106 protein-coding genes, 1 pseudogene and 1 riboswitch (2 of these 108 running past the window's edge) are annotated in these 112,614 nt (G+C 65.3%); of the genes and pseudogenes, 48 read left to right on the forward strand and 59 right to left on the reverse strand.

Annotated elements, in window-relative coordinates:
* From GN330_RS16750 to GN330_RS16840, 19 genes are all read right to left on the reverse strand, one after another.
* On the reverse strand, nt 1-601 hold the 5' portion of the coding sequence (locus GN330_RS16750; protein WP_156713873.1) for a biotin--[acetyl-CoA-carboxylase] ligase. The gene continues 233 nt to the left of window position 1, outside the view; 601 of the gene's 834 nt are visible here — the first part of the coding sequence; its start codon is at nt 599-601; the stop codon falls past the left edge of the window.
* 4 nt (nt 602-605) lie between these two features.
* Nucleotides 606-2,042, reverse strand: a complete 1,437-nt coding sequence (gene nuoN, locus GN330_RS16755) for an NADH-quinone oxidoreductase subunit NuoN (protein WP_156713874.1) — start codon at nt 2,040-2,042, stop codon at nt 606-608.
* Between the two features lie 15 nt (nt 2,043-2,057).
* Nucleotides 2,058-3,575 (reverse strand): NADH-quinone oxidoreductase subunit M, encoded by a 1,518-nt coding sequence (locus GN330_RS16760; RefSeq protein ID WP_156713875.1) that lies wholly within the window; start codon nt 3,573-3,575, stop codon nt 2,058-2,060.
* A gap of 3 nt (nt 3,576-3,578) precedes the next feature.
* The gene (gene nuoL, locus GN330_RS16765) at nt 3,579-5,579 is read right to left on the reverse strand and encodes an NADH-quinone oxidoreductase subunit L (protein WP_156713876.1); all 2,001 of its coding nucleotides are present in this window, start codon (nt 5,577-5,579) and stop codon (nt 3,579-3,581) included.
* A gap of 1 nt (nt 5,580) precedes the next feature.
* Nucleotides 5,581-5,889 (reverse strand): NADH-quinone oxidoreductase subunit NuoK, encoded by a 309-nt coding sequence (nuoK, locus tag GN330_RS16770; protein WP_106569609.1) that lies wholly within the window; start codon nt 5,887-5,889, stop codon nt 5,581-5,583.
* Between the two features lie 11 nt (nt 5,890-5,900).
* Nucleotides 5,901-6,521 (reverse strand): NADH-quinone oxidoreductase subunit J, encoded by a 621-nt coding sequence (locus tag GN330_RS16775; RefSeq protein WP_156713877.1) that lies wholly within the window; start codon nt 6,519-6,521, stop codon nt 5,901-5,903.
* Between the two features lie 115 nt (nt 6,522-6,636).
* Complete coding sequence (gene nuoI, locus GN330_RS16780) at nt 6,637-7,128, reverse strand: NADH-quinone oxidoreductase subunit NuoI (protein WP_156713878.1); 492 nt, start codon at nt 7,126-7,128, stop codon at nt 6,637-6,639.
* Between the two features lie 2 nt (nt 7,129-7,130).
* Entirely contained in the window at nt 7,131-7,322 is a 192-nt protein-coding gene (locus tag GN330_RS16785; protein ID WP_156713879.1) for a hypothetical protein, read from the reverse strand.
* Between the two features lies 1 nt (nt 7,323).
* Nucleotides 7,324-8,370 (reverse strand): NADH-quinone oxidoreductase subunit NuoH, encoded by a 1,047-nt coding sequence (gene nuoH / locus GN330_RS16790; RefSeq protein WP_156714257.1) that lies wholly within the window; start codon nt 8,368-8,370, stop codon nt 7,324-7,326.
* Nucleotides 8,371-8,379: 9 nt separating this feature from the next.
* Entirely contained in the window at nt 8,380-10,461 is a 2,082-nt protein-coding gene (gene nuoG / locus GN330_RS16795; protein WP_156713880.1) for an NADH-quinone oxidoreductase subunit NuoG, read from the reverse strand.
* A 67-nt stretch (nt 10,462-10,528) separates the two neighbouring features.
* Nucleotides 10,529-11,236, reverse strand: a complete 708-nt coding sequence (locus GN330_RS16800; protein WP_246188731.1) for an NADH-ubiquinone dehydrogenase — start codon at nt 11,234-11,236, stop codon at nt 10,529-10,531.
* An 80-nt stretch (nt 11,237-11,316) separates the two neighbouring features.
* On the reverse strand, nt 11,317-12,621 hold the full coding sequence (gene nuoF / locus GN330_RS16805) for an NADH-quinone oxidoreductase subunit NuoF (RefSeq protein ID WP_156713881.1): 1,305 nt from the start codon (nt 12,619-12,621) through the stop codon (nt 11,317-11,319).
* Between the two features lie 10 nt (nt 12,622-12,631).
* On the reverse strand, nt 12,632-13,828 hold the full coding sequence (locus tag GN330_RS16810) for an NADH-quinone oxidoreductase subunit E (protein ID WP_156713882.1): 1,197 nt from the start codon (nt 13,826-13,828) through the stop codon (nt 12,632-12,634).
* Nucleotides 13,829-15,019, reverse strand: a complete 1,191-nt coding sequence (locus GN330_RS16815) for an NADH-quinone oxidoreductase subunit D (protein ID WP_156713883.1) — start codon at nt 15,017-15,019, stop codon at nt 13,829-13,831. It abuts the gene before it with no gap.
* On the reverse strand, nt 15,016-15,447 hold the full coding sequence (locus GN330_RS16820; protein ID WP_156713884.1) for a GFA family protein: 432 nt from the start codon (nt 15,445-15,447) through the stop codon (nt 15,016-15,018). The genes GN330_RS16815 and GN330_RS16820 overlap by 4 nt, the downstream gene beginning before the upstream one ends.
* A 7-nt stretch (nt 15,448-15,454) precedes the next feature.
* Nucleotides 15,455-15,640 (reverse strand): hypothetical protein, encoded by a 186-nt coding sequence (locus GN330_RS16825; protein ID WP_156713885.1) that lies wholly within the window; start codon nt 15,638-15,640, stop codon nt 15,455-15,457.
* Nucleotides 15,641-15,655: 15 nt separating this feature from the next.
* Nucleotides 15,656-16,255: an NADH-quinone oxidoreductase subunit C gene (locus GN330_RS16830; protein WP_156713886.1), complete on the reverse strand. Its 600-nt coding sequence runs from the start codon at nt 16,253-16,255 to the stop codon at nt 15,656-15,658.
* A gap of 15 nt (nt 16,256-16,270) precedes the next feature.
* The gene (locus tag GN330_RS16835; RefSeq protein WP_156713887.1) at nt 16,271-16,852 is read right to left on the reverse strand and encodes a NuoB/complex I 20 kDa subunit family protein; all 582 of its coding nucleotides are present in this window, start codon (nt 16,850-16,852) and stop codon (nt 16,271-16,273) included.
* Complete coding sequence (locus GN330_RS16840; protein WP_156713888.1) at nt 16,843-17,208, reverse strand: NADH-quinone oxidoreductase subunit A; 366 nt, start codon at nt 17,206-17,208, stop codon at nt 16,843-16,845. The genes GN330_RS16835 and GN330_RS16840 overlap by 10 nt, the downstream gene beginning before the upstream one ends.
* A 344-nt stretch (nt 17,209-17,552) precedes the next feature.
* On the opposite strand from GN330_RS16840, the gene GN330_RS16845 reads away from it, so the two are divergent.
* Nucleotides 17,553-18,776: a winged helix-turn-helix domain-containing protein gene (locus GN330_RS16845; protein ID WP_156713889.1), complete on the forward strand. Its 1,224-nt coding sequence runs from the start codon at nt 17,553-17,555 to the stop codon at nt 18,774-18,776.
* Between the two features lie 139 nt (nt 18,777-18,915).
* Here the strand turns inward: GN330_RS16845 and GN330_RS16850 are convergent, their stop codons facing one another.
* Both GN330_RS16850 and GN330_RS16855 read right to left on the reverse strand, forming a co-directional pair.
* The gene (locus tag GN330_RS16850; protein ID WP_156713890.1) at nt 18,916-19,365 is read right to left on the reverse strand and encodes a DUF6481 family protein; all 450 of its coding nucleotides are present in this window, start codon (nt 19,363-19,365) and stop codon (nt 18,916-18,918) included.
* 214 nt (nt 19,366-19,579) lie between these two features.
* Nucleotides 19,580-19,807 (reverse strand): hypothetical protein, encoded by a 228-nt coding sequence (locus GN330_RS16855; RefSeq protein WP_156713891.1) that lies wholly within the window; start codon nt 19,805-19,807, stop codon nt 19,580-19,582.
* 339 nt (nt 19,808-20,146) lie between these two features.
* Between GN330_RS16855 and topA the strand changes: the two genes are divergently transcribed.
* The 9 genes from topA (at nt 20,147) to GN330_RS16900 (ending at nt 32,529) form a co-directional block, all read left to right on the forward strand.
* Nucleotides 20,147-22,771: a type I DNA topoisomerase gene (gene topA / locus GN330_RS16860; protein WP_156713892.1), complete on the forward strand. Its 2,625-nt coding sequence runs from the start codon at nt 20,147-20,149 to the stop codon at nt 22,769-22,771.
* Nucleotides 22,768-25,056: a ribonuclease R gene (gene rnr / locus GN330_RS16865; protein ID WP_343040802.1), complete on the forward strand. Its 2,289-nt coding sequence runs from the start codon at nt 22,768-22,770 to the stop codon at nt 25,054-25,056. Before topA ends, rnr begins: the two co-directional genes overlap by 4 nt.
* A complete protein-coding gene (locus tag GN330_RS16870; protein WP_156713893.1) occupies nt 25,057-25,491 on the forward strand; it encodes a DUF983 domain-containing protein in 435 nt (144 codons plus the stop codon).
* Between the two features lie 38 nt (nt 25,492-25,529).
* Complete coding sequence (locus GN330_RS16875; protein WP_246188733.1) at nt 25,530-26,261, forward strand: NUDIX hydrolase; 732 nt, start codon at nt 25,530-25,532, stop codon at nt 26,259-26,261.
* A 59-nt stretch (nt 26,262-26,320) separates the two neighbouring features.
* Nucleotides 26,321-27,466 carry an MFS transporter gene (locus tag GN330_RS16880; protein ID WP_343040903.1) on the forward strand — a complete coding sequence of 382 codons (1,146 nt, stop codon included), beginning with the start codon at nt 26,321-26,323 and terminating at the stop codon, nt 27,464-27,466.
* A gap of 96 nt (nt 27,467-27,562) precedes the next feature.
* Nucleotides 27,563-29,044 carry an ABC transporter substrate-binding protein gene (locus GN330_RS16885; RefSeq protein ID WP_156713896.1) on the forward strand — a complete coding sequence of 494 codons (1,482 nt, stop codon included), beginning with the start codon at nt 27,563-27,565 and terminating at the stop codon, nt 29,042-29,044.
* Nucleotides 29,045-29,090: 46 nt separating this feature from the next.
* Nucleotides 29,091-30,035: an ABC transporter permease gene (locus tag GN330_RS16890; RefSeq protein ID WP_156713897.1), complete on the forward strand. Its 945-nt coding sequence runs from the start codon at nt 29,091-29,093 to the stop codon at nt 30,033-30,035.
* Nucleotides 30,035-30,904, forward strand: a complete 870-nt coding sequence (locus tag GN330_RS16895) for an ABC transporter permease (RefSeq protein ID WP_156713898.1) — start codon at nt 30,035-30,037, stop codon at nt 30,902-30,904. The genes GN330_RS16890 and GN330_RS16895 overlap by 1 nt, the downstream gene beginning before the upstream one ends.
* Complete coding sequence (locus GN330_RS16900; RefSeq protein ID WP_156713899.1) at nt 30,904-32,529, forward strand: ABC transporter ATP-binding protein; 1,626 nt, start codon at nt 30,904-30,906, stop codon at nt 32,527-32,529. Before GN330_RS16895 ends, GN330_RS16900 begins: the two co-directional genes overlap by 1 nt.
* 29 nt (nt 32,530-32,558) lie before the next feature.
* Here the strand turns inward: GN330_RS16900 and GN330_RS16905 are convergent, their stop codons facing one another.
* Nucleotides 32,559-33,023, reverse strand: coding sequence for a tellurite resistance TerB family protein (locus GN330_RS16905; RefSeq protein WP_156713900.1), 465 nt, complete (start codon nt 33,021-33,023; stop codon nt 32,559-32,561).
* A 112-nt stretch (nt 33,024-33,135) separates the two neighbouring features.
* Here GN330_RS16905 and GN330_RS16910 point away from each other — a divergent pair, with 112 nt between their 5' ends.
* From GN330_RS16910 to rpmG, 3 genes are all read left to right on the forward strand, one after another.
* Nucleotides 33,136-33,921 (forward strand): TSUP family transporter, encoded by a 786-nt coding sequence (locus GN330_RS16910; RefSeq protein ID WP_156713901.1) that lies wholly within the window; start codon nt 33,136-33,138, stop codon nt 33,919-33,921.
* Nucleotides 33,922-33,991: 70 nt separating this feature from the next.
* Nucleotides 33,992-34,828 carry a helix-turn-helix domain-containing protein gene (locus GN330_RS16915; RefSeq protein WP_197435210.1) on the forward strand — a complete coding sequence of 279 codons (837 nt, stop codon included), beginning with the start codon at nt 33,992-33,994 and terminating at the stop codon, nt 34,826-34,828.
* Between the two features lie 170 nt (nt 34,829-34,998).
* Nucleotides 34,999-35,166, forward strand: a complete 168-nt coding sequence (rpmG, locus tag GN330_RS16920) for a 50S ribosomal protein L33 (RefSeq protein WP_156713903.1) — start codon at nt 34,999-35,001, stop codon at nt 35,164-35,166.
* A gap of 388 nt (nt 35,167-35,554) precedes the next feature.
* Here the strand turns inward: rpmG and GN330_RS16925 are convergent, their stop codons facing one another.
* A complete protein-coding gene (locus GN330_RS16925) occupies nt 35,555-36,928 on the reverse strand; it encodes a PleD family two-component system response regulator (protein ID WP_156713904.1) in 1,374 nt (457 codons plus the stop codon).
* A 37-nt stretch (nt 36,929-36,965) separates the two neighbouring features.
* A complete protein-coding gene (locus GN330_RS16930; RefSeq protein ID WP_156713905.1) occupies nt 36,966-37,337 on the reverse strand; it encodes a response regulator in 372 nt (123 codons plus the stop codon).
* Between the two features lie 194 nt (nt 37,338-37,531).
* On the opposite strand from GN330_RS16930, the gene GN330_RS16935 reads away from it, so the two are divergent.
* Both GN330_RS16935 and GN330_RS16940 read left to right on the forward strand, forming a co-directional pair.
* Entirely contained in the window at nt 37,532-37,834 is a 303-nt protein-coding gene (locus GN330_RS16935) for a DUF3572 domain-containing protein (protein ID WP_425487178.1), read from the forward strand.
* Nucleotides 37,831-38,484, forward strand: a complete 654-nt coding sequence (locus GN330_RS16940) for a hypothetical protein (RefSeq protein WP_156713907.1) — start codon at nt 37,831-37,833, stop codon at nt 38,482-38,484. The genes GN330_RS16935 and GN330_RS16940 overlap by 4 nt, the downstream gene beginning before the upstream one ends.
* Nucleotides 38,485-38,524: 40 nt before the next feature.
* On the opposite strand, the gene GN330_RS16945 is transcribed toward GN330_RS16940, so the two are convergent.
* Nucleotides 38,525-39,100, reverse strand: coding sequence for a GNAT family N-acetyltransferase (locus GN330_RS16945; RefSeq protein WP_156713908.1), 576 nt, complete (start codon nt 39,098-39,100; stop codon nt 38,525-38,527).
* A 65-nt stretch (nt 39,101-39,165) separates the two neighbouring features.
* Between GN330_RS16945 and GN330_RS16950 the strand changes: the two genes are divergently transcribed.
* The 4 genes from GN330_RS16950 (at nt 39,166) to GN330_RS16960 (ending at nt 41,623) form a co-directional block, all read left to right on the forward strand.
* Complete coding sequence (locus tag GN330_RS16950; RefSeq protein ID WP_156713909.1) at nt 39,166-40,491, forward strand: DNA polymerase IV; 1,326 nt, start codon at nt 39,166-39,168, stop codon at nt 40,489-40,491.
* A gap of 197 nt (nt 40,492-40,688) precedes the next feature.
* Entirely contained in the window at nt 40,689-40,895 is a 207-nt protein-coding gene (locus GN330_RS16955) for a cold-shock protein (RefSeq protein WP_156713910.1), read from the forward strand.
* 147 nt (nt 40,896-41,042) lie between these two features.
* Nucleotides 41,043-41,189, forward strand: a complete 147-nt coding sequence (locus GN330_RS23520; protein WP_197435211.1) for a hypothetical protein — start codon at nt 41,043-41,045, stop codon at nt 41,187-41,189.
* A 197-nt stretch (nt 41,190-41,386) separates the two neighbouring features.
* Nucleotides 41,387-41,623 carry a hypothetical protein gene (locus GN330_RS16960; RefSeq protein ID WP_156713911.1) on the forward strand — a complete coding sequence of 79 codons (237 nt, stop codon included), beginning with the start codon at nt 41,387-41,389 and terminating at the stop codon, nt 41,621-41,623.
* 231 nt (nt 41,624-41,854) lie between these two features.
* Here the strand turns inward: GN330_RS16960 and dnaE are convergent, their stop codons facing one another.
* Together dnaE and GN330_RS16970 are read right to left on the reverse strand one after the other, a co-directional pair.
* Nucleotides 41,855-45,337 (reverse strand): DNA polymerase III subunit alpha, encoded by a 3,483-nt coding sequence (gene dnaE, locus GN330_RS16965; RefSeq protein WP_246188745.1) that lies wholly within the window; start codon nt 45,335-45,337, stop codon nt 41,855-41,857.
* A 291-nt stretch (nt 45,338-45,628) separates the two neighbouring features.
* The gene (locus GN330_RS16970; protein WP_156713913.1) at nt 45,629-47,641 is read right to left on the reverse strand and encodes an acetyl-CoA carboxylase biotin carboxylase subunit; all 2,013 of its coding nucleotides are present in this window, start codon (nt 47,639-47,641) and stop codon (nt 45,629-45,631) included.
* A 435-nt stretch (nt 47,642-48,076) separates the two neighbouring features.
* Here GN330_RS16970 and ugpB point away from each other — a divergent pair, with 435 nt between their 5' ends.
* The 11 genes from ugpB to gcvP all read left to right on the forward strand — a co-directional run bounded on the left by ugpB (nt 48,077) and on the right by gcvP (nt 60,327).
* On the forward strand, nt 48,077-49,393 hold the full coding sequence (gene ugpB, locus GN330_RS16975) for a sn-glycerol-3-phosphate ABC transporter substrate-binding protein UgpB (RefSeq protein ID WP_156713914.1): 1,317 nt from the start codon (nt 48,077-48,079) through the stop codon (nt 49,391-49,393).
* Nucleotides 49,394-49,455: 62 nt separating this feature from the next.
* Nucleotides 49,456-50,337, forward strand: a complete 882-nt coding sequence (gene ugpA / locus GN330_RS16980) for a sn-glycerol-3-phosphate ABC transporter permease UgpA (protein WP_156713915.1) — start codon at nt 49,456-49,458, stop codon at nt 50,335-50,337.
* 8 nt (nt 50,338-50,345) lie between these two features.
* A complete protein-coding gene (ugpE, locus tag GN330_RS16985; protein ID WP_156714265.1) occupies nt 50,346-51,182 on the forward strand; it encodes a sn-glycerol-3-phosphate ABC transporter permease UgpE in 837 nt (278 codons plus the stop codon).
* 7 nt (nt 51,183-51,189) lie between these two features.
* Nucleotides 51,190-52,254 carry a sn-glycerol-3-phosphate ABC transporter ATP-binding protein UgpC gene (gene ugpC, locus GN330_RS16990; protein WP_156713916.1) on the forward strand — a complete coding sequence of 355 codons (1,065 nt, stop codon included), beginning with the start codon at nt 51,190-51,192 and terminating at the stop codon, nt 52,252-52,254.
* Nucleotides 52,255-52,346: 92 nt separating this feature from the next.
* A complete protein-coding gene (locus GN330_RS16995; protein WP_156713917.1) occupies nt 52,347-53,471 on the forward strand; it encodes an S-(hydroxymethyl)glutathione dehydrogenase/class III alcohol dehydrogenase in 1,125 nt (374 codons plus the stop codon).
* A 117-nt stretch (nt 53,472-53,588) separates the two neighbouring features.
* Nucleotides 53,589-54,104 carry a YaiI/YqxD family protein gene (locus GN330_RS17000; RefSeq protein ID WP_156713918.1) on the forward strand — a complete coding sequence of 172 codons (516 nt, stop codon included), beginning with the start codon at nt 53,589-53,591 and terminating at the stop codon, nt 54,102-54,104.
* A gap of 196 nt (nt 54,105-54,300) precedes the next feature.
* Nucleotides 54,301-55,134 (forward strand): S-formylglutathione hydrolase, encoded by an 834-nt coding sequence (gene fghA / locus GN330_RS17005; RefSeq protein ID WP_197435233.1) that lies wholly within the window; start codon nt 54,301-54,303, stop codon nt 55,132-55,134.
* Nucleotides 55,135-55,232: 98 nt separating this feature from the next.
* Entirely contained in the window at nt 55,233-55,616 is a 384-nt protein-coding gene (locus GN330_RS17010) for a helix-turn-helix domain-containing protein (protein ID WP_156713920.1), read from the forward strand.
* Between the two features lie 180 nt (nt 55,617-55,796).
* Nucleotides 55,797-55,882: riboswitch (glycine riboswitch) on the forward strand.
* 151 nt (nt 55,883-56,033) lie between these two features.
* Nucleotides 56,034-57,137: a glycine cleavage system aminomethyltransferase GcvT gene (gcvT, locus tag GN330_RS17015; RefSeq protein WP_156713921.1), complete on the forward strand. Its 1,104-nt coding sequence runs from the start codon at nt 56,034-56,036 to the stop codon at nt 57,135-57,137.
* A gap of 4 nt (nt 57,138-57,141) precedes the next feature.
* Entirely contained in the window at nt 57,142-57,510 is a 369-nt protein-coding gene (gene gcvH / locus GN330_RS17020; RefSeq protein WP_156713922.1) for a glycine cleavage system protein GcvH, read from the forward strand.
* 9 nt (nt 57,511-57,519) lie between these two features.
* Nucleotides 57,520-60,327, forward strand: coding sequence for an aminomethyl-transferring glycine dehydrogenase (gcvP, locus tag GN330_RS17025; RefSeq protein ID WP_156713923.1), 2,808 nt, complete (start codon nt 57,520-57,522; stop codon nt 60,325-60,327).
* Between the two features lie 6 nt (nt 60,328-60,333).
* Here gcvP and GN330_RS17030 read toward each other — a convergent pair whose 3' ends face one another.
* The 3 genes and pseudogenes from GN330_RS17030 to GN330_RS24035 form a co-directional block, all read right to left on the reverse strand.
* Complete coding sequence (locus tag GN330_RS17030; protein ID WP_246188734.1) at nt 60,334-60,795, reverse strand: tetratricopeptide repeat protein; 462 nt, start codon at nt 60,793-60,795, stop codon at nt 60,334-60,336.
* A 236-nt stretch (nt 60,796-61,031) separates the two neighbouring features.
* Nucleotides 61,032-61,151 (reverse strand): annotated as a pseudogene (locus tag GN330_RS23845) (IS5/IS1182 family transposase); the annotation flags it as partial.
* Between the two features lie 140 nt (nt 61,152-61,291).
* Nucleotides 61,292-61,420: a hypothetical protein gene (locus GN330_RS24035; RefSeq protein WP_281349445.1), complete on the reverse strand. Its 129-nt coding sequence runs from the start codon at nt 61,418-61,420 to the stop codon at nt 61,292-61,294.
* 281 nt (nt 61,421-61,701) lie between these two features.
* Here GN330_RS24035 and GN330_RS17035 point away from each other — a divergent pair, with 281 nt between their 5' ends.
* Nucleotides 61,702-62,394, forward strand: a complete 693-nt coding sequence (locus tag GN330_RS17035) for a DUF599 domain-containing protein (protein ID WP_343040906.1) — start codon at nt 61,702-61,704, stop codon at nt 62,392-62,394.
* A gap of 249 nt (nt 62,395-62,643) precedes the next feature.
* Here GN330_RS17035 and pyrG read toward each other — a convergent pair whose 3' ends face one another.
* The 4 genes from pyrG to tpiA all read right to left on the reverse strand — a co-directional run bounded on the left by pyrG (nt 62,644) and on the right by tpiA (nt 66,786).
* Nucleotides 62,644-64,272, reverse strand: a complete 1,629-nt coding sequence (gene pyrG, locus GN330_RS17040; protein WP_156713926.1) for a CTP synthase — start codon at nt 64,270-64,272, stop codon at nt 62,644-62,646.
* A gap of 137 nt (nt 64,273-64,409) precedes the next feature.
* The gene (locus tag GN330_RS24235) at nt 64,410-65,264 is read right to left on the reverse strand and encodes a L,D-transpeptidase (protein ID WP_425487179.1); all 855 of its coding nucleotides are present in this window, start codon (nt 65,262-65,264) and stop codon (nt 64,410-64,412) included.
* A 201-nt stretch (nt 65,265-65,465) separates the two neighbouring features.
* A complete protein-coding gene (gene secG, locus GN330_RS17050; RefSeq protein ID WP_156713928.1) occupies nt 65,466-65,855 on the reverse strand; it encodes a preprotein translocase subunit SecG in 390 nt (129 codons plus the stop codon).
* 163 nt (nt 65,856-66,018) lie between these two features.
* Complete coding sequence (gene tpiA / locus GN330_RS17055) at nt 66,019-66,786, reverse strand: triose-phosphate isomerase (RefSeq protein ID WP_156713929.1); 768 nt, start codon at nt 66,784-66,786, stop codon at nt 66,019-66,021.
* A 146-nt stretch (nt 66,787-66,932) separates the two neighbouring features.
* Between tpiA and GN330_RS17060 the strand changes: the two genes are divergently transcribed.
* The 5 genes from GN330_RS17060 to GN330_RS17080 are packed head-to-tail and all read left to right on the forward strand — an operon-like array spanning nt 66,933 to nt 72,391.
* A complete protein-coding gene (locus GN330_RS17060; protein ID WP_156713930.1) occupies nt 66,933-68,819 on the forward strand; it encodes a SurA N-terminal domain-containing protein in 1,887 nt (628 codons plus the stop codon).
* 9 nt (nt 68,820-68,828) lie between these two features.
* Entirely contained in the window at nt 68,829-69,848 is a 1,020-nt protein-coding gene (gene trpD / locus GN330_RS17065; protein ID WP_156713931.1) for an anthranilate phosphoribosyltransferase, read from the forward strand.
* A 6-nt stretch (nt 69,849-69,854) separates the two neighbouring features.
* The gene (gene trpC, locus GN330_RS17070; RefSeq protein ID WP_156713932.1) at nt 69,855-70,691 is read left to right on the forward strand and encodes an indole-3-glycerol phosphate synthase TrpC; all 837 of its coding nucleotides are present in this window, start codon (nt 69,855-69,857) and stop codon (nt 70,689-70,691) included.
* Nucleotides 70,688-71,182 (forward strand): cyclic pyranopterin monophosphate synthase MoaC, encoded by a 495-nt coding sequence (moaC, locus tag GN330_RS17075; RefSeq protein ID WP_156713933.1) that lies wholly within the window; start codon nt 70,688-70,690, stop codon nt 71,180-71,182. The genes trpC and moaC overlap by 4 nt, the downstream gene beginning before the upstream one ends.
* Nucleotides 71,183-71,185: 3 nt before the next feature.
* Nucleotides 71,186-72,391, forward strand: a complete 1,206-nt coding sequence (locus tag GN330_RS17080) for a molybdopterin molybdotransferase MoeA (protein ID WP_156713934.1) — start codon at nt 71,186-71,188, stop codon at nt 72,389-72,391.
* Between the two features lie 11 nt (nt 72,392-72,402).
* Here GN330_RS17080 and GN330_RS17085 read toward each other — a convergent pair whose 3' ends face one another.
* Genes GN330_RS17085 through GN330_RS17105 form a run of 5 tightly spaced genes read right to left on the reverse strand, consistent with a single transcriptional unit; the run spans nt 72,403 to nt 77,223 of the window.
* Nucleotides 72,403-72,753 (reverse strand): 5-carboxymethyl-2-hydroxymuconate Delta-isomerase, encoded by a 351-nt coding sequence (locus tag GN330_RS17085; protein ID WP_156713935.1) that lies wholly within the window; start codon nt 72,751-72,753, stop codon nt 72,403-72,405.
* 30 nt (nt 72,754-72,783) lie between these two features.
* The gene (locus GN330_RS17090; protein ID WP_156713936.1) at nt 72,784-74,247 is read right to left on the reverse strand and encodes a glutamine synthetase family protein; all 1,464 of its coding nucleotides are present in this window, start codon (nt 74,245-74,247) and stop codon (nt 72,784-72,786) included.
* Between the two features lie 58 nt (nt 74,248-74,305).
* A complete protein-coding gene (locus GN330_RS17095; protein ID WP_156713937.1) occupies nt 74,306-75,625 on the reverse strand; it encodes an aromatic ring-hydroxylating dioxygenase subunit alpha in 1,320 nt (439 codons plus the stop codon).
* Nucleotides 75,626-75,658: 33 nt separating this feature from the next.
* Nucleotides 75,659-76,891, reverse strand: coding sequence for an NAD(P)/FAD-dependent oxidoreductase (locus tag GN330_RS17100; RefSeq protein ID WP_156713938.1), 1,233 nt, complete (start codon nt 76,889-76,891; stop codon nt 75,659-75,661).
* Nucleotides 76,888-77,223, reverse strand: coding sequence for a 2Fe-2S iron-sulfur cluster-binding protein (locus GN330_RS17105; protein ID WP_156714268.1), 336 nt, complete (start codon nt 77,221-77,223; stop codon nt 76,888-76,890). The genes GN330_RS17100 and GN330_RS17105 overlap by 4 nt, the downstream gene beginning before the upstream one ends.
* Nucleotides 77,224-77,472: 249 nt before the next feature.
* Between GN330_RS17105 and GN330_RS17110 the strand changes: the two genes are divergently transcribed.
* Nucleotides 77,473-77,877 carry a RidA family protein gene (locus GN330_RS17110; RefSeq protein WP_156713939.1) on the forward strand — a complete coding sequence of 135 codons (405 nt, stop codon included), beginning with the start codon at nt 77,473-77,475 and terminating at the stop codon, nt 77,875-77,877.
* Nucleotides 77,878-78,133: 256 nt separating this feature from the next.
* On the opposite strand, the gene GN330_RS17115 is transcribed toward GN330_RS17110, so the two are convergent.
* Genes GN330_RS17115 through cpaB form a run of 7 tightly spaced genes read right to left on the reverse strand, consistent with a single transcriptional unit; the run spans nt 78,134 to nt 85,363 of the window.
* Nucleotides 78,134-79,087: a type II secretion system F family protein gene (locus GN330_RS17115; RefSeq protein WP_246188736.1), complete on the reverse strand. Its 954-nt coding sequence runs from the start codon at nt 79,085-79,087 to the stop codon at nt 78,134-78,136.
* Between the two features lie 5 nt (nt 79,088-79,092).
* The gene (locus GN330_RS17120; RefSeq protein ID WP_156713941.1) at nt 79,093-80,058 is read right to left on the reverse strand and encodes a type II secretion system F family protein; all 966 of its coding nucleotides are present in this window, start codon (nt 80,056-80,058) and stop codon (nt 79,093-79,095) included.
* Between the two features lie 8 nt (nt 80,059-80,066).
* A complete protein-coding gene (locus GN330_RS17125; protein ID WP_156713942.1) occupies nt 80,067-81,497 on the reverse strand; it encodes a TadA family conjugal transfer-associated ATPase in 1,431 nt (476 codons plus the stop codon).
* An 8-nt stretch (nt 81,498-81,505) separates the two neighbouring features.
* Nucleotides 81,506-82,720: a CpaE/TadZ family protein gene (locus GN330_RS17130; RefSeq protein ID WP_156713943.1), complete on the reverse strand. Its 1,215-nt coding sequence runs from the start codon at nt 82,718-82,720 to the stop codon at nt 81,506-81,508.
* Between the two features lie 12 nt (nt 82,721-82,732).
* The gene (locus GN330_RS17135; protein ID WP_156713944.1) at nt 82,733-83,002 is read right to left on the reverse strand and encodes a hypothetical protein; all 270 of its coding nucleotides are present in this window, start codon (nt 83,000-83,002) and stop codon (nt 82,733-82,735) included.
* A complete protein-coding gene (locus tag GN330_RS17140) occupies nt 82,999-84,423 on the reverse strand; it encodes a type II and III secretion system protein family protein (protein WP_156713945.1) in 1,425 nt (474 codons plus the stop codon). The genes GN330_RS17135 and GN330_RS17140 overlap by 4 nt, the downstream gene beginning before the upstream one ends.
* Before the next feature lie 37 nt (nt 84,424-84,460).
* Complete coding sequence (cpaB, locus tag GN330_RS17145; RefSeq protein WP_343040812.1) at nt 84,461-85,363, reverse strand: Flp pilus assembly protein CpaB; 903 nt, start codon at nt 85,361-85,363, stop codon at nt 84,461-84,463.
* Nucleotides 85,364-85,607: 244 nt separating this feature from the next.
* On the opposite strand from cpaB, the gene parE reads away from it, so the two are divergent.
* On the forward strand, nt 85,608-87,653 hold the full coding sequence (gene parE / locus GN330_RS17150; protein ID WP_156713946.1) for a DNA topoisomerase IV subunit B: 2,046 nt from the start codon (nt 85,608-85,610) through the stop codon (nt 87,651-87,653).
* A gap of 141 nt (nt 87,654-87,794) precedes the next feature.
* Here parE and GN330_RS17155 read toward each other — a convergent pair whose 3' ends face one another.
* Nucleotides 87,795-88,673 carry a LysR family transcriptional regulator gene (locus tag GN330_RS17155; protein ID WP_197435213.1) on the reverse strand — a complete coding sequence of 293 codons (879 nt, stop codon included), beginning with the start codon at nt 88,671-88,673 and terminating at the stop codon, nt 87,795-87,797.
* A 100-nt stretch (nt 88,674-88,773) separates the two neighbouring features.
* On the opposite strand from GN330_RS17155, the gene GN330_RS17160 reads away from it, so the two are divergent.
* Both GN330_RS17160 and GN330_RS17165 read left to right on the forward strand, forming a co-directional pair.
* Entirely contained in the window at nt 88,774-89,643 is an 870-nt protein-coding gene (locus tag GN330_RS17160) for a DMT family transporter (RefSeq protein WP_197435214.1), read from the forward strand.
* Between the two features lie 142 nt (nt 89,644-89,785).
* Nucleotides 89,786-93,067: a CHAT domain-containing protein gene (locus GN330_RS17165; RefSeq protein ID WP_156713949.1), complete on the forward strand. Its 3,282-nt coding sequence runs from the start codon at nt 89,786-89,788 to the stop codon at nt 93,065-93,067.
* A gap of 8 nt (nt 93,068-93,075) precedes the next feature.
* On the opposite strand, the gene GN330_RS17170 is transcribed toward GN330_RS17165, so the two are convergent.
* Complete coding sequence (locus tag GN330_RS17170) at nt 93,076-94,218, reverse strand: DUF2336 domain-containing protein (RefSeq protein WP_156713950.1); 1,143 nt, start codon at nt 94,216-94,218, stop codon at nt 93,076-93,078.
* Between the two features lie 145 nt (nt 94,219-94,363).
* On the opposite strand from GN330_RS17170, the gene GN330_RS17175 reads away from it, so the two are divergent.
* Both GN330_RS17175 and GN330_RS17180 read left to right on the forward strand, forming a co-directional pair.
* Complete coding sequence (locus GN330_RS17175) at nt 94,364-94,819, forward strand: MaoC family dehydratase (RefSeq protein ID WP_156713951.1); 456 nt, start codon at nt 94,364-94,366, stop codon at nt 94,817-94,819.
* Nucleotide 94,820: 1 nt separating this feature from the next.
* The gene (locus GN330_RS17180) at nt 94,821-95,693 is read left to right on the forward strand and encodes an HpcH/HpaI aldolase/citrate lyase family protein (RefSeq protein ID WP_156713952.1); all 873 of its coding nucleotides are present in this window, start codon (nt 94,821-94,823) and stop codon (nt 95,691-95,693) included.
* Between the two features lie 28 nt (nt 95,694-95,721).
* On the opposite strand, the gene GN330_RS17185 is transcribed toward GN330_RS17180, so the two are convergent.
* Together GN330_RS17185 and GN330_RS17190 are read right to left on the reverse strand one after the other, a co-directional pair.
* Nucleotides 95,722-96,330: a flavin reductase family protein gene (locus GN330_RS17185; protein WP_156713953.1), complete on the reverse strand. Its 609-nt coding sequence runs from the start codon at nt 96,328-96,330 to the stop codon at nt 95,722-95,724.
* The gene (locus GN330_RS17190) at nt 96,330-96,917 is read right to left on the reverse strand and encodes a nitroreductase family protein (RefSeq protein ID WP_156713954.1); all 588 of its coding nucleotides are present in this window, start codon (nt 96,915-96,917) and stop codon (nt 96,330-96,332) included. Before GN330_RS17190 ends, GN330_RS17185 begins: the two co-directional genes overlap by 1 nt.
* A 101-nt stretch (nt 96,918-97,018) precedes the next feature.
* On the opposite strand from GN330_RS17190, the gene GN330_RS17195 reads away from it, so the two are divergent.
* Nucleotides 97,019-98,005, forward strand: a complete 987-nt coding sequence (locus GN330_RS17195; protein ID WP_156713955.1) for a hypothetical protein — start codon at nt 97,019-97,021, stop codon at nt 98,003-98,005.
* Nucleotides 98,006-98,023: 18 nt separating this feature from the next.
* Here GN330_RS17195 and GN330_RS17200 read toward each other — a convergent pair whose 3' ends face one another.
* From GN330_RS17200 to GN330_RS17220, 5 genes are all read right to left on the reverse strand, one after another.
* Nucleotides 98,024-99,466, reverse strand: coding sequence for an amidase (locus GN330_RS17200; RefSeq protein WP_156713956.1), 1,443 nt, complete (start codon nt 99,464-99,466; stop codon nt 98,024-98,026).
* Nucleotides 99,467-99,600: 134 nt separating this feature from the next.
* Nucleotides 99,601-100,686 (reverse strand): Gfo/Idh/MocA family protein, encoded by a 1,086-nt coding sequence (locus GN330_RS17205; protein WP_343040815.1) that lies wholly within the window; start codon nt 100,684-100,686, stop codon nt 99,601-99,603.
* Nucleotides 100,687-100,772: 86 nt separating this feature from the next.
* The gene (locus GN330_RS17210) at nt 100,773-101,948 is read right to left on the reverse strand and encodes an ABC transporter substrate-binding protein (RefSeq protein WP_156713957.1); all 1,176 of its coding nucleotides are present in this window, start codon (nt 101,946-101,948) and stop codon (nt 100,773-100,775) included.
* Between the two features lie 87 nt (nt 101,949-102,035).
* Nucleotides 102,036-102,884, reverse strand: coding sequence for an ABC transporter permease (locus tag GN330_RS17215; RefSeq protein ID WP_343040816.1), 849 nt, complete (start codon nt 102,882-102,884; stop codon nt 102,036-102,038).
* A gap of 12 nt (nt 102,885-102,896) precedes the next feature.
* On the reverse strand, nt 102,897-103,715 hold the full coding sequence (locus tag GN330_RS17220) for an ABC transporter ATP-binding protein (protein ID WP_156713958.1): 819 nt from the start codon (nt 103,713-103,715) through the stop codon (nt 102,897-102,899).
* 384 nt (nt 103,716-104,099) lie between these two features.
* Between GN330_RS17220 and GN330_RS17225 the strand changes: the two genes are divergently transcribed.
* Both GN330_RS17225 and GN330_RS17230 read left to right on the forward strand, forming a co-directional pair.
* A complete protein-coding gene (locus tag GN330_RS17225; RefSeq protein ID WP_246188747.1) occupies nt 104,100-105,005 on the forward strand; it encodes a MurR/RpiR family transcriptional regulator in 906 nt (301 codons plus the stop codon).
* A gap of 95 nt (nt 105,006-105,100) precedes the next feature.
* On the forward strand, nt 105,101-106,879 hold the full coding sequence (locus GN330_RS17230; protein ID WP_156714276.1) for an NAD(P)/FAD-dependent oxidoreductase: 1,779 nt from the start codon (nt 105,101-105,103) through the stop codon (nt 106,877-106,879).
* Between the two features lie 27 nt (nt 106,880-106,906).
* Here GN330_RS17230 and GN330_RS17235 read toward each other — a convergent pair whose 3' ends face one another.
* Together GN330_RS17235 and GN330_RS17240 are read right to left on the reverse strand one after the other, a co-directional pair.
* Entirely contained in the window at nt 106,907-108,148 is a 1,242-nt protein-coding gene (locus tag GN330_RS17235; RefSeq protein WP_156713960.1) for an amidohydrolase/deacetylase family metallohydrolase, read from the reverse strand.
* Between the two features lie 59 nt (nt 108,149-108,207).
* Nucleotides 108,208-108,570 (reverse strand): RidA family protein, encoded by a 363-nt coding sequence (locus tag GN330_RS17240; RefSeq protein WP_156713961.1) that lies wholly within the window; start codon nt 108,568-108,570, stop codon nt 108,208-108,210.
* Between the two features lie 279 nt (nt 108,571-108,849).
* Between GN330_RS17240 and GN330_RS17245 the strand changes: the two genes are divergently transcribed.
* The 3 genes from GN330_RS17245 to GN330_RS17255 are packed head-to-tail and all read left to right on the forward strand — an operon-like array spanning nt 108,850 to nt 111,229.
* The gene (locus GN330_RS17245; protein WP_156713962.1) at nt 108,850-109,608 is read left to right on the forward strand and encodes an SDR family NAD(P)-dependent oxidoreductase; all 759 of its coding nucleotides are present in this window, start codon (nt 108,850-108,852) and stop codon (nt 109,606-109,608) included.
* Nucleotides 109,609-109,644: 36 nt separating this feature from the next.
* Nucleotides 109,645-110,703 (forward strand): D-TA family PLP-dependent enzyme, encoded by a 1,059-nt coding sequence (locus GN330_RS17250; protein ID WP_156713963.1) that lies wholly within the window; start codon nt 109,645-109,647, stop codon nt 110,701-110,703.
* 40 nt (nt 110,704-110,743) lie between these two features.
* Nucleotides 110,744-111,229, forward strand: a complete 486-nt coding sequence (locus GN330_RS17255; RefSeq protein WP_156713964.1) for a hypothetical protein — start codon at nt 110,744-110,746, stop codon at nt 111,227-111,229.
* Between the two features lie 48 nt (nt 111,230-111,277).
* On the opposite strand, the gene GN330_RS17260 is transcribed toward GN330_RS17255, so the two are convergent.
* Both GN330_RS17260 and GN330_RS17265 read right to left on the reverse strand, forming a co-directional pair.
* Nucleotides 111,278-112,228, reverse strand: a complete 951-nt coding sequence (locus GN330_RS17260) for an MBL fold metallo-hydrolase (RefSeq protein ID WP_197435215.1) — start codon at nt 112,226-112,228, stop codon at nt 111,278-111,280.
* Nucleotides 112,229-112,274: 46 nt separating this feature from the next.
* On the reverse strand, nt 112,275-112,614 hold the 3' portion of the coding sequence (locus GN330_RS17265) for an ABC transporter ATP-binding protein (protein ID WP_156713966.1). Its footprint extends 380 nt past the window's final position; only the last 340 of its 720 coding nucleotides appear in the window; its start codon lies off the right edge, out of view; the stop codon is at nt 112,275-112,277.

The following is a 112,614-nucleotide window of genomic DNA, read 5'->3' on the forward strand; positions in this document are numbered from 1 at the left end:
GTTCAGCCGCGAGCCAGGCATCCGACAGCGCCAGAAACAGGGTCTGGGCGTCACCGCGCGCGCCCAGCACCGTCAGCGAGGTTGCCGGGTATGGCATCTCGGCGGGATGGGCAACGACATTGACGCCTATGCCGATCGCCACCGCGAAGCCACCGCCCTCCAGCATGGTCGATTCCAGCAGGATGCCGGCAAGCTTGGCGCCCCCGGCAAGCACGTCATTGGGCCATTTCAGCTCGAAACGCGACTTGGCGCGCGCATCGCCGCCGCCATCGGCTCCGATCGCGATCCGCCCGGCATCCGGCACGCATGCCTCGAGCGCGTCGCCGAGCGCCAGGCCGGCCACGAAGCCGAGCGTGGCGGCCACCGGCATCGGGCAGCAATTAACCAGAAGCAGCGTCGCGGCGAGATTGCCCTCAGGCGTCGCCCAGACCCGTCCGCGGCGGCCGCGTCCGGTCTCCTGTTTCGACGACACCACCCACAGCCGGCCGGGATCGCCGGCCCGCGCGCGCTCGAGCGCGGTGGCATTGGTCGAGCCGATCGTGTCGAACGCTTCGAGGCGAAATCCCGCCGCCGACGCCGGCGGAGCCAGAACAAAACCCATCCGGTCAGAAGAAGGTTTTCGCCGCCGCTTCGGCCATCGTGCCGACCGGTCCGCCGATCAGTACGTAAAACAGGACGAAAGCACCGGAGAGCCCGAGAACAAGCCGCAATTCGCCGGCCATCGGCACGAAAGCGCCGACCGGCTCGTCGAACCACATGATCTTGATGATGCGCAGATAATAATAGGCGCCGACCACCGAGGCGAGCACGCCGATCACGGCGAGCGCATAAAGCTGGGCATCGATCGCGGCCAAAAACACATACCATTTCCCCCAGAACCCGGCGAGCGGCGGGATACCGGCGAGCGAGAACATCAGGATCGTCAGGATGGTGGCCATCACCGGATTGGTCGAGGCCAGGCCGCCGAGCTCGTCGATCTGCTCGACATTGCCTTCCTTGCGGCGCATGGCGAGGATGAAGGCGAAGGTGCCGAGCGTCATCACCAGATAGATCAGCATATAGATGACCACGCCGCGCACGCCGGCCTCGGTGTTGGCGGCAAGCCCGACCAGGGCGAAGCCCATATGACCGATCGAGGAATAGGCCATCAGCCGCTTGATATTGCGCTGGCCGATGGCGGCGAAGGCGCCAAGCAGCATCGAGGCGATGGCGATGAAAACGATGATCTGCTGCCAGTCCGGCGCGATCGGCTCGAACGCGCCCATGGTGACGCGCACGAGCAGCGCCATCGCCGCCATTTTGGGCGCGGCGGCAAAAAACGCCGTCACCGGGGTCGGCGCGCCTTCATAAACATCGGGCGTCCACATGTGGAACGGGACGGCGGAGATCTTGAAGGCCAGGCCGGCGAGCACGAAGACCAGGCCGAAGACGAGCCCGAGCTGCCTCTCGCTGCCCGACAGCACCGCCGCGATCTCGTCGAAACCGGTGTGGCCGGTATACCCGTAGACCAGCGACATGCCGTAAAGCAGCATGCCCGAGGACAGCGCGCCGAGGACGAAATATTTCAGCCCGGCCTCGGTGGAGCGGACATTGTCGCGGTTGATGGCGGCGATCACGTAAAGCGCCAGCGACTGCAGTTCGAGGCCGAGATAAAGCGCGATCATGTCGTTGGCCGACACCATCAGCGCCATGCCAAGGGTTGCCAGCAGGATCAGGACCGGGAATTCGAACTTGTCGAACTTTTCCGCCTTGGCGAAGCCGACCGACATGATCAGCGTCAGGATCGCGCCGATGAAGGTGAGGAATTTCATGAAACGTGCGAACGAATCGCTGACAAAGGCTCCGTTGAAGGCGGCTCCGTCCGCGCCGAAAAACACCATCCAGGCGGTCGCGCCGGCAAGCACGGCCACCGCCAGGCCGGTGACCAGCGTGTTGGAGCGCTCGTCGCCGAAAACGCCGATCATCAACAGCGCCATCGCCGCCACCGCCAGAAACAGTTCGGGTGTCGCGAGGATCAGGCTTTGGGAAAGTTCAGCCGACATCGTGTTTGCAAACCCCTACTGCGCCAGTCCGGCCGCTGCGGTGGACTGTCCCGCCTCGATCGAGGCGGCGACGTTGTTGACGAGGGCCTCGACCGAGGCCGCGGTGGCGTCGAAGACCGGCGCCGGATAGACACCGAAGAAGATGACGAAGATCACCAGCGGATAGATCACCATCTTCTCGCGCATCGACAGGTCGAGCATGCCCTTCAAGCTTTCCTTGGTCAGCTTGCCGAAGACCACGCGGCGGTAAAGCCACAGCGCGTAGGCCGCCGACAGGATGACGCCGGTGGCGGCGAACAGGGCGACCCAGGTATTGACCTTGAACACACCAAGCAGCGTCAGGAACTCGCCGACAAAACCGGACGTGCCCGGCAGGCCGACATTGGCCATGGTGAAGATCAAGAACACCACCGCGTATTTCGGCATCTTGTTGACCAGCCCGCCATAGGCCTCGATCTGGCGGGTGTGCATGCGGTCGTAGATGACGCCGACGCACAAGAACAGCGCGCCCGAGACCAGGCCGTGCGACAGCATCTGGAAAATGCCGCCCTGGATGCCTTCCTGGTTGAGGGCGAAGATGCCCATCGTCACGTAGCCCATATGGGCGACCGAGGAATAGGCGATCAGCTTCTTGATGTCCTCCTGCATCAGCGCGACCAGCGAGGTGTAGATGATCGCCACCACCGACAGCGTGAACACGAAGGGCGCGAAATCGGCCGAGGCGAGCGGGAACATCGGCAGCGAAAAGCGCAGGAAACCGTAACCGCCCATCTTCAACAGGATGCCGGCGAGGATGACCGAGCCCGCCGTCGGCGCCTCCACATGCGCGTCGGGCAGCCAGGTGTGGACCGGCCACATCGGCATCTTGACCGCGAAGGAGGCGAAGAAGGCGAGCCACAACCAAGTCTGCATGCCGGCGGGGAAATCATGCGCGAGCAGCGTGGGGATATCGGTCGTGCCGGCCTGCCAGTACATGGCCATGATGGCCAAGAGCATCAGCACCGAGCCGAGCAGCGTGTAGAGGAAGAACTTGAAGCTGGCATAGACGCGCCGCTTGCCGCCCCACACGCCGATGATGATGAACATCGGGATAAGGCCCGCCTCGAAGAAGACGTAGAACAAAACGATGTCCAGCGCGCAGAACACGCCGATCATCAGCGTTTCCAGGATCAGGAAGGAGATCATGTACTCCTTCACGCGCTTGTCGACCGATTCCCACGAGGCCAGGATGCACAGCGGCATCAAAAAGGTCGTCAAGATGACGAACAGCATCGAAATGCCGTCGACGCCCATGTGATAGGCGATGCCGCCGCCCAGCCATTCGGTCTTCTCGACCATCTGAAAACCGGGATTGGTATTGTCGAACCCGGCCCAGATGAACAGCGACAGCAGGAAGGTGAAGCTGGTCGTGAACAGGGCGACATTGCGGATGTTACGGCGCGCGGCGGCCCCCTCGTCCCGGATCATCAGGATGAGGAAGGCGCCGACCAGCGGCAGGAAGGTGACCGTGGTGAGGATGGGCCATTCGGTCATGATTTAGAACGAGCTCCCGAGCATCATCCAGGTGACGAGGGCGGCGACGCCGATCAGCATCGCGAAGGCGTAGTGGTAGAGATAACCGGTCTGCAGCTTGACCACCTTGTTGGTGACGTCGATCACGCGGGCGGACACACCGTCCGGCCCGAGCCCGTCGATCACCTTGCCGTCGCCGGTCTTCCACAGGAAGCGGCCAAGCCGCATGGCCGGCCTGACGAACACGACATCGTAGAGCTCGTCGAAATACCATTTGTTGAGCAGGAAGGCGTGCAGCCCGCGGTGCTGCGCGGCGAGCTGTTTCGGCGTCTCCGGCGAGCGGATGTAGAATTGATAGGCGACCAACAATCCGAGCAGCATCGCCACGAAGGGCGACAGCTTCACCCACAGCGGCACCTCGTGGAAATCGTGCAGGATGTGGTTGTCCGGCAGGGTGAACAGGGCGCCCTTCCAGAAACCGTCATATGCCTCGCCGACAAAATAGCCATGGAAGATCACGCCGGCGAACAGGGCGCCCGCCGCCAGGATGAACAGGGGCACCAGCATGACCGGCGGCGATTCGTGCACGTGGTGCATGACGTCGGCGGAAGCGCGCGGCTTGCCGTGGAAGGTCATGAAGATCAGGCGCCAGGAATAGAAGCTGGTGAAGACGGCGGCCACGACCAGCAGGATGAAGGCGAAGGTCGCCACCGCATTGTGGCCGACGAAGGCGCCCTCGATGATGGCGTCCTTGGAAAAGAAGCCGGCCGTACCGATGATGGTAGCGGGAATACCGACGCCGGTCAGCGCCAAGGTGCCGATGATCATCATCCAGTATGTGGTCGGGATCAGCTTCCTGAGCCCGCCCATCTTGCGCATGTCCTGCTCGTCGGAGACGGCATGGATGACCGAGCCGGAGCCGAGGAACAGCAGCGCCTTGAAGAAGGCGTGCGTGAACAGATGGAAGATCGCGGCGGAATAAAAGCCGAGCCCCAGCGCGACGAACATGTAGCCGAGCTGCGAACAGGTCGAATAGGCGATCACACGCTTGATGTCGTTCTGCACCAGGCCGACGGTGGCGGCGAAGAAGGCGGTGAAGGCGCCGACGAAGGTGACCACCAAGAGCGCGGTGTGCGACAATTCGAAGATCGGCGACAGGCGCGCCACCATGAACACGCCGGCGGTGACCATGGTCGCGGCATGGATGAGCGCGGAGACCGGCGTGGGGCCTTCCATGGCGTCCGGCAGCCAGGTGTGCAGCGGCACCTGGGCCGACTTGCCCATCGCGCCCAGGAATAGCAACAGGCAGACAACCGTCAAAGCCGCATGCCGGTCGAGTTCGTAGCCGAGGAAATTCAGCACCGATCCGGCCTGCGCGCCCGCCTCGCCCGCCGCGTCCGCGGCCGGCAGGAAGGACTGGGTGTTGGCAAAGATGGTGCCTAGATCGACCGAGCCGAACAGCACGAAGACGCCGAAAATGCCGAGGATGAAGCCGAAATCGCCGACGCGGTTGACGACGAAGGCCTTGATGGCGGCGGCGTTGGCGGTCGGCTTCTTGTACCAGAAGCCGATCAGAAGATAGGAGGCGAGACCGACGCCCTCCCAGCCGAAGAACATCTGCACCAGATTGTCCGACGTCACCAGCATCAGCATGGCGAAGGTGAACAGCGACAGATAGGCGAAGAAGCGCGGCCGGTGCGGGTCGTGGTGCATGTAGCCGATCGAGTAGATGTGGACCAGCGCCGAGACCGTGTTGACGACGACCAGCATGACCACGGTCAGCGTGTCGATGCGGAACGACCACGCCACGTCGAGCCCGCCCGACTGGATGAAGCGCATGACCGGCACGGTGAACGCCTCACCATCGCCGAAACCGACGGTGAAAAAGGCGACCCAGGACAGGACGGCCGCAATTACCAGGAAGCCGGAGGTGATGTATTCGCTCGCCTTGGCGCCGATCGAGCGGCCCAGCAGGCCCGCGATCAGGAAGCCGAAAAGCGGAAGGAAGACGATGGCGTGATACATGTCAGCCCTTCATCATGTTGACGTCTTCGACGTCGATGGAGCCGCGATTGCGGAAGAAAACGACAAGAATGGCGAGCCCGATCGCCGCCTCGGCGGCGGCCACCGTCAGCACGAACAGGGCAAACACCTGACCGACGAGGTCGCCGAGAACGGCCGAGAACGCAACGAAATTGATGTTGACGGCCAACAGGATCAGCTCGACCGACATCAGGATGATGATGACGTTCTTGCGGTTCAGGAAAATGCCGAACACGCCGAGCGTGAACAGCACGGCCGAGACGGTGAGGAAATGCGCGATACCGATCGTCATGATTGCCCCCGTCAGATGCCCTTGCCCGTTTCGACGTCGACGACCTCGATCGCGGTCTCGGGCGTACGCGCCACCTGAACCGGGACCGATTGCCGCTTGACGCCCTCCTTGTGGCGCAAAGTCAGCACGATCGCGCCGATCATCGCCACCAGCAGCACGAGGCCAGCGATCTGGAAGAAATAGATGTAGTCGGTGTAGAGGATGTCGCCGAGCGCGGCCGTGTTGTGGCGCACGTCCGGCGCCGGCGTCGGCTGGGCGACCGCGGTGGCGAGTTCGGGAACGAAAGCGTAGCCGCCGACTACCACGACGATCTCGGCGGCCAGGATCAGGCCGACCAGCGCGCCGATCGGCGCATATTGCAGCGCACCGCGCTTCATCTCGGCGAAATCAACGTCGAGCATCATGACGACGAACAAAAACAGCACCGCCACCGCGCCGACATAGACAACCAGCAGGATCATGGCGAGGAATTCGGCGCCGGTGAGCAAAAACAACCCGGCGGCGTTGAAGAAGGTCAGGATCAGGTAGAGCACCGAATGCACGGGATTGCGCGCGGCGATGACCATGAAGGCCGCCGCCACCGCGATGAAGGCGAACAGATAGAAAAAGATCGCCTCGAGTCCTGTCAGCATGGGTTCCCCCAATTCTCCGCCGCGGGGAATCGCCCCGCATCATTCCGGCCTTGCGCCCCAGGCGAAAACCGCGTTGTCCTTAGACCAGCCGTCCGCGCCCGTCCATGTCGAATGGCTATCTGTATGGTGCGTCCAACGCGATGTTGCGCGCGATCTCGCGTTCCCAGCGGTCGCCAATGGCGAGCAGCTTGTCCTTGTCGTAATAAAGCTCCTCGCGCGTCTCGGTCGCGAATTCGAAATTCGGCCCCTCCACGATCGCGTCGACCGGGCAGGCTTCCTGGCAAAAGCCGCAATAGATGCACTTCACCATGTCGATGTCGTAACGAACCGTGCGCCGCGTGCCGTCATTGCGCCGCGGCCCCGCTTCGATGGTGATCGCCTGGGCCGGGCAAATCGCCTCGCACAACTTGCAGGCGATGCAGCGCTCTTCGCCGTTGGGATAGCGCCGCAGCGCGTGCTCGCCGCGAAAACGTGGCGACACCGGTCCTTTTTCGTGCGGATAGTTGACCGTGTATTTCGGCGCGAAGAACTGCCGCATGGCCAGGAAGAACGCGCTGACGAATTCCTGCAGGAGCAGCGATTTTGCGGCTTGGGCGAGCGCTGACATGACTATTCTCCAGCAATCAACGGGGCGACGAAAAAGCCCACGATCGGCAAGAGCACGAGCTGGCTCAGGCCGGTGATATTAAGGACGCGCTTCGTCTCCGGCAGCTCGACGCGCGCAGCCAAAAGCCTCAGCAATGCGAGGTCGGCCGCCGCGACGCCAAGCCCGACAAGGGCGCCGATGAGGCCCGCGCCCATCCTAAGCCACCAGTCCGGTGAATTTCAGGAAGGCGGCGGTGGCGACCACCATGAACAGCGAGATCGGCAAAAACACCTTCCAGCCGAGCCGCATCAGCTGGTCGTAGCGATAGCGCGGCACGATCGTCTTCACGATGGCGAAGAAGAAGAAGACGAAGCAGATCTTGAGCATGAACCAGACGATGCCGGGCACCCAGGTGAAGGGCGCGAAATCGAACGGCGGCAGCCAGCCGCCGAGAAACAGGATCGTCATCAGTGCGCACATCAGCATGATCGCGACATATTCGCTGAGCATGAACAGCAGGTACGGCGTGGAGGAATATTCGATCATGTGGCCGGCAACCAGTTCCGATTCGGCCTCGACCAGATCGAAGGGCGGCCGGTTGGTTTCCGCCAGGGCGGAGATGAAGAAGATCACGAACATCGGGAACAGGCCGAGCCAGTGCCAGTCCAGAAAACTGTTGGGCAGGCCGGCCATGGTGCCCAGACCGTCGCGCTGCGACAGGACGATGTCGGTCAGGTTGAGCGAGCCGACGGCCAGCAGCACGGTGACGATGACGAAACCGATCGAAACCTCGTAGGACACCATCTGGGCGGCCGAACGCAGCGCGCCGAGGAAGGGATATTTGGAGTTCGAGGCCCAGCCAGCCATGATCACGCCGTAGACCTCGAGCGAGGAGATGGCGAAAATGTAGAGAATGCCGACATTGATGTTGGCGATCACCCAGTTCTCGTTAAACGGCACCACCGCGAAGGTGGCCAGCGCCAGCACGGTGGTGACCAGCGGCGCCAGCAGGAACACGCCCTTATTGGCGCCAGACGGGATCACCGGCTCCTTGACGACGAATTTCAGTAGATCGGCGAAGGATTGCAGCAGCCCCCAGGGGCCGACGACATTGGGACCGCGCCGCAACATCACCGCCGCCCAGATCTTGCGGTCGGCGTAGAGGATGAACGCGATGAAGACCAAGAGCGCGACGATGACCAGCAGGGACTGGCCGACGATGATCAGCCCCGGCAGCACGTAGGTGGTGAAGAAGAGGTCCATCGTCATGCCTTACTCAGCCGCCTGCTTGAAGCCGCCCCTGGCCATGGCGGAACATTCCGCCAGCACGGCAGAGGCGCGGGCGATCGGGTTGGTGAGGTAAAAATCGGCCACCGACGAGGTGAGCGCGCTTTTGTTGAGGCGCCCGCCAGTGCCGGCCAGCCTGGCGACATCGGCCGGGTCGCCGGCCGCGATCCGGTCGATCTCGGCGAAATGCGGATGGGCCCGGTAGAGCGCGGCGCGCAGTTGCTGCAGCGAATCGAACGGCAGTTTCTTGCCGAGCACGTCGGACAGCGCGCGCAGGATCGCCCAGTCCTCCTTGGCCTCGCCCGGCGCGAAGCCGGCGCGATTGGTCATCTGGACCCGGCCTTCGGTATTGACATAGGTGCCGGACTTTTCGGCATAGGTCGCGCCCGGCAGGATGACGTCGGCGCGGTGGGCGCCGGCATCGCCATGGCTGCCGATATAAACGGTGAAGGCGTCGCCGATCTTGTTCGTGTCGAGTTCGTCGGCGCCGAGCAGGAACAAAACGTCGAGCGCGCCCATCATCTCGGCCGCGGTCTTGCCGCCGGCCTGCGGCACGAAGCCGAGATCGAGCCCGCCGACGCGCGCGGCGGCCGTGTGGAGCACACCAAAACCGTTCCAGTCCGCGCCGAGCGCGCCGCACTGGTCGGCAACCTTGGCGGCGAGCCCGAGCAGGGCCGCGCCGTCGGAGCGGCAAAGCGCGCCCTGCCCCACGATCACCATCGGCCGCTTGGCTTTTTTCAGGGTCTGGAAGAACTTGCCCTTGCCGCCGGCGAGCTCCTTGAGCGCCTCGCCGCCGGAACCGAGCGCCTCGTAGTCGTAGCGCAGGTCGCCGACCTCGCCGATGACGCCGACGGGAAAGCCGCCCATGCGCCAGCGCTTGCGGATGCGGGTGTTGAGGACAGAAGCCTCGAAGCGCGGATTGGCGCCGACGATCAAAAGCGCGTCGGCCTGTTCGATACCCTCGATGGTGGGATTGAACAGATAGCCGGCGCGGCCCTTCTTCGGATCGAGCGCGGCGCCGTCCTGGCGGCAATCGATACTGTTCGAGCCGAGCGCGGCCATCAACTGCTTGAGCGCGAACATCTCCTCGACCGTCGACAGGTCGCCGGCGATCGCGCCGATGCGCTCGGCCGGGGCAGCGGCGACCTTTTGGCCGATCGCGGCGAAGGCCTCGCTCCACGAGGCAGGCGCGAGCCGGCCGTTTCGGCGGATATAGGGTCGGTCGAGGCGCTGGGTGCGGATACCGTCCCACACGAAGCGGGTCTTGTCAGAAATCCACTCCTCGTTCACCTGCTCGTTGACACGTGGCAGGATGCGCATCACCTCGCGGCCGCGCGTGTCGATCCGGATCGCCGAACCGACCGCGTCCATGACATCGATCGATTCGGTCTTCGACAGTTCCCACGGCCGGGCCTGGAAGGCGTAGGGCTTGGAGGTCAGCGCGCCGACCGGGCACAAATCGATGACATTGCCCTGCAGCTCGGAGGTCATCGCCTGTTCGAGATAGGTGGTGATCTCGGCGTCCTCGCCGCGGCCGATCAGGCCGAGTTCGGAAATGCCGGCAACCTCGGTGGTGAAGCGGACGCAACGCGTGCAGTGAATGCAGCGCGTCATGATCGTCTTGACCAGCGGGCCGATATATTTGTCCTCGACGGCGCGCTTGTTTTCCTTGTAGCGCGAGGAATCGACGCCGAAGGCCATGGCCTGGTCCTGCAGGTCGCATTCGCCGCCCTGGTCGCAGATCGGGCAGTCGAGCGGGTGGTTGATGAGCAGGAACTCCATCACCCCCTCGCGCGCCTTCTTGACCATCGGCGTGTTGGTGAACACTTCCGGCAGTTCGCCGTTCGGGCCCGGGCGCAGATCGCGCACGCCCATGGCGCAGGAGGCGGCCGGCTTGGGCGGGCCGCCCTTCACCTCGACCAGGCACATGCGGCAATTGCCGGCGATCGACAGCCGCTCGTGGAAGCAGAAACGCGGCACTTCCGCGCCCGCGTCCTCCGCCGCCTGAAGCAGCGTGTAGTGATCGGGCACCTCGATTTCCTTGCCGTCGACCTTGAGTTTCGTCATCTCGTGCCCCCGACGCCGAGCGCCGTTTCGCCTTTCAACCGCCGGGCGCGCAGTCCCGGCCTTTCGCCTAGTTGCCGTTGCCGGCAGACAATCTCTTCGCCTGGCCGCGCCAGTCGTCGCGCCCGATACGGCCCTTGAAACCGAGTTCCTCGTCGAGGCGCGCCATCTCCTCATCCGTGAGCGCGGCGATCTGCGCATAACTGCGGATGCCGCGCCGGTTCAAAACCTGCTCGAGCTTCGGGCCGATGCCCGAAATCGCCTTGAGATCGTCGGCGGCCGTTTCAGGTGCGGGTGCCGCCGCGCCCTCATCGCGCGGCTTGCGTCCTTCGGCGGCGGCGGTCACCCGCGCCGCGTCGTCGGCGACCGCACGCGCCACCTTGCCGCTGGTTTCGGCAATGTCGCGAGCCACGTGCTCGACATCGGCAGCCAGAGTTTCGACGGCGGCGCGCATGCGCGCGCGCGGCGAGGCCGGCGCCTTGTAAGCCGGTTCGTCGGCGGCCGCATCATGATCGGCACGGCCGCGTTCGGACAGCCGCCTGGCCGCTTCCATCGAGCCGGCGACGGTTCCCATCCACAGGCCGAAAGCGTGTCCGGCGACGCCGATGCCGATCGCCGTCATTGCCGCGCCGGCGGCCAGCGGATGCGCGGCCAGATTGACGGCGCCGCGAAATTCCTTCGGCATCAGCTCGGAAAAATCCTGCGTCATCTTTTCCAATCCGGCTTCCATTTCCTTCACATCAGGCAGCAACACGTGGGGTATGAAATAGGGTGACATGGTCTGTCTCCTTTTGCTTCGGTTCCCCCGGTCGTTTCCCGTCCCTTTCCAGCGCTTGTCCGTGACGTCTTTTCAAGCCTTCATTCGGCCGCCACCAGCGCCGGACGGGCGCTGTCGGCGTTGCGCGAAAACTCGTCGATGCGACGCTCGATTTCCGGGCGGAAATGGCGCACCAGGCCCTGGATCGGCCAGGCAGCCGCGTCGCCCAGCGCGCAGATCGTGTGGCCCTCGACCTGCTTGGTGACGTCGAGCAGCATGTCGATCTCGCGCTTCTGCGCCTCGCCGCGCACCAGCCGCTCCATCACGCGCCACATCCAGCCGGTGCCCTCGCGGCACGGCGTGCACTGGCCGCAGCTTTCGTGCTTGTAGAAATAAGACAGCCGCGCGATCGCCTTCACGATGTCGGTCGACTTGTCCATGACGATGACGGCGGCGGTGCCGAGACCGGATTTCAGGTCGCGCAGCCCGTCGAAATCCATCGGCGCGTCGACGATCTCGTGGGCCGGTACCAGCGGCACCGACGAGCCGCCGGGAATGACGGCGAGCAGATTGTCCCAGCCGCCGCGAATGCCGCCGCAATGAGTTTCGATCAGTTCGCGGAAGGAAATCGACATTTCCTCCTCGACCGTGCAGGGCGTGTCGACATGGCCGGACACGCAAAACAGTTTCGTGCCGGCGTTGTTCTGACGGCCGAAGGAGGAGAACCAGGCCGCGCCGCGGCGCAGGATGGTCGGCGCGACCGCGATCGATTCGACGTTGTTGACGGTGGTCGGGCAGCCATAAAGGCCGACATTGGCCGGGAATGGCGGTTTCAGCCGCGGCTGGCCCTTCTTGCCCTCGAGGCTCTCCAAGAGCGCCGTTTCCTCGCCGCAAATATAGGCGCCGGCGCCGTGATGGACGTAAACGTCGAAATCCCAGCCGTTCTTGTTGTTCTTGCCGAGCAGGCCGGCGTCGTAGGCCTCGTCGATGGCGCGCTGCAGCGCCTCGCGCTCGCGGATGAACTCGCCGCGCACATAGATGTAGGCGGCATGCGCGCCCATGGCGAAACCGGCGATCAGGCAGCCCTCGACCAGCGTGTGCGGGTCGTGGCGCATGATGTCGCGGTCCTTGCAGGTGCCGGGCTCGGATTCGTCGGCATTGACGACCAGATAATGCGGCCGGTCGTCCGACTGTTTGGGCATGAAGGACCATTTCAGCCCGGTCGGGAAACCGGCGCCGCCGCGGCCGCGCAGGCCGGACGCCTTCATCTCGTCGATGATCCAGCCGCGGCCCTTGGCGATCAGCCCCTTGGTGTCGTCCCAATGACCGCGCGCCATCGCGCCCTTCAACGACGTGTCGAAGCGGCCGTAAATATTGGTGAAGATGCGGTCCTTGTCTTGCAGCATGGCTGTCTCCTCACCTCGGCTTCTTGCCGAAGACGCGGACATATTCGGCTTCGCCGCCCTTGGCGAGCGCCTTGGCCTGCTTGATCCAGTCCTCGCGCTCGATGCGGCCGTGGAATTTCAGGAAACCGTCGACCCAGGCGCGTTCGGCCTTGGTCCAGCGCGCGACCTGGCCATAGGTGAAGATGCCGAGCTCGTGCAGGGTCTTTTCGATCTTCGGGCCGACGCCCGAAATCAGGCGCAGATCGTCGGGTGCCGCGGGACGCTCCATGCCGATCGGGCGGTCCTTGTCGAGCAGAGACGGTTTTTGCGGCTTGGCGCTCGCCGGCTTGGCCGGGGCCTTGCGGGCCTTGCGTTGCTTGTCGGCGGCCTCAACGGCAGGTTCGGCCTTGTTGGCCGCGCGCCGATCGACTTTCGGCGCCGATACGCTGGCCGCCTTTTCGCCATTGGCGCTCGCCTTGACCCTGGACGGAGTCTTGAGCGCCGGGCTGGTCTCGACCGCCGCGGTCTTCGGCTTGGCCGCCTTGGACGGCGGCACGGGATCGCCCTTGGCCTTCGCCGCCCCGGACGGCTTGGCGCGCGTCGCCTTCAGCACCGCCTTTTCGTCGGTCAGGCTGGTGAAACCGGTTTCGGGAGCGGAAAAGAAACGCTCGTTCTGTGGACCGGGCTTGACGTCCTTGCCGTTACCGGCCTCGAAGGCGTCGATGATCTCGCCGAGCCGCTCCGGCGTCAGATCCTCATAGGTGTCCTTGAAGATCATGATCATCGGCGCGTTGACGCAGGCGCCGAGACATTCGACCTCTTCCCACGACAAGGTGCCGTCGGCATTGGTGTGGAATTGCTCGGGGTGGATCTTGTCGCGGCACACCTGCATCAGCGCCTCGGAGCCACGCAGCATGCACGGCGTCGTGCCGCAGACCTGAATGTGGGCCCTGGTGCCGACCGGCTTCAACTGGAACTGGGTGTAGAAGGTGGCGACCTCGAGCGCGCGGATATAGGGCATGTCGAGCATGTCGGCGATCGTCTCGATCGCGGCGCGCGTGACCCAGCCTTCCTGCTCCTGCGCGATCATCAAAAGCGGGATGACGGCGGACTGTTCACGCCCCTTGGGATATTTCTTGACCCATTTCTTCGCCTCCGCCGCGTTTGCCCGGTTGAAGGCGAAGGCGGCTGGCTGAATGGCTGGCTCTGCGAGACGGCGGACGCTCATTTATCTGTCGACCTCTCCGAAAACGATGTCGAGGGAGCCGAGAACGGCGGAGACGTCGGCCAGCATATGGCCGCGGCACAGAAAATCCATCGCCTGCAAATGGGCAAAGCCCGGCGCGCGCAGCTTGCAGCGATAGGGTTTGTTGGAGCCGTCGGACACGAGATAGACGCCGAATTCGCCTTTCGGCGCCTCGACGGCGGCATAGACCTCGCCCTCGGGCACCCGGTAACCCTCGGTGTAGAGCTTGAAATGATGGATCAGGGCTTCCATCGACCGCTTCATGGCGGCGCGCTTGGGCGGCACGACCTTGCCGTCGGTGTTGGAGACCGGCCCGGACTTTTCCTTGCCGAGCAGCAGGTCGACACACTGGCGCATGATCTTCGCCGACTGGCGCATCTCCTCCATGCGGATCAGGTAACGGTCGTAGCAATCGCCGTTCTTGCCGATCGGGATCGAGAACTCCATCTCCGAATAACATTCATAAGGCTGCGATTTGCGCAGATCCCAGCGTGCGCCAGAACCACGCACCATCACCCCCGAAAAACCCCATTCCCAGGCATCGTCGAGCTTGACCACGCCGATATCGACGTTGCGCTGCTTGAAGATACGATTTCCGGTCAGCAGATCGTCGAGATCCTTGACCGTCTTCAGGAACGGGTCGATCCACTTGCCGATATCCTCGACAAGCTGGTCGGGAATGTCCTGGTGCACGCCGCCGGGGCGGAAATAGGCGGCATGCATGCGCGCCCCGCAGGCGCGCTCGTAAAACACCATCAGCTTCTCGCGTTCCTCGAAGCCCCACAGCGGCGGGGTGAGCGCGCCGACGTCCATCGCCTGGGTGGTGACGTTCAACAGATGCGACAGGATGCGGCCGATCTCGGAAAACAGCACCCGGATCACCTGCCCGCGCCTGGGCACCTCGATCTCCAGCAGCCGCTCGACGGCGAGCGCGAAGGCATGCTCCTGGTTCATCGGCGCGACATAGTCGAGCCGGTCGAAATAAGGCACGGCCTGCAGATAGGTCTTGTGCTCGATCAGCTTCTCGGTGCCGCGATGCAAAAGTCCGATATGCGGATCGACACGCGCGACCACCTCGCCGTCGAGTTCCAGCACGAGGCGCAAAACGCCGTGCGCGGCCGGATGCTGCGGGCCGAAATTGATGTTGAAATTGCGGACGGAATGTTCGGTCATTGCGCGCCCTCGCTGGATTTCGGCCCGAACAGCGCGAAAACCTCGGCCTCGGTCATGCGGCGCGTCTCGTTGGCGAAACTGTAATTGGCAGGCTTGCGATCGATGAAGATCTGGCTGTCGAAGCGGAACGCCTCCGGATCGTCGAAAGCGTGGATCGACACGTGCTGGTTGGCGCCGTCCTGGGTCTGCCACAAAAGGGTCGCGCCGCAGGACCGGCAGAAAAGCCGCTCACCCCAGCCCGAACCGCGATAGCGCCCGAGCGCGTCCTCGGCCTCGAACCGCACGCTGTCGCCGCAATCGGTCGACATGAAGGTTCCGCCCGTCCAGCGCCGGCACATGCCGCAATGACACACGCCCATGGTCTCTCCGACCGGGGTCGCGGTGAAGCGCACCGCGCCGCAAAGACATTGTCCGTTGAGCGTCGTCATCGGTCGGTCATCCCTGTCCGAATAGCGCGCCGCCGCCAAACAGCCACAGCGCCAGCCCGGCGACGGTCAGCGCCACCAGGATTTTGCCGGCCGTGTCGTTGACGAACGGTCGGCCCGCGATCCGCGTCCATAAATACCATAACGCGCCGACCGCGATCGCCGCGAGAAGAACGAGAACGAGAAGTCGCGCCATGGCGGTCCGCCCCCGTCATTTCGCCTTCTCGTCGCCGGGCAGCACGTAGTCGGTGCCTTCCCAGGGCGAGAGGAAATCGAAATTGCGGAACTCCTGCTTCAATTCGACCGGCTCGTAGACGACCCGCTTGGCCTCGTCGTCGTAGCGCACCTCGACAAACCCGGTCAGTGGGAAATCCTTGCGCAGAGGATGGCCCTCAAAACCGTAATCGGTAAGCAAACGGCGCAGGTCCGGATGACCCGAAAACAGGATACCGTAAAGATCATAGGCCTCGCGCTCGAACCAGTCCGCACCCGGATAGACCGGGGTTGCGGAGGGAACGGGCGTGTCCTCGTCGGTGACGACGCGCACGCGCACGCGCACGTTCTGGCGCGGCGACATGAGATGATAGACCACGTCGAAGCGTTTTTCGCGCGACGGGTAGTCGACGCCGCAAATGTCGATGAAGCAGACGAACTGGCACTGGACGTCGCGCTTGAGGAAGGCGAGCACTTCCAGCACGTCGCCGGGCGCCACCGTCAAGGTGAGTTCGCCAAAGGCCACGACGGCATCCTCGATACGCCCGTCGAGGCGTTCGGACACGTAGGCGGCCAGGTCTTTCAGCGCTTCGCTCATTTGCCGATCCCGATTTCAGCGCTCGATCGTGCCGGTGCGGCGGATCTTCTTCTGCAGAAGCAGGATGCCGTAAAGCAGCGCCTCCGCGGTGGGCGGGCATCCGGGCACATAGATGTCGACCGGCACCACACGGTCGCAGCCACGCACCACCGAATAGGAATAATGGTAATAACCGCCGCCATTGGCGCACGAGCCCATCGAGATGACGTAACGCGGCTCGGGCATCTGGTCATAGACCTTGCGCAACGCCGGCGCCATCTTGTTGGTCAGCGTGCCGGCCACGATCATGACGTCGGACTGGCGCGGGCTGGCGCGCGGCGCGACGCCGAAGCGTTCGGCGTCGTAGCGCGGCATGGAGACATGCATCATCTCGACCGCGCAGCAGGCCAGACCGAACGTCATCCACATCAGCGAGCCGGTGCGCGCCCAGGTGACGAGCGATTCCGAAGAGGTGACGAGAAAGCCCTTGTCGGCCAATTCGCTGTTGATGTCGCCGAAAAACGCGTCATCCGCGCCGATCGGCTTGCCGGTGTTCGGATCGATGATGCCCTTGGGCCGCGGCGCGACGAGGGTGTCTGAACCGGTGGTCAATCCCATTCCAGAGCTCCCTTTTTCCATTCGTAGATAAAGCCGATCGTCAGGACGGCAAGGAAGATCATCATCGACCAGAAGCCGAGCCAGCCGATCTCACCGAACGACACCGCCCAGGGAAACAGGAAGGCGACTTCGAGATCGAAGATGATGAACAGGATCGAGACCAGATAGAACCGGACGTCGAACTTCATGCGCGCGTCGTCGAACGCGTTGAAGCCGCATTCATAGGCGGAGAGTTTTTCGGGATCCGGGTTCTGGTAGGCGACGATGAAGGGGGCCGCGAGCAGGGCAATGCCGATGACAAGCGCCACGCCGATGAAAATCACGATCGGGAGATATGAAACGAGGAGTTCGTTCATTGCCCAGCCTTCCGGAGCCTTTCCGCGCCTTTTGCCGCCCTTCGGCGCGCTCAAGGCGCCGAAAATCGTCGGGCGACGCGACGGAGTTCAAGCTCATGTTGCAACGCGGCGACGGTTAGCGCAGCCATCACAGCGACGCAAGTCAAACCTTGGCAAAATCGCGGCGTGCGCCTGTCGCTGCGATCCACGGCGTGGGCCGTGAAAGATATCGAAGGCCCGCGCGGGCATTAATGACAGAATTGGCAGGAGGCCGGTCTGGCCGCGGTGCTTTCGGGTTGACGGAGCGGCATACGCGTCGTCTCGTCGCACAAACTCTCACTGGCCACAGGACCACGCAGCAAACCATGAAGGAAACTCTGTCGCTTGCCGCCGCCCGGCGCATCGCGCTCGCAGCCCAGGGCTTTGCCGATTCGCGGCCGCCGCGCGTTGCCGATTTCCGGGCGGTCAGGCGGGTCTTGCGCCACACCGGCCTGTTGCAGATCGACTCGGTCAGCGCCGTGGTGCGGGCGCATTACATGCCGGCCTTCTCGCGGCTCGGCCCGTACCCGATGACGCTGATCGATCAGGCGGCATGGAAGCGCCCGCGCCGGCTGTTCGAATATTGGGCGCACGAAGCCTCGCTGCTGCCGGTGGAGATGTGGCCATTCATGCAGTGGCGGATGGAAAAGGCGCGCCGCAACCAGGGCATCTACAAAGGCCTGGCCGAATTCGCGCGGCAAAACCGCGCCTATGTCGAGCGCATTTACCAAGAGGTCGCCGCGCGCGGCCCGATAGCGGCGTCCGATTTCGAAGATCAGAAGGGCAGCGGCGGCTGGTGGGGCTGGAGCGAGGTCAAGCACGCGCTGGAATGGCTGTTTTGGGTCGGCCATATCACGACCGCGACGCGCCGCGGGTTCGAGCGCTGCTACGACCTTCCCGAACGGGTCATTCCGGCCGCGATCCACGGCGCGCCGACGCCCGAGCCGGCCGAGGCGATCCGCCATTTGCTGCGCGTGTCGGCGCGCGGGCTCGGCATCGCCACGGCCGCCGACCTGCGCGATTATTTCCGCCTGTCGCCGAAGGACGCCGATCCACGGCTAGCCGAACTGGTCGAGGCCGGCGAATTGCACCCGGTGCGCGTGGAGGGCTGGTCGCAGAAGGCCTTTCTGACCGCTGGCGCGCGCATGCCGCGGCGGGTCGCCGGACAGGCGCTGCTGGCGCCGTTCGACCCGCTGGTATGGGAACGCAGCCGCACGGAAAGACTGTTCGGCTTTCGCTACCGCATCGAGATCTACACCCCCGCCGACAAGCGGGTTCACGGCTATTACGTGCTGCCGTTCCGGCTCGACGAGGCGATCGTGGCGCGCCTGTGCGTCAAGGCAGACCGCGCGGCGTCGACGCTGCGGGTCAACACCGCCTTCGCGGAGCCGCACGCACCGGCTCACACCGCCGAAGCGCTGGCCGGCGAATTGCGCAACCTGGCGCACTGGCTGGGCCTGGAACGCGTCGAAACGCTTGCAGCGGGCGATCTGGCCGCGCCGCTCGCGGACACGCTTCGCCGCAGTCAAAACGGTTCCATCTCAGGATGAGCGGCTCAAGGCAGGCGCATGACAACGCAATGCGGCGCGGCGCGGCGACCCATGATCGCCACGCTACTTGTCCACGCTTATGCCAAACGACGGCCTCGACCGTGATACGGCCTGGCTGGTCGATTGCGAAAAGCGGAACCTAGCCGATCTTGCGCATCCGCGCCTTGCGGGCGGCGTAACGCGCGTCGCGCTTGGCCTTGAGGGCGGCATCGTCGACGAGGCTCTCGGCGCGCTTGGCCAATTCCTCGGCGCGGCGCTGCTGCTCCTGGCGACGCTCTTCTTCCTCGCGGGCCAGCCGCTCGGCCTCGAGCGCAGCCTCGCGCTCCGCCTTCAGGCGCGCTTCTTCCACGCGCTTGGCCTGCCGCTCGGCTTCCCGTTCCTTGCGCCGCTGTTCACGCGCCTCGACGATCGCCTTGCGCTCGGCGATGCGCGCCTGCACGGCCGGGTCGTCTTCGCTGGGTCTGTTCTTGAACTTTTCCAAGAGTGCGGCCTTGGCGGCCATCGCGTCGTTGCGTCTTTGGACGAAGTCTTTGTCCTGCTTCTTCAATTCCAACCTTTGATCTCTCTGCTGATCTGTTTGCGGGCGCATACATGATGCGTGCCGAATTTTGGATCAAGCCCCCAAAGCGATCTTTTTGATCGTTCCACCGATTTGGACGCACCAACAAGGCACGACGCGGACTGCGCGCCATGGCTCGTGTCGCGGCGAAAAATCCGTTCCATCAAACCGCTCCCATTCAACGAGGAACGGCCCTGACCGAACGCGGGCCCAAAGAGCATGATGAGGGACGATCGGAGCGGGATTATTGACGGTGCGACCCGCGCGGGCTGGAATAGGGATCGCTGCCGCCGCCATTGTTGCGCCGAGGCCGCTCCCCGCGCATGACATCGCTGGCCTCGACATAGGCCATCTCGATCAGATAGGCGAGCATTTCCAGCCGCTCGGCCTCCGCCATGGTCCGCAGCTGCGCCAGCATCGACTGCATGAAATCCAGCGTCTCGGTTTTGCGGTAGGTCCGGTTCTGCGTCATCGCGAAGTGGCCAGCACCTTTGTTTTTCTTATTCGATAACCGATGATCCGTGTGTTGAAGCATTCGTGGGCGTCAGGGCGTTGTGGAATTGACAAGGCTTCCCGGAAGCGGCCTGCCGCCCTACCCGTACCTCTACACATACACTTAGCATCGTCACTTTAGGTTGTAAATCCGATTAAATGCAACCTTATACCAATCACCGGTTGTCGGCCGTCCTATTTAAGGGCCGGGTCTTGACCCCGCCCGAAAGCCCCGCCATGTGACGCACTGATTTGGCCCAAGAATGGCGTGCACGGAGACATTCCGGCGTCAGCGGCGCCACAGGGACTCGCGTAAAACATGGATGTCGTCATCGTCGAATCGCCGGCAAAGGCGAAAACAATCAACAAATATCTCGGTCGGGACTACAAGGTGCTGGCCTCGTTCGGCCATGTGCGCGATCTGCCGGCCAAGGACGGCTCGGTGCTGCCGGACGAGGATTTCGCGATGTCCTGGCAGGTAGACGGCCCATCGTCCAAGCGCCTGAGTGATATCGCCAAGGCGGTCAAGGAGGCCGACGGACTGGTGCTGGCCACCGACCCGGATCGCGAGGGCGAAGCGATTTCCTGGCACGTCCTGGAGGTGCTGCGCCAGAAACGCGCCTTAAAGGACAAGCCCGTGCGCCGGGTGGTCTTCAACGCGATCACCAAAAAAGCCGTGCTCGACGCGATGGCCAATCCGCGCGACATCGACGTGCCGCTGGTGGACGCCTATCTCGCGCGGCGCGCGCTCGACTACCTCGTCGGCTTCACGCTTTCGCCGGTGCTGTGGCGCAAGCTGCCCGGCGCCCGCTCGGCCGGTCGCGTGCAATCGGTCGCGCTGCGGCTGGTCTGCGACCGCGAAGCCGAGATCGAGCGCTTCGTGCGTCAGGACTATTGGCAGATCGCCGCCAGCCTGACGACGCCGCGACAGGAAGGCTTCGAGGCCCGCCTGACCGCTTTCGACGGCAAAAAACTGCAAAAGCTCGACATCGACAGTCAGGAACAGGCCGACACGATCAGAACGATGCTGGAAGCGGCGTCGTTCACGGTCGCCAATGTCGAGGCCAAGCCGACCCGCCGCAATCCGGCGCCACCGTTCACCACCTCGACCCTGCAGCAGGCGGCCTCGTCGCGCATGGGCTTTTCGGCCTCGCGCACGATGCAGGTCGCCCAGCGGCTTTATGAAGGCCTCGAAGTCGACGGCGAAACGACCGGCCTGATCACCTATATGCGGACCGACGGCGTCCAGATCGCGCCGGAGGCGATCGACGCTGCGCGCGGCGCGATCGCCGACACTTTTGGCGCGTCCTATGTGCCCGACAAGCCGCGGGTCTATTCCGCCAAGGCCAAAAACGCCCAGGAAGCACACGAGGCGATCCGTCCTACGGATTTCTCGCGCACTCCGGACCAGATGCGCAAAATGCTGGATAACGACCAGGCACGCCTGTACGAACTGGTGTGGAAGCGCGCCATCGCCAGCCAGATGAACGCAGCCGAGATCGAGCGTACGACCGTGGAGATCGAGGCACGCGCCGACGGCCGGACGGCGGGTCTGCGGGCCGTCGGCTCAGTGGTCAAATTCGACGGCTTCCTGGCCGCCTATGTCGACCGGCGCGACGAGGACAGCGAAGACGAGGAAAACCGCCGGCTGCCCGAAATCAATGCTGGCGAGAGCGTCGCGCGCGACAAGATCGACGTCACCAAGCACACGACCGAGCCGCCGCCGCGCTATTCGGAAGCCTCGCTGATCAAGAAGATGGAGGAGCTCGGCATCGGCCGGCCGTCCACCTATGCCGCGACGCTGAAGACGCTGGAGGATCGCGGCTATGTCGAGATCGACAAGCGTCGGCTGGTGCCGGAAGCCAAGGGCCGTCTGGTTATCGCCTTTCTGGAGAGCTTTTTCGAGCGCTACGTCGAATATGACTTCACCGCCGCGCTGGAGGAAAAGCTCGACAGGATTTCCGACGGCAAGCTCGCCTGGAAAGACGTCCTGAGGGAATTCTGGCGCGACTTCTCGGCCGCGGTCGCCGACATCAAGGAACTGCGCGTCACCGAGGTGCTCGACGCGCTCAACGAGGAACTGGCGCCGCTCGTCTTCCCCGCCCGCGAGGACGGGGGCGAGCCGCGGGCCTGCCCGCGCTGCGACAACGGCCAGCTTTCGCTGAAGCTCGGGCGCTACGGCGCCTTCGTCGGCTGCTCCAATTATCCCGAATGCGGTTATACGCGCCAGCTTGGCGACGGCGTCGACGGCAATGGCGACGCCACCGGAGACAATGGCGACAAGGCGTTGGGCGTCGACCCCTATACGGAGGAGGCGATCGCGCTGAAATCAGGCCGGTTCGGCCCCTATGTCCAGCGCGGCGACGGCAAGGAGGCCAAGCGCTCCAGCCTGCCGAAGGGCTGGGCGCCGGACACGATCGACCTGGAACGCGCGCTCGCGCTGCTGTCGCTGCCGCGCGATGTCGGCCAGCATCCCGAGACACAAAAAATGATCTCGGCCGGCATCGGCCGCTACGGACCGTTCCTCTTGCATGACGGCACCTACGCCAATCTCGAATCGGTCGAGGACGTCTTCAGCGTCGGCATCAACCGGGCGGTGACGGTGCTGGCCGAAAAACAGGCCAAGGGCGGCGCGCGGCGCGGCGCTGCCACCGTACTGAAGGATCTCGGCGAGCATCCCGACGGCGGCGGCAAGGTAACGGTGCGCGACGGGCGCTACGGCCCTTACGCGAATTTCGGCAAGGTCAACGCCACCCTGCCTAAAGGCAAAGACCCGGCCGGCGTCACGATCGAGGAGGCCGTGGCCCTGATCGCCGAAAGGGCCGGCAAGGCAAAATCGGGCGGGGCAAAAAAGACGACGAAGGCCAAGAAGCCGGCCGCCGGCAAGACCGGCGCCAAAACCAAGAAAACCGCCAAGACCGGCGGTCAATCGGACGCTTCGTGAGCCGCGGCCCAAAAGGCCCCAAAACAGGCGACGGCAAGGACGCCGCGCGACCGTCGCGCGAGGTCGTGCTGCGCTTCGTCGCCGACAATCCCGAACGGGCGACCAAGCGCGACATCGCCAAAGCCTTCAAGCTCAAGGGCCAGGATCGCATCTGGCTGAAGCAGCTCCTGCGTGAGTTCGAGGCCGAGGGCCTGCTGGCCAAACAGGGCAAAAGGCTGAGCCGGCCAGGCGCGCTGCCGCCGGTCGCCGTGCTCGACATCTTTGGCCGGGACGCCGATGGCGGCCTGCTTGCGCGCCCGTCGGAAAGCCGCGAGGAAGACGGGGAGCCGGTGGTGATCGCGGTCGGCCAGGCGCGCGGCGGCAAGGCGATCACGGCAGGCGTCGGAGACCGCGTGCTGGCGCGCCTGTTCGTGCGCGACCGACCGGACGGCCCCGCCTATACAGCGCGGGTGATGAAAGTGTTCGACAAGCGCCGCGACGCCATTTTGGGCGTGATCGCCAGGCGCGAGGACGGGACATTCGTCGCCCAGCCGGTCGAACGGCGCCAGCCGGAAGTCGAGATCGATGCCGAATTCCTGGACGGCGCCGAAATCGGCGATCTGGTCGAGCTGGAGACGCGCCGACCGACCCGCTACGGTCCGGCCCGCGGCAAGGTGCTTGCCGTGGTGGGATCGCTGACCAGCGAGAAAGCGGTCTCAATGATCGCTCTGCACGCGCATGACATTCCGCATATTTTTCCCGCCGAGGTGCTGGCGGAGGCCGAAGCGGCGAAGCCGGCCGGGATGGACGGCCGAGAGGACTGGCGTGAGGTGGCCCTGGTCACCATCGACCCGGCCGACGCCAAGGATCATGACGACGCCGTTTGCGGCCATGCCGACGACGACCCGGCCAATCCGGGCGGTGTGGTCGCGACGGTGGCGATCGCCGACGTCGCAGCCTATGTGCGCACCGGCTCCGCACTTGACCGCGAGGCGCAGAAACGGGGCAATTCGGTCTATTTCCCCGACCGGGTGGTGCCGATGCTGCCCGAGCGCATCTCCAACGATCTGTGCTCGCTGCGCGAGGGCGAGGATCGCCCGGCGCTGGCGGTACGCATGGTGTTTGCCGCCGACGGGCGCAAGCTCAAACACTCTTTTCACCGTGTCATGATGCGCTCCGCGGCGCGGCTGGCCTATCCGCAGGCGCAGGCCGCGATCGACGGCACGCCCGACGACAAGACCGCGCCGATGCTCGACCCGGTGCTGAAGCCGCTATGGGACACGTATGCGGTGCTGGCGCGCGGGCGGACGGCCCGCAAGCCGCTGGAACTCGACCTGCCGGAACGCAAGATCCTGCTCGACGACAACGGCAAGGTCGATCGGGTCGTGGTGCCGGAGCGGCTCGAGGCGCACAGGCTGGTCGAGGAGTTCATGATCCAGGCCAATGTGGCGGCCGCCGAGACGCTGGAAGCCAAGCGACAGGCGCTGGTCTACCGAACCCATGACGCGCCCTCGCTGGCCAAGCAGGAATCGCTGCGCGAGTTCCTGAAGACGCTCGGCCTGTCGCTGGCGCGCGGCGCGCAATTGCGCCCTGCACAGTTCAACAGCATCCTTGAGCGTGTGCGCGGCGAGGACCACGAGCAGCTCGTCAACCAGGTGGTGCTGCGCTCGCAGAGCCAGGCCGAGTACGCGCCCGACAATATCGGCCATTTCGGCCTCAATCTCAAACGCTACGCCCATTTCACCTCGCCGATCCGCCGCTATGCCGATCTGATCGTCCACCGGGCGCTGATTGCCGCGCTCGGGCTGGGCCAGGACGGGCTGACGCCGGGCGAGGAAGCGCGACTGGACGACGTCGCCGCCCTGATATCGGCGGCCGAACGCCGCGCCATGGCGGCGGAGCGCGACACGGTCGACCGCCTGATCGCCGGCCATCTGGCCACACGCCGCGGCGATAGTTTCGAGGCGCGCGTGTCCGGCGTCACCAAGGCGGGACTATTTGTCCAATTGCCGGCCTTCGGCGCGGATGGCTTCATACCGGTGTCATCGCTGGGTGGCGACTACTATATATACGACGAGACGGCGCATTCCCTCGTCGGCGACAGGAGTTCGAAAGGTTTCCGCCTGGGCGACCGGGTCGATGTCAAGCTGGTCGAGGTCGCCCCGCTCGCGGGCACGCTGCGTTTCGAAATGCTCAGCGAACCCCGCCCCCTGCCACCGGCCACGCGCTCCTTTCACAAGGCGAAAAACCGGGCACAGACACGACCATCGCGGCGCGCCAGTTCGGCCCGCGGCAGGAGAAAATAGATGGACGCACGGAAATTCGGCGGCGCGGCCGCAACAAAGTTATCCGACAGGCCGCTGTGGCAGGCGATGAAACGCGGATTTTTGGGCCGCTGCCCGCATTGCGGCCAGGGTCGCCTGTTCGCCACCTTCATCCGCACCGCGGAAAGCTGCAATGTGTGCGGGGAGGAATTCCACCACCATCGCGCCGACGACCTGCCCGCCTATCTGGTGATGGTCATTGTCGGCCACGTGATCGTCGGCGCATTCATGGGCATCGAAGCGGCCACGACGCTGTCGACCTGGCAGCATCTGGCGATCTGGGTCCCGATCACGATCGTCTCGGCGCTTGCGCTGCTGCAGCCGACCAAGGGCGCGGTCGTGGGGCTGCAATGGGCGCTGCGCATGCACGGTTTCGGCGGGCCGGCGGAAGAGCTCGAGACCCATCCCGAGCTATGAGCGGGCGCAAACGAGAAGGCATAAACGTGAAGGACGGCATGAGCCGGGCCGATGTGGACCGGGCCGAATCCAAGGATTTCGCGCTCGGCGGCAAGCCGATGCGGCCGCGCGACGCCGCGACCCTGATCCTGCTCGACCGGGACGGCGCCGAAATCCGCGTCCTGCTCGGCCGGCGGCACCGGGCGCATGCCTTCATGCCTGGCAAATTCGTCTTTCCCGGCGGCCGCACCGACCCTACCGACAGCCGTGTCGCGATCGCCGCCCCGCTGCATCCGGACGAAGAAAATCGCATCGCCGGCTCGGGCGGCCGCGCCACCCCGGCCCGGGCGCGCGCGATCGCACTGTCGGCGATCCGGGAAGCCTACGAGGAAGCCGGCCTTCTGATCGGACGGCGCGAGCCCTTCGAAACCCGGCATTCCGGCTGGCAGGGTTTTGCCGAGCACGGCGTACAACCGGCGCTCGACCGGCTGCGGTTCATCGCCCGCGCCATCACGCCGCCCGGCCGGGTGCGGCGCTTCGACACCCGCTTCCTGGCCGCCTGGCGTTCGGATGTCGCCTGCGAGCTGGAAAATGGCGGACCGACCGACGAACTCGAGGGACTGGTCTGGCTGCCGCTGTCGCAAGCCAGGGAGGCCGACATCCCCGCCATCACGCGTACGGTGCTCGACGAGTTGCAGGCCCGGTTGAAGGACGATCCCGAGCTTGAACCGGGCCGCCAGGCGCCGTTTTACCGCATGCTTCACAACCGCTTCGTGCGGACCGTGGTCTGACGAACGGGCAAGACACCAAGATGGGCGGGGACCGTGCGGCGGAACGGGAAACCGAAACGGTGCGCTGGCTGGCGCTCGGCGCGGCCATCGCCTCGATCAGCGCGGTTGGCATCGCCATCGGCCTCGGCGTGCCGCTTCTCAGCGTAATTCTCGAAAATCGCGGCTTTTCAGCCACCACGATCGGGCTCAACACGGCCGTGGCCGGCCTGGCCTCGATCGCGACGGCGCCGCTGGCGATCCCGGTCGCGGCACGGTTCGGCGTCGTGCCGACCATGCTGGCGGCGATCGTGGTCGGCGCCTTTTCCTTTCTGGGCTTTTATGTCGCGTCGGATTTCTGGATGTGGTTTCCGCTGCGCATCACGCTGCACGCCGCGATCACCGCTCTGTTCATCCTGTCGGAATTCTGGATCAGCGCCTCCGCGCCGACGCACAAGCGCGGTCTGGTACTCGGCATCTACGCGACCGTGCTGTCGCTCGGTTTCGCCTTCGGGCCGTGGCTGTTTTCGCGACTCGGCAGCGACGGCGTCTTGCCCTTTGTGGTCGGCTTCGCCATCACGCTGGCATCGGCCGTTCCGGTGCTCGCGGCCTGGCGCGAAAGCCCCGCCATCAGCGGCGTGGCGCATCGCGGCGGCTTTTTGAGCTATATTTTCCTGGTTCCGACGGCGACCGCGGCGGTGCTGGTGTTTGGCGCGGTGGAAACCGGCGGGTTCGCGCTTTTTCCCGTCTATGGAAACCGAATCGGCTATTCGGAAACCGACGCCGCGCTGCTTTTGACGATGATCGGCCTCGGCAACGTGGTTTTGCAAGTTCCGCTCGGCATGATCAGCGACCGCATGGCCGACCGCCGCACTTTGTTGGCACTGTGCGCGGCTATCGGGCTCGCCGGCATGATCATACTGCCAATGGTGTCGATGGACTGGTATGTCGTCGCCGCGGTGCTGTTTTTGTGGGGTGGTGTCGTGGCCGGCCTCTACACGGTCGGCCTCGCCCATCTCGGCGCGCGCCTGACCGGGCGCGACCTCGCCTCGGCCAACGCCGCCTTCGTGTTCTGCTACGGGTTCGGCATGCTGATCGGGCCGCAGGCGACCGGCATCGGCATCGATCTTCTCGGCGTGCATGGCTTTGCCTGGTCGCTGGCTCTGTTCTTCGTGTGCTATTTGGTGCTTGTCGCATCGCGCGTGCGAGGAGCGCGCGATGGCGGCTGACTGTGTCGTGGGCCCCGCGACCACAAACGCGATTTACTCACGCGCGATTTCGCGCTTTGATCCCCACCTACCCGAACCGCCATGGGAGCGAGACTGATGACATTGTGGAAATCCATCCTGGCCGCGACGGCCCTTGCGCTGGCCTCGAGCACATCCGTGCTCGCCGCCAAAACCGACCTCGTGGTCGGCGTGGTGCTGGAACCGCCGCATCTCGACCCGACGGCTGGTGCGGCCGCGGCGATCGACGAGATCGTCTACGCCAACGTGTTCGAAGGCCTGACGCGCATCGGCCCTGGCGGCGAGGTTGAACCGGCGCTGGCAGAAAGCTGGGAGATTTCCGACGACGGCAAGGTCTACACCTTCAAGCTGCGCGCCGGCGCGACCTATCACGACGGCAGCGACTTCGACGCCGAGGACGTAAAGTTCTCGCTCGAACGCGCGATGGCGGAAGACTCCACCAATGCGCAAAAAGGGCTTTTCGCGGCCATCGACACGGTCGAAATCGTCGACCCGACCACGGTCAAGATCATGCTGAAGACACCGCAGGGTTCGTTTCTCTACAATCTGGGCTGGGGCGACGCGGTGATCGTGGCGTCCGAATCGGCCGACGGCAACAAGGAAACGCCTATCGGCACCGGTCCGTTCAAATTCGACAAATGGTCCAAGGGGTCCTCGATCACCCTGTCGAAGGCCGACGGCTATTGGGGCGACCCGGTCGCGCTCGACACGGTCGAGTTCCGCATCATCCCCGATGCCGCGGCCGCCGTACCGGCGCTTCTGACCGGCGACGTGCACGCCTTCCCGAACATGCCGGCGGGCGACGCATTGCCCCAAATCCAGGCCGACCCGCGCTTTGTCGTGGTGGTCGGCTCGACGGAGGGCGAGACGATCCTGTCGACCAACAACAAGAAGGCGCCGTTCGACAATCTCAAGGTGCGCCAGGCGATCGCGCACGCGCTCGACCGCGAGGCGATCATCGCCGGCAACGGCTCCGGCTTCGGCACGCCGATCGGCTCGCATTTCTCGCCCGGCAACGAAGCCTATGTCGACCTGACCGGCACCTATCCGCACGATCTCGAAAAGGCGAAGGCGCTGTTGAAGGAGGCGGGCTTCGAAAACGGCTTCAAGGCGACGCTGAAACTGCCGCCGCCTTCCTATGCGCGCGACGGCGGCCAGGTTATCGCCTCGCAATTGCGCGAAGTCGGCATCGAGCTCGAGATCATTCCGGTCGAATGGGCGCAATGGCTCGACCAGGTCTTCAAGGCCAAGGATTACGACCTGACGATCGTCTCGCATACCGAGCCGAACGATATCGGCATCTATGCGCGCGACGACTATTATTTCCAGTACGACAATCCCGACTTCAAGGCCGTGATCGCCGAGCTCGACGTCACCTCGGATCAGGCCAAGCGCAACGAACTCTACGCCAAGGCGCAGAAGATCATCGCCGAGGACGCCGTCAACGGCTATCTGTTCCAGTTGCCCAAGATCGGCGTCTGGGACGCCAAGCTTGAAGGCATGTGGGAAAATTCGCCGGTGCAGGCAACCGATCTGACCGACGTGAAATGGGCCGAATAATGGATGTCTCTCCCTCCCCCTCGCGGGGAGGGAGACGCAGTGCCCGATGACTGCATTTCTCGCCAAGCGCATCGCCGTCGGGCTCCTGACATTGATCGTGGCCTCGATCGTGGTTTTCGCCGTGCTGGAGATCGTGCCGGGCGATCCGGCGCAACTCATGCTCGGCATGAACGCCACCGACGAGGCGCTCGCCGCCCTGCGCGAGCAGATGGGGCTCAACCAGCCGGTCGTGGCGCGCTATCTGGGCTGGGCGGGCGGACTTCTGGTCGGTGATTTCGGCCGCTCCTTCACCTATTCCAGCCCGGTGATCGAGCTCATCGCGGAGCGGGCCGTCGTGTCGCTGCCGCTGGCGCTGATGGCGCTTATTCTATCGACCGCGATCGCCATCCCGGTCGGGCTGTTCGCGGCCGCCAGGCGCGGCAAGGCGGCCGACACGCTCGCCATGGGCGCGGCCCAGTTCGGCGTCGCGGTGCCGAATTTCTGGTTCGCGCTGATCCTGATCTATGTCTTCGCGGTCTGGCTGCGGCTGGTGCCGGCCGGCGGCTTCTCGGGCTGGGAGAACGGGCTGATTTCCGGGCTGAGGGCGCTGCTCCTGCCGGCGATCGCGCTCGCGCTGCCGCAGGCGGCGATCCTGGCCAGGGTGACACGCTCGGCGCTGCTGGAGGTGCTGGGCGAGGATTATATCCGCACCGCCCGCGCCAAGGGCATGCCGCGCGGCGCGGTGTTGTGGCGCCACGCGCTGCGCAACGCGATGATCCCGGTGCTGACCATTCTCGGCCTGCAATTCGCCTTCCTGCTCGCCGGTACGATCATCATCGAGAACGTGTTTTATCTGCCCGGCCTCGGACGTCTCGTCTTCCAGGCAATTACCCAGCGCGACCTGATCGTGGTCGAGGGCGTGGTGATGTTGCTGGTGGCAAGCGTGGTCTTCGTCAATATCGTCGTCGACATCTGCTACGCGCTCGTCGATCCACGGCTGAGGACGCGCTGATGGCCGCCGAACCGCTCGATCTTCCGCAGGCCGAACAGGGCCTCGTGGCCGCGGCCTTTTCCAACCGCTCCTTCGTCGCCGGCTTCGCGATCACCGCCGTGGTCGCCGCGATGGCGCTTCTGTCGTTTTTGTGGACGCCGTTCGACGTCACACGTCTGGTGCCGGCCGATCGCATGCAGGGCCTGTCGTGGACGCACCCGTTCGGCACCGACCATTTCGGCCGCGACATCCTGTCGATGATCATGGTCGGCGCGCGCAACTCAATCGCCGTCGCGGTGGTCGCCGTGTGCATGGGCATGGGCGTCGGCGTGCCGCTCGGCTGCTGGGCGGCGGCGCGCGGCGGGCTGATCGACGAGGCGCTGATGCGCTTCAACGATCTGGTCTTTGCCTTCCCAGCCCTGCTGACGGCAGTGCTGATCACCGCCATTTTCGGGCCCGGCGCGATCAACGCCATCATCGCGATCGGCGTTTTCTATATCCCGGTCTTCGCGCGCGTGGCGCGCGCCGGGGCGATGTCGTTGTGGCCGCGCGAATTCATCCTGGCCGCGCGCGCGGCCGGCAAGAACAAGACGCTGATCACCATCGAACACATCCTGCCCAACATCGCCTCGATCCTGCTGGTCCAGGGCACGATCCAGTTCGCGCTCGGCATCCTGGCCGAAGCGGGACTTTCTTATGTCGGGCTCGGCGCGCAGCCACCGATGCCGTCCTGGGGACGCATGCTGTTCGACGCCCAGACGCGCATGATCGTGGCCCCTCACCTGGCCCTGTTTCCCGGCCTGGCGATCGTCGTCACCGTGCTGGGCCTGAACCTTCTCGGCGACGGGCTGCGCGACGTGCTCGACCCCAAGCTCAGGCGCCAACGCTGATGGCCCTTCTGGAGATCGAAAGGCTGACGCTCAAGATCGGCGGCACGCCGATCCTGAAAGATGTCGATCTTTCGATCGGCGCCGGCGAAACGATGGGCCTGGTCGGCGAATCGGGCTCGGGAAAGTCGATGACGGCGCTGACCGTGATGCGGCTTCTGCCGCACGCCGCCGAGGCGAGCGGGCGCGTCACCTTCGACGGTATCGACATTCTGGCAGCGCCGGAAGCGGCGATGTGCCGGCTGCGCGGCGACGATATCGGCATGGTGTTCCAAGAGCCGATGACGGCGCTGAACCCGGTCAAGACGATCGGCGAACAGGTGGCCGAAGGCATACGCTGGCACACCGGCGCCAACCGGGCCGACGCGGAGGCCTCGGCGCGCCGGATTCTCGACCGGGTCGGCCTGCCGGAAGCGCAATTTCCGCTGTCGCGCTATCCGCACCAGCTTTCCGGCGGCCAGCGCCAGCGCGTGGTGATCGCGATCGCCTGCGCGCTTAAACCCAAGCTTTTGATCGCCGACGAACCCACCACCGCGCTCGACGTCGTGCTGCAGGCGCAGATCCTGGATCTGCTGCGCGACCTTGTGGCCGAAAACCGCATGGGCCTGCTTCTTATCAGCCACGATCTGGCCGTCGTCACCGATATGGCCAATCGGGTGACCATCATGCGCCATGGCGAAGTGATGGAGGAAGGCGAAACCGCGCCGACGCTTGCCGCGCAGGTTCACCCCTATACGCGCCAGCTCGCCGAGGCGTCGATGCACGTGCCGGCCCGGCCGCACCGCGCCGCGGCACATGCTTCCGGTCCCAACCTGCTCGAGGTCGACGGCGTCGTGCGCGACTATGCCGGGCGACAGCGATCGCTGTTTTCGCGCCCTGATCCGTTCCGGGCCGTCGACGGCGTCTCCTTCGCGCTCAAGCCCGGCCAGTCGATGGCGCTGGTGGGCCGCTCGGGCTGCGGAAAATCGACGCTGGCGCGGATGATCCTGGCGCTCGACCGGCCGAGCGCCGGCGAAATCCGCTTCCTCGGCGAACCGCTGACGGGCAGGAGCGAGGCGGCGCTGAAACCGGCGCGGCGCAACATTCAGGTCGTCTTCCAGGACCCGTATGGCTCGTTCAACCCGCGCCACAAGGTCGAACGCCTGGTCGCCGAACCGCTGCACCTGCTCGACGAGGCCCCCACGCCGGCGACGCGTCGCGAGATGGTCGCCGGCGCGTTGCGCGAGGTCGGGCTCAGGCCGGACGACATGCAAAAATACCCGCACGAGTTTTCCGGAGGCCAGCGCCAACGCATCTCGATCGCGCGCGCGCTGATCACGCGGCCGAAGCTGATCGTGGCCGACGAGCCGGTATCGGCGCTCGACGTGTCGATCCGCGCCCAGGTGCTCGACCTGTTCGCCGACCTCAACCAGCGCCTCGGCGTCGCCTATCTGTTCATCACCCACGACCTGACGGTGGCGCGCGCGATCACCGACGAGGTGATGGTGATGCATGACGGCAGGATCGTGGAGGAAGGCAAGACCGACGCGGTGCTCGACGATCCGCGCTCGGACGCGGCCAAGGCGCTGGTGGCCGCCGCGCCGGACCTGAAGCGAGCGATCCGGCGGCGCCTGGCCGAACAGGGATAAAGCCGGTTTGCGGAAAATACCGGCCGGCTTCAGGCCGAAGCCGGGCCTGTTTCTCCCTCGCCGTGAACCTGGCCGCCGACCACCTCGGACGGGTCGAGGTCGAGCACATCGAGCGTTCGGCGCAAAAGCCGGACTTCTTGCTCGCTCAGATCCGAATCGGATTTGGCGATCTCCGCCATATGGCGCGCGAGTTCGACGCGGCGCTGCCGGTCGAGCGTTCGAAACAGGGCCAGCGCCTGCGAGCCCGTCGTCTCGTAGCCGAAATCATGCAGATAGCGGATCACGCTCTTCAGGCTGTCCTCGCTGATACCGAAGGAATCGCGGCAGATCCGCCGGAACGTCTCCAGTTCCTTCTCGTCGACCTCGCCATCGGCCAGGATCATTCGGAACAACAACAGAAGCTCGGCCGACAGCACCGGATCGTCGGCGACGCGGCGCACGGCCGGATCGCCTTCGAACAGAACACGCAGCTTGGCAAGAAACCCTTCGGCCATCGACCACCCTCCCCGGAGCGGAATCACACTATTGCGGTTTGCGCCTTGTGCAAGCCTCAAGCCTGTGGTCGAAGGCGAAGTCCACCGTCGTTTTCCCGCCAACGTTTCTTGCATGTTCGAACTCGCCACAGAGACGCTTTTGGTGCTGGCCCTGGTCGGGCTTGCGGCCGGCTTTGTCGATTCGATCGCCGGCGGCGGCGGCCTGATCACCGTGCCGGCGCTATTGCTGTGCGGTTTTTCGCCGGTCGAGGCGCTGGGCACCAACAAGTTGCAGTCGCTGTTCGGCTCCGGTTCGGCGACGCTGTCCTACGCCGCCAAGGGTCATGTCGATCTGCGCCGCCAGGCACCTTTCGCCGTCCTGTCGGCGCTCGGCGCCGCGGCCGGGGCGTTGCTTGCGACCGTCGTGCCGGACGGTGTGCTTGAGGCGGTGCTGCCGGTGCTGTTGGTCGCGATCGCGCTCTATTTCGCGCTGAAGCCCAATATGGGCGACGTCGACGGCGCCCGACGGATCGCACCGCTGCTGTTCGGCGTGACGCTCGTGCCGGCGATCGGCTTTTACGACGGGCTTTTCGGCCCCGGGACCGGCTCTTTCTTCATGCTCGCCTTCGTGACGCTGGCCGGCTACGGCATGTTGAAGGCGACCGCGCACACGAAATTGTTGAACTTCGCTTCCAATCTCGGCGCCTTCGCCGTTTTCTCGGCCGTTGGGGTGGTGTCGTGGGAGGCGGGCCTGGTGATGGGCGCGGCGCAATTCGCCGGCGCGAGGATGGGTGCGGCGCTGGCCATGAAGTCGGGGGCGAAGCTGATCAAGCCGCTGCTGGTGACGACCTGTACCGTTCTGGCCCTGCGCCTGCTTGTCGATGACGGCAATCCCCTGCGCCTCTGGCTTTGGGGATAGGCCCGGCGCCGGTGACCGAGCTTGGCCGGCGCGTCGGATTGGCCTAGCATGACCCACAACGATGCATGACATGGCACAGGATCCAACGCCCAGCACGACCGTGGCGGGGTGTCTCGACGGCGCCCCGTTTCTGGTGCGCCATCCTGTGCATGCCGATCTTTGCGACGACGTGGTCCGGATCCTCGGATATCGCGAAAACGGGGTTGCACTCGACAACGCCGTCGAGATGGCGCCGCTGGCGGTGCCGCTGATCCTCGGCTTCGGCGAGCCGTTCCAGATCGCGCTTGGGCGCGCGCCCGCGTCCGAAGACCGCTACGACAGTTTCACCTCCGGGCTCTATCCGGGTTTCGTGCTGATGAATTCGACCGGCCGGGCCGAATGTATCCAGATCGATTTCACCCCGCTCGGCGCCCGACGGTTTTTCGGCATTCCAATGCGCGAGATCGCACAGCGCATGGTGCACACCGTCGATCTCGGCGATCGCGACATCGTCCGCCTGCGCGACCGGCTCGGCGCGGAAACCGACTGGCGGCGCCGTTTCGGCCTGGTGGAGGCAGTGCTGCGGCGGCGGCTGGAACGCGCGCGGCCGCAACACGGCGCGGTCGCCTGGGCGTATGAGCGCATCCTGGCCAGCCAGGGCACGGTGCGTATCGGCGCCCTGGCGCGTTCGCTCGACTGTTCGCGCAAACATCTCAACCAGCGTTTTCACGAGGAGATCGGGATCGGGCCGAAATCGACGGCGCGCATGGTGCGCTTCAACCGCGCTCTGACGATGGCCCGGTTCGCCGAAGGGCCGGACTGGGCGCTTATCGCCGCCGATTGCGGTTACGCCGATCAGGCCCATCTCGTGCGCGAGTTTCGCGCGTTTTCGGGTGCGCCGCCGTCCGCGCTGCCACCCTTTCCGTAACCGCGCGGCGGAAAATGCACCGCAGCGGAGCTGGTCCGCCGCAGCGGCCTTGACTTTCGGGGACGCTCGTTTATGTCTCCGCCAACTCTGCACGGCCTGTTGACCTTTGTCGCGTCCTCAAGGGCGGGTTCGAAGCCGGCGGAATTTCGCGAGAACAACGGACGAACGTCATGGCCAAAGCCGCAAATCTGAAGATCAAGCTCCTGTCGACCGCCGATACCGGCTATTTTTACGTCACCAGCAAGAACAGCCGGACGAAGACGGAAAAGATGTCGTTCCGCAAATACGACCCGATTGCCAAGAAGCATGTCGAGTTCAAGGAAACGAAGATCAAATAGACTGCCGAGAAACCGGTCGCACCATCGATGACGCCGCCTGCGAGGGCGGCGTTTCTTGTTGTGCGGGCGGCGCGAAAGCCCCGGCCCGGTCGATCGGCGTAATGGAGAAAAGGGGGCCGGCCGGCTATCTGACAGCGGTACGAGGAGGCCACTGAGAGTCAGCGCCGACCGGCCAACCCCACGGAACCCAGGAGATGCGGCGGACCTGAGCATCATGGGGTATGTCGCGAGGCCCGCGTCGAAAACTGTTGCGGTGCACTCTCGTTGGAAGGATTTCTCGCGCAATGCGGCGAAGAAATCAACTATTTATTAAGGATATGCGGCAGCTTGCTTACGTTAACGTAAACAAGACGGTCGCTCCTTCATCCAGTTGCCGGGACAAACCGCCTCACGCCGCCGCCGAAACGACGCGGTTGCGTCCGCCGTTCTTGGCCTCGTAAAGGGCGAGGTCGGCCCGCTTGACGAGCCCGGCGGCGGTATCGGCCGTACCGTCGAGCGCGGCGATGCCGGCGCTGACCGTCAGCCGCACCGCGACCTGGTCCGGCCCGACGGCGAACGGCGCCGCCTCGATCTCGGCGCGCACACGCTCGCCGATCCTGGCCGCCGCCCGCGCGTCGGTGTCGGGCATGGCGACGACGAACTCCTCGCCGCCATAACGGCAGGCAAGGTCGATGCCGCGCACGTTTCTGCGCAACCTTTCAGCGAACTCGCGCAGCACCTCGTCGCCGCCGTCGTGGCCGTAGGTGTCGTTGACGGTCTTGAAGCAGTCGAGATCGGTGATCATCACCGACAGGGGACGCCCGCCCGCCTTGGCGCGCTCGACCAGCGTTTCGAGATGGCTGTCGAGATAGCGGCGGTTGTGCAGCCCGGTCAGCCCGTCGGTGACCGCCATGGCGATGGTTTCGGTGACGTTGGCGCGCAGGCGGTCATTATAGCGCTTGCGCCGCACCTGGGTGCGCAGCCGCGCGGTCAGCTCCTGGCGGTCGAGCGGCCGCACGATATAGTCGTTGACGCCGAGCTCGAGCGCACGGGTGACGCGTTGCTGTTCGTCCTTCTCGGCGACCAGGATGATGGGTACGAACCGGGTGCGGTCGAGAGAGCGCAATTGCGCGCACAACCGCAGCGGGTCGAAACGCGCGAAGCCGGTCGACACCAAAACACAGTCGAAATTACCCTCCGCGATCTGGAAACACGCGGCCTGCGGGTCGGGCTGGACCGATGGCGTCACATAGGAAGACAGCAGCCCGGCGACCTCTCCGGCCGCTCGCGTATCGTCGTCCACCACAAGCACGCGCGGGCTCTCCTCGTCGCCCGCGACGGTGTCGGCAAGCAGGGGTTCGATGCCGATATTGCGCGTCGTCGTCGCGCGCAGGCGCAACTCGTCGGACAACATTTTCAGGCGCACCAGGCTCTTGACCCGGGTCAGCAGTTGGAGATCGTTGACCGGCTTGGTCAAAAAATCATCGGCGCCGGCTTCCAGCCCGCGAATGCGGTCGGTGACCTGGTCGAGCGCGGTGACGATGACGACGGGAATATGCGCGGTAAGCGGATCCTGCTTGAGCCGGTGGCAGACTTCGAAACCGTCCATCTCCGGCATCAGAATGTCGAGCAGCACCACGTCGACCTTGCCGGTCTGGCACAGTTTCAGGGCCTCGGGACCGGAGGTCGCCGTCAGCACCTCGAAATACTCCGCCAGAAGCCGCGCCTCCAGCAGTTTCAAGGTGGCGGGAATGTCGTCGACGACGAGGATGCGTGCGGTCATGGTCCGGTTCCGTTCGGTCGGCGTGGATGCGCGTTCGTCAGGCGTCGCCCAGATAGGATTTGATCGTCTCGATGAACTTGCCAACCGAGATCGGCTTGGAGATATAGGCCTCGCAGCCGCCCTGCCGGATGCGCTCCTCATCGCCCTTCATGGCGAAAGCGGTCACGGCGATGACAGGGATGGAATGAAGGTCGTCATCCTCCTTCAGCCATTTCGTGACTTCCAGGCCGGACACTTCCGGCAGCTGGATGTCCATCAAAATCAGGTCCGGCCGATGCTGGCGCGCGAGATCGAGCGCTTCAAGCCCGTTGCGCGTGCGTACCGTGGCATACCCGCTGGCCTCGATCAGGTCGCGGAAGAGCTTCATGTTAAGCTCGTTGTCCTCGACGATCATCACTGTCTTCGACATGCTCGCCCCACCCTGACGACAGGTTTTCGGACCACGTTGCCGGCACATGAGCCGGAAAAGCGCGATTCTCCCATAAGACAGGCTATCGCGATTTGATTGACGAAAGGCAAACCCGTCCGCACGGCCTGCCCGAACCTCGGCTTGCCTGCCGGCGGGCAAGCGGCTAGGTCTGACCGCATCCACCGATCCGGACGATGCCCATGCCCGCCACAGCCAGTCCTCATAACGCCGAAGCGCTCGCCATCCAGGCGCTCGGCTTCGTTGCCGCCGACCCGGTGCTTTTGCCGCGCTTCCTCGCGCTCACCGGCATCGAGGCGACCGATATCCGGCGCGCGGCGGCCGAGCCCGGCTTTCTGGCCGGCGTGCTGACCTTCATTCTCGCCCACGAGCCGACATTGACCGCGTTTTGCGAGGCGCGCGACATCGATCCGGCCGCGGTCGGCAGGGCACAACGCGCCCTGCCCGGCGGCGACGAACACGATCAGGCTTCGACATGAGCGACGATCCCGAAACCGCGCGCCAGATCGCCGAACTGGCGCGCGACCCACGCCCGCTGCTGGTGCTCGATGTCGACGACGTGATCCTGGAATTCATCCGGCCGTTCCCGCGCTTCCTTGCCGCGCAGGGCTTCGCGCTGGGGATGGAAACCTTCCGGCTGCACGGCAACGTCACCGAGATCGACACCGGCGCGGTGGCCGACCGGGAGACCGTTTCGGGTCTGCTTACAGCCTTCTTCGCCGCCCAGGCCGAGTGGCAGACCATGACGACAGGCGCCACCGAGGCGCTCGAAACGCTGTCGGTCGGGGCCGAGATCGTGCTTTTGACCGCCATGCCGCACCGTCACCGTACGGTACGCCGTGCCCATCTCGATGCGCTCGGGCTCGCATATCCGCTGCTGACCACCGAAATGGCCAAGGGCCCGGCGATCGCCGCGCTCAGGGGCGACAAGAAGCGGCCGGTCGCCTTCGTCGACGACCTTCCCCACAATCTGGCCTCGGCCCGCGCCAGCGTCGCCGACGCGCATCTGTTCCATCTGATGTCCGACAACTCGCTGCGCCGGCTGCTGCCGCCGCCGGCCGATGGCATCGCGGTGGTCGATGACTGGCCGGACGCCACGCCGAAAATCGCGGGCGCGCTGCGGCTTTGAACTCGCGGCGGCGGCCGCGTCGCCGATGGCGAAACCGTCGCTACAACACCATGCGCATCAGGGGGCGGCCGGCCTTGCGCTCGGCCACGCGCTCGAAGCCGGCCTTTTCGAAAACGCGGGCCGAACCGACGAACAGGCCGACCGGGCGCGCGCTTTTGGATTCGGTTATCGGGCAGGCATCGATCAGCCGCGCGCCGCCGGCCCGCGCATGATCGATGCCGGCTGTGACCAGAAGATGGGTAAGACCCTGGCCGCGCGCCCTGGCGCGGACGAAAAAACACGACACCGCCCAGACCCCGGCATCGTCGCGTTCGTCCGGCGAAAGCGGCGCCGAGACGCGGCCTTGATTGTTCCATTCGGGCACGTCGGCGCGCGGGCCGATCTGCATCCAGCCCATGGCGATGCCGTCCTCGATCGCGATCAGGCCGGGCGGCGGCCCGGTCTCGACGCGGGTCATGAAATGCGCGCGGTTGCTTTCGCGGTTGTTTTGCCGCCGCGTGGCCGGCGGCAGGCGAAAATGCGTGCACCAGCAGCCGTAACAGGCACCCTGGCGGCCAAACAAATCCTCCAGCGCCGGCCACAATTCGGCTGTCAGCGGCTCGATCCGTGTGGCCATGCGATCCCCTTCCAGGCCGCTTGTCTCACGGGCCCGTCTCAATTACTATTTGGTTTGTTCCGCTTATGTTCGCAGCCATGACGTTTGCTGTCAACGATCCCGAGGCCGGTTTTTGCCGCGACTGCCTGCGCCCGCAGGCGGATGCGGCGGCGCGGCGCTGCGCGGCGTGCGGCAGCCCAAGGCTGCTGCGCCACGCCGAACTCCACCGGCTTTCGATCGCCCATATCGACTGCGACGCATTTTACGCCGCGGTGGAAAAGCGCGACCGGCCCGAATTGCGCGACCGGCCGCTGATCATCGGCGGCGGCAAACGCGGCGTGGTCTCGACGGCCTGCTACATCGCCCGCATCAAGGGCGTGCGTTCGGCGATGCCGATGTTCAAGGCGCTGGAGGCCTGTCCCGAGGCGGTGGTGATCAAGCCAGACATGGAAAAATATGTCCTGGTCGGGCGCGAGGTGCGCCGGATGATGCAGGCGTTGACGCCGCTGGTCGAGCCGATCTCGATCGACGAAGCCTTTCTCGACCTGTCCGGCACCCAGAAACTGCACGGCATGGCGCCGGCGATCGTTTTGGCGCGGTTCGCGCGCCAGGTCGAACGCGAGGTCGGCATCACGGTCTCGGTGGGGCTGTCCTATTGCAAATTTCTCGCCAAGGTAGCCTCCGACTTCAACAAGCCGCGCGGCTTCGCCGTCATCGGCGAGGCCGAGGCGCTCGATTTTCTGGCCGAACAGCCGGTAACGCTGATCTGGGGCGTCGGCAAGGCGTTCGCCGCCACGCTGGCGCGGGACGGCATCACCCAGATCGCGCAGTTGCAGACGATGGAGCGCGGCACGCTGATGAAACGCTACGGCACGATGGGCGACCGGCTCTACCATCTCGCCCGCGGCCAGGACACGCGCCGGGTGCATGCCGAGCACGGCGCGAAGAGCGTTTCGGCCGAAACCACTTTCGACATCGATCTCGCCGCGCCCGGAGACCTGGTGCCGGTGCTGCGCGCGCTGTCGGAAACGGTCTCGGCACGGCTGAAGAAAGCCGGCATCGCCGGACACACGGTGACGCTGAAGCTGAAGACGCACGATTTCAAGATCCGCACCCGCAACCGGCGGCTTTCCGACCCGACGCGGCTCGCCGACCGGATTTTTTCGACCGGGCTCGGGCTTCTGGAGAAAGAGACCGACGGCACCCGCTACCGGCTGATCGGCATCGGGGTAGCCGACCTTGCGCCCGACGACCGCGCCGATCCCTCGGATCTGGTCGACACGGCGGCGCGCAAGCGCGCGCTCGCCGAGGGTGCCGTCGACGTCCTTCGGGAAAAATTCGGCAAGAAAGCCGTGGAGACCGGCTACACGTTCGGCAAGGGCAATCGCGGCCGCCCGCAGCGGGAGGGCTGAATGGCAAGGCCGGCTTTCGACCACGCCCTTGAATAAGCCGCAATTAACGCCTATCTAGGTGTTATCGTTATTTGGGCCAGGTTTGGCTTTTCGCGGCGTCAGAGGCTTTCGACCCGCCATTCTCATTCCAGAAATCGATATTTTTCTCTCACGCGGCGCGGCATGATCGCGGCGCATCGTTTCCAAGGAATGACTGCATGCCTACCGGTACCGTAAAATTCTACAATGGCCAAAAAGGCTTTGGCTTCATCACCCGCGAAGATGGCGAAAAGGACGTGTTCGTCCACATCAGCGCGCTCGATCGGGCCGGCCTCGGCGGTCTGGTTGAAGGCCAGAAGCTCGAATTCGACCTCGAAGACGACGGCCGGGGACGCCAGTCCGCGGCGAACCTCAAGGTCATGTAACACGCGCCGGACATGGGAGCTGACCACGGATGTACTGGCAGTTTCCTTTCCGGATCGCGCGCCGGCGCAAGCCGGCACCAGGAAGCGGGGAATGATTCCCCGCTTTTTTGTTGGCCAAGGCCAACCCGCATATCAGGAGTGATCGTGATGGCCAAAGGCCAGCAACGCAGCAACCGGGAAGTCAGGAAGCCGAAGAAGGACAAGAAACCGCAGGCGGCGGCCGCGCCGTTCGGATCGGCGGTCAAGCTGGCCGCCAACACCAACGCGACCGGCACACGCACGCCGAAGAAATAGCGGCCGCCGTCCCGCGCGCGCCGCCACATAAGAGGAATTGCCCGCCCCGTTGCCGGAGCGCGGCCGATATCATCCGGAGCGCGTCCAGAAAAGCCGGATCGCCGAAGACACACCATCTATTCGTTATACGCAATTCCGGACGCAAAACCGCTTCGCACTTTTTTGGAATTGCTCTAACCAGCTCAAAGGATCGATCGATGCGCTCCATCTCCGACTTTACCGCCGCTCCCCGATCACGGTCGACCTCGACCAAGGCCGAACAGACCACGGCGGTCGCGCAGTCGATCATCCAGGAAGAAGTCACGGCCCGCGACAAGAAAACCGCCCGGCTGCGCAAGCTGCGCCTGGCGATGGCGGAAAAGGAGGCCGGCACGGTCAAGGCCGCGCCGGCGCGCGCCAGGCGCGCGCCGCGCAAAAAGCAGGCGGCCTCCTGACGAGCCAGGCGCCGAGGGCCGGTTTCCCGCGCGGGCCGATCCTTAAAAACGCTCCCCCTCTTGCACGATCCGACGCCTGGCTTTGCCAGGACGTCGAGTTGCGGTTTGGCCCTTCGATCAGCGGGGGCCGATCTCCCTCTTGTCTTTTCCAGGCCCTCGCCAGGCTTTGCCCGCGCAAGCGCAGGAAAGACGTTCCCTCGCAAGGTGGAGGCAGGGCGCGGCGGCCGGCCGCTACACCAGTTCGACCTCGACCACGCCGGGCACGGCGCGCAGCGCCGAGGCAATTTGCGGCGAGATACGGTAGCGCTCGGGAAGCGCGATCTCGACCTCGCCGGCCCCGCCCGGCTTGATCAGCACCAGCGACACCTCGCCCTCGCCGCGCTGGCCGAGCTGGTTGGCGAGCGCGGAAACCGGGCCGGAATCGCGCAGATAGATCCGTAGCGCCTTTTGCAGCCGGCTTGCCTCGTCCTCCAGGGACTGCACGGTCTGGATGCGCAGGTTGACGCCCTCCGGCCGGTCCTCGGCGGCAACCGTGATGACCACCGAGCGGCCGGCCTCGAGCAGGTCGCGGAACTGGGCCAGCGCCTCGGAAAACAGCACCGCCTCGAACTGGCCGCTGACGTCGGAGAAATTGACCACGCCCATCTTGTTGCCGGTGCGGGTCTTGCGCTCCTGTTTCGAGGTGACGGTGCCGGCCAGCCGCCCGGCGGACGCGCCGCGTTTGACGGCGGCGGAAAATTCCGTCCAGCTCTGCACCCGCATCTTCTTGAGCGCGTCCTTGTATTCGTCGAGCGGGTGGGCGGAGAGATAAAACCCGACAACCTGGAATTCGCGGTGCAGCTTGTCGGCCGGCAGCCAGGGCGCGGCGTCGGGCAGGCGCAGGCGCTCCGGTTCGCCGGCGAGCGCAGCGCCGAAAATATCGGACTGGCCCGAGAGCGCGTTTTCGGCCGCGCGCTGGGCAAGCCCCATCATCAGTTCCACGCCGGCAAACAGCGCCGCGCGCTCGCGCCCGAAACAGTCGAGCGCGCCGGCCTGGACCAGGCTTTCGAAGACGCGCTTGCCGACGATGCGCGGATCGACCCGGCCAGAAAAATCCTCCAGGCTTGAAAACGGTTTTTCGCGGCGTTTTTCGACGATGTGCTCGACGGCGGCGTCGCCCACCCCCTTGATGGCGGCCAGCGAATAGAAGATGCGGTTGTCGCCGACTTCGAAATCCCGGTGCGAGGTCTGCACCGAGGGCGGCACGACCTCGATGCCGAGGCGGATGGCGTCCTGGCGGAAATCGGCCAGCTTGTCGGTGTTGCCCATGTCGAGCGTCATCGAGGCGGCCAGGAACTCGACCGGATGATGCGCCTTCAGATAGGCGGTCTGGTAGGACACGATCGCATAGGCGGCGGCGTGCGACTTGTTGAAGCCGTAATCGGCGAACTTGGCCAGAAGGTCGAAGATGAAGTCGGCCTGCTGCTTGCCGACGCCGCGCTCGGTCGCGCCGTCGACGAAAACCGCGCGCTGCTTTTCCATCTCGGCGCGGATCTTCTTGCCCATGGCGCGGCGCAGAAGGTCGGCCTGTCCGAGCGTGTAGCCGGCCAGTTCCTGGGCGATCTGCATCACCTGTTCCTGGTAGACGATGACGCCCTGCGTCTCCTTGACCAGATGATCGATCTTGGGATGGATCGAGGCGATCTCCTCCTCGCCGTGCTTGCGCGCGTTGTAGGTGGGGATGTTTTCCATCGGGCCGGGGCGGTAGAGCGCGACCAGGGCGATGATGTCCTCGATGCGATCCGGTTTCATGCCGATCAGCGCCTTGCGCATGCCGGCCGATTCCACCTGGAAGATGCCGACCGTCTCGCCGCGCGCCAGCATGGCGTAGGTGTCGGGATCGTCGAGCGGGATTTTCGACAGATCGATCTCGATGCCCTTGCGGCGGATGAGCCTGACCGCCGTTTCCAGCACGGTCAGCGTCTTCAGGCCGAGAAAGTCGAACTTGACCAGTCCGGCATCCTCGACCTTCTTCATGTTGAACTGGGTGACCGGCATGTCGGAGCGCGGATCGCGATACATCGGCACCAGTTCCGAGAGCGGCCGGTCGCCGATCACGATGCCGGCGGCATGGGTGGAGGCGTGGCGGTAGAGCCCCTCCAGCTTCTGCGCCATCTCCAGCAGTTGCTCGACGATCGGCTCCTTTTCCAGCTCTTCCTGGAAGCGCGGCTCGGCGGCGATCGCATCGGCGAGCTTGACCGGATTGGCCGGGTTGGCCGGCACCATCTTGGTCAACCGGTCGACCAGCCCGTAGGGCATCTGCAGGACGCGGCCGACATCGCGCAGCACCGCACGCGCCTGCAAGGTGCCGAAGGTGATGATCTGGGCGACCTGGTCGCGGCCGTATTTATCCTGGACGTAGCGGATGACCTCGTCGCGCCGGTCCTGGCAGAAATCGATGTCGAAATCGGGCATCGACACGCGGTCGGGATTGAGAAAACGCTCGAACAGCAGCGAAAAGCGCAACGGATCGACATCAGTGATGGTGAGCGCGTAGGCGACCAGCGAACCCGCGCCCGAGCCGCGGCCGGGGCCAACGGGAATGTCGTGCGCCTTGGCCCATTTGATGAAGTCGGCGACGATCAGAAAGTAGCCCGGATATTTCATCCGCTCTATGATGGAGAGCTCGTGCTCGAGGCGCTGGCTGTAGTCCTGTTCGCCATAGCCCGCGCTCAGGCCGAGCGTGTGAATTCGGTTGGCCAGACCCTCGCGCGCCTGACGCTTCAGTTCCTCGGCCTCCGCCTTTTCGGCCGCCTCCGCGTCCTCGCCTGAATCGGCGGCGAAACGCGGCAGGATGGGGGCGCGGTTTTTCGGATAGTAAGAGCAGCGCAGCGCGATCTCGACAGTATTGTCGATCGCTTCCGGCAGATCGGAAAACAGCGCCGCCATCTCGGCCTGGCTTTTGAGATAGTGATCGGGGGTGAGCTTGCGGCGCTCGTCGACGGCGATCACCGTGCCCTCGGCGATCGCGATCAGCGCGTCGTGCGCCTCGTAATCCTCGCGGGCGGGAAAAAACGCCTCGTTGGTGGCCACCAGCGGCAAATCGTGCCGGTAGGCGAGATCGATCTGGGCCGCCTCGACGGCCCGGTCATAACCCTCGTGGCGCTGCAGCTCGACATAAAGCCGGTCGCCGAACAGATCGCGCAGATGCAGCAGCCGAGCTTCCGCCAGCGGTGCGTGGTCGGCGACAAGCGCGCGGCCGATCGGCCCGTTCGCACCGCCGGTCAGGCAGATCAGGCCGGGCGCGCTCTCGGCGAGCCAGCCGGTCGTGACGTGGACGGGCGCACCGGCCGGCGTTTCCAGATAGGCGCGGCTGACCAGCCGCACCAGATTGGCGTAACCGGTCTCGTCGGCTGCGATCAGCACCAGCCCGGCAAGGTCGGGGCGAGTGTCGCGGGCGGAGCGTTGACTGGACGCGTCCTCGCCTTCGAAAAACGTGTCGAGCTGGCAGGCCATGATCGGCTGGATACCGTCCTTGACCGCCTTCTGGGCGAATTCGAGCGCGCCGAACAGATTATTGGTGTCGGCGATCGCGATCGCCGGTGCACAATCCTTGACGGCGTGGCCGACGATCTTGCCGATCGGCAGCGCGCCTTCCAGCAGGGAATAGGCCGAATGCACACGCAAATGGATGAAGGGCCGCGCGGCCGGCGCCGGCGCGGCCGCGGCCTGCATGGCGGCGCGCAAGAGCGGATCGCGCGGGGGGCGTGGGGATGCCATCGGTGGGTCTCTCGTTCGCTGTGGTCGGACTCGGGTCCTCGCGGCGGATTGTTTCCGATCGCGCGGCATCGGTCGAGAGGCAGGGCGCGCTTTGTCACAAGGTTCATGACACCGGCGCGCAGTTTGCGGATTTATGACGCAATGAACCCCGCGAGCCGGCACCAAGGCGCGGGCTTGCGGGGTCCATTGCGGTTGCTTGCCCGGCCTTTGCGCGCACCGGGATCGTGGTGCGCGACGGCGCCGCGCCTACTCGAACTCCATGATGACGGCGTCGACGGACAGGCTGTCGCCGGCGACCGCATTGACCTTGAGCACGGTCAGGTCGCGTTCGGCGCGCAGCACGTTTTCCATCTTCATCGCCTCGACCACGGCCAGCGTCTCGCCGGCCTTGACCTCCTGGCCTTCCGTCACCGCGATCGACACGACCAGGCCCGGCATCGGGCACAACAGCATGTTGGAGGTGTCGGGCGGCAGTTTTTTCGGCATCAACCGGTCGAGTTCGGCGGTACGCGGCGGCATGGCGCGCGCGTTCACCGCAAGCCCCTGCCAGGCGATGCGCATGCCGTTCAGCACCGGCCGCAACTGTGCGATGACGCGCCGCCCGCCGACCCGCCCCTTCCAAACGATCTCGCCCGGCCGCCACGACGAGGCCACGGTCACCGGCTCACCGCCCTCCACCTGGACGTCGACCTCCAGCGGCAGCGAAATCATGCCCTCGGCGATGGAGACGGAAACATAGTCGTCGTCGAGCCTGACCACCCAGTCCGGCTTGGTCGCGCCGGAATGCGGCGCCAACCGTCCGCACAACCTGTCGAGGCGGTCCTTGCGCAGCAATTCAACCGACAGCGACACCGCGGCCAGGATCGCCTTTTCCTCGTCATTGGGTTTTGCGGGGGCGAACCCGTCGGGATATTCCTCGGCGATGAAGCCGGTCGACAGCCGCCCCTCGCGCCAGCGCGGATGGCGCATCAGGGCTGACAAGAAGGGAATGTTGTGCTCGATGCCGTCGACGACGAATTCGTCGAGCGCATCCGACATCGCCTCGATCGCGGTCGCCCTGTCGGGCGCCCAGGTACACAATTTGGCGATCATCGGATCGTAGAACATCGAAATTTCCGCGCCCTCGGTGACGCCGGTGTCGTTGCGCACGACGACATCGCCATGGCGCCCCTCGGACGGCGGGCGATAGCGCGTCAGGCGGCCGATCGAGGGCAGGAAATTGCGGTAGGGATCCTCGGCGTAGAGCCGGCTCTCGATCGCCCAGCCGTTCAGCCGGATGTCGTCCTGGGAAAGCGCCAGCTTTTCGCCGGCGGCGACGCGGATCATCTGTTCGACCAGATCGATGCCGGTCACGAGCTCGGTCACCGGATGCTCGACCTGAAGCCTGGTGTTCATCTCCAGGAAGAAGAAATTGCGGTCCTTGTCGACGATGAACTCGACCGTGCCGGCGCTCTGATAGTCGACGGCGCGGGCCAGCGCCACGGCCTGCGCGCCCATGGCGGCGCGGGTCTTTTGGTCGAGAAAGGGCGACGGCGCCTCTTCGACCACCTTCTGGTTGCGGCGCTGGATGGAGCATTCGCGTTCGCCGAGATGGATGGCGTTGCCATGGGCATCAGCCAGCACCTGGATCTCGATATGGCGTGGCTCGACGATGAATTTTTCGATGAATATGCGGTCGTCGCCGAACGAGCTTCTGGCCTCGGAACGGGCGCGGTCGAAGCCATCGCGCACCTCATCCCTGGTCCAGGCGATGCGCATGCCCTTGCCGCCGCCGCCGGCCGAGGCCTTGATCATTACCGGATAGCCGATCTCATCGGAGATCCGCTCGGCATGATCGGCATCCTCGATTTCGCCGAGGAAGCCGGGCACTGTGCTGACCTTGGCCTCGTTGGCGAATTTCTTCGATTCGATCTTGTCGCCCATGGCGCGAATCGCTCGCGGCTTGGGGCCGATGAAAACGATGCCGTCGGCTTCAAGCGCCTCGCAGAAGGACGCGCGCTCCGACAAGAAACCATAACCAGGGTGAACCGCCTCGGCTCCGGTCTCTTTGCAGGCGGCGATGATCCTATCGGCGACGAGATAGCTGTCGGCCGCGGGCGGCGGCCCGATATGCACCGCCTCGTCGGCCATCTCGACGTGGACGGCGTCACGATCGGCGTCGGAATAGACGGCGACGGTGGCGATGCCCATCCTCCTCGCCGTCTTGATGACGCGGCAGGCGATCTCGCCGCGATTGGCGATCAAAATCTTCTTGAACATCGAACAGGCGTCCCCTCCGGATGGAGTGTTCTTTTAGGGAATAGCGCGGCCGGTCTCAAGCTACCGCCGCGATCGGCCTTGCCTAAAAATGACGCCGCGCCGAACAGGCCGATCCCGATCGAAACCTTGGCCAGGATGCGGATGCGGCGCCCGGTCGCGTGGGTGAGTGCGATCGAGCCGAGCGTGCGGATGACGACGGTTGCCGGGTTTCGACCGACCGACACCTGCAATATCGCCGCATGAAACCCGGCGACGGCCGCCCGCCCAGCGACACGCGCCGTTCGACCGTGTTCGGGCGACGACGATCTTCAATTGACTCGCATCCGAGAAAGTTGAAACCTTCGCTCTTCTGGCGGGAAAACCCGACCAGGGGCCGCGGTTGCGGATGACTGATCGATCCGACCGAGGCACCATAATAATGCGGGAGGAAAGCTCATGACGTTCAAGAACCTCGTATTGGCCGGCGCGGCTGTCGCGACGGTGGCGCTGCCCGGGGCGGCCTCGGCCGCGACAGAGATACAATGGTGGCACGCCTTCACCGGCCGGCTTGGCGATCTGCTGGCCGAGCAGGTCGAAAAATTCAATGCCTCCCAATCCGACTACACCGTCGTTGCCTCACACAAGGGTAATTATTCCGAGGCGCTGAATGCCGGCATCGCTGCCTTCCGGGCCGGCGAACAGCCGCACATCCTGATGGTGTTCGAGGTCGGAACCGCCACCATGATGGCGGCAGAGGGCGCGATCAAGCCGGTTTACGAGGTGATGGCCGAAGGCGGCGCGCCGTTCGACGCAGACGCCTATCTGGGCGCGGTCAAGGGCTATTACACCACGCCGGACGGCCAGATGCTGTCGCTGCCCTACAATTCCTCGACGCCGGTGCTGTACGTCAACCGCGACGCGCTGGAGGGCGCCGGGCTCGATCCCGACATGGATCTGTCGACGTGGGAAAAGGTCGGCGAGGCGCTCGACACCCTGAAAGCATCCGGCCATGGCTGCCCGCTGACCACCGCATGGCAGAGCTGGGTGCATCTGGAAAACCTGTCCGCCTACCACAACGTTCCCTTCGCCACGAAGGAAAACGGCTTCACCGGGCTCGACACCGAGCTCGCCTTCAACGGCCCGGTGCAGGTCAAGCATATCGACGCGATGGGGCAATGGGCCAAGGACGGCAAGTTCGTCTATGCCGGGCGGCGCAACGAGGGCGGCGCCAATTTCCGCGGCGGCGAATGCGCGTTCTTTACCGAATCCTCGGCCGGCTATGCGGGCGTGAAGGCGGAGGCGGAGTTCGATTTCGAGATCCGTCCCCTGCCCTATTGGTCCGACGTCGACGGCGCCCCGCAAAACACCATTATCGGCGGCTCGTCGCTGTGGGTCCTGTCCGGGCACGAGCCGGAGGAATATAAAGGCGTCGCCGCCTTCCTGAGCTTCCTGTCGACCGCCGACATCCAGGCCAAGTGGCATCAGGACACAGGCTACCTGCCGATCACCACCGCGGCTTATGAAAAGACCAAGGCGGACGGTTTTTACGACGCCAATCCCGGCACCGACGTCGCCATCATCCAGATGACCGGCAAGGCGCCGACGGGCAATTCGAAGGGCCTCAGGCTCGGCAGTTTCGACCAGATCCGCACCATAATCGACGAGGAGCTGGAAGCGGTGTGGTCGGGCGACAAGGCCGCCCAGGCCGCGCTCGACAATGCGGTGGAACGCGGCAATCAGCTTTTGCGCCGCTTCGAACAGGCCAACCGCTGACACAGTCGTGAACCCGCGCGGGGACGGCGTTTCGCCGCCCTCGCGCCTGCCGTGGCCGCATTATGGAAAAACGCGTCACCTTCAAGGGATGGACCCTGCCGCTGCTGCTTGTCCTGCCGCAGGTGGTGGTGACGGCGGTGTTCTTCTTCTGGCCGGCCGGCCAGGCGATCTACCAGTCGGCCTTCATTCCCGACCCGTTCGGCCTGCGTACGCAGTTTGTCGGTTTCGGCAATTTCATCTTCCTGCTCACCGACCCGTATTATCTGGCCTCGTTCCGCACGACGGCGGTGTTTTCCGTCCTGGTGACAGTCGTCTCGATGGCGACCGCGCTGTGGCTGGCGGTGATGGCCGACCGGATCATCAAGGGCTCGGGCACCTATCGCACCTTGCTGATCTGGCCCTACGCAGTGGCGCCGGCCGTCGCCGGCGTGCTGTGGCTGTTCATGTTCAACCCGAATGTAGGGCTGGTGAGCTGGTATCTCGACGTGCTGGGCTACAACTGGAACCATGTCCTCAACGGCAACGAGGCGATGGCGCTGGTAGTTCTGGCATCGGCCTGGGGGCGCATCAGCTATAATTTCCTGTTCTTCCTGGCCGGGCTGCAGGCGATCCCGAAAAGCGTGATCGAGGCGGCGGCGATCGACGGGGCCCGCTTCTGGAAGCGGTTCTGGACCATCATCTTCCCGCTTTTGTCGCCGACGACGTTTTTTCTCCTGGTGGTCAACATCGTCTACGCCTTCTTCGAGACCTTCGGCGTCATCCACACGATTACTGCCGGCGGGCCGCGCCAGGACACCACCATCCTGGTCTACAAGGTCTATGCCGACGGGTTCGTCGGCCAGGATCTCGGCTCCTCGGCGGCGCAGTCGGTGATCCTGCTGGTGGTGGTCGGCGCGCTGACCATCATCCAGTTCCGCTACATCGAAAGACGGGTGCACTATTGATGTCGGGCATGGTGGAAAAGACCGGCCGCGGCCTGTGGCTCACCCATCTGGGGCTGATCGTCGGCCTCGCCTTCATCTGCTTTCCGATCTATCTGGCCTTCGTCGCCTCGACGGTGGAGCAGCAGGATATCGTGCGCCCGCCCATGCCGCTGCTGCCCGGCGACAAGTTTTACGAAAACTACCGCGACGCGCTGCTTTCGGGGGTCAACGCGCCGGTGTGGCGCATGCTGGTCAACTCCACCGTGATGGCGCTCGGCATCGCGCTCGGCAAGATCCTGATCTCGCTGCTGTCGGCGTTCGCCATCGTCTATTTCCGCTTCCCGGCCCGCAAACTGTTCTTCTGGCTGATCTTTCTCACCCTGATGCTGCCGGTCGAGGTCCGCATCGTGCCGACCTACGAGGTGGCGGCGAATTTCGGCATGCTGAACAGCTATTCCGGCCTGATCCTGCCCCTGATCGCCTCGGCGACCGCGACTTTCCTGTTCCGCCAGTTCTTCATGACCGTGCCGGACGAACTCGCCGAGGCCGCGCGGGTGGACGGCGCCAAGCCGATGCGGTTTTTCTTCGACATCCTGTTGCCGATGTCGCGCACCAACATCGCCGCGCTGTTCGTCATCCTGTTCATCTACGGCTGGAACCAGTATTTGTGGCCGCTCCTGGTGACCACGGATCCGTCGATGAACACCATCGTCATGGGCATCAAGCAGATGTTTCCCTCCGGCGACGACCTCGCCAACTGGCCGGTGATCATGGCGACCGCGATCCTGGCGATGATCCCGCCGGTGGCCGTGGTGATCTTCATGCAGAACCTGTTCATCAAGGGTCTGATCGAGACCGAGAAATAGGGCGCCGATGTCGACGATCAGCCTGAAATCGATCCGCAAATCCTACGGCAAGACCGAGGTCATCCACGGTATCGACGCCGAGATCGCCGATGGCGAACTGATTGTCATCGTCGGCCCGTCGGGTTGCGGGAAGTCGACGCTTTTGCGCATGGTCGCGGGGCTGGAAACCGTCACCAGCGGCGAGATCGCCATTGACGGCAAGCGGGTCAACGATCTCGAGCCGATGGATCGCAACGTCGCCATGGTGTTCCAGAGCTACGCGCTTTATCCGCATATGAGCGTGTTCGACAACATGGCCTACGGGCTGAAGATCGCCGGCAGGCCGAAGGCGGAGATTGCCGAGCGCGTGGCGAAAGCCGCCCAGATGCTGCAGCTGGAGGAATTCCTGCAGCGCAGGCCGCGCGAATTGTCGGGCGGCCAGCGCCAGCGCGTGGCGATGGGCCGGGCGATCGTGCGCAAGCCGGCGGCGTTTTTGTTCGACGAGCCGCTGTCCAATCTCGACGCCAAGCTGCGCGTGCAAATGCGCCTTGAAATCAAAGGGTTGCAGCGCGATCTTGGCGTGACTTCCCTCTATGTCACCCATGACCAGGTCGAGGCGATGACGCTTGCCGACCGGATGATCGTGATGAATGCCGGCGTGGCCGAGCAGATCGGCGCGCCGCTCGACGTCTACCAGGACCCCGAAACGGTGTTCGTCGGCGGCTTCATCGGCTCGCCGCCGATGAATTTCATCGCGCCGCGCGAATTCGCCGGCCCCGACACGGATCTGCCCGACCCGCTGGCGCGCGCAGTCGCGGCGGGCGGCGAGAATATGCTGGTCGGGCTGCGGCCCGAACACATGGCGCTGTGCGCGGCCGGCGAGGCGATGCTGACCGGCACGATGCGGTATGTCGAGCCGCTGGGCGCCGAAACCCTCGTCCATGTCGCGCTCGGCGACGGCACCCAGATCACGGTGCGCCAGGAGGGCATCGCCGAGGTGCCGGAGACCGGCGCGACCTGCCCCATGCGTTTCGATCCGGCCTATCTGTGCCTGTTCGACGGCAACGGCAAACGCATCAGGACCGGCGGCTGACATCCCGGCCCCGCGGCGACGAGCAGCGGACGGCTTGAAGACGGCGCGATTTCCTGAAACCCTGCCCGGAGCGAATGCGAAGGAGTTAGGCCATGAAGACACGAGCGGCTGTTGCGGTTGGGGCGGGCAAGCCGCTTGAGGTGATGGAGGTCGATCTTGAGGGGCCGCGGGCCGGCGAGGTTCTGGTCGAGATCAAGGCGACGGGTATCTGCCACACCGACGAGTTCACGCTGTCGGGCGCCGATCCGGAGGGGATTTTTCCGGCGATCCTCGGCCATGAGGGCGCCGGCGTGGTGGTCGATGTCGGGCCGGGCGTGGAAAGCCTGAAAAAGGGCGACCACGTCATCCCGCTTTATACGCCCGAATGCCGCCAGTGCCCGTCCTGCCTGTCGCAGAAGACCAATCTGTGCACCGCGATCCGCGCCACGCAAGGGCAAGGCCTGATGCCCGACGGCACCAGCCGGTTCTCGATCGGCAAGGACAAGATCCACCACTATATGGGCTGCTCGACCTTTTCGAACTTCACCGTGCTGCCCGAGATCGCGCTGGCCAAGGTCCATCCGGACGCGCCGTTCGACAAGATCTGCTATATCGGCTGCGGGGTCACCACCGGCATCGGCGCCGTCATCAACACGGCAAAGGTCGAGATCGGCGCCACGGCGGCCGTGTTCGGGCTGGGCGGCATCGGCCTGAACGTCATCCAGGGCCTGCGGCTGGCCGGCGCCGACCGGATCATCGGCGTCGACCTCAACAACGACAAGAAGGCGTGGGGCGAGAAATTCGGCATGACGCATTTCGTCAACCCGACGGAAGTCGACGACGTGGTGGCCGAGATCGTCAACATGACCAAGCGCGGCGCCGACCAGATCGGCGGGGCCGACTACACGTTCGACTGCACCGGCAATGTCAAGGTGATGCGCCAGGCGCTGGAAAGCGCCCATCGCGGCTGGGGCGAGAGCATCGTCATCGGGGTCGCCGGCGCCGGCCAGGAGATTTCGACCCGGCCGTTCCAGCTCGTCACCGGCCGCACCTGGAAGGGCACCGCCTTCGGCGGCGCCAGGGGCCGCACCGACGTGCCGAAGATCGTCGACTGGTACATGGACGGCAAGATCGAGATCGACCCGATGATCACCCACACACTCGCCCTCGACGAGATCAACACAGGCTTCGACCTCATGCACAAGGGCGAAAGCATCAGAAGCGTCGTGGTGTACTGAAACCGCGGAGGCGAAAGCCTCCAGCCCAGCCATCTCCCGCCGGCAGCCCGTGACCCGGCAGCCGCCGCAATCGCCCGGAGCGCCACGGGGCGCGCCATCGCAGCTCAACGAGACGACATGGACCGCGACACATCCCAATCAACCATCACCCCGGCGATCCTGGTCGACGCCGATGCCTGCCCGGTGAAGGAGGAGGTGATGCGGGTGGCCGAGCGCCACGGGCTCGTCGTTACCTTCGTGGCCAATGGCGGCTTGCGGCCGTCGCGCGATCCGATGGTGCGCCACGTGGTGGTGGCCAAGGGCGCGGACGCGGCCGATGACTGGATCGTGGACCACGCGGCCAAAAACGACATCGCGGTAACCGCCGACATTCCGCTCGCCGCCCGGCTAGTGGCGAAAGAGGTTCACGTTCTGGGCCCGACCGGCAAACCCTTCAGCGAAGCCTCGATCGGCATGGCGCTCGCCATGCGCGATTTGAAGCAGCATCTGCGCGAGACCGGCGAGATCAAGGGTTATAATCGCGGCTTTTCGGCCCGCGACCGCTCCGCTTTCCTGGGCGCGCTCGACAGAAGCGTGCGCCAGGCGCTCAACGCCGCGCGTCAGGCGCCCCCTTCCCCGACTGCGCCGGCCTGAGGCGACAACACACGCGCCGAGAACGGGTCGCAGCTGCGGAAAAGCCGCGCCGGCGCGGCCGCGCACCCGGCGGGGGTTTGGAATCGCGCGTTGCCATGTTAGGACCAAGCCCTTCCCGCCGCCGCACGCTCGGCGAAGCACGCCCTTTTTTCAAACCAGACGACCGGCCCCATGCGCCGGCAGAGACTTGATGAGCATGAAAACAGTTTCGACGGCAAAATCCCACGGCGGCATCCAAGGCGTTTATACGCACGCATCCGCAAGTTGCGCCTGCGACATGACTTTCGCGGTATTCGTGCCGCCGCAGGCGGCCGAGGCGCCCTGCCCGGTGATGTGGTACCTGTCGGGCCTGACCTGCACGCACCAGAACGTCATGGACAAGGGCGAGTATCGCCGCCTTGCCGCCGAACTCGGGCTGATCGTGGTGTGTCCCGACACCAGCCCGCGCGGCGAAACCGTGCCCGACGACGCGCAGGACTGGCAGTTCGGCTCCGGCGCCGGTTTCTACGTCGATGCCACGCAAGCGCCCTACGATGCGCATTATCGCATGTATTCCTACGTCACCGAGGAACTGCCGGCGCTGATTGCCCAAAATTTTCCCGCCGATATGAACCGCCAGGGAATTTTCGGGCATTCGATGGGCGGGCACGGCGCGCTGACCGTGGCGCTGAAAAACCCGAAGCGCTTCAAGAGCTGCTCGGCCTTCGCACCGATCGTCAGCCCGTCGACTTCGGACTGGTCGAAAAAAGCCTTCGAACGGTATCTCGGCGCGGATGAGGACGCCTGGCGCGTCCACGATGCCTGCCTGCTGATCGAGGACGGCCACCGCTTCGGCGAGATTATGGTCGACCAGGGCACTGCGGACGGATTCCTCGAGGAAGGGCTGAAGCCGTGGCTGCTGGAAGAGGCCTGCAAGAAGGCCGGCATATCGCTCACCCTGCGCATGCAGGAGGGTTACGACCATTCCTATTTCTTCATCTCCACCTTCATGGAGGACCATTTGCGCTGGCACGCGCAGCGTCTTGCCTAGGGTCAATCGCGACCTGCAATGACGCTTGGCGTGCTTCCCGCCCCGGCCAGCGCAGTTAGGATAAAACCGAAACCGAAGCCCAGGAGGCAGAAGATTTCATGGCCGTCGTCACATCGATACACCGCCGCGCGCCCGACACCGATACCTTTGGCGGGCGGCTGTCACGCACGCGTGACTCGCTCGGCCTGAGCACGGGCCAGCTCGCCCGCCGCGTCGGCGTCAAGCAAAAGACGATCGAGCAATGGGAAAGCGACCGCTCGGAACCGGGCGTGGAACGGCTGTCGTTGCTCGCCGGCGTTCTGAACGTCAACATGATCTGGCTGCTGCACGGCGTCGGCGACGCGCCCGAGGACGATATCGGCCCCGACCCCTATGCCGCGATCACGGCGCAGCTCGAGCGCCTCAAGCGCATGCATGAGGACACCGGCCGCATCATCGAGCGCGTCCAACGCGAACTCGGCCGGCTCGAAGACGAGCGCTGAGGCAAACGGTCCCTCCGAGGCCGGCCGCACCGCGGCATTCCCTCCACCCGGCCCGGCTGCCAGGTCACCGCGCCCAGGGTGCGACCGGCGCCGTCGGCCTCTCCCCAGATTGCCCGGCGCGCGCCTCGTGACAAGGCGATAACACTAGGGTAAGGTCCGCCTCGTCTCGGGCCGAAAGCCCGGCCTGCTTGCGGGAGAGAGCCGTTTACGGCCGCCGAAGGGGAAATCGCCCGAAATCTCTCAGGCAAAAGAACCGCAGCAGGTCAAGACGCTCTGGAAAGTCGGGGGGTGATCCCCGCGCCGAAGGTGTAAGCGCCGCCGACAGAGTTCCGGCAGTGCGAGTCTCTCAGGCTTCCGACAGAGGGGCGCGATTCGTCCGTCACAAGACGGACGGCAACGCGTTTCTTTGGAGAAGCAATGACGACGACCGAAACGGCACAAAAACTGCCCCTGCACGATATCCATGAACAGGCCGGCGCCCGGTTCGGCCCCTTCGCCGGCTGGTCGATGCCGATCACCTATCCGCTCGGCGTGATGAAGGAACATCTTCACGTGCGCGAGAAGGCCGGGTTGTTCGATATTTCCCACATGAAGCTGTTTGCGATCTCCGGACCGGGCGCGGTCGCCTTGATCGCCCGCGCCTGCCCGTTCGAGCCGGGAGAGATGACGCCATCCCAGGCGCGGCTGACGTTTTTTCTCGACGACAAGGCCGGCATTCGCGACGATTTGATCGTCACCCGGCTCGGCGACACGCGGTTCATGATCGTGGCCAATGCCGGCAACGCGGCCGCCGACGAGGCGCATCTGCGTGCGCTGGCGGCGGATTTCGATGCCGAGATTGAGCCCCTGGAGCGGGTTTTCCTGGCGCTGCAGGGTCCGCAGGCCGAGGCCGCGCTCAACCGCGCCGGCGTGGCGACGGACGGGCTTTATTTCATGCACGGGCGCGAGCCCAAGCCGGACTGGTTCGTGTCGCGCTCGGGCTATACCGGCGAGGACGGGTTCGAGATCGGGCTGCCGGAAACCGACGCGCGCGCGCTGGTCGCGCGGCTGACCTCGGACGACGACGTGGAATGGATCGGCCTTGCGGCGCGCGACAGTCTGCGGCTGGAGGCCGGGCTGTGCCTGCACGGCCAGGACATTTCCGCCGAAACAACCCCGGTCGAGGCGGCGCTGTTGTGGGCGGTCCCTAAACCGGTGCGCGAGACCGGCGATTTCGTCGGGGCAGAGGCGCTACGCGCGGCGATCATGGCGGGGGCGGCGCAAAAACGCGTCGGGCTGAAGCCGGAAGGCCGCCAGCCGGTGCGCGCCGGCGCGACGCTCTACGCACAGGACGGCAGCGTCGCCGGCCGCGTCACCTCGGGCGGATTCGGGCCTTCCGCCGGCCATCCCGTCGCCATGGGTTACGTCAATGTCGACCTCGCGCGGGCGGGAACGCAACTCGCCGCCGAGGTGCGCGGCACGCGGGTTCCCGTTGCCGTGCACGCCCTTCCCTTCACGCCCCATCGCTATCTCAGAGGATAATCGAATGACCAAAACCTATTTCACCGACGATCACGAATGGATCCGGGTCGAAGGCGACATCGCCACGGTCGGCATTACCGACTACGCCCAGGAACAATTGGGCGACCTGGTGTTCGTCGACCTGCCGGAGGTCGGCGCGACACTGGCCAAGGGCGACACGGCCGTGGTGGTCGAATCGGTCAAGGCCGCGTCGGATGTCTACGCGCCGGCCGACGGCGAGGTGACCGGCGTCAACGACACGCTTTCGGCCGAACCCGGCCTGATCAATACCGCCGCCACCGGCGACGGCTGGCTGTGGAAGATGAAACTCGCCGATGCGGGCCAGCTCGACGGCCTGATGGACGAAACCGCCTATAACGCGATGATCGGATAAGGATTCTCCATGCCTTCCACCGCCACAACCGCCGCCTTCGCGCGGCGCCATATCGGCCTGGGTGCGGCCGACGAACGCGCCATGCTGAAGGCGCTCGGGCTGACCTCGCGCGAGACCCTGATTTCCCAGGCGATCCCGAAATCGATCCGGCTGGGACGCGAACTCGATCTGCCGCCTGCGGCCGACGAGGCCGCCGCGCTGGCCGAACTGAAGGCGAAGATGGACAAGAACGTCGTCGCCAAGTCCTTCATCGGCCAAGGCTATCACGGCACTGTGGTGCCGGCGGTGATCCAGCGCAACCTGTTCGAGAACCCGGCCTGGTACACCGCCTACACGCCCTACCAGTCCGAGATCAGCCAGGGGCGGCTGGAAATGCTGTTTCATTTCCAGACCCTGGTGACGGAACTGACGGGCCTGCCGGTGGCTTCCGCTTCGCTGCTCGACGAGGCGACAGCGGTCGCCGAGGCGGCCGGCATCGCACTCAGGCATCATCGCGACAAGCGCCAGCGCCTGGTCCTGGCCGGCACGCCGCATCCCCAGGTGCGCGACGTGCTTGAAACGCGCATGGCAGCGCTCGGCGTGGAGATGGCCGACGGCGCCGTCGACGAGCAGACCGCCGCGCTGATCGTGCCGTGGCCCGACACGTTCGGCGTCTATCGCGACCACAGCCAAGCGATCGCCGCGGCCAAGGCGGCCGGTGCGCTGGTGATCGTGATCGCCGACCCGCTGGCGCTGGCGCTGACCCAGGCGCCCGCGGAACTAGGCGCCGACATCGCCGCCGGCTCCATGCAACGCTATGGCGTGCCGATCGGGTATGGCGGACCGCACGCGGCCTATCTCGCCGTTTCCGACGCGCTGACCCGGCTGATGCCGGGCCGGCTGGTGGGCCAGTCGAACGACCGGCACGGCAGGCCGGGTTACCGGCTCGCCCTGCAGACCCGCGAGCAGCATATCCGCCGCGACAAGGCGACCTCCAATATCTGCACCGCGCAGGCGCTGCTGGCCAACATGGCGGCGGCCTATGCGATCTGGCACGGACCGGACGGCCTGCGCGCCATCGCCGGCGAGGTGCACGGATTGGCCGCGCGTTTTGCCGCCGGCGTCGAAAAAGCCGGATACGGGATCGCCGGGCAGGTATTCTTCGATACGGTAACCGTCAGCGCGCCGGGCAAGGCGCGGACGATCGCGGACACCGCGCAGGCCGAAGGCCGGCTGCTGCGGGCGATCGACGACGACCGCGTCGGCGTTACTTTCGACGAGACCACGAGCGAAGACGATCTTGGCGCGCTTTGCGTGTTGTTCGGGGCGCAAGCGCCGGCCGAGGCCGCGTCGGCCCTGCCCGATCAGCGGCCGCAAGACGGGTTCCTGACCCAGCCGGTGTTTCACGAAAACCGGTCCGAAACCGAAATGATGCGCTTTCTGCGCCGCCTCGCCGACAAGGACCTAGCGCTCGACCGGGCGATGATCCCGCTCGGCTCGTGCACGATGAAGCTCAACGCGGCGGCCGAGATGGCGCCGGTGAGCTGGGCGGGCGTCGGCGGGCTGCACCCGTTCGCGCCGGCCGAACACGCTGCCGGCTATCGGGCGATGGCCGACGACCTGGAGGACTGGCTTGCCGAGATCACCGGGTTCGACGCGGTCTCGCTGCAGCCCAATGCCGGCAGCCAGGGTGAATATGCCGGGCTGCTGGCCATCCGCCGCTATCATCTGGAAAACGGCGACGGCGAGCGCGACGTGTGCCTGATCCCGACATCGGCACACGGCACCAACCCGGCCAGCGCCGTGATGGCGGGCATGCGGGTGGTGATGGTCAAGTGCACCGAGGCCGGCGACGTCGACGTCGACGATCTGCAGGCCAAGGCCGACCAGCACGCCGAGCGGCTGGCAGCGGTGATGATCACCTATCCATCGACCCATGGCGTGTTCGAGGAGGGCATTCGCGGCATCTGCGAAATCGTGCACGCACATGGCGGCCAGGTCTATCTCGACGGCGCCAATCTCAACGCCATGGTCGGGCTCGCCCGGCTCGGCGACATCGGCGGCGACGTGTGCCACATGAACCTGCACAAGACCTTCTGCATTCCGCATGGCGGCGGCGGGCCGGGTGTAGGGCCGATCGGCGTCAAGGCGCATCTCGCACCGTTCCTGCCGGGCCATGTCGCGCTCGGCAGCGACCACGCAGTGGCCGCCGCGCCGCTGGGCAGCGCCTCGATCCTGCCGATCACGTGGATGTATATCCGCATGATGGGCGCATCCGGGCTCCGGCACGCGACCGAGGCCGCGATCCTGGCTGCCAACTACATCGCCGAACGGCTGAAGGCGCATTATCCGGTGCTTTACGCCGGCCGCAACGGCCGGGTCGCGCATGAGTGCATTCTCGACACACGCGTGCTCAAGGACACGGCCGGCGTGACGGTCGAGGATGTCGCCAAGCGGCTGATCGATTACGGCTTCCACGCGCCGACCATGTCCTGGCCGGTGGCCGGGACGCTGATGGTGGAACCGACCGAATCCGAGCCGTTGTCGGAGATCGAGCGCTTCTGCGAGGCGATGATCGGCATTGCCCAGGAGGCGGACAAGGTCGTCAAGGGGCAGTGGCCGAAGGACGACAACCCGCTGGTCAACGCCCCGCACACAGCGGCCGAGGCGATGGGCGACGACTGGCCGCATCCCTATTCGCGGCGCGAGGCGGCCTTCCCGGCCGGCGAGCGCGACGGCGGCCTGAAATACTGGCCGCCGGTGTCGCGGGTCGACAATGTCGGCGGCGACCGCAACCTGGTGTGCGCGTGCCCGCCCGTCGAGGCGCTGGCGAGCTGACCCCGGTCAGCTCGCGCGCAACAGTTTGATATTGGCCTCCACGACCTTGTCGCCGGGCATGGCGCGTCGCGCTTCGTCGAGAAGCAGGCGCGCCTTTTTCCGGTCGCCGCGCAGATAGTGCGAATAGCCCATATTCGACACGATGCGCGGCTGGCGACCCGCGAGCTTGAGCAGTTGCGCATAGGCGCGGTCGGCGAAGTCGAACCGGCCGAGCTGATCGTAGGCCGCAGCAAGCCCCATCCAAGCTTCGGCGTTTGAGGCACGCAGTTCGACCGCCTTGCGGAAATGCTTTTCGGCGAGACCGTAATTGGCGTCGCGGAAATGGCCGCGACCGGCCGCCAGGTCGGCCGTGCCGATGTCGCCGGTGTCGTACCCAAGCGCCGTCGTCTTCACGGTATCGATGCCGGTGGTGTTGGTGCAGCCGGCGAGCACGACGACCGCCAATCCCGCGACCACGGCCGTTGCCATTCGCGCTTTGCCCTTCATGTCGCCCCTACCCTTTCACACGTCGTAACCCAAGCCCCGCCAGCATAGGCGACAGCCCTTAAGCCGCCGTTGGAAGCTTAGGCACAAGGCGAGCAATTCCGGTCAGGCGCTGTTAACCGGACGCGTCGTCTTGCCGGAGCGGCTCTTCTCGAGAGGGAAGCGGTTTGATGGAATGGTTTTCCGGTCCGGCCAGCAGAACGCCGCGATCCGGTTTGTCGGGCTTGCCCGACATGGGCCTGGCCTTCGGCCGGCCTCAAGTGGATCGGACGACCCTCGATGTCGACCAGTGCATGGGTTTTGGACGTCAGGGCGCGGCGCAAGCGATCCATGTTATGGGATCGGCATCAACGGCTCAATCACACGCCACTTGGAAGCCGACAGGTCAAATCGCGCACTATTTTCTTCCTGCCGTTTGCAGGAAGAAAATCACAATAGCCGCGTCTCGGGAGTCCCGTTCATGGGTAGGCGACCCAAACGCCTATCCCGCGGTCGCGATCACCGCCGTTTCAGCGCCGCCGACCAGCCATGCGACGAGGATGATGAACGCAAAGCCGGCGATGGCCTTGGCTGTCACGCCCCAGCACGATTTCTGAACGCTATCGTCCATGATTTTCCGCATTTTTCAGGTTGCCCCCAACGCGTCACCTTCGTGTCCCGCACGCGCTGCTTAGAGGTCGTGCTTTAGCGCCTTGCCTGCCGCACTGCAACACCAAAAGCGGCGCAATTGCGGCGGATCGCGACAGGGCATCGGTATCGCGACGCAAATTTCCTTATCTATCAATATGTTGGAATTTCGCTCCCGGTAATGAAGCATAAACGGATTGGTCTAAATCGTGGCAAAGAGGGTGTCGGAATGTTCGACCGGATCGGATTATGCTCGTTCCCATGATCGGTGATTCTTTATCCGCGCCCGACCTGGCCGCTTTCGCGTTCTTCGTCCTCGCCTGGGTCGGTCATTCTCTCACCACGGCGGGGCGTTTCTTTTCGCGGCCCTGTCTCAGCCAGTTGATGAACGCCCAGCGCGAGGCCTGGCTGCGCACGATGGCCGGGCGCGAGATGCGCATGGTCGACACGGGCATCATGACCGGACTGCAGCAGGGCACGGCTTTTTTCGCCTCGAGTTCGCTGATCGCTCTCGGCGGTTGCTTCGCCCTCCTGCAGGCATCGGACGCGGTCGTCGCGGTGCTCGCCAACGTGCCCTATTCGCCCGAGCCGACGCGGGCGCTGTTCGAGGACAAGGTGCTGGGCCTGATGATCATTCTGGCCTACGCCTTTTTCAAGTTCGGCTGGTCGTATCGGCTGTTCAACTATTGTTCGATCCTGATCGGCGCCGTGCCCCAGGCCGACGACACGACCGATCCGGCCCAACTTGAACGCTGCGTTGGGCGTGCCGTCGGAATGAATATCGTCGCCGGCGGCCATTTCAACGCCGGCCTCAGGGCGATGTTCTTTTCGATCGGCTATCTCGGCTGGTTTCTCGGACCGATCGCGCTCGGCCTGACGACCGTCTTCATTCTGACGGTGCTGGTCCGCCGGCAATATTTTTCCGAAGCGCGCGAGGCATTGACCACCCATGTTTAGCGTTGGACGGGCGCGATCTTTCAGTTCCGCCCAGTACGCTTGGAGTTTTCGGTCTCGCGCATGTCCTGATCCCGAAACCGGTCCGCGCTGTCGAAAGACATGCTTCAGGACCATCGGGCAAGGGCTTCGACGGTGAGGTCCGGTTTACCGGGCTCGCCCGAGGGGCCGGGACCGAAAAGCCGTCCAAGCCGGCGGGTGTTATGTTATTGATATCCCCCGTCAAGCGATCCCATATAGCAAGGAATGGCTCTAGACCAGCCGGCTTTGCTCCACCGCCGCGCCGATGAAGGAGGCAAACAGCGGATGCGGCTCCAGCGGGCGCGATTTGAGTTCGGGATGGTATTGCACGCCGATGAACCAGGGATGGTCGGGATATTCGACCGTTTCCGGCAACACGCCGTCCGGCGACATGCCCGAAAACACCAGCCCGCACGATTCCAGCCGCTCGCGATAGTCGATATTGACCTCGTAGCGGTGGCGATGGCGCTCGGAAATTTCGGTGTCGCCGTAGATCCCCGCGATCCGGGTGCCGGCCGACAGCGTGGCCCGGTAGGCGCCGAGCCGCATCGTGCCGCCGAGATCGCCGGCTGATTTACGCTTCTCCAGCAGATTGCCCTTCAGCCATTCGGTCATCAGCCCGACAACCGGTTCGCTGGTCGGACCGAATTCGCTCGACGAGGCGTTGTCGATGCCGGCGAGCGAGCGAGCGGCCTCGATGCAGGCCATCTGCATGCCGAAGCAGATGCCGAAATAGGGCACCTTGCGCTCGCGGGCGAATTTCGCCGCCAGGATCTTGCCCTCCGCGCCGCGTTCGCCGAAGCCGCCGGGCACCAGGATGCCGTGAACTTTTTCCAGGAACGGTGCGGGATCCTCGCGTTCGAAGACCTCGCTTTCGATCCAGTCGAGCTTGACGCGTACCTTGTTGGCCATGCCGCCATGCGACAGGGCCTCGGTCAGCGACTTGTAGGCGTCTTTCAGGCCGGTATATTTGCCGACGATGGCGATCGTGACCTCGCCCTCGGGATTGTGGATCAAGTCGGACACGCCCTGCCACGGTTTCATGCGCGGCTTCGGCGCGGGGTCGATGCCGAACGCGGCCAGAACCTCGCTGTCGAGCCCCTCCTGATGGTAGGCCATCGGCACGTCGTAAATATGCTTGACGTCGAGCGCCTGGATGACGGCCGTCTCGCGTACATTGCAAAACAGCGACAGCTTGCGGCGTTCCTCCTTCGGGATCTGGCGGTCGGCGCGCACCAGCAAAATATCCGGCGCGATGCCTATCGAGCGCAACTCCTTGACCGAATGCTGGGTCGGTTTGGTCTTCAGTTCGCCGGCGGCCGGAATCCAGGGCATCAGCGTCAAATGGATATAGATCGCCCCGCCGCGCGGCAGGTCGTTGCCGAGTTGGCGTATGGCCTCCAGGAACGGCATCGCCTCGATGTCGCCGACCGTGCCACCGATCTCGCAGATGACGAAATCGTAGTCGTCATTGCCCTCCAGCACGAAATTCTTGATCTCGTCGGTGACGTGCGGGATCACCTGCACGGTCGCGCCGAGATAGTCGCCGCGCCGTTCCTTCTCGATAATGTTCTTGTAGATGCGGCCGGTGGTGATGTTGTCCTGCTGGTTGGCGGACCGCCCGGTGAAGCGCTCGTAATGGCCGAGATCGAGATCGGTCTCCGCCCCGTCATCGGTCACGAACACCTCACCATGCTGGTAAGGCGACATCGTACCGGGATCGACATTCAGATAGGGGTCGAGCTTGCGGATGCGCACGCGATAACCGCGTGCCTGCAAGAGGGCTCCGAGAGCCGCCGCGGCGATGCCTTTTCCGAGTGAGGAAACCACGCCGCCTGTGATGAAAACATATCGCGCCATGGGATTCAGGGCTTAACGCGCAGTTCGCGATTCCGCCAGCGGAAAAAACGTCTTGCCCCGATTTTCCTCAGCCGGGTGGCGCCAAAAGGGCCCGCCAAAGCGGGTCCTTCGGGTCGCATGGAGTCAAGTCGTTGATTTTAAAGAACGACCACCGGCGCCCCGATGCCAACCCGGCGATAAAGATCCATCACATGGTCGTTGATCATGCGGAAGCAACCATTGGATGAATTGGTCCCCACCGTCTGCGGCTGGTTGGTGCCGTGGATGCGCACATGCGTGTCCGTCTTGCCCTCGTAAAGATAGAGCGCGCGCGCGCCGAGCGGGTTGTTGGGGCCGCCGGGCATGCCGTCCTTGTACTGGCCGTATTTCTTGGGCTCGCGTTTCTGCATATCCTGGGTGGGAATCCAGCGCGGCCATTCCTGCTTGTCACCGATCGTGGCCTTGCCCTTGAATTCCAGCCCCTCGCGCCCGACCGCGATCGCGTAGCGGCGCGCGGTGCCGCCCGATTCGACCAGATAGAGGTAGCGTTTCGACGTATCGATCACGATCGTGCCGCGCTTGTAGCCGGAATAGGCGACGCTCTGCGGCTCGAAATCGGATTTCACCGCGAATTTGCGGCCGTTCTGCTGCTTTTCCAGCACCGCATCGAGCGCGCGGGTTTGCGGCAACAAGTTGTTGTCGTCACCGAACAGCGAGCCGAACAATTTGCTTTTGCCCTCACCGTGACTGCGCAACTCGCCATTGTTGCCCGCCTTGACTACCTGCGAGACCGAGGCCGTCTGGGCGGTATCCTTGTCGGCCTTGCGCGGCTCAGCGGCGGCTTTGCGTTGCTTGGTTGACGACGCGCGATCGCGCGGCTTGGCCGGTTGCGTCGCCGTTTCCAGCTTTTTCCACTGTTCCGGACGGAAATTGGATTCGGCACCGGCGCTGCCGACAACGGCAAAGCCCAGGATCGCGCCAAGCGCTGCCACAAAAAAACGTTTCGCGATCATGTCTCGACCCCGTATTGGCCATCCGCGTTGGTAGGCACGGTCCGTATAAGCCGAACCGACCGTCCCGCCGATCATAACGCCAAGGCAGGCCGGGGCTCAAGCCGCGAACCGTCGAACACCGAAGGTGGTTTTCAACTTCTATGCACGATCGGCGAACGCGTCGCGCGGCTCGCGGCTGTCGGAAGGGGTCGCGTTTGCGGCCTATTCGGCGTCGGGGACCGCCGGTGCGGCGGGCAGGGCCGGGCCGGCATCGGCCGGCGGGGCGGGCTCGTCATTGCCGCCGAGCTGGTCGAGGACGCCGCCACCACCGCTGCCGCCGTCCTGTTCGCCCGATTGCGGCGGCAGGCGGTCGAGAATGTCGATCGGCTGCTCGCTGTAGCGGGCCAATACGGTCAGTGCCAGCGAGGTGGCGAAAAAGGCGGCCGCCAGGATTCCGGTCGCCCTGGTCAGCGCGTTCGCCGCGCCGCGTGCGGTCATGAAACCGGAGCCGCCGCCGATCCCAAGGCCGCCGCCTTCCGAACGCTGCATGAGGACGAGCCCCACGAGCGCGAGCACGACCATCAGGTGAATGACGATAAGGACGGTTTCCATGAATCAGTTCCGCAGGTTTTGGGCCAAGTCGCCCCGGAGACGCGGCTCCTTACACGCCTTTTACGGCCATTCCAAGCCTTTCGGGCCGTGAGGAGCTGCCTGCCATATGGATCGCGACGCTTCGGCGTTCAATGATTGTGCCGGGATATCGCCGGCCCGGCGCTCAAAACGTCCGATAGGCTTCGGCAATCGCCAGGAAATCGGCGGCCTTGAGGCTTGCCCCGCCGACCAGCGCGCCGTCGACATTGTCGATCGACAGCAGTTCGGCCGCGTTAGCCGGCTTGACCGAGCCACCGTAGAGAAGCCGCATGCGCGCGGCGGCGTCCGCGCCAATATGGTCGGCAAGCTGGCGGCGAATATGGGCGTGAGCCTCGGCAACGTCGTCGACCGACGGCGTCAAGCCAGTGCCGATCGCCCAGACGGGTTCGTAGGCCACGACCGTGTTCGACGGCTTGGCGCCGTCAGGAACCGAATTGGCGATCTGCCGCGTCAGCACGTCGAGCGTCTCGCCGGCCTCGCGCTCGGCCCGGGTCTCGCCGATACATATGATGGCGACAAGGCCGGCGAGCCAGGCCGCTTCGGCTTTCCCCGCGACCTGCAGATCGGTTTCGCCGTGATCGGTGCGGCGCTCGGAATGGCCGACGATGACATGCGAGGCGCCGGCGTCCTTCAACATTTCGGCGGCGATATCGCCGGTGTGGGCGCCGCTCGCCCCGGCGTGGCAATCCTGGCCGCCCAGCGCCACCGGCGTGCGCGAGACGACTTCGAACGCGCGCGACATCAGGGTCGCGGGAACGCACACCAGGGCTTCCACGTCGGCATCGAGCCCGTGCAGAAAACCGTTGCCGATCGCCCGCAATTCTCCGAGCGCGGCGCTAGTACCATGCATCTTCCAATTGCCGGCCACGAGCGGGCGGATTCCATCGGTCATGGGCGCATATCCTTCCGGCATCGACAAACAAGCGGTTTCCCTAGCAAATTGCGGCCATAAAGCAATCGACACTGGTGGCGAAGGGCGTTATTTGCTTCGCCTCAGGAAGGCGCCGCCGAGGCGGTGCGACGAATTCTGGAAAAGTCATGCTCGATTCTCTGCGAAAAGCCGCTGGTACCTGGATTGCGAAGCTCCTGCTTCTGCTGCTCGTTCTAAGTTTCGCGGTCTGGGGTATTTCAGGCCAGATCGGCGGCGGGCCGTCCAGCACGGTCGTCACCGCCGGCGAGACGACCGTGTCGGCGCTCGACTACCGGCTTGCCTACGACCGGCAGCTTTCGGTGCTGTCGCAGCGTTTCGGCACCCGTATCACGCGCGAACAGGCGATCGCGCTCGGCGTCGACGCCCAGGTGCTCGGCCAACTCGTCGCCGGCGCCGTGCTCGACGAACAGGCGCGCGAGATGGGGCTCGGGCTTTCCGAGGACCGGCTGGCCCTGCTGACGGCCGAGGATCCCGCCTTTCGCGGCCCCGACGGCAAATTCGACCGGCGCCAGTTTGAATTCGTCCTGCAGCAGATCGGCATGCGACCCGAAGACTACCTCCGGAATCGCGAGCAGGTCGCCATCCGCCAGCAGATCGTGGAAGCGGTTTCCGACGGTATGAGCGTGCCCGACACGTTTTTGAAGGCGGTGGCGCTTTATCAGGGCGAGGATCGCACCGTCGACATGATCGCCCTGCCCCCTGCCCTGGTCGAGCCGATCGAGGATCCGACAGACGACGTGCTGAAGGCCTGGTTCGAGGACAACAAGATCCGTTACGAGGCGCCGGAATACCGGAAAATATCCTATGTGAAGCTGGAGCCAGAGGACATCGCCGACCCGCGCGCGATCGCCGACGATGAGGTTCGCCAGGACTACGAGACCAATATCGCGTCCTACACCACGCCCGAACGGCGCACGATCGAGCAGGTCGTGTTCGCCAACACCGAGGCCGCGCAGATCGCGCTCGACCGCGTGCGTGGCGGGGCCACTTTCGAGGAGACGGTGGCCGCGGAAGGCAAATCGATGCTCGACGTGCAGCTCGGGACGCTGGAAAAATCGCGCGTCCCCGATCCGGCGGTGGCCGAGGCGGCGTTCGGGCTTGCCGAAAACGAGATCAGCGGCATCGTGGAGGGCGCGTTCGGCCCGGTGATCCTGCGGGTGACGGAGATAGAGCCGGAGACGATCCAGCCCTTCGAGGAAGTGGCCGACAAGATCCGCATGGAACTCGCGCTCGCCGAAGCCGGCGACGTTTTGTTCGACGTTCATGACGGTTACGAGGACGCCCGCGCCTCGGGCGCGACGATGGCGGAAGCCGCCGCAAAGCTCGACCTGAAGATGGTGACCGTCGAGGCCATCGACCGGACCGGGCGGACGCCGGACGGGACGATCGTCAACGACCTGCCGCAGTCACGCGACATGCTGCGCGAGGCCTTCGAGACCGAGGCCGGGGTCGAAAACCCGCCGCTTTCGCTCGGGTCGAGCGGGTTCGTGTTCTACGAAGTCGACGAAGTCACCCAGCGGCGGGAGCGTTCGCTGGAGGAGGTGCGTGACGGGGCCGTGGCGGACTGGCGCGCGGCCGAACGCGACGACCGGCTCTCCACCAAGGCCAAGGAACTGGAAAAACGGGTCGCGGACGGGGCCTCGCTCGACGATATCGCGAGCGAGTTGGCGCTCGAGAAGCAGACCAAGCGCGGCCTGCGCCGCGGCGCCGAAGACGCCGATTTCGGCGCTGCCGGCGTTGCCGCCGTCTACAGCGTCGCTCCCGGCGAGGTCGGCACCGTCGCCGCACCGACCGGCGACGCGCAGATCGTGTTCAAGGTTGTGGAAGCCTTCGAGCCGGCCGGGGCCAGCGCCGAATCGGTGCCGCCCGAAAACCGCGAGAACTTCCGGACCGGTCTCGCCGACGATCTGCTCGACCAATTGGTCACCAAGCTGCGCGACGAATATGAGGTGACGGTCAACCAGGCCGCGATCCAGCAGGCCCTGAGCTTTTGAGCGCCGGTGATGCATGACTTCAAGACCCATATCGCCAAGGTCGCGAGCGGTGCGGCGCTGACCTTCGACGAGGCGCGCGCGGCCTTCGAGGTCGTCATGTCGGGCGATGCCACGCCGGCCCAGATCGGCGGTTTCCTGATGGCGATGCGGGTGCGCGGGGAAACCGTGCCGGAAATCTCCGGTGCGGTCGCAACGATGCGCGCCAAGATGCTTCCCGTCTCGGCGCCAGATAATGCGATCGATATCGTCGGCACTGGCGGCGACGCCTCCGGTTCCTACAACATCTCCACATGCGCGGCACTGGTGGTGGCGGCCGCCGGCGTGCCGGTCGCCAAGCACGGCAACCGCGCGCTGTCCTCGCGCTCCGGCGCGGCCGACACGCTGGCCGCGCTCGGCATCGACATCGATATCGGCGCCGCCGAGATCGCCGCCTGTATCCGCGAGGCCGGCATCGGCTTCATGTTCGCGCCCAAACACCACGCCGCCATGAAACATGTCGGTCCGGCGCGGGTGGAACTCGGCACCCGCACCGTTTTCAACCTGTTGGGGCCGCTGTCCAATCCGGCCGGCGTGAAGCGTCAGATGGTCGGCGTGTTTTCACCCGAATGGGTGAAGCCGGTGGCCGAGGTACTCCAGGCGCTCGGGTCGCAGGCGGCCTGGGTGGTGCACGGCGACGGTCTCGACGAAATCACCACGGCCGGCGAGACCAAGGTCGCCGCGCTCAAGGACGGGGCGATTTCGACCTTCACCATCACGCCGGAAGAGGTCGGGCTGGCGCGGGTCGATTTCAAGCAACTAAAGGGCGGCGACGCCGAGCACAACGCCATGGCGCTTCGCCTGGTGCTTGACGGAGAAAAGACCGACTATCGCGACATCGTGCTTTTCAACGCAGCCGCGGCGCTGGTCGTGGCCGGCACCGCCGACACGCTGCGCGACGGCGTGGCGCGCGCAGCCGAGGCAATCGACAGCGGCAGGGCGCGGCAGACCCTGGAGCGGCTGGTAGCGGTATCGAACCGCAAGGCAGGCTGACGGGCGATGGTCGACATCCTGAAAAAGATCGAAGCCTATAAGCGCGACGAGATCGCCCGCGCCAAAGCCGTCCTGCCCCCGGCCGAGATCGCCGCGCGGGCCCGCAACGCCGAACCGCCGCGCGGTTTTATCGCCGCGCTCAGGCGCAAACATGCCGAGGGCGGATTCGCGCTGATCGCCGAAATCAAGAAGGCGAGCCCGTCGCGCGGTCTGATCCGCCCGGATTTCGATCCGCCGGCGCTGGCACGCGCCTACGAAACAGGCGGCGCGGCCTGTCTGTCGGTACTGACCGACACGCCCTCCTTCCAAGGCGCGCCGGCCTATCTCGCGGAGGCGCGTGCGGCGACCGGCCTGCCGGTGCTGCGCAAGGATTTTTTGTTCGAGCCCTATCAGGTACACGAGGCGCGTGCCTGGGGCGCCGACGCGATCCTGATCATCATGGCGAGCGTCAGCGACGACGAGGCGGCCGCGCTGGAGGAAACAGCGCTGTCGCACGGCATGGACGTGCTGGTGGAGGTGCATGACGAGGCGGAGACCGAACGCGCGCTAAAGCTCTCGTCGCCTCTGATCGGGGTCAACAACCGCGATCTGAGAAGTTTTTCGGTCAGCCTCGAAACTTCCGAGCGGCTGGCCGGCCTGGTGCCGGACGAACGCGTGCTTGTCGGCGAGAGCGGTATTTTTACCCATGCCGATTGCGCGCGCCTTGCCGCCTGCGGCATCCACACTTTCCTGGTCGGCGAAAGCCTGATGCGCCAGGATGATGTGACGGCGGCCACGCGCGCGCTGTTGACCGGCGTGCCGCGCGCCGCCCTTGAGGGCGCGTCGGAGGACGGGCAACGATGAGCGCGGCCACGCCCCTCACCCATATCGGCGCCTCGGGCGAGGCGCGCATGGTCGATGTCGGCGACAAGGCCGAGACCGAACGGCTGGCGGTCGCCGAAGGCCGGGTCGCCATGCAGGCCGCGACGCTGGCGACGATCCGGGCCGGCAATGCCAAGAAGGGCGACGTGCTCGGCACGGCGCGGATCGCCGGCATCATGGCGGCCAAGCGCGCGCACGAATTGATCCCGCTCTGCCATCCGCTGATGTTGTCCAAGGTGACGGTCGAGATCGAGCCCGACGAGACCCTGCCCGGCCTCGTCGTGCGCGCAACGGCGAAGCTGACCGGCCGCACCGGCGTTGAGATGGAGGCGCTGACTGCGGCGTCGGTTGCCTGCCTGACCATCTACGACATGGCCAAGGCGATCGACCGCGGCATGACCATTACCGGCATCCGCGTGATCGAAAAGACCGGCGGCAAATCCGGCGACTGGCGCGCCGGCGGCGCAGGCTGAGCGATGGGCCTGATGCCGGTCGACGACGCGCTGGCCCGGCTGCTTGCCGGGGCTGGACGGCTTGAGGCTGAAACGCTGCCGATCGCCGACTGCGCCGGGCGCGTATTGGCCGCGCCGCTGGCCGCGCTGCGCACCCAACCGCCTTTCGACGCCTCCGCCATGGACGGTTACGCGGTGCGCGCCGCAGACGTCGCCAGCCCGCCGGCACGCCTGCGCGTGATCGGTCAGGCGCCAGCCGGTGAACCGTTCGCGGGCGTGCTCGGCCCCGGCGAAGCGGTGCGCATCTTCACCGGCGGCGTGGTGCCCGGCGGCGCCGACAGCGTGCTGATCCAGGAAAACACCCGTCTCGCCAGCGACGGCGTAGTGGAGGCGACCGAGGCGGTCGCGCCGGGCAAGAACATTCGCCGCAGGGGGCTCGATTTCGAGGCGGGCGCGCACTTGCTCGACGACGGCCGAGTGCTCGACGCGGCGGCCTTGTCGCTGGCCGCGTCGGCCAACCATGCAAGGCTTGGCGTGGTCAAAAGGCCGTTGGTGGCGATCCTGGCCACCGGCGACGAATTGCTGCCGCCCGGCAGTACGGTCGGGCCTGGCCAGATCATCGCCTCCAACCTTTATGGCGTGGCCGCGCTGGCGCGCTCCGCCGGCGCCGACGTGCTCGATCTGGGCATTGCACCGGACCGCGAGGCGGCGATCGCCCAGGCGCTGGAGCGCGCGATCCAGGCCGGCGCCGACATCATCGTCACCATCGGCGGCGCGTCGGTGGGCGACCACGACCTGGTGCAAAAATCGCTGCTCGCGCAGGGAGCGAGCATCGATTTCTGGAAGATCGCCATGCGGCCCGGCAAGCCGCTGATGGCCGGCCAGCTTGCAGGCCGGCACGTGCTCGGCCTGCCGGGCAACCCGGTGGCGAGCCTGATCTGTTCGCTTGTCTTCCTGGTGCCGCTGATTTCGAGCCTCGCCGGCCGGCCGGGCGAAAACCTCTATCGCGACGGCGTGCTCGGTTCGGCCCTGCCAAAAAACGACCTGCGCCAGGATTTTCTGCGCGCTGTCGTGCGCGAGGACGGCGACAGGCTGGTGGCGAGCGCGGCCCCGGTTCAGGATTCCTCGATGCTCAGGGTGCTGGCCGAGGCGCGGGCGCTGATCGTGCGCGAACCGTTCGCGCCGGCCGCCGCCGCCGGCGATCCCTGCCGGCTGTTGATGCTGCGCTGAGGCGTCGCCGTTCAGCCGGGCTGGCGCAGGTGCTTCTTATAGGCGACGGGATTCATGTCGCGCACGTCGATGCTGATGCTGTCGACATCGCCAAACCGCGCCGACAGCCTGTCGCGCAAAAGCACGGCAAGCCCTTCCTTCTGCGCATCCGTGCGCCCCTCAAGCAGCGACACGGTGACGTGGATGAAGCTTTCGATCCCGCCGGCGAACCGGAAGCGCTCGTAGGACGCCGCCCTGACCTTGATGTCATCCGGGTTCATGACGCCAGACCGCGCGCCGGCCTCGTGGCATAGGCCGATCGCCTGCTCGATTGCGTCGTCGCGGTCGAGACCGGCGGAATGTTCGATGACGAAATGCGGCATGGCCGAGCGGTCCTTTTCCGGATGGCACCGTTAAAACAGCGAAAAATACTCTCGCTGTTCCCACTCCGAGACGGTCATCAAATAGCGGTCCCACTCGGCCCGCTTGATGTGGGCGAGATAGTCGACGAAATCGGCACCGATGGCATCGCGGTAGAAAGTGCCCCGTTCGAAGGCCTCGATCGCGGCGATCAGACTTTTGGGCAGCGCGGTCGCGGTGTTGTCATAGGGTTTTTCGACCGCCGGCGGTGCCTTGAGCTTGCGTTCGATGCCGTCGAGGCCGCCGAGGATCTGCGAAGCGAAGTAGAAATAGGGATTGGCGGCCGGTTCCGCGATGCGGTTTTCCACCCGGCTCGCTTTGTCGCCCGGCGCCATCAGCGCCCGGATCATCGCGCCCTTGTTGTCGCGACCCCACTGGATGCGGTCTGGCGCGAGCTGATAGGCCTGATAGCGCTTGTAACCGTTGACTGTCGGCGTGGTCAAAAGGCAGCTTTCGGCGGCGCGGTCGAGCAGTCCGGCGACCCAGCCGTCGGCGGCGTCGGACAACGCGCCATCCGAGCGCGGGATGAAGAGATTTTCGCCGCTTGCCGTGTCGATCAGGGACTGGTGCAGGTGCCAGCCGCTGGCCATGCCGTTGTCGACCCTGGGCCGGCACATGAAGGTGGCGTGCAGCCCCAGGCGCGCGCAGACCTGCTTCACCGTCGAGCGGAACAGCATCATGGCGTCGGCATGGTCCATGGGCCCGGCCGGCTCGAAGGTGAATTCGCACTGGCTGGGACCGAACTCGGCTTCCATGGAGCGCACCGGCAGACCGAGAGCCTCGCAGGCGCGGCGCAACTCGTCCATGACGTTCTCGAGCGCGTCGTAGCGCGCCTCGGTCAGATATTGGTAGCCGTGCGAAAGCAGGCTGGTCTCGGGCGGCGTCGCCGGCATGCCGCCATCGGAATGATCGAGACGGGGCCGGTCGATCTTGAAGACGTAAAACTCAACCTCCAGCCCACACACCATCGCCATGCCGGCATTGGCGAGTCGGTCAACGGCTTTGCGCAAAATAGTGCGCGAGCCGAACGGGAAGGCTGCGCCGTCCTTGAAATAGACGTCGCACAGGATCCAGCCCGAATGCGGCGACCAGGGCAGGACGCGAAAGGTCGCCGGATCGGGCACCAGCATCACGTCGCCCGCCCCGGTCAGTGCACCGACGCCGTGGCCGGCCTCTTCCTCCCATACCGAAAACACGGTGCGGTGGGAGGTATCCTTCAGGAGCAGGGTCGAGGTGATCGCCATGCCCTCGCGGAACGCCGATTTCAGCGCCGAGGCCACCACGGTCTTGCCGCGCAGCACGCCGTGCTGATCGGCGAAGACCAGGCGCACGGTTTCCAGCCCGCGCGTCTCCAGCGAGCCGAGGATCTCGTTCGCCCGGCGCAGCGCGTCGTCGTCAAGGAGGCCATGCCGGCCGGTGAACCCGCCGCTCAGACCAGCGGCATCAAATGTCGACATGCGTTTCCCCTCGACAAGGCGTCGTGTCCGCTTCAGGTTTTTCGGCCTGGGGCCCAGCTCAGAGTGTTGCGTCCCACGCGCAGCCGGAACGCCGGGCGCCGTCGCTCTGGATCCAGCTTTCCTCCCACCCCTCGGTCTGGGCGATCGCATCAATCGAGATCGGGCCGCGAATCGCCTTGGTGGTCTCGGCGTCGCCGCGCATCGGCAGCGCCTCGATCTGGCCGTTCTTGACGTTGTCGATCGCCGCCCGCAGCATGCGCCGGTATTTCATGATACCGACATCGGTGCGACCGAGATGCTCTTCGGTGCGGTCCTGGATACGGCCCATCGATTCCACCGCCCACTGGTCGTGGACGTTGATGTCGAGCCCCATGCCGGTATAGGTCACGTCGCGCTGTTCGTCGGGATTGTAGCCGTAATTGTTGGCCCGATTCTTTATCGGCGCATAGTCGGGCAGACGGTGCTCCTTGAGGCGCTGTTCGCGCATCAAGGTCTTGTCGACGGGGCGGCCGAAGCTGGTGAACATCGAATACCAATAACAGGTCTCGTCATCGACCGGCACGTGCCACTGGGTGATCGTCATCTCGTTGGACATGGGAATGCAGATCGTCTCGGGAAAGATCTGGTTGGTCACCCGCACGTGGGTGCGCCCATCCTCCATATGGCGAAGCGAGATCAGGCGCATGCCGTAATCGGTTTCCTCGACCTTGATGTCGGGTCTCGGATACTCGCGCAGCAGCCGGGTCATGGGAATGTCGGTCTCGCCGGCCTTGTCGCGGAACTGCTTGCCGTAGGAATCGGCCGGATCCTCGTCCTGCAGGAAGCGATGCAGGAAGGAGGCGTGGGCGGGATCGATACCGACTTCCATGGCCTGAAGCCAGTTGCACTCCCAAAGCCCCTTGAAGGCGAAAACATGGGTGTCGGGCGCCGCGAAGCAGTCGAGCGCCGGGAAAGGCGGCGGATCGCCGGGGCCCATATAGGCAAAGACGATGCCGTTCTTTTCCACCACCGGGTAGGAACGGATGCGGATATTCTTGTGCATCTGGCTGCCCTCGGGCTCGCCGGGCTGCTCGATGCACTGACCCGAGCGGTCGAAGTTCCAGCCATGGAAAGCGCAGCGCAGGCCGCCATCCTCGAGCCGGCCATAGAGCATGTCGGCGCCACGGTGCGGACAATGGCGGTCGATCAGGCCGAGCTTGCCCTCGAGATCGCGGAACAAGACCAGATCCTCGCCGAGCAGGCGCACCGGCACAACCGGCCGCGCCGTCATCAGCTCATCGGCGAGAGCTGCCGGCTGCCAATAAAGCCGCAGCACCGACCCCGCGTCGGTCCCCCGTCCGACCCGGGTCAAGAGATCGTTTTGTTCCTGGCTCATCATGGCGCATTCTCCCTTCGGAATGTGTCAGTCCGTTTAAGCGTCAGCGCGCACGACCGCCTTTGCAAGCGCAATGGTGGCGTCGCGCGCCTCGTCGATGGCGAGCGGCGTGCCCGCCGCGATCAGTTTGCGGGCTGCCATGTGGTCGGCCGCCCGGTTGATGGAGTGCGCGGCGACCAGCCTGTCGCCGTCGAGTTCCAGCAGCGTGAAGGCGCCGTCATCGGGATCGCCGCGCATCAGCCGCGTCGTTCCCGCGCGGCTCAGGCCGGCCATCTGGACCTTGAGATCGTATTGATCCGTCCAGAACCAGGGCACGGGTGCCGCCGGCGTCGCCGCGCCGCAGATATCGGCCGCCGCCATCCTGGCCTGGTCGACCGCGTTCTGAACCGATTCAAGCCGCAGCCGTGCACCCGCGTGCGGATTGTGCGCTGCCGCGACGTCACCGATGGCGTAAATGTCGGCATTGCTGGTGCGGCCCTTGTCGTCGACACGCACGCCGCCGGCATCGATTTCGAGCCCGGCCTGGCTTGCAAGGTCGATATTCGCCTCGCCGCCGACGCCAACCACGATCAGGTCCGCCGCGATGCGCTGCCCGTCCGCGAGCGTGACCGCCCGCGCCCTGCCCGCCTCGCCCTCGAAGGCGGCGACCGAGGCGCCGAAGTGGAAGGTGACGCCCTTCATGCGGTGATAGTCGCGCAGAAAATCGGACATGGCGGCCGGAAGCGCCCGCGCCAGAAGCCGGTCCTGGGCCTCGACCACGGTCGTCGTCTTGCCGGCCTTCGCGGCCGTCGAGGCGATTTCGAGACCGATGAAGCCGCCGCCGACGATGACGACCGACCCGGCCTTTTCCAGCGCCGGCCTGATCAGGCGCGCGTCGTGGAGGGAGCGCAGGGTAACGATGCCGGCAAGGTTGGCTCCGTCAACGGGAAGCCGGCGCGCCCGCGAGCCCGTCGCCAGGATCAGCTTGTCATAGCCGTAATTCCCCGTGCCGGTCTCGATCGTGCGCTGCGCGGCGTCGAGGCGCAGAACCGGCTCGCCGCGGCGAAAATCGATGTCGGAATCGCGATAGAAGGCCTCGCCGCGCAGCAGGATCTGGTCCTCGGTCTTTTCACCGGCCAGAAACGCCTTGGAGAGCGGCGGACGGTGATAAGGCAGCGCGTCCTCGGCCGAAAACAGGCGCACGGCGCCGTCCCAGCCACCCTGGCGCAGCGATGCCGCCGCCTGCACGCCGCCATGCGAGGCGCCGATAATAATCGCTGCTTTTGTCAAACCTGCGCCTCCGGAAGGATGAAGACGGCGCCGTCGAGTTCGCGGCAAAGCTTGATCTGGCACGACAGGCGACTTGCCGGCCGGCGCTCCGCGCTCGTCATGTCGAGCATGTCGTCCTCGTCGATCTGCTGTTCGGGCAGGCTGTCGGGCGCGACGAGATCGCAGTAGACATGACAGGTCGCGCACACGCAGGCGCCGCCGCACTCGGCCTCGATACCGCCGACATTGTTCATGATGGCCGCTTCCATCACGCTGGTGCCGGCCGGTGCCGCGACCTCGATCCGGCGGTCGCCGTCGAGCGATTGAAAAACGATCTTTACCTTTTCGTCCATGCCGCCAATGTCCAGCTCGAGCCCGGCACCCTCTCCAAACATGCCGCTCCGCGGTCAGATCAGGCGAGGAAGATGTGGAAAGTTCGATTAACGAACATTTCGTCTTTTATCGACCACATATTTGTAGAAGTATCGAACCGGGCTGTCAAGGAAGCTGGCAGTCGACTTGTGTACCGCCTCACGGGGTGTTTTTCGCGATCTAGGCCGCGACACCAAGATGCGGAATTCCAACCTGAAAGGTATTCTTCAATGATTTCAAATTCTTCACTCAATTTCCTACTGCCCAAATCGATCAGCGCGCCGTTCGCCGCCTACAGCCACGGCGTCGAGGTCGCCGCCGGCAGCCGCCTGATCTTCTGCTCCGGCCAGTTGGGAATCGGCCTCGACGGGCAGGTGCCGACCGATACCGGGGCCCAGGCCGAGCTGTGTTTCGCCAATATCCGCGCGATTCTGGCCGAAGGCGGCATGGAGCTGTCCGACGTTATCCGCATCAACGCCTACGTGACCGGGCGCGAGCATATGAAACCCTATATGGCGGTGCGCGACCGGCTTTTTCCCAATCCCGCTCCCGCCTCGACGCTGATGATCGTTTCGGGCTTCACGCGCGAGGAATTCACGGTCGAAATCGAGGCCGTGGCCGCCCGACAGGCCTAAAACCTGTCTCCGAAACCGGGCGCCGCGCTCGAGAGGCATGGTTCAGGCCTGGGGACGGTTATGGACTGGAGCGTCGTAGGAGGCAAAATCGCCCAGTTCCAGGAGCCAAGCCGAAGGCGGAATTGCCTTCCGTCGAGGCTTTGCGACGCGGAAATGGGCGATTTTGGCGCCATTTCTTCAGGACGCGGCGGCTTTTGCGCCACGCCCAGCCCCTGGAGCCGTTCATCGCAAGATGAACGGCTCTGCCCGTCCACGGCTAGCCGGTGGAGAATTTCACGATCAGGGGGATGATCGCCACCATGATCACGACCGGCAGGATGCACACGGTCACCGGGATCGACATCTTGGCCGGCAGCGCATGCGCCTTCTCCTCCGCCAACGACATGCGCTTGTGGCGCATGTCGTCGGAAAAGACCCTGAGCGCACCCGAAAGGCTGGTGCCCAGTTCCTTCGACTGCTGCAACAGGGTCGCAAAGGAGCGTACTTCCTCAAGGCCGAGCCGGTCGGACAGGGATTTCAGGGCGTCATCCAGGCCCCGACCGGCCCGCAACTCGATCGAGACCAGATGCAGATTCTGGCCGAGCGCGGGATAAGTCACCATCAGTTCGCGCGCAACCCGCTCGATGCCGGCCTCCATACTCATGCCGGCATCCGAACACACGATCATGAGATCCATGAAATCGGGAAAGCCGTCGCGATATTCGCGCATCCGCGTCGCAATGGCCCGCGCCAGCACGAAGGCGGGCAGGTGATAGCCGATCGCCGCGGTCGCCAGCACGGTCAGCCCGCGCATGGCCGACGAGGCGTCCGCCATCATGGAGGCGACCAGGACCAGGCCGGCCAGCACGCCGCCGGCCAGCGCCACGATCCGCGCAAGAAAAAAGACGCCGACGGCGCGCGGATCGAGATAACCGGCGCGGATGAGCTTCATGCGCAGCCGGGCCACGTTTTCCGGGTCGCTCCTGGCGTAAAAATCCCGGGTGGACCTGACCATGCGTTCCCGCGCCGCGTTGCGCGGCTTCGCACTCGCCGGTTCGGCGCCGACCGCTCCGGCGCCACCGGCTGGGCGAGCGACCCGCAGGCGCCGCTTGACGTCCTTGTCCCGCCCGGCGCCGGAAAGCAGCGGATAGGCCAGCGCTCCGCCGCCGACGACGAGCAGCACCAGGGCCGCCAGGACCTTGATGTCGATCGTACCCGGGATCGCGGTCATATCCATCAGAACCGGAAGCTCGCCATCTTGAACATCATCGCATTGCCGAGCAACAGCCAGCCCAGGGTCGCACCCATCAGGTACCAGGTCATCGGCGCGTCGATCACTTCGCCATACATGTCCGGCGCCACCATCGACATTGCGAGCGCCAACAACACCGGCAGCGCGCTCAAAATATAGGCGGACATGCGACCCTCGGTCGAAATCGACCGGATCTTGCGGCGCAGCTTGCCGCGCGCGCGAATAACGCCGGAGAGCCCGTCGAGGATTTCGCGCAGATTGCCGCCGGTGGTGTTTTGGATGGACACCGCCGTCACGAACAGCGGCAGATCTTCGTGGCCGACACGCCGGTACATGTCGTTGAGCGCCGTCACAAGGTCGGAGCCATAGGTCACCTCGTCGGCGATCATGCCGAATTCGGTGCCGATCGGGTCGGGCATCTCGCGCGCGACCATCGCGATCGCGACCGGCACGGGATGGCCGGCCTTGAGGCTGCGGGTGATCAGCTCCAGCGCCTCGGGCAGTTGCAGGCCAAACTTCTTGTGCCGGCGCTTGCGCAGATATTTCAGCACCGCGACAGGCAGGATCAATGCCCCGGCGGGGACGACAAGCGCGGCGTGGCGCACCGGCAGACCCAGCCATGCTGCCGTGATCGCGAGCCCCAGCGCCGCGCCGATGGTGATGGCGAGAAACCGCGCCAGCGGCATGGCCAGGCCGGACTGGGTGCGCAGCGCACGCAGCCGCGCGAGCGACAACAGCGCGCGTTTTTGACCGGCGCCGCGCTCCTTGCGCAACTGGATCAAGACCTCTTCCTGGGTCAGCCTGGAATTTTGCAGGCGCATGCGCCGGTTGATAGTCATGCGGCGGTCCTTGCGCCCGGCCACCAACAGATAGACGGCTTCGGCGACCATAATGCCGCACAAAGCCGCGGCGGCGTAGATAACGTGGAGCGGGGTGATGGCGTCGAACATGGCCGGGTTCACTCCTGCGGCCGGCCGGGCTCGAAATAATGTCCCGGAAACTCGATACCCATGGCGCGCAGATCGGCAAGGAAACGCGGGCGGATGCCGGTTGCCTCGAAATGGCCGGCAATCTTGCCGTCGGCCTCGGTGCCGGTGCGTACGAAACGGAAGATCTCCTGCATCTGGATGACGTCGCCCTCCATGCCGGTGATTTCGGCCACGCTCGTCACCTTGCGCTTGCCGTCGGACAGGCGCGTGAGCTGGACGATGATGTCGAGCGCGGAGGCGATCTGGCTGCGGATCGACGACACCGTCATCGGCATGCCGGTCATGCCGAGCATCTGTTCGAGGCGCCCGATCGCGTCGCGCGGCGTATTGGCGTGGATGGTGGCCATCGAGCCTTCATGACCGGTGTTCATGGCCTGCAGCATGTCGAAAGCTTCCTCGCCGCGGCATTCGCCGAGGATGACGCGGTCGGGCCGCATCCGCAGCGCGTTTTTGACCAGGTCGCGCTGGCGGATCTCGCCATGGCCCTCGATATTGGCCGGTCGCGTCTCCATGCGCGCCACATGCGGCTGCTGCAATTGCAGTTCGGCGGCGTCTTCGATGGTGATCAGGCGCTCGTCCTCCGGAATGAAGGCCGAGAGTGCGTTCAACATGGTCGTCTTGCCGGTGCCGGTTCCGCCCGAAATGATCATTGTTTTGCGGGCGTGAACGGCCGCCGCCAAAACTTCGGCCATCGGCTTGGTGATGGCGCCGAACTCGACCAGCCTGTGCAGACCGAGCTTGTTCTTGGAGAATTTGCGGATGGAGACCAGCGGTCCGTCGACACCGACCGGACGGATGGCGGCGTTGAAACGTGACCCGTCGAGCATGCGCGCATCAACCATCGGCTGGGACTCGTCGACGCGTCGGCCGACGGCGGCCACGATCTTGTTGATGACACGCAGAAGATGCGCCTCGTCCTTGAACGGCACATGGATTTGTTCAAGCTTTCCCTGGCGTTCGACAAAACAGTTCTCGTGGCCGTTGATCAGAATGTCGTTGATCGACGGATCCTTGAGCAAGGGCTCGAGCGGGCCGAGCCCGACCATTTCGTCGACGATGTCGCTGACCAGGTCCTCAAGCTCGGCCATGTTGACGGCGAGCCGCTCCTCGCGGGTCTTTTCGGAGACGAAGTCGTGCACCTGGCGGTGCATTTCCTCGCGCGGCAGCTTCTCCAGCGCGACGAGATTGATCTCCTCGATGAGCATACGGTGGAGCCGCACGCGCGCGTCGACCACGCGGCCCGACGGCCTGGCGCCATTGTCGGCCTCCACACGGGCCGGAGCCTTGTCCTGCCGGTGCTGGACCGGAATGGTGACCGGCATTACGGGATCGGATGCCGCATCGGCGGCAGGTTTGGGCGCCGCGACGCGCTCGCGCAGAAGGCTGAACCGGCTCGACATCGCGCGCCCTACCCGGTGCGCCGGAACAGCCGACGCCCATAGGCAAGCAGCGACGACCTGCCCGCATCGTCACGTCGGCCGGTTTGTCCCGGCAGGACGATGCGGCGCAGATCGGCCACGACATTGGCGTTGGGGTCGATCTCGTGCAGTGGCAGGCCGCGATCGACGGCCTCGCGCACCAGTTTGTAATTGTTGGCGATACCGCCGACGAAATGGCCGTCGAGCAACGCCTCGATATCGGCCTGGCTGACGCCGCCGTCGAAGCGGCGGCTTTCGAAGCGGTTGACGATCACGCCAGGGTCCACCTCCTTGCCCGCGCTTTGATGGCAGGCCTGGATCAGGCGCTGCGTATTGCGCAGGCACGGTACGGTGAGCTCGGTGACGATATAGATCTTGTTGGAGCCGAGAAGCACGGTTTCGGTCCAGGGGAACCAGGTGCGCGGCATGTCGATGACGACATTGTCGAAATAGGCCGAAACCAGGTCGAGCATCCGCACCACCACATCGGTGTCGAAGGTCCGCATCTCGGTCGGCCTGGCCGGCGCCGCCAGCACGTAAAGCCCGCTTTGATGTTGCGACAGCATCACTTCGAGAAGCTGCCGGTCGAGCCGCTCGGGCTGGTTTTCGACCTCGGTGATGTCGAAACGCGGCTCCAGGTCGAGATATTCCGCGCATGCGCCCTGCTGCAGGTTCAAATCGACCACGCAGGTCGACGCGCCCTCCTCGGCGGCGGCGTGAAGCTGGAAAGCCGTCTGCAGGGCAAGCGTGGTGTTGCCAACGCCGCCGGCGGCCGGAACGAAGCTGTGGATGCGGGCCTCCGACTGCTCGTCGCGACCCGGCCCCTTGAGCGCGCGAATACACGAGCGTACCAGATCGGCCGTCGTCACAGGCTTGATGAGGAAGTCGGCGACCTTGAGCTGAACGAGAATGCGCGCGGCCGCCGCGTCGAACGTGCCGGACACCACCAGCACCGGCACCCTGCCCTCGATGCGGCGCATCAGGCGCTGCAGCGCGTCGAGTTCGGCAACCCTGGCGGCATCGAGATCGACGATCACCGCGCCCGGCTCGGCCTGGATGATCTCGCCATGCAGATCGCCGATGTTCTTTTGCACCACGGTCAATTCGATCGCTTCGGAAGCCGCGAACGCGGTGCGCGTTTCCTTCAGGAAATCGCTGTCGGTCGAAACCAGCACGATCGTCTTGTGGGCCTTGTCAACATCCATGCCGTGTCGGTCCTACGGGTTTGTGGTTGCGGGGGCGGCCACACCGCCGCCTGCGACGCCGCGCGCGTACCAGCGTTCGGCCGGCACGGCGAGGTCGGTTTCTTCCACGCCGCGCGGCCATGGATCGACCATCTGCATGACGGTGTTGGCGGCAACGGTATCGCCGGCGCCGGCGCTCACGCCGTCAATGCGCAGAAAGTCGTCATTGGCGCAGCCGGAAAGCAGCGCGAGCGCGGCAAGCAGAAGTCCGGCGGGCACGCAGTGTCGCGTCTTCGGCGTCATTCGGACAGCTCCAGGAAATGGCCCGGGCCGGACAGCGCGGTGCGCACGGCGCCGATGCGAGCGGCCGTCTGGGCGATGCGCGCCTCTTCCTGGCTACCCAGGAAATAGTCGACCGTACTCGCCGGTTTCGTCCGGTCGATTGGCGTCAGCGGATTTTTCGACGGGTCGATCGGCCTGACCAGATAAGGGGTGATGATGATGACCAGATCGGTCTCGCGGCGCTGATAGGCTTTTGAGGAAAACAGATTGCCGAGCACGGGCAGCCGCGACAGTCCGGGCACGTTCTGCGTGGTGACATCGTTCTGGGTCTGCAGCAGCCCGGCGATCATGAAGCTCTGGCCGCTCTTCAAGTCGACGGAGGTGTGTGCCCGGCGCACGATGAAACCCGGGATCGCGATGTCGCCGATCTTGTAGGAAGCGGAGGTGTCGATCGAGGACACTTCCGGTTCGATCTCGAGGCTCACCAGCCCGTCGGCCAGAACTTGCGGGGTGAAATCGAGCCCGACGCCGTATTTCTTGTATTCGATCACGACCTTGTCGTCGTCCTGGGCGACGGGAATAGGAAATTCTCCGCCCGCCAGAAAACTCGCCCTTTCGCCCGAACGCGCGATCAAATTGGGCTCGGCCAGACGCCGGGCCACCCCCTTGTCCTCCAGCGCGCGAATTGCAAGATCGATCGACAATCCGCCGGAAACCAGCGCTCCGACGATCTTGCCGGCCGGCGTGTTGGATGACGAGCGCGGATCGGAATTGAAGCTGACCCCGCCGCCGGCGCCGACATAGCTGACACCCAGCGCCGCGCCGAGTTCTTGCCCGACCTGCCGGTTGATCTCGACGAAGCGGACGTTGAGCTGCACCTGCTGGGAGGAAGAGATGTCGACGGAATTGATGATCTCCTCGCCGTCGGAAAAGCGGCTGGCGATGCGCTGGGCCTTGTCGGCGGCGACGGCGTCCTTGGCCGAGCCCGACAGCACCAGCCGGCCATTGGCGGATTCGACCCTGATGTCGGCGTCGGGCACGGCCTGCCTGATGGTGGTGGCCAGGCGATTGGTGTCGAGCGTGACCTCGATATCGACCGTGCCGACAAGCTGTCTGGCATCGTCGAACAGCGCGATCCCGGTCGTGCCGAGCTTGTTGCCGAGCACGTAGAAGGAGCGATCGGTCAACGGGTTCACATTGGCGATTTCAGGATCGCCGATGACGATCTCGTAAAAAGCGGTGTCGGTGCGGATCGTCTGCGGCTTGCCGCGCGCGACCTTGATGGTCGCCGGCCTGGCCGCGGAAATCTGGATCACCTTGCCGCCGCCATTGGCGCGTGCGTGGTCCGCGAAGGCCAGGCTCGCCAGAGCCAGGACACACGCGGCAAGCAGCGCCGCCACGCGCCCACGCCGTGCGAACCTATCTTGTGTCGCGCTCTTCATGCCGTTCCCCTCGCCGGTTTCCTTTCCAGCCCCGCTTTCAATCTTGCGGCGAAATCACCTTGTAGCTCTGCGCCTCGAGCCCGCGCGTGACGATGACGGTCTTGTAGGTCGGCCCGTCATCGACGGTGATATGCTCGACGGTCCGCGAGATACGGTCGGCGGCCGAGCCGCCGAAGGCCGAAATCGTCATGACGCCGTTTTCGCCGGCGCGCGCCTCGCCCGCCGAGCGCAGCGACAACGACAGCGCGCCGATCGTGCGGGCGAGTGCGATCTTCTGGGCTCCCTCGGCGGTGACCTCGACAGTGACCGAATTGACCACTTTCGGATCGGTCTGGCGCTCGTCGGCACCCTGGCCGACAGTCAGCACCTTGACTTTCTCCAGTACGATTTCGCTGGTGACGGTCGAGCCGGCCGCCCCCTCGGCAGCGCTTTCGACCTCCTGGATACGTCCGGCATTGCGCGTCAGCATGATGTCGACGCGGTCGCCCGGCGTGATAAAGCCGCCGACCCCGGCGATCTCGTCGGTCTTGATCGTCACCGCCCGCATGCCCGGCGTCAACAGATTGGACAAGGTCGCACGGCCGTCCGGGCCCGAGAGCTTCGACAACAGCACCGGTTCATTGGCCTCGATCGGCGACAGCACGACACGGGCGCCGTCGGCAAACAGGGCGTCGACGGTGGCGACCGCGCCGGCGGGCAGCGATTTTTCCGGCCAGGCGATTTCGGAGAACATGCCGGGTTCGAGCTTGGCGCCGTAACGCAGCGGCGTGTTGGCAACCACGATCGAGCCGAATGCGACCCTGGGCGCATCGGGAACGTCGATGACGATTTCCGCCGTATGCGCGCTCGCCGCGTTTTTCAGCCAGTAATCGGCCACGAAGATCGAAATCGCGCCGAACACGGCAGCGATGCCGATCATGGTGATAATCTTGCTTCTCACAAAAAATGCCCCGCGATCGCCCATTTCGCTCGATCAGCCGCGAAGGGTGCGGGACAAAACTGAAAAAAGGACCAGTTCGGTCGTTAAATTGCCGCGCATCGTGCGCAACTGGTTAGCCGATCGTTAGCTTGAGCGTTGCACCATGATCGGATAAGCGGCTGACGGCGGCGGGCCTCGCATTATCCTCGCGACCGCGTTCCGTGGCACACTCGGCAGTGATTCGCAGACTGGACCTAAATCGCCCATGGACGACAGCAACGACCTCTTCGCCGCGCTCGACACGCCCACGCCGCCGCCCGCCGAGCGTGCGCCGTCCGCTCCGCCGCGCGCCGCCAAACCGGCGCCGGCGACGAAAGACGGCAGCGAAGCCTACAGCGCCGCCGACATCGAGGTGCTGGAGGGGCTGGAGCCGGTGCGCCGGCGGCCGGGCATGTATATTGGCGGCACCGACGAAAAGGCGTTGCACCATTTGTTCGCCGAGGTGATCGACAACTCCATGGACGAAGCGGTCGCCGGCCACGCGACCTTCATCGAGGTCGATCTCGGCGCGGACGGGTTCTTGACCATCACCGACAATGGCCGCGGCATTCCCGTCGACCCGCACCCGAAATTCAAGTCGAAATCGGCGCTTGAAGTCATCATGACGACGCTGCACGCTGGCGGCAAATTCGATTCCAAGGTCTACGAGACGTCGGGCGGCCTGCACGGGGTCGGCATCTCGGTGGTCAACGCCCTGTCGGATTCGCTTGAGGTCGAGGTGGCACGCGGGCGCCAGCTCTACCGGCAGCGCTTCTCGCGCGGGCTGCCACAAGGCCCGCTGGAAAAGCTCGGCGAGGTTCACAACCGGCGCGGCACGCGCGTGCGCTTCCATCCCGACGCCCAGATTTTCGGCAAGGATCTGCGGTTCGAACCGGCGCGGCTGTGCCGGATGGCGCGCTCGAAAGCCTATCTGTTCGGCGGGGTAGAAATCCGCTGGTCCTGCGCGCCGGAGCTGATCACCGGCAAGGACGAGACGCCCGAAAAGGCGGTGTTCCATTTTCCCGGCGGGCTGCGCGATTATCTCACCGCCTCGCTCGGCGACGAATTCCAGGTCACGCGCGAGGTGTTTGCCGGCAAGAGCGAGCGCCAGGGCGGGCACGGCTCCGTCGAATGGGCGGTCACCTGGTATGGCGGCGACGGTTTCGTCAATTCCTACTGCAACACCATCCCCACCGCCGAAGGCGGCACACACGAGGCGGGTTTCCGCGGCGCGCTGATGCGCGGCCTGCGCGCGCACGCCGACCGGGTGGGCAACAAGCGCGCCTCGATCGTCACCGCCGAGGATGTGATGGTGTCGGCCGCCGGCATGTTGTCGGTTTTCATCCGCGAGCCGGAATTCGTCGGCCAGACCAAGGACCGGCTGGCCACGCTGGAGGCGCAGAAGACCGTCGACGCCGCGGTGCGCGACGCCTTCGATCACTGGCTGGCCGACAATCCGCAGGAAGCGACAAAACTGCTCGACTGGGTGATCGCGCGCGCCGACGAGCGCGTGCGCCGGCGCCAGGAAAAGGAGGTCAGCCGGAAAAGCGCGGTGCGCAAGCTGCGCCTGCCGGGCAAGCTCGCCGACTGCACGCAGAACGCGGCGGCGGGCGCGGAAATCTTCATCGTGGAGGGCGATTCGGCCGGCGGCTCGGCCAAGCAGGCGCGCGACCGCAAATTGCAGGCTGTGCTGCCGCTGCGCGGCAAGATCCTGAACGTCGCCAGCGCGGGCCACGAAAAGCTGACCGCCAACCAGCAGATATCCGATCTGATCCAGGCGCTCGGTTGCGGCACCCGCTCAAAATATCGCGAGGAGGATCTGCGTTACGACCGGGTCATCATCATGACCGACGCCGATGTCGACGGCGCGCATATCGCCTCGCTGCTGATCACCTTCTTTTACCAGGAAATGCCCGACCTGATCCGCGGCGGCCATCTCTACATGGCCGTGCCGCCGCTCTACCGCATCAGCCAGGGCGGCAAAGTCGCCTATGCGCGCGACGACACCCACAAGGACGAATTGCTGGCCGCAGAATTCACCGGCCGCGGCAAGGTGGAAATCAGCCGCTTCAAGGGCCTGGGCGAGATGATGGCTGCGCAGCTCAAGGAAACCACCATGCAGCCGGGCAAGCGCACGCTGCTGCGCGTGGAAGTGCTGGACGACGCCACGGCGACGTCCGATGCGGTCAAGGCGCTGATGGGCACCAAGCCGGAAAGCCGCTTCCGCTTCATCCAGGACCGGGCCGAGTTCGCGCACGACCTCGACATCTAGAGACCAGCGGCGCCAAGACACGATCGCCGAAACACATGCGCGGCGCTGCCATGTCGATTCAGCGTCGCGGTCGAACCTTTTGTTTTGATGCATGAAACGCGCGCTGTCGGGTAAGCCGTGCGGACGGCGCCGACGCGCTTCTCACGCCGCGCGACGGGCTTCCTCGCACAGCCAGTCGGCGAGCCGACGCACCAGCCGCGACGGCCGCTCGACGCTGAGAAGGCGCAATTCACCCGTCGCCACCGCCGGCGCATCGGGCAAATGGACGAGCGAGCCGGCGGCGATTTCCTTAACCGTCATGAACGGCGTCGCCAGCACCATGCCGAGCCCGGCCGTCGCAGCGTGGATGGCGGCATCGTCGGTGTCGAAGCCATGGCTGAATGTCAGGCTGTCGAACGCGATACCGGCCTCTGTCGCCCACAGCCGCCAATCCCAATCCCCATTGGTGGCCGACAGCGCCGGCACATGGCCGGCATCGCCGCGCCGGGCATAGCCGCAGCGATCGAGCAAGGCCGGCGACAGCATTGGCCGGCAGACATCCTTGAACAGAAGCGCGCCGGGGCCGTCCTCGCCACGGCGCAGATAGCTGATCGCGATATCCGCCTGGCCGCCGAGTTCGACCCTGGCGTAATGCGTCGTCTCCAGCCGGATGCGCGCCTCGGCCGCACCTGTCTTGAAACGCTCGAGCGCCGGAATCAGCCAGCGCACGGCGAGCGAGACCGAGGCGCGGATGACGACCTCGTTACGGTCGTGGCGCAGCGTATTGGCTGCCCGCTCGATCGTCGCCAGCGCCGGCGTCACGTCGCGTTGGAACTGGCGGCCGGCATCGGTGAGCGCGATCGAATTGTTGCGCCGACGGAAGAGGTTTACGCCGATCCGTTCCTCCAATGCGCGAATCTGATGGCTGACGGCCCCGGGCGTCACGCCCAGCTCCTCGGCCGCCGCCAGCATGCCGCCCAGACGCGCGGCGCATTCGAAGACACGCACGGCGTTGAGGGAGAGTTTCGGCGCTTTCTGCATCAAGAAAACTCATCCAAAAAGAATTCTTCTCGTTTTATCCGAAGCATGAAGGCTGAGAGAAAATAGCGCAACTGCATCCTCACCCCGTCGGAGAAGCCGATTGCACGCCAGAAACCTCGAGGCCGTCCTGTGGACGACGGCTGGCACCGCCCTGTTCACGCTGGTGTTCGCGTCGGGCAAGTTCGCCGGCGACAGCGCCAGCGCGCCACAAATCCTGTGGTTGCGTTATATCGGCGGGCTGGCGACACTTGTCGCCGTGCTCGCCGTTACCCGGCAGCCGCCGCGGCGTTTCGTCAGCCGGCGGCCGTTTTCGCATCTGCTGCGTGCGCTGTTCGGCGCCAGCGGCGGCATGGCGGCGATCCAGGCGGCGGCCGGCATGCCGATCGTCGACGCGACGGCAATCGGCCTGCTGCAGGTGATTTTTGCCATCGGCCTGGGCGTGTGGCTGCTCGGCGAGCGCATCCGCCGGCCGCAATGGACCGGCATCGTGCTGTGCACGGCCGGAGCGGCGGCCATCGTCGCCTCCAAAGGCGCGTTCCGAGACCTCGAGCCCGCCTATTTGCTGCCGGCTGGGATCGCGGTCGCCGGCGCCGTACTGGTGGCCGGCGAGGCGATCATGATCAAGACGTTGAGCGTGCGCGAACCCGCCCTGACCGTGCTTTTATACGTCAACGCGTTCGGCATCCTTATCCTGGCCGGTCCCGCCTGGCTTGCCTGGCGCCCGCTCGACATCGTCGGGATGTGGCCGTTCCTGATGCTCGGCCCGATCGCGATCACGGCCCAGTTCTGCATCATCCGCGGCTACAGGCTGGCCGATGTCGCGCTGCTTGGACCGGTCGACTATAGCTGGCTGGTGTTTTCCGGCATTTTGGGGATCGTCTTTTTCGGCGAGGTGCCCGGACCGGCATCCTATCTCGGGGCGGCGCTGATCCTGGCCGGCGGGATCGTTTTGGCGCGCGTGAGGACCTAAGTCCGACCGCCCCTTGAGCGCCGCATTGCTCCGGCAGAAAAGCCGGGGCGATCGTTCGCGCGGCGGACCGACGGTCGACTATACCGTATCGCCGCATTCTTCGAGTCTTCACGACCGAAACTTCATTGCTAAAGTGCAATCAATGCGCATTCGATTCCTGGTTTCAGCCGCATTATTCCTTCTCGCCGCGTCGTGGCCCCTGCCTGCCGCCGCGCAGGCAGTCACGCCCGCCACCATGGAGGTGGTGGAGGCCGCGTCGCGCCTGATAAAGGGCGGCAAGGCCGACGTGGATGCGGCGTTGCAATTGCTGGAGAACAGGCTTGCCAAGCTTGCCTCGGCCGCGCATGCCGACCGCTACGTACTGGCGGCCTCCGCCGCGTCGGTGGCGCGGCTTGCCGGAGATTTCGAACGCTCGCAGGCGCTGTTTGCGACCGCCGCCGAGGCGATCGGCCAGGTGCCGGGCGAGGAGGATCGCCATGCTGCCACGCTCGAGGCCCGGGCATCCGACCTCGCGCGGCTGGAGCGCCTGGACGAGGCAGACGCCCTATACGAACGCGCCTTTGCGCGTCGCGAAGAAAGCGGGGCCACGCGCACCGGCACGGCCGTCGAGGCGGCGTCCGCGCGCCTCCTGCTGGCGCTTGCCATGCGCTCGGAAGAGCGGATCGCCGCCGGTCTGCAGCGGCTTTCCGCGTCATTGCAAAACAATCCGGAAATCGACAAGCGGCGCGAACTTTCGGCCAACATCGCGCTGGCAAGAGCCTATCGCCATCTCGGGCTCTATGACGGCATGCTGGCCTTCACTGAAATCGCCAACTATCTGTTGATGCAGGCGCTGACCGACCGAAAGCTGAAGACGGCGGCCGGCACGACGCCGGTTGGGCTGAGCTGCGAGCAGGAAGAGTTTTTGCGCCGCGATCTTGCCGGCCTGCTGATCGCGGCGGCGGAATTCGACGCGGCCGAGAACGCACTGGCGGGTCCGCTGTTCGTCGAAGACTGCGCCGACACCGTGGCGTCCTCACAGGGGCGCTATCTCAACAGCATGCTGGCGCGGCTGGCGCTTGCCGCCGGCGCACCGGTGATCGCCCAGGCCAGGCTGGTCGACTTCGCCCGCGACGGCGCCGAGGCGGGTTCGGAAGCGCTCGACACGGCGATCGCCCGGGCCCGGCTGGCCGCCGCCAACACCCAGCTCGGCTTTCTCGGCCGCGCCGCGCCCTATTTTGCCAGCGAAGCAGCCAAGACCGGCTTTCGCGACCTCGACAATCAGATCGAGCACCTGATCGCCTGGGCGCTGCACGATTTCCTGTCCGGGCGCGACGACAACAGCCTGGCGCGCCTCGACGCGGCCGCCGAACTGGCGCGCGACCAGCGGCCACGCGACTGGTTCTTGCGCGCCCGGATCGACTTCCGACGCATCTATCTGCTGATCGACGCCGGCCGCTTCGATGCGGCGGCGGAAATCCGGCAAGCGTTCGAGACCCACTACGACCGGCATATGACCGAGATCGCCGGCGTACAAAAGCTGGCCATCGGCACACCGCAGGCGGGTGCCGTTCTCGCCTCGCTGCGGGCGCTTGCCGACCTTCTTCTGGCGACTGCGACCTCGGACCGGGCCGATGTCGCCCGCCTGCTGGAGGTCTCGCAGACGGCGGGGCCCCCGTCCCTGCCCGGCCTGGAATATTTCGCCCAGCGCGCCTATCTCGACGCCTGCGTGCTGGCGCGGGGTACGCAAGCCTGCCGGTTCGAGATGGCGTCGAGTTTCGCCCTGCCCTACAACGTACCCTATCGCATTCCGACGCTGCTGGCCTCGCAGCACTTGCCGACCCTGTCCGGCGACCTGTTCCGCTACAGTCCGTTGCGCGACCGGCTCTACGGCCCGCTGAGCGACCGCCTGTGGCAAGCCGCGCGCGCCGCCGACGCCGAGGCGCGCGAACAGGTACCGGACGACGCCGACGCCGCCGCGCTGGCCGCTGCCATGCAGGGCGCGGCAACGGCGTTCGAATTCGCCCAGCAGCTGGTGGAAGGCGCGGCCGAGAAGACCGCCACCCAGGTCGCCCAGCGGCTTTCGGCCGGCGACACCCGGCTCGGCGCATTGTTGCGCCGGCGCGATCAGTTGTCGGAGCAGATCCTGCGCGCCCGCCTCAGCCTGCTGAAAGGCGGCGGCGACGGCGACATAGACGCCGATCTGGCCGAACTCGACGCCGTCCATGCCCAAATCAGCCGCGATTTTCCCGATTTCAAGGCGCGCTACCGCTCCGATCCGGTGAGCTGGCACGACATGCGCGACCTGCTGTCGGCCCGCGAAGCGGCGGTGCTGATCCATAGCGCGACGGACACCACCGATATCTTCGTCGTCGACAAGGAGCGGCTCCACTGGCGGCGGGTCGATCTCGGCGCCGCCGCGCTGTCAAAAAAGGTGCGTGCGCTGCGCGCCGGGCTCGACCCGACCGGCGGCGCCAGAAGCGCGCAGCCGCTGGCGCTCAATACGCGTACAGCCGGGTTCGACCGGGCCGCCGCCCACCAGCTCTACCTGGCGCTGTTTTCGGACCTCGAACCGGTGCTTGCCGACAAGGAATTGCTGGTCGTGGTCAACGGGCCGCTGGCGGCTCTGCCGCTGTCGGTGCTGGTGACGGCACCGCCCGAACAAAACGACGCCCGCACGCCATGGCTGATCAGGCGTAACCCGATCTCCGTGCTGCCATCGCTGGCCATGCTGCGGCTGCGTTCGCTCGCGCGGCCGCAACGCAGCGGCGCCGGTTTCGTCGGTTTCGGCGACCCGGTCTTTTCGCCGGACGGGAGCGCGCGCAAGCCCGCCCTGTTGGCGAACCTCGCCCCGCTGCCCGGAACGCGCCGGGAGGTCGAGGCGATCGGCGCGATTTTCGAGCCCGCCGAACGGGCGATCTATCTCGGTGAGGCCGCGAACGAAACGGCTGTGCGGCGCGCCGAGCTGACCGGCCAGAACGTGATCGCCTTCGCCACGCACGGGCTTGTGGCCGGCGAACTCGGCCGGGACAGTGAGCCGGGCCTGGCGTTTTCCAAACACGCTGCCGCGGCGGCCGGCGATGACGGGTTCCTGTCGGCTTCGGAGGCGGCGACGCTGGCCATCGACGCCGACTGGCTGCTTTTATCGGCCTGCAATACGGCCGCGTCGGACGGCAGTCCCGATTCGCAGGGTTATTCCGGCCTCGCACGCGCCTTCCTGTTCGCCGGAGCCCGATCCATCCTGGTCTCGCACTGGCCGGTGCGCGACGACGCTGCGCCGCTGATCACGGTGGAGGCGATCAAATGGCGGCGGGACAATCCGCAGGCAAGCCCGGCCCGAGCGCTGCAGCATGCCATGCTGGCGATGATCGAGGATCCCGCCAGGCCGGACCATGCCGATCCGGCAGTGTGGGCGCCATTCGTGGTGTTTTCGGGCGGACGGTAGAGCGAGCCCTAGGCCGCGGCGATCGCCAAAGCGTGGCCGCGCGCGTTTTCGCGCAGCGCCTCAAGGTGAATTGACTTCACCAGTTTGGCAAGCCCGCCGCAATCGACCGGGTCGACCGCCTCGCCGCGCGCATCCTGCAGACAGCGCAGCATCATGTAGGAGACCTCCTGCGCCCCGGCGATGCGCTTGCCCCTGGCGACCTCGCGCCACACGGCAAGCGCGCAAAGCACAGCCGCATGGGTTCCGGCCGGCAGTTTGGCGGCGCGGAACAGCGCCGACAGAGCCGCATCGCGCCCGCCCGACAAAAGCGCACGCACCCGGCTTTCGGGCTGGCCCGACAAGGCCACCAGCGCGGCACCGAAAAAGTCGATCTTGCCGTGCGCGATCACGCGGACGAGAAAACCGGTCGTCAGGTCGCCGCGCATGCGCAGATGTTCCACCAGCGCGGCGAATTCGACCTGGCGCGTGCCGTCGATCAGGGTCAACGAGGCGCGCGTGCAGGCTTCGCGCATCAGCCGCTCGGCGCGCGCCTTGCCCATCAGCGCGGTGACCAGGGACGACTTGGTCAGCGCCTCGCCAAGCGAGATCAAAAGCGAGTGGCGGGTGTCGGACGGCAGTGCGGGATGGGCGATCAGCGCCTCGCGCACCCGGGCCTCGCCCCCCAGCCGTTCGGCGATGCGGCGAAAACTCACCGAGGCGATCTCGGCCACAGGGTTGCGCAACAGTTCGATACAGGCAGACGGCTCGCCGACCTCGGCGATGGCCGCCGACAGCGCCATCGACACGCGGGCGCGGGTGGCGATCAGGCCTTGCGCGGCCGCGCCGGAGGCCGCGACGAGATCGATCAGATCGTTGTCGCCCAGCACCGGCGACAGTGCCAGCAGGGGGGCCGCAACCTCAGGCTGGTCGGCGGCGAGCGCGGCGACGATCTGCTGGGGCGCGCGCGGGCTGAGTTTGAGCGCCTCGGCCATGGCCTGGCGCACCTTTGGCGACGGGTCGTCGAGCAAAAGCGTCAGGGCGGCCTCGGCCGCGCACCGGTCCTCGAAATCGAGTTCCGATACGATATAGGCGCGCGCCAGCGCGTTGGCCGCGGCGGCCCGGTCGGCCACCCGTGCAGTCTCGATCCATTTCAAGAAATGCTGAACAATCATGTCGTCCGTCTGGCCCCACCGTTGCGCCGACCGTAGGGCGAATTGGTTTACGAACGGTTCACCATCTTTCTTAACCAGGCCCGCCGGCTTGCGGGCGGCGCGCGACCGCCCTATCAAATCCGGACCGAGGAGCGGGAGGAACGAGATGGCGGGTCTTCATCTGGAGGAATTCGAGGTCGGCGCGGTGGTAAAGCACACGCTGCGCAAGACCGTCACCGAAAGCGACAACATGCTGTTTTCGGTGATGACGCTCAATCCGCAGCCGCTGCATATCGATTTCGACTTCGCCGCCAGGAGCGAATGGGGCAAACCGCTGGTCAACTCGCTGTTCACGCTCGGCCTGATGATCGGCATTTCGGTGCACGACACCACGCTCGGCACCACGATCGGCAATCTGGGCATGAGCGAAACCAGCTTTCCGCACCCGCTGTTTCACGGCGACACGCTGCGCGTGGAGACCGAAATCCTGTCGGTGCGCGAATCGAAATCGAAACCGGACCGCGGCATCGTGGAATTCGAGCACCGTGCCTTCAACCAGGACGACGTGCTGGTGGCGCGCTGCATAAGGCAGGCGATGATGCTGAAGAAGAAGGCGACCTGAGATGCGTTCGCTGCTTTTCGTTCCCGGCGATTCGGACAAAAAACTGCAAAAAGGCCTAGGCTCGGGCGCCGACGTGGTGATCGTCGACCTGGAGGATTCGGTCGCGCCGGCCAACAAGCAGGCGGCGCGCGAAATCTCCGCCGCATTCCTGGCCGGCGCGCGCGCGGCCGACGCGCCGCTGATCTATGTGCGCGTCAACGACTTTTCGACCGACCTGACCGATAACGACCTTGCAGCCGTGGTCGCGGGCCGGCCCAACGGCATCATGCTGCCCAAATCGGCCAATGGAGCCGACGTCGCGCGACTTTCGACCAAATTGCGCGTGCACGAGGCCGAGGCCGGGCTCGAAGACGGAGCGATCCGCATCCTGCCGCTGATCACCGAGACCGGCGCCGGCCTGCTCGCCGCCGGCACCTACACGCCCGACCTACCGCGGCTGTCCGGCCTGACCTGGGGCGCGGAAGACCTTTCGGCCGATATCGGCGCGCGCAGCGCCCGCGACGAGGGCGGACGCTTCACCGACGTCTTCCGCCTCGCCCGCTCCATGACCCTGCTCGCCGCAGCCGCAGCCGAGACGCCGGCGATCGACACCGTGTTCGTCGATTTTCGCGACATGGACGCGCTCCGGACCGAATGCGTGGAGGCCGAGCGCGACGGCTTTACCGGCAAGCTGGCAATCCACCCGGCCCAGGTGCCGGTCATCAACGCCGCCTTCACCCCTTCCGCCGAGGCGGTGGCGCAAGCAGACGCGATCGTGGCCGCCTTCGCCGGAGCCGGCAATGTCGGCGTGGTCGGCATCGACGGCAAGATGTTCGACCGGCCGCATCTGCGCCGCGCCGAAAGACTGCTCGCCCGCGCGCGCGCCGCCGGCTGAGGCCCGGGCCGCCTGCGTCGGACGTCGCTTACCCGTCGCGCCAACGCGGGCGGCGCATGGCGAAGGTCTCGGTGACGGCGGCATAGTCCATGTACCCCAGCCGGGAGACGGTTTTGGCTCGTGCGATGTCGAACAGGCCGTCGGTCAGGAACGTCTCGTCGAGATGGACCCCGACGACCTCGCCGACCACCACATGCACCCCGGCCGCCTCGCCCGACAAACCCTTGGGTTCGAGAATATCGGTCACCTTGCATTCGAGCGCGGCATGCGCCTCGGCGACCCGCGGGACCGAGATCAGCCGGCTCGGCGCCGCGGTCAACCCTGCATAACCGAACTCGCTGGTGCCACGCGGAGCATCGATAGCGCTGGCGTTCATCTTTTCGGCCAGGTCGCGCGTGACCAGATTGGCGACGAACTCGCCGGTCTCGCCGGCGAAGGTGGCGCTGTCCTTGCGGCCTTCGGAGGAAAACCAGACCAGGTGCGGATGAGTGGAGAACGCATTGAAGAAGGAATAGGGCGCCAGATTGAGCGCGCCATCGGCACCCAGGCTCGATATCCAGCCGATCGGGCGCGGCGCGACGATCGCCTTGAAGGGATCGTGCGGCAGGCCATGACCGTTGGCGGGTTCGTAAAACATCATCCGTTCTCCCATGGGCCGAGATAATCGGACACAATCGTCGACGCCTCCGGGCGCGGCCTGTCGGGCGTGCCGCCGGGGTGGCTGCCGATATGGACGAAACCGACGACCCGCTCGTCGGGGGCGAGCCCGAGCAGCGCCCGCCCCCGCGGCGTGTCGGAATACCAGTTGGTGATCATGTTGGCGCCGTAGCCGAGCGCGCTGGCCGCATGGATCAGGTTCATCGCCGCCATGCCCCCGGACAGAAACATCTCCCATTGCGGGATTTTCGGATTGGGCCTGGGCACAGACACCACGCCCACGACAAGCGGCGCGCGCGAAAACCGCGTTTTTTCCTGCTCGCGGCGCGCCTCGCTCAGCGGCCCCTCGCGCTCCTCGGCGAGCGCGGCCAGCCCCTCGCCGACCCGCATGCGCGCCTCGCCGCGATAAAGGATGAAGCGCCACGGCTCCAGCCGGCCGTGGTCGGGAACGCGGCTGGCTGCGCGGATCATCTCCTCGATCTGCGATTCGTTCGGCCCCGGTTCGGCAAGCTCGGAAATCGGCGGCGATTTGCGGGTCAGCAGAAAGTCGATAATTGATGAGGCCAAGACATTGTTCCTGTTATTGAAAATCGATGCAGTGCGCGATCGCGCCCGACTGAGAAAAACCGGCCTTGAAATTGCCATCCGCCTGGGTTTGATGGCAAGCCATGAGCGAGGGGATTTCCGCACTGTTCACCCGTCTGTGCCTTTTGGCCGGGCTGATGGCGACCGCGACGACGTTCGCCGTCGCACAGGACGCGCCCGACCCCGAACTGAAGCTGTCTCTGCCGGGGCTGAGCGGCTATGCGCCGACACAGGGCGACACACCGCTGGCGACGGGGGCAAGCGGCGAAGTCACTTTGGAAGCCAAGCTGACCGAGGACGCGCCGGAATTGTCGCGCGGCCTGGTGTGGCGGGTGTTCAAGCCGGAACCGGCCGCCGACGGCAAACTGCCGCTGGTCGCGCAGGGCCAGGGCGGCACCAGCGCGTTTTCGCTCGAACCGGGCAGTTATCTGGTGCACGCCGCATTCGGGCGCGCCGGCGCGACCAAGCGCATCACGGTCGGCAGCGCGTCCAGCCGCGAGACCTTCGTTTTGGATGCCGGCGGTCTGAAGCTCGACGCGATCCTGTCGGGCGGCGTGCGCATCCCGCCGGCGAAGCTGCGCTTTTCGATCTATGAAGCGGCGGAGGACCCCGATGGCGACCGCGCCCTGATCATTCCCAATGTCAGCCCCAATACGGTGGTGCGGCTCAACGCCGGCACCTATCACGTTGTGTCGACATATGGTGCGGTCAACGCCGTTATCCGCTCCGATATCCGGGTCGAGGCCGGCAAACTCACCGAAGCGATGGTCGAGCACCGCGCCGCGCAACTGACGATGAAACTGGTGCGCGACGCCGGCGGCGAGGCGATCGCCGACACCTCGTGGTCGGTGCTGACGGGGTCCGGCGATCCGGTGCGCGAAAATGTCGGCGCCTTCGCCTCGATGGTGCTGGCCGAGGGCGACTATACGGTGATCGCCAAGAACCGCGAACGCATCTATCAGCGCGACTTCACGGTGGTGGCCGGCCGCAACCAGGACGTCGAGGTGATCGCGACCGAGGACCTGGTTCCCGCGCGCGAAGCCGCGTCCAGGGCCGAAATCGTCGAGTAACGGCTCCAGGGGCAGCCGTCAGGCGCTGAGCGGCGGGCGCCGGTCGCGCCAGGCCATTGCCTTTTCCAGCTGCGCGGAGACGGCCAGAACGGTGGCCTCATCGCCATAGCGGCCGACAAGCTGGACGCCGATCGGAATATTGTCGCGCGACCATGCCAACGGCAGCGAGATCGCCGGCTGGCCGGAGATGTTGAAGGGGAAGGCAAAAACAGAATCGGCCCATTTGGCGTTGTAGCGGTCGATGTCGGGTTCGGACATGTCGTAATAGCCGACCGGACGCGGCAATTGCGTCAGGGTCGGCGTGATGAACAGGTCGAACGGCTGCAACTGGCCGACGACCGCGCGCCCGATCTGGCGTACACCCTCGACATCGGTGATATGCTTGGTGCCGCTGGTGGCGCGGCCGCGCTCGATGATCGCCCAGGTGACCGGCTCGACGTCGGCCGGCGTAACTGGGCGGCCGACCGCGGGCTCCAGCCAGTCGAACATGGCCGCGGTCTGCACGCAGGTCATGTCGGTATAGGTCTTCCAGGCCGCGTCGCCGTCGAGGTCGAGATCGCGCTCCTCGACCTGATGGCCGAGCCCTTCCAGCGTCGCAACGGTGTTCAGCACGGCGTCCCTGACCTGCGGGTCGACGGCGGTGCCGTTGGGCGGCGTCACCGAATAGGCGATCCGCAGTTTTTTCGGCGCACGGCGCGACAGGTCCAGCCAGCTCCCGGCCGGCACCGGCGGCGTATAGGGGTCGCCGGGCAGCGCGCCGGCGACGGCATCGAGATAGGCGGCTGTGTCGCGCACGGAGCGCGTGCAACACAGGAAATAGGCGCCACCGTACCAGTAGTCACCGAGCGGGGCGAGTGTCACGCGGCCGCGCGACGGTTTCAGCCCGACAATGCCGCAGCACGAGGCCGGGATGCGGATCGAGCCGGCCCCGTCGCTCGCCTCGGCGATCGGCACCATGCGCGAGGCGACCGCGGCCGCGGTTCCGCCGCTCGAGCCGCCGGGCGTGACCTCCTCGTTCCAGGGATTGAGGGTCGGGCCATAAAGCTTCGGTTCGGTGGCAATCGACCAGCCGTTTTCCGGCGCATTCGACTTGCCGACCAGCACCAGGCCGGCGCGCTTGATCCGCCCGACGACCTCGCTATCGGCGGGTGCGACGACATCCTTGAAATAGGCGGAGGAATTGGTGATCGGCGCGCCCTCCCAGGACGAGGCCAGTTCCTTCAAGAGATAGGGCACGCCGGCGAAGGGCGCGGCGGCGTCGATGGTCTCGGCGCGCGCGCGGCCCATATCGTAGAGCCGGTGGACGACCGCGTTGAGGCGCGGATTGAGCCGCTCGATCTGGGTGATCGCCGCCTCGACGAGTTCGGCCGGCGAAACCTCCTTCTTGTGCACGAGCTCCGCCAGGCCGAGCGCGTCGGACTCGGCGTAGGTTTCCAGCAGGGATTCGGTGACTGTCGGCATATCGTATCCTCCTGTCGAACGAGATTGACCGCGGGCGCGCGTAATCGCTGCCGCATCGCTCATGCGGGCGGTCGCAACGGTCCTGGGTCGGAAGCTGGTCGGCCGCCGGGACGCAAAACCCGGCGGCGGCCATGTCAGGCGAGTTCGATGGCGCGGCCTTCCTCAATGCTTTGCTCGGCAGCAAGCACGATGCGCAGGGAGTTGACCGCGGCATCCATGGATTCCGACAGATCCAGATCCTCGCGGATCGCACGCAGCAGGAAGGCCTGTTCGCGGTCGCAAAGCTCCTGATGGCCGGGCTCGTCCTCCATGCTGAGGATCTCGTCCTTCTTGACGAAGTTCTTGTCGCCATCAACCTCGGCGTAATGGATCTTGATCGCATCGGTCTTGGTGTGCTGGTCGATATCGGCCGAATCCGACAATTCGTCCGTTTCCTTGCCGTTTTCAGCCTGGCCGGCAACGATGGAGACCGCGCCCTTGGGACCGACGACGTCCTTCACGAAATAGGCGATCTCGCTCATCATCGGGCCCCATCCGGCCTCGTACCAGCCGACAGAGCCGTCGTCGAAGGTGACGTGGAGATGGCCGTAATTCTGTTTGGCAGCGTCCGCCCATAATTTGGCGCCGATACCGTGGACGCGCACCGGCTTGGCGCCGGTCAACTGGCACATCACGTCGACATAGTGGACGCCACAATCGACGATCGGGATCAGGGAATCGATCAGGTTCTTGTGCCAGGACCAGGCCGGGCCGCTGCTTTGCTGGTTGAGATTGAGACGCATGACCAGCGGCTTGCCGAGCGTCTGGCCCTTCTCGATGAAGGTGATCCAGGATGGGTGCACGCGCAGGATGTATCCCAGCACCAGCTTGCGGTTTTTTTCGCGCGCCTTGGCGACGACCTTTTCGGCGTCGGCGATGTTGGTGGCGATCGGCTTTTCCATGAAGACGTGGCAACCGGCATCCATCGCCTTCAGCGCGTATTCGGCATGGGTGTTCGGCCAGGAATTGATGGAGACGACATCCGGCCTGGTGTCGCGGAGTGCCTGGTCGAAATCCTCAAACAGCGGATAGCCGGCAAGCTCGTCCGGTATCGCCTTGCCCTTTATCGACCGGCTCATCAGACCGACGATTTCGTAGCCGTCCAGCCGATGGTAGGCGCTGGCATGCGACGCCCCCATATTGCCGAGACCGACCACAAGGACCTTAACTTTGTCAGGCACCGCGCCCTCCCAAAAACGTTTCGTGAGCTGTCAGACGGACGGCCCCTCCGGCCGCCCGCCTATGTCCGTAAACTCGGTCGCGAACGCTAGATCGCGTCGTCGAACATGTGCGACTTGATGTTGTCGACGTCGAGCTTTGCGAAGTCTTCCGACAATTCGTAGGCGTCGGCGTCGGCCTTGACCTTGGCATGGTCGAAATCGTTGGCCGGGCCGATCAACTCGTTGGTGCAGACGTCCTCGGCCTTCACCGGGTCGGAAATCTGGCCGATCTGGTGGATCTGATCGAAGAAGCTCTGCCAGCTCGCCATATCGTGCCAGCCCCAGCCCTCACGCTGGTCCATGTCGCCGCGGAAGACATTTATCTGCTGCAGAATCGAGGTCGTGCCGAGTTCCGGACCGGTGTTTTTGGCGAAGGTCGGGAATTGTTCGAAAACGGCCTCTACCGCCGCGCGGGGATTCTGGTAGCCGAATTCGAGGCCCATCGCCCAGGCACGCAGATATTTTTGCAGGAACGCCACGCGATCGGAATCCTCCAGGTCGGCGCTGCGGACGATGAAGGTGTTGGCCGGCAGGTTGGAATTTTGAACACCGAGCCAGTAGTCGAATTCGAGACCCGTGGCGATCCATTCCGCGCGCAGCCCCTCCCAGGCAAGCGCCGCGTCGCCCTGGCCGCCTGCGAGCGCGGTGCCCCAGGTCGGCCAACCGGCCTCGACATATTTGACTTTGCTAACATCGACGCCCTGCGCGGCCAGCATCGGATCGACGATCGCCTGCCAGGCGGCGGAGCCGAGCAGCATGGTCTTGCCTTCGAGCTGCTTGAGGTCGGACACGCCCTCGCCCTTGCGGAAGGCGATGGAGAACGTGTCGCGCGCGCCCATATGGAAGACCGATTTGAGCTTCATGCCGTTCTGCAGCGCGAAGGAAAACACGCCCGGAGACGGAAAGCCCATGTCGGCCTGGCCGACATCAACGAATTTCACGGTGGCCGTGCCGTCGGACGGGCCGGGCTGCATCTCGGTGTCGAGACCGTCGAAATAACCCATCTTCTTGGCGATCCAGAAAGGATAGTCGTCGAGCACCTCGAGTGTTCCGCGCGGCGAAATCCACGTGAAGGTGTCATAGGGCTCCGCGCGTGCCGGCGTCAGATATCCGCCGGCGCCAAGGGCGGTGGCCGTAACCACGCCTCCGCCCGTGACTTGCAGAAAATGTCGGCGGCTCATGCGCGCCTGCATGTTTAGGATGGACGGTTTTTTTCCGGTCATTGCGCTCTTCCCTCTGCGGTTAAACCTGTCTGGTCTGTCATCGGCGCCCGTCAGGCTTTCGGGAGCCTTCCTGCCGTGGTCCGCCCCTTAAGTTTCCCAACTCGCCCACTTCTTCCCGATCAGGAAAAAGAGCACGTAGATAAGGATGCCGAGAGTCGAGAGGATGAGAACCACCGCGAAGAATTGCGGCATCTGGATCATCGAGGAATAGGTCGTCAGGCGATTGCCCAGTCCGAAGCCGCCGCCGACCATTTCCGCGCCCACAGCGGTGAGCAGGCCGAATATCGCGCCGATCATCAGCCCGACGAGGATCATCGGCAGAGCCATCGGCGCGCGGATCTTCCAGAAGATCTGCAACGTGCTGGCGCCATAGGAGCGCGCCAGGGCGATCTTGGCGTTGTCGACCCGCCGGAACCCGGTGGCCGCGTTGATCATCACCATCGGCCCGGAGGCGAGCGCCACGGCGATGATGCGCGGCTCGTAGCCGAAGCCGAAACGCAGGATGAGAAGCGGCACCAGCGCGAGCATCGGGGTCGTGACCAAAAGCAGGATGTAGGGCGCCACGATCTTTTCGGCGAAGGGGAACTGCGTGATCACGGCCGCCAGAATGAGGCCGATGGTGGCGCCGATGGCGAACCCCCCGAAAAGCTCGACCAACGTGTGCATCAAATGCGGGAAAATCAGCGGGAAATCGCCGACCAGCGCCACCGCGATCGCACTCGGCGTGGGCATGATATAAGGCGGCACCTCGAAGACGCGCAGCGCCAGTTCCACGCCGCCGACGACGAAGACCGCGACCGCGATGATGGCGACGACTTCGGCGGTCGACTTGATGCCGATGCCGCCCGACAAAGCCGACAGGTTCGTGAGGCTGACCTCACCGCCCTCGCCGGAAGCGCCCTTGCGGAATTCAGGTATAGCGTCTGATCGATCCACCGATACCGCCCCTCAATTAGTGCGTTCGCGCTGACGTTTGGCCTGCGGCTCGGCGCCCTTGCGCCCGCCGACGATTTCCATCTTGATCGCGTTGGTCAGGTCGAAAACCTCCTTCGTCGCCATCACTTCCATCGAGCGCGGACGCTCGAAGGGCACCGAAAACTCGCGCGCGACACGCCCCGGGCGCCCGCTGAGCACGACCACCCGGTCCGACAGGAAGATCGCTTCCTCGATGCTGTGGGTGATGAAGACGATGGTCGTTTGCGTCTCGAGCCAGATTTCCTCGACCAGCCGGTTCATCTCCTCGCGGGTGAAGCTGTCGAGCGCGCCGAACGGCTCGTCCATCAAAAGAACCGACGGCCGCAGCGACAGCGCGCGCACCATCGCCGCGCGCTGCTGCATGCCGCCGGAGAGCTCGCGCGGAAACTTGCCTCCGAACCCTTCCAAACCGACCCGCTGGAGAAGGTGGTCAATCCAGGGATTGTCGGGTTTGATACGCTTGATCTCGAACGGAAAGCGGATATTGGCGTCTAGGTCGCGCCACGGCAGAAGATTGGCCTCCTGGAAAACAAGGCCGATATCAGGGTGCGGTCCTCGGATCGGTGTGCCGTCGAGCAGGATCTCGCCGCCCGACAGTCCGTGAAGACCCGACATCGACCACAACAAGGTGGTCTTGCCGCAACCGGAAGGGCCGACGATGGACACGATTTCGTTGGCGCGCACGTCCAGGCTGCACCGGTCGAGCGCGAGAAGGTCGCCCGAAGCGGTGGCGTAAACCTTCGACGCCGCATCGACACGAAGCTTCGGGGTTTGTGCATCGCCTGCCGTCATTCGCCCCTCGGATCGTTTTCGGCGACCTCGAGGATCCACCGTTCATCCATTAAAATCAGTCTGTAACTATCCTACTTTTCTGTCAAGATGCTGGTCGGGCCAGTTAGTGTTTTGATGACCACTACCCTTTCCAAAGCCACGTTTTCAGGGGTTTTTTGCGATTTGAAAGTGTGTTAGTTTCCTACATGATCGCCGAAAAACACTGTGCATTGCGCAGGCTTTGCGTTGTTCGTCGGGCGAGAACGGCTTGACGGGCGCGAAGGGATTGTCCGCCATGGACATGCTATGTCGCAGGATTGGCCGCTCATGGTCCGCCGGCATCAGGCAGAAGGGATAGCGCTCATGGTCGAGACCGCACGACGAGCCTGGCAGAGCGGCGCCACGATGGCCGATCGCGGAGATCAGGCAAAGCCGATCCCCGACATCATTTCGCAGATTAAAGACTCCTACGGCGACCTGCGCCCGGCGGAGCGGCGCGTGGCCGATGCCGTTCTCGACGACGTGAAATTCGCGGTGGACGCCTCCAACGCCGATCTTGCACGGCGGGCCGAGGTGAGCGAGCCGACGGTGACGCGGTTCTGCCGCGCGATCGGCTGCGACGGCGTGCGCGACTTCAAGCTGAAGCTCGCCCAGAGCCTGGTCGTCGGCGCGCTTTACCTGTCGAAGCCGCCCGCGTCGTCGACAGGCAACGGCATGCCGTTCTGGAGCGCCGTGTTCGGCCAGGCCAGACAGGCCCTGCAGGAGGCGGAACGGCAACTCGACCCGGCCAGCCTGCAGCAGGCGGCCGAGTTCATAGCCAAGGCGCGCCAGGTGACCGTGTTCGGCCTGGGCGGCAGTTCATCAGCGCTGGCGCAGGAGACCCAATACCGACTGTTTCGCTACGGCGTCGCGGTGAGCGCGCACAGCGACCCTTACCTGATGCGCATGACGGCCTCGACGCTAAAGCCCGACGATCTAGCGATCGCCATCTCGGCGACGGGACGGACGCGCGAAGTGATCGAGGCGATAGAACTCGCCAAGCACTACCGGGCCAAGACCGTCTGCATCTCCGCGCCCGGCAGCAACCTTGCGAACGCCTGCGATATCGGCCTCACCGTCGCGGTGCCAGAATATCCCGATACGCTCAAACCGACGGCCTCGCGCTTCGCCTTTCTGGCGGCGATCGACCTGATGGCGGTCGCGGCCGGCTACAAGCTTGGCGAGAGCGCCCAGGAAAACCTGCGCCGCATCAAATACAATGTCCTGACCCACCGCGGAGGCAAGGATGTGATGGAACCGCTCGGCGATTAGGGCCGTTTGCGCCCCTCGCCCGCCGACGGCCGACCATCATTTCAACCATTGACCCCAAAACCCAGCGCGCCACGCGAATACGAGGAGGAGGAATGATGCTCGATGCCGCACCAGCCCAGCAGGCGGCCAACTGGCTGCGTTCATTGTCGGTCGCCCTGGACGCTGGCGAGCCTGACACGGCCGCTGCCTTGTTCCTGGAGCAATGCTACTGGCGCGATCTTTTGAGCTTCACCTGGAACATCAAGACGATGGAAGGGCGCACGGCCGTGCGCGAGATGCTCGACGCCGCGCTTAAGCAAACGCAGCCGGGCACATGGCGCCTGAAGGGAGAGGCAACGAACGCGGATGGCGTGGTGGAGGCCCACTTCACCTTCGAGACACAGGTCGCCCACGGCAAGGGCATCGTGCGGCTGCGCGAAGGGCGCTGCCACACGCTGTTCACGATGATGACGGACCTCAAGGGCCACGAGGAGAAGAAGGGGCGCACGCGCGCGCTCGGCGTGCGCCACAAGGCCGATCCGAGCCGCGAGACGTGGTCCGAAGCGCGCGCGCGCGAGCAGGCGGCGCTCGGTCACACCGAAGATCCCTACTGCCTGATCATCGGCGGCGGACAGGGCGGCATCGCGCTCGGCGCGCGGCTGAAGCAACTCGGCGTGCCGACGCTCATCGTGGAGAAGAACGCGCGTGCCGGCGATTCGTGGCGCAACCGCTACCGGACGCTCGTGCTGCACGACCCGGTCTGGTACGATCACCTGCCCTACATCCCCTTCCCCGAGCACTGGCCCGTCTTCACGCCCAAGGACAAGATGGGCGACTGGCTGGAGATGTATGCCAAGGTGATGGAGCTCAACTACTGGACCTCCACCATCTGTATCGGCGCCTCCTATGACGAAGCCGAAAAACTCTGGACGGTCGAACTCGAGCGCGCCGGTCAACGGATCGTCGTAAAACCGCGCCAGCTCGCATTCGCCACCGGCGCCTACGGCCCGCCGCGCCGCATAGAGCTTGCCGGTGCCGACCGTTTCAAGGGTCAGGTCCTGCATTCCAGCGAGTATGCCGGCGGCACCCCGTTCAAAGGCCGCAAATGCGCGGTGATCGGCGCGGCGAGTTCCGGTCACGACGTCTGCGTCGACCTTTGGGAGAGCGGCGCCGACGTTACGATGATCCAGCGCTCGCCGACCACCGTGGTCAAGTCCGACACGATGATGGAGATGGCGTTCGAGATCTATTCGGAAGAAGCGCTCGATCGCGGCATGACGACGGAGGCGGCCGACATGCTCGTGGCCTCCACCCCGTTCGCCCTGCTGCCGGAAAGCCAGAAGGCGCTCTGGGACGAAATTAGACGGCGCGATGCGGCGTTTTACGAAAAGCTGTCGGCGACCGGCTTTGCGGTCGATTTCGGCGAGGACGAGACCGGCCTGATGATGAAGGCCTACCGCACCGGTTCGGGTTATTACATCGATGTCGGCGCAAGCGACCTGATCATCGACGGCGAAATCGGCATACGCAGCGGCAAGCAGATCAAGACGCTGAGCGAAAACGGCATTTTGTTCGAGGATGGCGAAGAGCTACCGGCCGACGCGATCGTCATGTGCACCGGCTACCATTCGATGCACGAAACCGTGGCGCAGATCGTCTCGCGCGAGGTCGCCGACAGCGTCGGGCCGTGCTGGGGCCTCGGTTCGGGCGTGAAGGACGATCCCGGCCCGTGGCAGGGCGAGCTGCGCAATATGTGGAAACCCACGGCGCAGGAGGCGCTTTGGTTCCATGGCGGCAATCTCGCGCTGTCGCGGTTTTATTCCAAGATCGTCGCGCTGCAGATCAAGGCGCGGATGGAAGGCATCGATACGCCCGTCTACCGGGACCAGGCATAGGTTCGGCACAAAGCAGCGCGCCGCCGCTCAGTGGCGGCAATAGGGGCGACCGAAATGCGCGACCACGAGATCGGTATGCGTCTGGCGCGGCCCCGCCCCGTTCCTGGCGAGATCGGCCGGGGAGCGGATTTCGTCGTTCGGCAACCAGGTGCCGCCCGCGACGACCCCCCGCGACACCAGCCGCTCCTTGGCGGTCAGGGTGCTGCCGACGGAATCGGTGAAGGTGACCTCGCCCGGCTCGAGCGTCAGCACGCTGAGGTCGGCCGGCCCGCCGACGAACACCCGCCCGAGATCCTCGCGACCGATCGCGTCGGCGGGAGCCTGTGTCGTCGCGCGGATGGTTTCGGTCAGGGGCATGCCAAGCGCCATCAGCTTGGACATGCACACCAGAAGATCGAAGGCGGGGCCGTCCACGCATAAAAGATGCAAATCGCTGCTGATCACGTCGGGAAGCATGCCTCCAGCAAGCATCGTGCGCGCGACCTCGAAATCGAACGAGCCCATGCCGTGGCCGATATCGAAGATGACGCCGCGCTCGCGCGCCAGCCGCATATCGGCCTTGATCTCGCCGGCGCCGTTGACCGGCGCGTTCGGGAACGGGCGAAAGCAATGGGTGAGCACGTCGCCGCGCCGCAAACGCTCGAGCACTTCGAGGCGTCCGGGCGGCGGCTCGTCGATATGCGCCATCACCGGCAGTCCGACCCGGTCGGCGGTCTCCATGGCCAGTTCCAGGGGCGCGATGCCGCTGGTGCCGCCGGCGATGCGGCCGGTGCGCACCTTCATGCCGACGATGACATCCTTGTGCTCGAGCGCGCAGGCGACCGCCTCGCGCGGGTCGCACAGGCGCAGGTCGGCGCATTCGCCGACCATCAGGCGGTTGGAGAAGCCGAAAATGCCCGCGAAGGAGATGTTGAGATAGGCCACGATGCGCACCTTGGCGCGGTCCATCACGTGACTGCGAAATCCGAGAAAATTGCCGGCGCCGGCGCTGCCGGCATCGACATAGGTGGTGGTGCCGCTCGGGGCCGCCAGCCGGTCGGCGTTGACGCCCAAGGACGTGCCGCCCCAATAGACGTGGCTGTGCAGGTCGATCAGGCCAGGCGTCACCATGCATCCATCGGCCTCGACGATCCGGGCCGCGCCGTCCGCCGGCAACTCGGCGCCGATCGCCGCTACGCGCCCCTGCGCGACGCCGACATCCAGAACGGCATCGACGCCGCGGCTGGGATCGATCAGCCGACCGCCCCGAACAAGCACGTCAAAAGACATCAGCCAATCGCTCCCGCTCGCGCACCCATCTCATTGTGTCCCATTCTCGCCGCGGCCATTTACACGGGTTTGTAGGCAACCGCCTCGACCTCGATCTTGATGTCGATCATCAAGCGGCTTTCGACCGTGGTCCGGGCCGGCGGATTTTTCGGGAAGTGCCGGGCATAGACCTTGTTAAACACCCCGAAATCGCGCGCATCCTCGAGCCACACCGTCGTCTTGACCACATCGTCCATGGCGCAGCCGGCGAGCTTCAGCGCCTCCCTGACATTCACCAGGACCTGTTCGGTCTGCTCGACGATCCCACCCTGGACGATCGTGCCGTCGCTCACCGGCACCTGGCCGGAGATGTAAACAAAATCGCCCGCGCGCACGGCGGGCGAAAGCGGAACATGGGAAGTTCCGAAGCATTGCTTGGACATGAAACCCCTCCAGTCTGTAACCTGCCGCCCGTGCGGCTCCGCATGCCGATAAGGCGCCAGAAACGCGGCCACCCTCCCCCCGCGGAGAAGCGGCGCAAGAACAGGCGCCAGAAGCACCAGGAACCGATCCTGTTACAGCCCTTGTTGGAAAGCAACATCTTTCATAGTTTTGTGTTGCTTTATTACAAGAATGTTCGCATCCTGCCCCTCCGACAGCGGCGCGACCGCTATGGCGCCATCCAGAGGCGCACAAAGCACCGGCGACCGACGGGGGAGCAGATGATTGATTTCGCGGGCGAACGTGTGGTCGTCACCGGGGCGGGCGGCGGCGTCGGCACAGCGCTCATTGCGGTGCTTTCTAAGTGCAATGCGCGCATCGTGGCCTGCGACCGGCCTGGCGCCGACCTTTCGGCGCCGGGCATCGGCGAGACGCACCATTTCGACCTTCTGGACGAGGACGCACTTCACCGGGCCTGCGCGGCGATCTGCGAGGCGGGTGCGCCGGCGGCGGTGATCTCGAACGCCGGCTGGACCCGCGCCGAGACGCTCGCCGACATCACGCCGGAGAACCTGGCCGCGGAACTTGACCTCAACTTCCGCAGCGCGGCGCTGCTGTCGCGCGCATTTCTGCCGGCGATGCGCACCCGGCCCTCGGGTTCGGCCTTCGTTTTCGTCTCCTCGGTCAATGCGCTGGCCCATTACGGCAATCCGGCCTATTCGGCGGCCAAGGCCGCCCTGCACGCCTGGATGCGGGCGATCGCCACCGAGGAAGGCCGCAACGGCATCCGCGCGAACGTTGTCGTTCCCGGATCGATCAACACCGACGCCTGGACGCATCGGCTGGAGGAGAATCCGGAAATTCTGGCCGCCGTCACCCGGCTCTATCCGCTCGCGCGGCTGGTGGAACCGAGCGAAGTGGCGCGCGCGATCGTCTTTCTGGCCTCGTCGTGGGCAAGCGGCATCACCGGTGCCACATTGCGGGTGGATGCGGGCGTGAGCGCCAGCAACCTGCCGTTTCTCGAGCAGATCGCCGGCTAGCAAACGGGATCACGATCATCCAGCGGAGCCTTTGCCATGAAGTTTATCGACCTCGACACACCGGCGGTCATCATCGACCGCAATATCGCCGACGCCAATCTGCGCCGCGCCCAGGACTATGCCGACGCGCACGGGCTACCGCTGCGCCCGCATGTCAAAACGCATAAGCTGCCGCTATTTGCCAAACGGCAGATCGAGCTCGGCGCCGTCGGCATCACCTGCCAGAAGCTCGGCGAGGCCGAGGCGATGGCCGACGCGGGTATCGCCGACATCTTCATTCCCTACAATATCGTCGGCGCCGACAAGCTGGACCGGCTGAACGCCCTTCACCGACGGCTCACCCTTTCGGTGAGCGCCGACAGCCGGCCGACCGTCGAAGGTTATGCCGGCCACTTCACCGATGCATCGCACCCCCTGCCCGTTTTGATCGAATGCGACACGGGCGCGAAACGCTGCGGCGTGCAGTCGCCGCAGGAGGCGCTGGAGCTCGCCAGGCTGATTGACGCGGCGCCAGGATTGCATTTCGAAGGCCTGATGACCTATCCGCCGCGCGGCAAGGGCGCAGAGGTCGACCAATGGTTCAAATCAGCGAAAAAAATGCTGAACGATGCCGGCCTGGAGGTGGCGCGCATTTCCAACGGCGGGTCACCGGACCTTTATGCCGCCGCCGAGGTGACTTCCGCGACCGAGCACCGGCCGGGAACCTATATCTATTCAGACCGTATGCAGGTCTCGTTCGGGCTCGGAACGCTGGAAGATTGCGCGCTGAGCGTGCTGGCGACCGTCGTCAGTCGCCCGACCCCGGACCGCGCCGTGCTCGACGCCGGCTCCAAGGCGCTGGCCGCCGACCGCAGCGATGCGCCCGGCCACGGCCATATCGTAGACTATCCGCAGGCGGTGGTGACCGGGCTCAGCGAGGAGCACGCGGTGGTCGACCTTTCCGGCTGCGCGACAAAGCCGGCGGTCGGCGACAAGGTGCGCGTCATTCCCAACCATGTGTGCGTGGTGTCCAATCTGTTCGACGCCGTCCACCTGATCGACGGACAAGAAGTGATCGCCCGCGTCCCGGTCGCCGCGCGCGGCCGCGTGACATAGGACCGCCAAGCCAGCGGCAAACCCGAGCACGGAGCCCAACATGCAGTTCGACAAAAACCCCTTTCCGGAAGGCGACGCCGACCGGCACTATCTTTGGGAGATGCTGGTGCGGCGCGACATCGACGCCTTCCTTTCCCAGGACTGGTCGATGGTCGAGCACGATTTCATCGCCGAGAGTTTTTTCGGCATGCATGCTCATTTCCTCGCCGACGCCGATGCCTGGCGGCTGCAGTTCCCGCGGCTGGAAGTCTATCGGGACGAATGGCTGCGCCAGGCGAAGGAATCGGCGGCGAGCGAGTTCGGCGAACCGCTGCGCGAGGCGATGTTTCGCATCACCAATATGCGCGACATCGACATCGACGGCGACCGCGCCGTGCTGCACAAAAAATTCAACGGCGAGATCGCCCGCCCCGACGGCGAGCCCACGCGGCTCAAATGGCAGACGCTGTATTTCTGCCGCAAGGTCGACGGCGTGTGGAAGATCGCCGGTTTCGTCGGGTACATGCCGCATCCGCTCGGCGCATAAGCCCTGCGCTTCCACAAGGTGTCTCGATGCAGGCGAAACAAAAGCCGCTCAGGCCGCAGCCGAAGACATTGGCAGGGGAACGAAGCGAAGCCCGGCAGCGTCTTGTACAAGACGGCCGAAAGCGGGTGAGGGAAAATGATACGGCGCCAGGATCGTGCCGGTGCCGGTGTTTTCCTCCAGCAGACGGTCGCGCGTGTCGCGCGCCATCTTTGCGTCGGCGCAGAAATTGGAGACGAGGTCGCGGCGGGCGAATTGCAGCGGATGGTGCAGCACGTCGGCCGTGAACAGCACCGAGGCCGCATCGAGCGTCAGGCGAACGACGCACATGCCGGGCGAATGGCCGGCGGCCGGTTCGAAACGCAGGCCGGGCGCGATCTCGAAGGTCGGGCCAACCAGGTCGAGGCAGCCGGCTTTTCTCAGCGGCAAGACACTGTCGGCGAAGGCGCCATGCAGGACGGGAGCAGGCGGTTCCGCCTGTTGAAGCCGGTTCCAATGGTCGAATTCGGCCCGCGGCGCCACGTAGCGGGCACGCGGGAACGTCGGCTGCCAGCCGGCATCGCCCAGTACCGTGTTCCAGCCGACATGGTCGGCGTGCAGATGCGTGTTGACGACGATGTCGACGGCGTCGGGTCGTACGCCGAGCCCATCGAGCAGGTCGAGAAACGGGCCGGCTCGGCGATGCCAGGCGGGACGATCCAACCGTTCCTTGCCGTTGCCGACACCGGCATCGATCAGAGCGGTGAAATCCGGCGTCTGGACCAAATAGCTGTTGAAGCTCAAAAGCAGGGTTGCGGCCTCCGCATCGACGGTTCCGGCCGGGACCGCGCCGGCGGCGGCGCGCAGATCTTCAGCCGTCAACGCACCGAACAAGGCGGTGGCGGGCCATTCGATCCGGTCGATATCGGGTATGCGGACAATCCGCGCCGCGCCGATGGTCAAGACATCCATGGAGCAGGCCGGTCGGCCATGCCCGATCTCGACATGCAGTGTTTCGATCATCGCGTCCTGTCCTCGTCCCTCCGCCATCGGTCGGGCGGGCCCACGATCAGACACCGAGATAACGGTGCCTGACGTCCTCGTCGGCCTGCAGTTCGGCCGGCGTCGCGGTATAGACCACCTTGCCCTTGTTGAGGATCACCACCCGGTCGGCGAGCGCCAGCGCGAATTTAAGTCGCTGCTCGACGAGCAGGATCGTCGAGCCCTGCGCCTTGACCATTTCCAGCACGCCGAACAATTCCTTGACCAGAAGTGGCGACAGGCCCTCCGTCGGCTCATCGAGAATAACCAGCCGCGGGTTGCCAACCAAGGCGCGGCCGACGGCCAGCATCTGCTGTTCGCCGCCCGACAGGGTTCCGGCGCGATTGTCGCGGCGCTCGGCGAGCCGC

Source organism: Nitratireductor arenosus (genome assembly GCF_009742725.1).
Taxonomy (GTDB): Bacteria; Pseudomonadota; Alphaproteobacteria; order Rhizobiales; family Rhizobiaceae; genus Mangrovimarina; species Mangrovimarina arenosa.

What these genes read in the sequence shown, in the direction of transcription:
- GN330_RS16935 (WP_425487178.1), top strand. Translation starts at nt 37,532, where the DNA reads ATGCCCATGCCCGCCACAGCCAGTCCTCATAACGCCGAAGCGCTCGCC.
- GN330_RS17155 (WP_197435213.1), bottom strand. Translation starts at nt 88,673, where the DNA reads ATGCAGAAAGCGCCGAAACTCTCCCTCAACGCCGTGCGTGTCTTCGAA.
- GN330_RS16940 (WP_156713907.1), top strand. Translation starts at nt 37,831, where the DNA reads ATGAGCGACGATCCCGAAACCGCGCGCCAGATCGCCGAACTGGCGCGC.
- GN330_RS16760 (WP_156713875.1), bottom strand. Translation starts at nt 3,575, where the DNA reads ATGACCGAATGGCCCATCCTCACCACGGTCACCTTCCTGCCGCTGGTC.
- topA (WP_156713892.1), top strand. Translation starts at nt 20,147, where the DNA reads ATGGATGTCGTCATCGTCGAATCGCCGGCAAAGGCGAAAACAATCAAC.
- GN330_RS16775 (WP_156713877.1), bottom strand. Translation starts at nt 6,521, where the DNA reads ATGCTGACAGGACTCGAGGCGATCTTTTTCTATCTGTTCGCCTTCATC.
- GN330_RS17080 (WP_156713934.1), top strand. Translation starts at nt 71,186, where the DNA reads ATGGGCCTGATGCCGGTCGACGACGCGCTGGCCCGGCTGCTTGCCGGG.
- GN330_RS17115 (WP_246188736.1), bottom strand. Translation starts at nt 79,087, where the DNA reads ATGACCGCGATCCCGGGTACGATCGACATCAAGGTCCTGGCGGCCCTG.
- fghA (WP_197435233.1), top strand. Translation starts at nt 54,301, where the DNA reads ATGAAAACAGTTTCGACGGCAAAATCCCACGGCGGCATCCAAGGCGTT.
- GN330_RS16835 (WP_156713887.1), bottom strand. Translation starts at nt 16,852, where the DNA reads ATGGGATTGACCACCGGTTCAGACACCCTCGTCGCGCCGCGGCCCAAG.
- nuoL (WP_156713876.1), bottom strand. Translation starts at nt 5,579, where the DNA reads ATGTATCACGCCATCGTCTTCCTTCCGCTTTTCGGCTTCCTGATCGCG.
- gcvT (WP_156713921.1), top strand. Translation starts at nt 56,034, where the DNA reads ATGACGACGACCGAAACGGCACAAAAACTGCCCCTGCACGATATCCAT.
- GN330_RS17060 (WP_156713930.1), top strand. Translation starts at nt 66,933, where the DNA reads ATGCTCGATTCTCTGCGAAAAGCCGCTGGTACCTGGATTGCGAAGCTC.
- GN330_RS16960 (WP_156713911.1), top strand. Translation starts at nt 41,387, where the DNA reads ATGCGCTCCATCTCCGACTTTACCGCCGCTCCCCGATCACGGTCGACC.
- GN330_RS17000 (WP_156713918.1), top strand. Translation starts at nt 53,589, where the DNA reads ATGGACCGCGACACATCCCAATCAACCATCACCCCGGCGATCCTGGTC.
- GN330_RS17255 (WP_156713964.1), top strand. Translation starts at nt 110,744, where the DNA reads ATGCAGTTCGACAAAAACCCCTTTCCGGAAGGCGACGCCGACCGGCAC.
- gcvP (WP_156713923.1), top strand. Translation starts at nt 57,520, where the DNA reads ATGCCTTCCACCGCCACAACCGCCGCCTTCGCGCGGCGCCATATCGGC.
- GN330_RS16925 (WP_156713904.1), bottom strand. Translation starts at nt 36,928, where the DNA reads ATGACCGCACGCATCCTCGTCGTCGACGACATTCCCGCCACCTTGAAA.
- GN330_RS23520 (WP_197435211.1), top strand. Translation starts at nt 41,043, where the DNA reads ATGGCCAAAGGCCAGCAACGCAGCAACCGGGAAGTCAGGAAGCCGAAG.
- GN330_RS16950 (WP_156713909.1), top strand. Translation starts at nt 39,166, where the DNA reads ATGTTCGCAGCCATGACGTTTGCTGTCAACGATCCCGAGGCCGGTTTT.
- pyrG (WP_156713926.1), bottom strand. Translation starts at nt 64,272, where the DNA reads ATGGCGCGATATGTTTTCATCACAGGCGGCGTGGTTTCCTCACTCGGA.
- GN330_RS16890 (WP_156713897.1), top strand. Translation starts at nt 29,091, where the DNA reads ATGACTGCATTTCTCGCCAAGCGCATCGCCGTCGGGCTCCTGACATTG.
- ugpE (WP_156714265.1), top strand. Translation starts at nt 50,346, where the DNA reads ATGGTGGAAAAGACCGGCCGCGGCCTGTGGCTCACCCATCTGGGGCTG.
- GN330_RS17225 (WP_246188747.1), top strand. Translation starts at nt 104,100, where the DNA reads ATGGCCGATCGCGGAGATCAGGCAAAGCCGATCCCCGACATCATTTCG.
- GN330_RS17185 (WP_156713953.1), bottom strand. Translation starts at nt 96,330, where the DNA reads ATGTTTTACGAACCCGCCAACGGTCATGGCCTGCCGCACGATCCCTTC.
- nuoG (WP_156713880.1), bottom strand. Translation starts at nt 10,461, where the DNA reads ATGACGAAACTCAAGGTCGACGGCAAGGAAATCGAGGTGCCCGATCAC.
- nuoN (WP_156713874.1), bottom strand. Translation starts at nt 2,042, where the DNA reads ATGTCGGCTGAACTTTCCCAAAGCCTGATCCTCGCGACACCCGAACTG.
- GN330_RS17230 (WP_156714276.1), top strand. Translation starts at nt 105,101, where the DNA reads ATGCTCGATGCCGCACCAGCCCAGCAGGCGGCCAACTGGCTGCGTTCA.
- GN330_RS16930 (WP_156713905.1), bottom strand. Translation starts at nt 37,337, where the DNA reads ATGTCGAAGACAGTGATGATCGTCGAGGACAACGAGCTTAACATGAAG.
- GN330_RS17175 (WP_156713951.1), top strand. Translation starts at nt 94,364, where the DNA reads ATGGCGGGTCTTCATCTGGAGGAATTCGAGGTCGGCGCGGTGGTAAAG.
- nuoI (WP_156713878.1), bottom strand. Translation starts at nt 7,128, where the DNA reads ATGTCAGCGCTCGCCCAAGCCGCAAAATCGCTGCTCCTGCAGGAATTC.
- nuoH (WP_156714257.1), bottom strand. Translation starts at nt 8,370, where the DNA reads ATGGACCTCTTCTTCACCACCTACGTGCTGCCGGGGCTGATCATCGTC.
- GN330_RS17120 (WP_156713941.1), bottom strand. Translation starts at nt 80,058, where the DNA reads ATGTTCGACGCCATCACCCCGCTCCACGTTATCTACGCCGCCGCGGCT.
- GN330_RS17200 (WP_156713956.1), bottom strand. Translation starts at nt 99,466, where the DNA reads ATGCCGACAGTCACCGAATCCCTGCTGGAAACCTACGCCGAGTCCGAC.
- rpmG (WP_156713903.1), top strand. Translation starts at nt 34,999, where the DNA reads ATGGCCAAAGCCGCAAATCTGAAGATCAAGCTCCTGTCGACCGCCGAT.
- GN330_RS17210 (WP_156713957.1), bottom strand. Translation starts at nt 101,948, where the DNA reads ATGACCGGAAAAAAACCGTCCATCCTAAACATGCAGGCGCGCATGAGC.
- tpiA (WP_156713929.1), bottom strand. Translation starts at nt 66,786, where the DNA reads ATGACCGATGGAATCCGCCCGCTCGTGGCCGGCAATTGGAAGATGCAT.
- GN330_RS16820 (WP_156713884.1), bottom strand. Translation starts at nt 15,447, where the DNA reads ATGACGACGCTCAACGGACAATGTCTTTGCGGCGCGGTGCGCTTCACC.
- GN330_RS16895 (WP_156713898.1), top strand. Translation starts at nt 30,035, where the DNA reads ATGGCCGCCGAACCGCTCGATCTTCCGCAGGCCGAACAGGGCCTCGTG.
- GN330_RS24235 (WP_425487179.1), bottom strand. Translation starts at nt 65,264, where the DNA reads ATGATCGCGAAACGTTTTTTTGTGGCAGCGCTTGGCGCGATCCTGGGC.
- GN330_RS17105 (WP_156714268.1), bottom strand. Translation starts at nt 77,223, where the DNA reads ATGGACGAAAAGGTAAAGATCGTTTTTCAATCGCTCGACGGCGACCGC.
- dnaE (WP_246188745.1), bottom strand. Translation starts at nt 45,337, where the DNA reads ATGCAGGCCGCGGCCGCGCCGGCGCCGGCCGCGCGGCCCTTCATCCAT.
- GN330_RS16955 (WP_156713910.1), top strand. Translation starts at nt 40,689, where the DNA reads ATGCCTACCGGTACCGTAAAATTCTACAATGGCCAAAAAGGCTTTGGC.
- ugpC (WP_156713916.1), top strand. Translation starts at nt 51,190, where the DNA reads ATGTCGACGATCAGCCTGAAATCGATCCGCAAATCCTACGGCAAGACC.
- GN330_RS16900 (WP_156713899.1), top strand. Translation starts at nt 30,904, where the DNA reads ATGGCCCTTCTGGAGATCGAAAGGCTGACGCTCAAGATCGGCGGCACG.
- GN330_RS16840 (WP_156713888.1), bottom strand. Translation starts at nt 17,208, where the DNA reads ATGAACGAACTCCTCGTTTCATATCTCCCGATCGTGATTTTCATCGGC.
- GN330_RS17240 (WP_156713961.1), bottom strand. Translation starts at nt 108,570, where the DNA reads ATGTCCAAGCAATGCTTCGGAACTTCCCATGTTCCGCTTTCGCCCGCC.
- trpC (WP_156713932.1), top strand. Translation starts at nt 69,855, where the DNA reads ATGGTCGACATCCTGAAAAAGATCGAAGCCTATAAGCGCGACGAGATC.
- GN330_RS16800 (WP_246188731.1), bottom strand. Translation starts at nt 11,236, where the DNA reads ATGTCACCCTATTTCATACCCCACGTGTTGCTGCCTGATGTGAAGGAA.
- GN330_RS16845 (WP_156713889.1), top strand. Translation starts at nt 17,553, where the DNA reads ATGAAGGAAACTCTGTCGCTTGCCGCCGCCCGGCGCATCGCGCTCGCA.
- GN330_RS17140 (WP_156713945.1), bottom strand. Translation starts at nt 84,423, where the DNA reads ATGAAGAGCGCGACACAAGATAGGTTCGCACGGCGTGGGCGCGTGGCG.
- gcvH (WP_156713922.1), top strand. Translation starts at nt 57,142, where the DNA reads ATGACCAAAACCTATTTCACCGACGATCACGAATGGATCCGGGTCGAA.
- GN330_RS16910 (WP_156713901.1), top strand. Translation starts at nt 33,136, where the DNA reads ATGTTCGAACTCGCCACAGAGACGCTTTTGGTGCTGGCCCTGGTCGGG.
- GN330_RS17170 (WP_156713950.1), bottom strand. Translation starts at nt 94,218, where the DNA reads ATGATTGTTCAGCATTTCTTGAAATGGATCGAGACTGCACGGGTGGCC.
- GN330_RS17085 (WP_156713935.1), bottom strand. Translation starts at nt 72,753, where the DNA reads ATGCCGCATTTCGTCATCGAACATTCCGCCGGTCTCGACCGCGACGAC.
- GN330_RS16830 (WP_156713886.1), bottom strand. Translation starts at nt 16,255, where the DNA reads ATGAGCGAAGCGCTGAAAGACCTGGCCGCCTACGTGTCCGAACGCCTC.
- GN330_RS17010 (WP_156713920.1), top strand. Translation starts at nt 55,233, where the DNA reads ATGGCCGTCGTCACATCGATACACCGCCGCGCGCCCGACACCGATACC.
- GN330_RS24035 (WP_281349445.1), bottom strand. Translation starts at nt 61,420, where the DNA reads ATGGACGATAGCGTTCAGAAATCGTGCTGGGGCGTGACAGCCAAGGCC.
- GN330_RS16825 (WP_156713885.1), bottom strand. Translation starts at nt 15,640, where the DNA reads ATGGCGCGACTTCTCGTTCTCGTTCTTCTCGCGGCGATCGCGGTCGGC.
- GN330_RS16850 (WP_156713890.1), bottom strand. Translation starts at nt 19,365, where the DNA reads ATGCGCCCGCAAACAGATCAGCAGAGAGATCAAAGGTTGGAATTGAAG.
- GN330_RS17260 (WP_197435215.1), bottom strand. Translation starts at nt 112,228, where the DNA reads ATGATCGAAACACTGCATGTCGAGATCGGGCATGGCCGACCGGCCTGC.
- moaC (WP_156713933.1), top strand. Translation starts at nt 70,688, where the DNA reads ATGAGCGCGGCCACGCCCCTCACCCATATCGGCGCCTCGGGCGAGGCG.
- trpD (WP_156713931.1), top strand. Translation starts at nt 68,829, where the DNA reads ATGCATGACTTCAAGACCCATATCGCCAAGGTCGCGAGCGGTGCGGCG.
- GN330_RS16815 (WP_156713883.1), bottom strand. Translation starts at nt 15,019, where the DNA reads ATGACCGAACATTCCGTCCGCAATTTCAACATCAATTTCGGCCCGCAG.
- GN330_RS16945 (WP_156713908.1), bottom strand. Translation starts at nt 39,100, where the DNA reads ATGGCCACACGGATCGAGCCGCTGACAGCCGAATTGTGGCCGGCGCTG.
- parE (WP_156713946.1), top strand. Translation starts at nt 85,608, where the DNA reads ATGGACGACAGCAACGACCTCTTCGCCGCGCTCGACACGCCCACGCCG.
- GN330_RS16995 (WP_156713917.1), top strand. Translation starts at nt 52,347, where the DNA reads ATGAAGACACGAGCGGCTGTTGCGGTTGGGGCGGGCAAGCCGCTTGAG.
- GN330_RS17125 (WP_156713942.1), bottom strand. Translation starts at nt 81,497, where the DNA reads ATGTCGAGCCGGTTCAGCCTTCTGCGCGAGCGCGTCGCGGCGCCCAAA.
- GN330_RS16785 (WP_156713879.1), bottom strand. Translation starts at nt 7,322, where the DNA reads ATGGGCGCGGGCCTCATCGGCGCCCTTGTCGGGCTTGGCGTCGCGGCG.
- GN330_RS16905 (WP_156713900.1), bottom strand. Translation starts at nt 33,023, where the DNA reads ATGGCCGAAGGGTTTCTTGCCAAGCTGCGTGTTCTGTTCGAAGGCGAT.
- GN330_RS17195 (WP_156713955.1), top strand. Translation starts at nt 97,019, where the DNA reads ATGAGCGAGGGGATTTCCGCACTGTTCACCCGTCTGTGCCTTTTGGCC.
- GN330_RS17030 (WP_246188734.1), bottom strand. Translation starts at nt 60,795, where the DNA reads ATGGCAACGGCCGTGGTCGCGGGATTGGCGGTCGTCGTGCTCGCCGGC.
- GN330_RS17110 (WP_156713939.1), top strand. Translation starts at nt 77,473, where the DNA reads ATGATTTCAAATTCTTCACTCAATTTCCTACTGCCCAAATCGATCAGC.
- GN330_RS16855 (WP_156713891.1), bottom strand. Translation starts at nt 19,807, where the DNA reads ATGACGCAGAACCGGACCTACCGCAAAACCGAGACGCTGGATTTCATG.
- GN330_RS16875 (WP_246188733.1), top strand. Translation starts at nt 25,530, where the DNA reads ATGAGCCGGGCCGATGTGGACCGGGCCGAATCCAAGGATTTCGCGCTC.
- ugpB (WP_156713914.1), top strand. Translation starts at nt 48,077, where the DNA reads ATGACGTTCAAGAACCTCGTATTGGCCGGCGCGGCTGTCGCGACGGTG.
- GN330_RS17245 (WP_156713962.1), top strand. Translation starts at nt 108,850, where the DNA reads ATGATTGATTTCGCGGGCGAACGTGTGGTCGTCACCGGGGCGGGCGGC.
- GN330_RS17250 (WP_156713963.1), top strand. Translation starts at nt 109,645, where the DNA reads ATGAAGTTTATCGACCTCGACACACCGGCGGTCATCATCGACCGCAAT.
- GN330_RS17220 (WP_156713958.1), bottom strand. Translation starts at nt 103,715, where the DNA reads ATGACGGCAGGCGATGCACAAACCCCGAAGCTTCGTGTCGATGCGGCG.
- ugpA (WP_156713915.1), top strand. Translation starts at nt 49,456, where the DNA reads ATGGAAAAACGCGTCACCTTCAAGGGATGGACCCTGCCGCTGCTGCTT.
- GN330_RS17130 (WP_156713943.1), bottom strand. Translation starts at nt 82,720, where the DNA reads ATGGATGTTGACAAGGCCCACAAGACGATCGTGCTGGTTTCGACCGAC.
- GN330_RS16885 (WP_156713896.1), top strand. Translation starts at nt 27,563, where the DNA reads ATGACATTGTGGAAATCCATCCTGGCCGCGACGGCCCTTGCGCTGGCC.
- GN330_RS17180 (WP_156713952.1), top strand. Translation starts at nt 94,821, where the DNA reads ATGCGTTCGCTGCTTTTCGTTCCCGGCGATTCGGACAAAAAACTGCAA.
- secG (WP_156713928.1), bottom strand. Translation starts at nt 65,855, where the DNA reads ATGGAAACCGTCCTTATCGTCATTCACCTGATGGTCGTGCTCGCGCTC.
- nuoF (WP_156713881.1), bottom strand. Translation starts at nt 12,621, where the DNA reads ATGCTGCAAGACAAGGACCGCATCTTCACCAATATTTACGGCCGCTTC.
- GN330_RS16915 (WP_197435210.1), top strand. Translation starts at nt 33,992, where the DNA reads ATGGCACAGGATCCAACGCCCAGCACGACCGTGGCGGGGTGTCTCGAC.
- GN330_RS16970 (WP_156713913.1), bottom strand. Translation starts at nt 47,641, where the DNA reads ATGTTCAAGAAGATTTTGATCGCCAATCGCGGCGAGATCGCCTGCCGC.
- GN330_RS17135 (WP_156713944.1), bottom strand. Translation starts at nt 83,002, where the DNA reads ATGACGCCGAAGACGCGACACTGCGTGCCCGCCGGACTTCTGCTTGCC.
- GN330_RS17090 (WP_156713936.1), bottom strand. Translation starts at nt 74,247, where the DNA reads ATGTCGACATTTGATGCCGCTGGTCTGAGCGGCGGGTTCACCGGCCGG.
- GN330_RS16810 (WP_156713882.1), bottom strand. Translation starts at nt 13,828, where the DNA reads ATGAGCGTCCGCCGTCTCGCAGAGCCAGCCATTCAGCCAGCCGCCTTC.
- GN330_RS17165 (WP_156713949.1), top strand. Translation starts at nt 89,786, where the DNA reads ATGCGCATTCGATTCCTGGTTTCAGCCGCATTATTCCTTCTCGCCGCG.
- nuoK (WP_106569609.1), bottom strand. Translation starts at nt 5,889, where the DNA reads ATGACGATCGGTATCGCGCATTTCCTCACCGTCTCGGCCGTGCTGTTC.
- GN330_RS17095 (WP_156713937.1), bottom strand. Translation starts at nt 75,625, where the DNA reads ATGATGAGCCAGGAACAAAACGATCTCTTGACCCGGGTCGGACGGGGG.
- GN330_RS17235 (WP_156713960.1), bottom strand. Translation starts at nt 108,148, where the DNA reads ATGTCTTTTGACGTGCTTGTTCGGGGCGGTCGGCTGATCGATCCCAGC.
- GN330_RS16870 (WP_156713893.1), top strand. Translation starts at nt 25,057, where the DNA reads ATGGACGCACGGAAATTCGGCGGCGCGGCCGCAACAAAGTTATCCGAC.